At 69.4% G+C, this 113,511-nt stretch carries 105 protein-coding genes and 1 pseudogene (1 of these 106 only partly in view); 68 read left to right on the top strand and 38 right to left on the bottom strand.

Annotated features, from left to right (window positions below; translation table 11 throughout):
* On the bottom strand, positions 1–67 hold the beginning of the coding sequence (locus tag ESP51_RS06520; protein WP_129520092.1) for an ABC transporter ATP-binding protein. Its footprint begins 1,667 nt before the window's first position; 67 of the gene's 1,734 nt are visible here — the first part of the coding sequence; the start codon lies at positions 65–67; its stop codon lies off the left edge, out of view.
* Between the two features lie 264 nt (positions 68–331).
* Here ESP51_RS06520 and ESP51_RS06515 point away from each other — a divergent pair, with 264 nt between their 5' ends.
* On the top strand, positions 332–3,430 hold the full coding sequence (locus tag ESP51_RS06515) for a DEAD/DEAH box helicase (protein ID WP_129520091.1): 3,099 nt from the start codon (positions 332–334) through the stop codon (positions 3,428–3,430).
* A 64-nt stretch (positions 3,431–3,494) separates the two neighbouring features.
* On the opposite strand, the gene ESP51_RS06510 is transcribed toward ESP51_RS06515, so the two are convergent.
* Positions 3,495–4,310: an SDR family oxidoreductase gene (locus ESP51_RS06510; protein ID WP_129520090.1), complete on the bottom strand. Its 816-nt coding sequence runs from the start codon at positions 4,308–4,310 to the stop codon at positions 3,495–3,497.
* A 112-nt stretch (positions 4,311–4,422) separates the two neighbouring features.
* Between ESP51_RS06510 and ESP51_RS06505 the strand changes: the two genes are divergently transcribed.
* Positions 4,423–5,037 (top strand): TetR family transcriptional regulator, encoded by a 615-nt coding sequence (locus ESP51_RS06505; RefSeq protein WP_164990436.1) that lies wholly within the window; start codon positions 4,423–4,425, stop codon positions 5,035–5,037.
* Here the strand turns inward: ESP51_RS06505 and ESP51_RS06500 are convergent.
* Together ESP51_RS06500 and ESP51_RS06495 are read right to left on the bottom strand one after the other, a co-directional pair.
* A complete protein-coding gene (locus tag ESP51_RS06500) occupies positions 5,024–5,677 on the bottom strand; it encodes a Pr6Pr family membrane protein (protein ID WP_129520088.1) in 654 nt (217 codons plus the stop codon). The genes ESP51_RS06505 and ESP51_RS06500 overlap by 14 nt on opposite strands.
* A 70-nt stretch (positions 5,678–5,747) precedes the next feature.
* The gene (locus ESP51_RS06495; protein ID WP_338420338.1) at positions 5,748–6,503 is read right to left on the bottom strand and encodes an NAD(P)H-binding protein; all 756 of its coding nucleotides are present in this window, start codon (positions 6,501–6,503) and stop codon (positions 5,748–5,750) included.
* A 44-nt stretch (positions 6,504–6,547) separates the two neighbouring features.
* Here ESP51_RS06495 and ESP51_RS06490 point away from each other — a divergent pair, with 44 nt between their 5' ends.
* Complete coding sequence (locus ESP51_RS06490; protein ID WP_129520087.1) at positions 6,548–8,197, top strand: acyl-CoA dehydrogenase family protein; 1,650 nt, start codon at positions 6,548–6,550, stop codon at positions 8,195–8,197.
* Between the two features lie 14 nt (positions 8,198–8,211).
* Here ESP51_RS06490 and ESP51_RS06485 read toward each other — a convergent pair whose 3' ends face one another.
* Positions 8,212–9,192, bottom strand: a complete 981-nt coding sequence (locus ESP51_RS06485; RefSeq protein WP_241843016.1) for a BadF/BadG/BcrA/BcrD ATPase family protein — start codon at positions 9,190–9,192, stop codon at positions 8,212–8,214.
* Positions 9,193–9,207: 15 nt separating this feature from the next.
* Positions 9,208–9,657: a MarR family winged helix-turn-helix transcriptional regulator gene (locus tag ESP51_RS06480; protein ID WP_129520085.1), complete on the bottom strand. Its 450-nt coding sequence runs from the start codon at positions 9,655–9,657 to the stop codon at positions 9,208–9,210.
* Positions 9,658–9,763: 106 nt separating this feature from the next.
* Here ESP51_RS06480 and ESP51_RS06475 point away from each other — a divergent pair, with 106 nt between their 5' ends.
* The 6 genes from ESP51_RS06475 to ESP51_RS06450 all read left to right on the top strand — a co-directional run bounded on the left by ESP51_RS06475 (position 9,764) and on the right by ESP51_RS06450 (position 13,513).
* Positions 9,764–10,186, top strand: coding sequence for an SRPBCC family protein (locus ESP51_RS06475; protein ID WP_129520084.1), 423 nt, complete (start codon positions 9,764–9,766; stop codon positions 10,184–10,186).
* 84 nt (positions 10,187–10,270) lie between these two features.
* Entirely contained in the window at positions 10,271–10,489 is a 219-nt protein-coding gene (locus ESP51_RS06470) for a hypothetical protein (protein WP_129520083.1), read from the top strand.
* 165 nt (positions 10,490–10,654) lie between these two features.
* Entirely contained in the window at positions 10,655–11,245 is a 591-nt protein-coding gene (locus ESP51_RS06465; RefSeq protein WP_129520082.1) for a hypothetical protein, read from the top strand.
* A 257-nt stretch (positions 11,246–11,502) separates the two neighbouring features.
* The gene (locus tag ESP51_RS06460; protein ID WP_129520081.1) at positions 11,503–12,096 is read left to right on the top strand and encodes a hypothetical protein; all 594 of its coding nucleotides are present in this window, start codon (positions 11,503–11,505) and stop codon (positions 12,094–12,096) included.
* A gap of 190 nt (positions 12,097–12,286) precedes the next feature.
* Positions 12,287–12,724 carry a YbhB/YbcL family Raf kinase inhibitor-like protein gene (locus tag ESP51_RS06455; RefSeq protein ID WP_164990435.1) on the top strand — a complete coding sequence of 146 codons (438 nt, stop codon included), beginning with the start codon at positions 12,287–12,289 and terminating at the stop codon, positions 12,722–12,724.
* Positions 12,725–12,865: 141 nt separating this feature from the next.
* The gene (locus ESP51_RS06450; protein WP_129520079.1) at positions 12,866–13,513 is read left to right on the top strand and encodes an NAD(P)-dependent oxidoreductase; all 648 of its coding nucleotides are present in this window, start codon (positions 12,866–12,868) and stop codon (positions 13,511–13,513) included.
* 123 nt (positions 13,514–13,636) lie between these two features.
* On the opposite strand, the gene ESP51_RS06445 is transcribed toward ESP51_RS06450, so the two are convergent.
* Complete coding sequence (locus tag ESP51_RS06445) at positions 13,637–14,740, bottom strand: carboxylate-amine ligase (RefSeq protein ID WP_129520078.1); 1,104 nt, start codon at positions 14,738–14,740, stop codon at positions 13,637–13,639.
* Positions 14,741–14,988: 248 nt separating this feature from the next.
* On the opposite strand from ESP51_RS06445, the gene ESP51_RS06440 reads away from it, so the two are divergent.
* The 5 genes from ESP51_RS06440 to ESP51_RS06420 all read left to right on the top strand — a co-directional run bounded on the left by ESP51_RS06440 (position 14,989) and on the right by ESP51_RS06420 (position 20,012).
* Positions 14,989–15,366: a YciI family protein gene (locus ESP51_RS06440; protein WP_129520077.1), complete on the top strand. Its 378-nt coding sequence runs from the start codon at positions 14,989–14,991 to the stop codon at positions 15,364–15,366.
* A 13-nt stretch (positions 15,367–15,379) separates the two neighbouring features.
* Positions 15,380–16,642, top strand: a complete 1,263-nt coding sequence (locus ESP51_RS06435; RefSeq protein ID WP_241843015.1) for an RNA polymerase sigma factor — start codon at positions 15,380–15,382, stop codon at positions 16,640–16,642.
* Between the two features lie 98 nt (positions 16,643–16,740).
* Complete coding sequence (locus ESP51_RS06430; RefSeq protein ID WP_129520075.1) at positions 16,741–17,781, top strand: permease; 1,041 nt, start codon at positions 16,741–16,743, stop codon at positions 17,779–17,781.
* Positions 17,774–18,580, top strand: a complete 807-nt coding sequence (locus tag ESP51_RS06425; protein ID WP_241843014.1) for a TIGR03943 family putative permease subunit — start codon at positions 17,774–17,776, stop codon at positions 18,578–18,580. The genes ESP51_RS06430 and ESP51_RS06425 overlap by 8 nt, the downstream gene beginning before the upstream one ends.
* Entirely contained in the window at positions 18,570–20,012 is a 1,443-nt protein-coding gene (locus ESP51_RS06420) for a hypothetical protein (protein WP_129520074.1), read from the top strand. Before ESP51_RS06425 ends, ESP51_RS06420 begins: the two co-directional genes overlap by 11 nt.
* A 22-nt stretch (positions 20,013–20,034) precedes the next feature.
* Here ESP51_RS06420 and ESP51_RS06415 read toward each other — a convergent pair whose 3' ends face one another.
* Positions 20,035–20,775 (bottom strand): NINE protein, encoded by a 741-nt coding sequence (locus ESP51_RS06415; protein WP_129520073.1) that lies wholly within the window; start codon positions 20,773–20,775, stop codon positions 20,035–20,037.
* 9 nt (positions 20,776–20,784) lie between these two features.
* Entirely contained in the window at positions 20,785–21,585 is an 801-nt protein-coding gene (locus ESP51_RS06410) for a sulfite exporter TauE/SafE family protein (protein ID WP_129520072.1), read from the bottom strand.
* A gap of 329 nt (positions 21,586–21,914) precedes the next feature.
* Here ESP51_RS06410 and ESP51_RS06405 point away from each other — a divergent pair, with 329 nt between their 5' ends.
* On the top strand, positions 21,915–22,118 hold the full coding sequence (locus tag ESP51_RS06405; protein WP_129520071.1) for a cold-shock protein: 204 nt from the start codon (positions 21,915–21,917) through the stop codon (positions 22,116–22,118).
* 66 nt (positions 22,119–22,184) lie between these two features.
* On the opposite strand, the gene ESP51_RS06400 is transcribed toward ESP51_RS06405, so the two are convergent.
* Positions 22,185–23,051, bottom strand: coding sequence for an NAD-dependent epimerase/dehydratase family protein (locus tag ESP51_RS06400; RefSeq protein ID WP_129520070.1), 867 nt, complete (start codon positions 23,049–23,051; stop codon positions 22,185–22,187).
* Between the two features lie 137 nt (positions 23,052–23,188).
* Between ESP51_RS06400 and ESP51_RS06395 the strand changes: the two genes are divergently transcribed.
* The 4 genes from ESP51_RS06395 to ESP51_RS06380 all read left to right on the top strand — a co-directional run bounded on the left by ESP51_RS06395 (position 23,189) and on the right by ESP51_RS06380 (position 25,980).
* Positions 23,189–23,827: a UdgX family uracil-DNA binding protein gene (locus ESP51_RS06395; protein WP_129520069.1), complete on the top strand. Its 639-nt coding sequence runs from the start codon at positions 23,189–23,191 to the stop codon at positions 23,825–23,827.
* A 184-nt stretch (positions 23,828–24,011) separates the two neighbouring features.
* Entirely contained in the window at positions 24,012–25,106 is a 1,095-nt protein-coding gene (locus tag ESP51_RS06390) for a fatty acid desaturase family protein (protein WP_422386831.1), read from the top strand.
* A gap of 145 nt (positions 25,107–25,251) precedes the next feature.
* Positions 25,252–25,458: a cold-shock protein gene (locus tag ESP51_RS06385; RefSeq protein WP_129520067.1), complete on the top strand. Its 207-nt coding sequence runs from the start codon at positions 25,252–25,254 to the stop codon at positions 25,456–25,458.
* A 207-nt stretch (positions 25,459–25,665) separates the two neighbouring features.
* The gene (locus ESP51_RS06380; RefSeq protein WP_129520066.1) at positions 25,666–25,980 is read left to right on the top strand and encodes a TFIIB-type zinc ribbon-containing protein; all 315 of its coding nucleotides are present in this window, start codon (positions 25,666–25,668) and stop codon (positions 25,978–25,980) included.
* An 18-nt stretch (positions 25,981–25,998) separates the two neighbouring features.
* Here the strand turns inward: ESP51_RS06380 and ESP51_RS06375 are convergent, their stop codons facing one another.
* The 5 genes from ESP51_RS06375 to ESP51_RS06355 form a co-directional block, all read right to left on the bottom strand.
* The gene (locus tag ESP51_RS06375) at positions 25,999–27,132 is read right to left on the bottom strand and encodes a glycosyltransferase (RefSeq protein WP_129520065.1); all 1,134 of its coding nucleotides are present in this window, start codon (positions 27,130–27,132) and stop codon (positions 25,999–26,001) included.
* A complete protein-coding gene (locus ESP51_RS06370) occupies positions 27,129–29,273 on the bottom strand; it encodes an amylo-alpha-1,6-glucosidase (RefSeq protein WP_129520064.1) in 2,145 nt (714 codons plus the stop codon). The genes ESP51_RS06375 and ESP51_RS06370 overlap by 4 nt, the downstream gene beginning before the upstream one ends.
* Positions 29,274–29,455: 182 nt before the next feature.
* Entirely contained in the window at positions 29,456–29,908 is a 453-nt protein-coding gene (locus tag ESP51_RS06365; RefSeq protein WP_129520063.1) for a VanZ family protein, read from the bottom strand.
* Between the two features lie 75 nt (positions 29,909–29,983).
* On the bottom strand, positions 29,984–30,421 hold the full coding sequence (locus ESP51_RS06360; RefSeq protein ID WP_129520062.1) for a VOC family protein: 438 nt from the start codon (positions 30,419–30,421) through the stop codon (positions 29,984–29,986).
* A gap of 69 nt (positions 30,422–30,490) precedes the next feature.
* Positions 30,491–31,414, bottom strand: coding sequence for a helix-turn-helix domain-containing protein (locus ESP51_RS06355; protein ID WP_129520061.1), 924 nt, complete (start codon positions 31,412–31,414; stop codon positions 30,491–30,493).
* 90 nt (positions 31,415–31,504) lie between these two features.
* On the opposite strand from ESP51_RS06355, the gene melA reads away from it, so the two are divergent.
* From melA to ESP51_RS06320, 7 genes are all read left to right on the top strand, one after another.
* Complete coding sequence (melA, locus tag ESP51_RS06350) at positions 31,505–32,947, top strand: alpha-galactosidase (protein ID WP_129520060.1); 1,443 nt, start codon at positions 31,505–31,507, stop codon at positions 32,945–32,947.
* A 151-nt stretch (positions 32,948–33,098) separates the two neighbouring features.
* A complete protein-coding gene (locus ESP51_RS06345; protein ID WP_129520059.1) occupies positions 33,099–33,500 on the top strand; it encodes an ArsR/SmtB family transcription factor in 402 nt (133 codons plus the stop codon).
* Positions 33,497–33,970 carry an SRPBCC family protein gene (locus tag ESP51_RS06340; RefSeq protein ID WP_129520058.1) on the top strand — a complete coding sequence of 158 codons (474 nt, stop codon included), beginning with the start codon at positions 33,497–33,499 and terminating at the stop codon, positions 33,968–33,970. The genes ESP51_RS06345 and ESP51_RS06340 overlap by 4 nt, the downstream gene beginning before the upstream one ends.
* A 35-nt stretch (positions 33,971–34,005) precedes the next feature.
* Entirely contained in the window at positions 34,006–34,452 is a 447-nt protein-coding gene (locus tag ESP51_RS06335) for a VOC family protein (RefSeq protein WP_129520057.1), read from the top strand.
* Positions 34,453–34,589: 137 nt separating this feature from the next.
* Positions 34,590–35,195, top strand: coding sequence for a hypothetical protein (locus tag ESP51_RS06330; protein WP_129520056.1), 606 nt, complete (start codon positions 34,590–34,592; stop codon positions 35,193–35,195).
* Between the two features lie 68 nt (positions 35,196–35,263).
* Positions 35,264–36,172 carry a PhzF family phenazine biosynthesis protein gene (locus ESP51_RS06325; RefSeq protein ID WP_129520055.1) on the top strand — a complete coding sequence of 303 codons (909 nt, stop codon included), beginning with the start codon at positions 35,264–35,266 and terminating at the stop codon, positions 36,170–36,172.
* Between the two features lie 175 nt (positions 36,173–36,347).
* Complete coding sequence (locus ESP51_RS06320; protein WP_129520054.1) at positions 36,348–37,337, top strand: aldo/keto reductase; 990 nt, start codon at positions 36,348–36,350, stop codon at positions 37,335–37,337.
* An 18-nt stretch (positions 37,338–37,355) separates the two neighbouring features.
* Here ESP51_RS06320 and ESP51_RS06315 read toward each other — a convergent pair whose 3' ends face one another.
* Entirely contained in the window at positions 37,356–39,800 is a 2,445-nt protein-coding gene (locus ESP51_RS06315; RefSeq protein ID WP_129520053.1) for a phosphoketolase family protein, read from the bottom strand.
* 194 nt (positions 39,801–39,994) lie between these two features.
* Between ESP51_RS06315 and ESP51_RS06310 the strand changes: the two genes are divergently transcribed.
* The gene (locus ESP51_RS06310) at positions 39,995–40,915 is read left to right on the top strand and encodes an AEC family transporter (RefSeq protein WP_129520052.1); all 921 of its coding nucleotides are present in this window, start codon (positions 39,995–39,997) and stop codon (positions 40,913–40,915) included.
* 39 nt (positions 40,916–40,954) lie between these two features.
* The gene (locus ESP51_RS06305; RefSeq protein ID WP_129520051.1) at positions 40,955–41,704 is read left to right on the top strand and encodes a DUF1353 domain-containing protein; all 750 of its coding nucleotides are present in this window, start codon (positions 40,955–40,957) and stop codon (positions 41,702–41,704) included.
* 5 nt (positions 41,705–41,709) lie between these two features.
* On the opposite strand, the gene ESP51_RS06300 is transcribed toward ESP51_RS06305, so the two are convergent.
* The gene (locus ESP51_RS06300) at positions 41,710–42,018 is read right to left on the bottom strand and encodes a putative antibiotic biosynthesis monooxygenase (RefSeq protein ID WP_129520050.1); all 309 of its coding nucleotides are present in this window, start codon (positions 42,016–42,018) and stop codon (positions 41,710–41,712) included.
* Positions 42,019–42,117: 99 nt separating this feature from the next.
* Between ESP51_RS06300 and ESP51_RS06295 the strand changes: the two genes are divergently transcribed.
* Both ESP51_RS06295 and ESP51_RS06290 read left to right on the top strand, forming a co-directional pair.
* Complete coding sequence (locus ESP51_RS06295) at positions 42,118–42,702, top strand: TetR/AcrR family transcriptional regulator (protein ID WP_129520049.1); 585 nt, start codon at positions 42,118–42,120, stop codon at positions 42,700–42,702.
* 283 nt (positions 42,703–42,985) lie between these two features.
* The gene (locus tag ESP51_RS06290; RefSeq protein ID WP_164990434.1) at positions 42,986–43,726 is read left to right on the top strand and encodes an LGFP repeat-containing protein; all 741 of its coding nucleotides are present in this window, start codon (positions 42,986–42,988) and stop codon (positions 43,724–43,726) included.
* A 36-nt stretch (positions 43,727–43,762) separates the two neighbouring features.
* On the opposite strand, the gene ESP51_RS06285 is transcribed toward ESP51_RS06290, so the two are convergent.
* Entirely contained in the window at positions 43,763–46,129 is a 2,367-nt protein-coding gene (locus ESP51_RS06285) for a beta-galactosidase (RefSeq protein WP_241843013.1), read from the bottom strand.
* A gap of 195 nt (positions 46,130–46,324) precedes the next feature.
* Between ESP51_RS06285 and ESP51_RS06280 the strand changes: the two genes are divergently transcribed.
* The 5 genes from ESP51_RS06280 to ESP51_RS06260 are packed head-to-tail and all read left to right on the top strand — an operon-like array spanning position 46,325 to position 53,202.
* On the top strand, positions 46,325–47,632 hold the full coding sequence (locus ESP51_RS06280; protein ID WP_129520047.1) for an ABC transporter substrate-binding protein: 1,308 nt from the start codon (positions 46,325–46,327) through the stop codon (positions 47,630–47,632).
* Between the two features lie 59 nt (positions 47,633–47,691).
* Entirely contained in the window at positions 47,692–48,660 is a 969-nt protein-coding gene (locus ESP51_RS06275) for a carbohydrate ABC transporter permease (protein ID WP_129520046.1), read from the top strand.
* A gap of 1 nt (position 48,661) precedes the next feature.
* Positions 48,662–49,591 carry a carbohydrate ABC transporter permease gene (locus ESP51_RS06270; RefSeq protein ID WP_129520045.1) on the top strand — a complete coding sequence of 310 codons (930 nt, stop codon included), beginning with the start codon at positions 48,662–48,664 and terminating at the stop codon, positions 49,589–49,591.
* 32 nt (positions 49,592–49,623) lie between these two features.
* Positions 49,624–50,640 carry a LacI family DNA-binding transcriptional regulator gene (locus tag ESP51_RS06265; protein ID WP_241843012.1) on the top strand — a complete coding sequence of 339 codons (1,017 nt, stop codon included), beginning with the start codon at positions 49,624–49,626 and terminating at the stop codon, positions 50,638–50,640.
* Positions 50,641–50,667: 27 nt separating this feature from the next.
* Complete coding sequence (locus ESP51_RS06260) at positions 50,668–53,202, top strand: DEAD/DEAH box helicase (RefSeq protein ID WP_129520043.1); 2,535 nt, start codon at positions 50,668–50,670, stop codon at positions 53,200–53,202.
* 112 nt (positions 53,203–53,314) lie between these two features.
* Here ESP51_RS06260 and ESP51_RS06255 read toward each other — a convergent pair whose 3' ends face one another.
* The gene (locus tag ESP51_RS06255) at positions 53,315–54,298 is read right to left on the bottom strand and encodes an EamA family transporter (protein WP_129520042.1); all 984 of its coding nucleotides are present in this window, start codon (positions 54,296–54,298) and stop codon (positions 53,315–53,317) included.
* Positions 54,299–54,523: 225 nt separating this feature from the next.
* Between ESP51_RS06255 and ESP51_RS06250 the strand changes: the two genes are divergently transcribed.
* The 3 genes from ESP51_RS06250 (at position 54,524) to ESP51_RS06240 (ending at position 62,916) form a co-directional block, all read left to right on the top strand.
* A complete protein-coding gene (locus ESP51_RS06250; RefSeq protein WP_129520041.1) occupies positions 54,524–58,207 on the top strand; it encodes an ExeM/NucH family extracellular endonuclease in 3,684 nt (1,227 codons plus the stop codon).
* Between the two features lie 410 nt (positions 58,208–58,617).
* A complete protein-coding gene (gene recQ, locus ESP51_RS06245) occupies positions 58,618–60,465 on the top strand; it encodes a DNA helicase RecQ (protein WP_129520096.1) in 1,848 nt (615 codons plus the stop codon).
* Positions 60,466–60,747: 282 nt separating this feature from the next.
* Positions 60,748–62,916, top strand: coding sequence for an acyl-CoA dehydrogenase family protein (locus ESP51_RS06240; RefSeq protein WP_129520040.1), 2,169 nt, complete (start codon positions 60,748–60,750; stop codon positions 62,914–62,916).
* Positions 62,917–62,972: 56 nt separating this feature from the next.
* Here the strand turns inward: ESP51_RS06240 and ESP51_RS06235 are convergent, their stop codons facing one another.
* Both ESP51_RS06235 and ESP51_RS06230 read right to left on the bottom strand, forming a co-directional pair.
* Positions 62,973–63,803 carry an ABC transporter permease gene (locus tag ESP51_RS06235; protein ID WP_129520039.1) on the bottom strand — a complete coding sequence of 277 codons (831 nt, stop codon included), beginning with the start codon at positions 63,801–63,803 and terminating at the stop codon, positions 62,973–62,975.
* Entirely contained in the window at positions 63,800–64,828 is a 1,029-nt protein-coding gene (locus tag ESP51_RS06230; protein ID WP_129520038.1) for an ATP-binding cassette domain-containing protein, read from the bottom strand. The genes ESP51_RS06235 and ESP51_RS06230 overlap by 4 nt, the downstream gene beginning before the upstream one ends.
* Before the next feature lie 76 nt (positions 64,829–64,904).
* Between ESP51_RS06230 and ESP51_RS06225 the strand changes: the two genes are divergently transcribed.
* A complete protein-coding gene (locus ESP51_RS06225; protein WP_129520037.1) occupies positions 64,905–65,732 on the top strand; it encodes a TetR/AcrR family transcriptional regulator in 828 nt (275 codons plus the stop codon).
* On the opposite strand, the gene ESP51_RS06220 is transcribed toward ESP51_RS06225, so the two are convergent.
* Both ESP51_RS06220 and ESP51_RS06215 read right to left on the bottom strand, forming a co-directional pair.
* The gene (locus tag ESP51_RS06220; protein WP_129520036.1) at positions 65,729–65,902 is read right to left on the bottom strand and encodes an HPP family protein; all 174 of its coding nucleotides are present in this window, start codon (positions 65,900–65,902) and stop codon (positions 65,729–65,731) included. The genes ESP51_RS06225 and ESP51_RS06220 overlap by 4 nt on opposite strands.
* 29 nt (positions 65,903–65,931) lie before the next feature.
* Positions 65,932–66,942, bottom strand: a complete 1,011-nt coding sequence (locus tag ESP51_RS06215; protein ID WP_129520035.1) for a malate dehydrogenase — start codon at positions 66,940–66,942, stop codon at positions 65,932–65,934.
* Between the two features lie 268 nt (positions 66,943–67,210).
* On the opposite strand from ESP51_RS06215, the gene ESP51_RS06210 reads away from it, so the two are divergent.
* From ESP51_RS06210 to ESP51_RS06180, 7 genes and pseudogenes are all read left to right on the top strand, one after another.
* Positions 67,211–67,684 (top strand): DUF6220 domain-containing protein, encoded by a 474-nt coding sequence (locus ESP51_RS06210; RefSeq protein WP_129520034.1) that lies wholly within the window; start codon positions 67,211–67,213, stop codon positions 67,682–67,684.
* Positions 67,685–67,730: 46 nt separating this feature from the next.
* On the top strand, positions 67,731–68,396 hold the full coding sequence (locus tag ESP51_RS06205; protein WP_129520033.1) for a hypothetical protein: 666 nt from the start codon (positions 67,731–67,733) through the stop codon (positions 68,394–68,396).
* Between the two features lie 35 nt (positions 68,397–68,431).
* Positions 68,432–69,388, top strand: a pseudogene (gene pip / locus ESP51_RS06200) (prolyl aminopeptidase); the annotation flags it as partial.
* Positions 69,389–69,646: 258 nt separating this feature from the next.
* Positions 69,647–70,525, top strand: a complete 879-nt coding sequence (gene ypfJ / locus ESP51_RS06195; protein ID WP_129520031.1) for a KPN_02809 family neutral zinc metallopeptidase — start codon at positions 69,647–69,649, stop codon at positions 70,523–70,525.
* 103 nt (positions 70,526–70,628) lie between these two features.
* Complete coding sequence (locus ESP51_RS06190; protein WP_129520030.1) at positions 70,629–70,829, top strand: hypothetical protein; 201 nt, start codon at positions 70,629–70,631, stop codon at positions 70,827–70,829.
* A 373-nt stretch (positions 70,830–71,202) separates the two neighbouring features.
* Positions 71,203–71,697, top strand: coding sequence for a hypothetical protein (locus ESP51_RS06185; RefSeq protein WP_129520029.1), 495 nt, complete (start codon positions 71,203–71,205; stop codon positions 71,695–71,697).
* A 20-nt stretch (positions 71,698–71,717) separates the two neighbouring features.
* Positions 71,718–75,251, top strand: coding sequence for a PKD domain-containing protein (locus ESP51_RS06180; RefSeq protein WP_129520028.1), 3,534 nt, complete (start codon positions 71,718–71,720; stop codon positions 75,249–75,251).
* Positions 75,252–75,304: 53 nt separating this feature from the next.
* On the opposite strand, the gene ESP51_RS06175 is transcribed toward ESP51_RS06180, so the two are convergent.
* Positions 75,305–76,348 (bottom strand): polysaccharide pyruvyl transferase family protein, encoded by a 1,044-nt coding sequence (locus tag ESP51_RS06175; protein WP_241843011.1) that lies wholly within the window; start codon positions 76,346–76,348, stop codon positions 75,305–75,307.
* Between the two features lie 158 nt (positions 76,349–76,506).
* On the opposite strand from ESP51_RS06175, the gene ESP51_RS06170 reads away from it, so the two are divergent.
* Genes ESP51_RS06170 through ESP51_RS06160 form a run of 3 tightly spaced genes read left to right on the top strand, consistent with a single transcriptional unit; the run spans position 76,507 to position 80,098 of the window.
* A complete protein-coding gene (locus ESP51_RS06170) occupies positions 76,507–77,799 on the top strand; it encodes a hypothetical protein (RefSeq protein WP_129520026.1) in 1,293 nt (430 codons plus the stop codon).
* A complete protein-coding gene (locus tag ESP51_RS06165) occupies positions 77,796–79,217 on the top strand; it encodes a tyrosine-protein kinase domain-containing protein (RefSeq protein ID WP_129520025.1) in 1,422 nt (473 codons plus the stop codon). Before ESP51_RS06170 ends, ESP51_RS06165 begins: the two co-directional genes overlap by 4 nt.
* Before the next feature lie 11 nt (positions 79,218–79,228).
* Entirely contained in the window at positions 79,229–80,098 is an 870-nt protein-coding gene (locus tag ESP51_RS06160; RefSeq protein WP_129520024.1) for an O-fucosyltransferase family protein, read from the top strand.
* A 25-nt stretch (positions 80,099–80,123) separates the two neighbouring features.
* On the opposite strand, the gene ESP51_RS20555 is transcribed toward ESP51_RS06160, so the two are convergent.
* Entirely contained in the window at positions 80,124–81,620 is a 1,497-nt protein-coding gene (locus tag ESP51_RS20555) for a right-handed parallel beta-helix repeat-containing protein (protein ID WP_164990429.1), read from the bottom strand.
* A gap of 290 nt (positions 81,621–81,910) precedes the next feature.
* On the opposite strand from ESP51_RS20555, the gene ESP51_RS06135 reads away from it, so the two are divergent.
* Genes ESP51_RS06135 through ESP51_RS06125 form a run of 3 tightly spaced genes read left to right on the top strand, consistent with a single transcriptional unit; the run spans position 81,911 to position 85,280 of the window.
* The gene (locus tag ESP51_RS06135) at positions 81,911–82,951 is read left to right on the top strand and encodes a glycosyltransferase family protein (RefSeq protein WP_241843010.1); all 1,041 of its coding nucleotides are present in this window, start codon (positions 81,911–81,913) and stop codon (positions 82,949–82,951) included.
* Positions 82,944–83,915, top strand: coding sequence for a glycosyltransferase family 2 protein (locus ESP51_RS06130; protein WP_164990433.1), 972 nt, complete (start codon positions 82,944–82,946; stop codon positions 83,913–83,915). Before ESP51_RS06135 ends, ESP51_RS06130 begins: the two co-directional genes overlap by 8 nt.
* Before the next feature lie 27 nt (positions 83,916–83,942).
* Positions 83,943–85,280, top strand: coding sequence for a phenylacetate--CoA ligase family protein (locus ESP51_RS06125; RefSeq protein ID WP_129520017.1), 1,338 nt, complete (start codon positions 83,943–83,945; stop codon positions 85,278–85,280).
* On the opposite strand, the gene ESP51_RS06120 is transcribed toward ESP51_RS06125, so the two are convergent.
* Together ESP51_RS06120 and ESP51_RS06115 are read right to left on the bottom strand one after the other, a co-directional pair.
* Positions 85,249–86,178, bottom strand: a complete 930-nt coding sequence (locus tag ESP51_RS06120) for a glycosyltransferase (protein ID WP_129520016.1) — start codon at positions 86,176–86,178, stop codon at positions 85,249–85,251. The two genes, ESP51_RS06125 and ESP51_RS06120, sit on opposite strands and share 32 nt — an antisense overlap.
* Positions 86,175–87,419 (bottom strand): Coenzyme F420 hydrogenase/dehydrogenase, beta subunit C-terminal domain, encoded by a 1,245-nt coding sequence (locus ESP51_RS06115; RefSeq protein ID WP_206737227.1) that lies wholly within the window; start codon positions 87,417–87,419, stop codon positions 86,175–86,177. The genes ESP51_RS06120 and ESP51_RS06115 overlap by 4 nt, the downstream gene beginning before the upstream one ends.
* Positions 87,420–87,575: 156 nt before the next feature.
* On the opposite strand from ESP51_RS06115, the gene ESP51_RS06110 reads away from it, so the two are divergent.
* The gene (locus ESP51_RS06110) at positions 87,576–89,063 is read left to right on the top strand and encodes a lipopolysaccharide biosynthesis protein (protein ID WP_129520014.1); all 1,488 of its coding nucleotides are present in this window, start codon (positions 87,576–87,578) and stop codon (positions 89,061–89,063) included.
* Here the strand turns inward: ESP51_RS06110 and ESP51_RS06105 are convergent.
* The 7 genes from ESP51_RS06105 to ESP51_RS06075 all read right to left on the bottom strand — a co-directional run bounded on the left by ESP51_RS06105 (position 89,014) and on the right by ESP51_RS06075 (position 96,361).
* Entirely contained in the window at positions 89,014–90,246 is a 1,233-nt protein-coding gene (locus ESP51_RS06105) for a glycosyltransferase (RefSeq protein ID WP_164990432.1), read from the bottom strand. The two genes, ESP51_RS06110 and ESP51_RS06105, sit on opposite strands and share 50 nt — an antisense overlap.
* Before the next feature lie 61 nt (positions 90,247–90,307).
* Entirely contained in the window at positions 90,308–91,057 is a 750-nt protein-coding gene (locus ESP51_RS06100) for a CDP-alcohol phosphatidyltransferase family protein (protein ID WP_241843009.1), read from the bottom strand.
* Positions 91,054–91,512 carry an FAD synthase family protein gene (locus ESP51_RS06095; protein ID WP_129520012.1) on the bottom strand — a complete coding sequence of 153 codons (459 nt, stop codon included), beginning with the start codon at positions 91,510–91,512 and terminating at the stop codon, positions 91,054–91,056. The genes ESP51_RS06100 and ESP51_RS06095 overlap by 4 nt, the downstream gene beginning before the upstream one ends.
* Positions 91,509–92,747: a DUF1972 domain-containing protein gene (locus tag ESP51_RS06090; protein ID WP_241843008.1), complete on the bottom strand. Its 1,239-nt coding sequence runs from the start codon at positions 92,745–92,747 to the stop codon at positions 91,509–91,511. Before ESP51_RS06090 ends, ESP51_RS06095 begins: the two co-directional genes overlap by 4 nt.
* Complete coding sequence (locus tag ESP51_RS06085) at positions 92,747–94,099, bottom strand: sugar transferase (RefSeq protein WP_206737226.1); 1,353 nt, start codon at positions 94,097–94,099, stop codon at positions 92,747–92,749. Before ESP51_RS06085 ends, ESP51_RS06090 begins: the two co-directional genes overlap by 1 nt.
* A gap of 562 nt (positions 94,100–94,661) precedes the next feature.
* Entirely contained in the window at positions 94,662–95,360 is a 699-nt protein-coding gene (locus tag ESP51_RS06080) for an alpha/beta fold hydrolase (RefSeq protein WP_129520009.1), read from the bottom strand.
* A 38-nt stretch (positions 95,361–95,398) separates the two neighbouring features.
* On the bottom strand, positions 95,399–96,361 hold the full coding sequence (locus ESP51_RS06075; RefSeq protein WP_129520008.1) for an EamA family transporter: 963 nt from the start codon (positions 96,359–96,361) through the stop codon (positions 95,399–95,401).
* Between the two features lie 163 nt (positions 96,362–96,524).
* Here ESP51_RS06075 and ESP51_RS06070 point away from each other — a divergent pair, with 163 nt between their 5' ends.
* The 4 genes from ESP51_RS06070 to ESP51_RS06055 all read left to right on the top strand — a co-directional run bounded on the left by ESP51_RS06070 (position 96,525) and on the right by ESP51_RS06055 (position 99,774).
* Positions 96,525–97,559 carry a zinc-dependent alcohol dehydrogenase family protein gene (locus tag ESP51_RS06070; protein ID WP_338420337.1) on the top strand — a complete coding sequence of 345 codons (1,035 nt, stop codon included), beginning with the start codon at positions 96,525–96,527 and terminating at the stop codon, positions 97,557–97,559.
* Between the two features lie 32 nt (positions 97,560–97,591).
* Positions 97,592–97,966, top strand: a complete 375-nt coding sequence (locus ESP51_RS06065) for an ArsR/SmtB family transcription factor (RefSeq protein WP_129520006.1) — start codon at positions 97,592–97,594, stop codon at positions 97,964–97,966.
* Positions 97,963–99,015 (top strand): cation diffusion facilitator family transporter, encoded by a 1,053-nt coding sequence (locus ESP51_RS06060; RefSeq protein WP_129520005.1) that lies wholly within the window; start codon positions 97,963–97,965, stop codon positions 99,013–99,015. The genes ESP51_RS06065 and ESP51_RS06060 overlap by 4 nt, the downstream gene beginning before the upstream one ends.
* An 87-nt stretch (positions 99,016–99,102) precedes the next feature.
* On the top strand, positions 99,103–99,774 hold the full coding sequence (locus ESP51_RS06055; protein ID WP_164990431.1) for a DUF2510 domain-containing protein: 672 nt from the start codon (positions 99,103–99,105) through the stop codon (positions 99,772–99,774).
* Positions 99,775–99,796: 22 nt separating this feature from the next.
* On the opposite strand, the gene ESP51_RS06050 is transcribed toward ESP51_RS06055, so the two are convergent.
* Positions 99,797–100,474, bottom strand: a complete 678-nt coding sequence (locus tag ESP51_RS06050; RefSeq protein ID WP_129520003.1) for a response regulator — start codon at positions 100,472–100,474, stop codon at positions 99,797–99,799.
* Entirely contained in the window at positions 100,471–101,715 is a 1,245-nt protein-coding gene (locus ESP51_RS06045) for a sensor histidine kinase (protein ID WP_129520002.1), read from the bottom strand. Before ESP51_RS06045 ends, ESP51_RS06050 begins: the two co-directional genes overlap by 4 nt.
* 195 nt (positions 101,716–101,910) lie before the next feature.
* On the opposite strand from ESP51_RS06045, the gene ESP51_RS06040 reads away from it, so the two are divergent.
* From ESP51_RS06040 to ESP51_RS06030, 3 genes are all read left to right on the top strand, one after another.
* On the top strand, positions 101,911–102,645 hold the full coding sequence (locus tag ESP51_RS06040) for an ABC transporter ATP-binding protein (protein ID WP_129520001.1): 735 nt from the start codon (positions 101,911–101,913) through the stop codon (positions 102,643–102,645).
* A complete protein-coding gene (locus ESP51_RS06035; protein WP_129520000.1) occupies positions 102,642–103,943 on the top strand; it encodes an ABC transporter permease in 1,302 nt (433 codons plus the stop codon). Before ESP51_RS06040 ends, ESP51_RS06035 begins: the two co-directional genes overlap by 4 nt.
* Before the next feature lie 161 nt (positions 103,944–104,104).
* Complete coding sequence (locus ESP51_RS06030; protein WP_129519999.1) at positions 104,105–105,124, top strand: PHP domain-containing protein; 1,020 nt, start codon at positions 104,105–104,107, stop codon at positions 105,122–105,124.
* Positions 105,125–105,168: 44 nt separating this feature from the next.
* Here ESP51_RS06030 and ESP51_RS06025 read toward each other — a convergent pair whose 3' ends face one another.
* Positions 105,169–105,381 (bottom strand): hypothetical protein, encoded by a 213-nt coding sequence (locus ESP51_RS06025; protein ID WP_129519998.1) that lies wholly within the window; start codon positions 105,379–105,381, stop codon positions 105,169–105,171.
* Positions 105,382–105,567: 186 nt separating this feature from the next.
* Here ESP51_RS06025 and ESP51_RS06020 point away from each other — a divergent pair, with 186 nt between their 5' ends.
* Together ESP51_RS06020 and ESP51_RS06015 are read left to right on the top strand one after the other, a co-directional pair.
* A complete protein-coding gene (locus ESP51_RS06020) occupies positions 105,568–106,401 on the top strand; it encodes a serine hydrolase domain-containing protein (RefSeq protein WP_206737225.1) in 834 nt (277 codons plus the stop codon).
* Positions 106,402–106,513: 112 nt separating this feature from the next.
* Positions 106,514–106,963 (top strand): hypothetical protein, encoded by a 450-nt coding sequence (locus tag ESP51_RS06015; protein WP_129519996.1) that lies wholly within the window; start codon positions 106,514–106,516, stop codon positions 106,961–106,963.
* A gap of 1 nt (position 106,964) precedes the next feature.
* Here the strand turns inward: ESP51_RS06015 and ESP51_RS06010 are convergent, their stop codons facing one another.
* Complete coding sequence (locus ESP51_RS06010) at positions 106,965–107,888, bottom strand: NAD-dependent epimerase/dehydratase family protein (RefSeq protein WP_129519995.1); 924 nt, start codon at positions 107,886–107,888, stop codon at positions 106,965–106,967.
* 197 nt (positions 107,889–108,085) lie between these two features.
* On the opposite strand from ESP51_RS06010, the gene ESP51_RS06005 reads away from it, so the two are divergent.
* The 6 genes from ESP51_RS06005 to ESP51_RS05980 form a co-directional block, all read left to right on the top strand.
* A complete protein-coding gene (locus ESP51_RS06005) occupies positions 108,086–108,811 on the top strand; it encodes an IclR family transcriptional regulator (RefSeq protein ID WP_206737224.1) in 726 nt (241 codons plus the stop codon).
* A gap of 119 nt (positions 108,812–108,930) precedes the next feature.
* Positions 108,931–110,109 carry a 4-hydroxybenzoate 3-monooxygenase gene (locus tag ESP51_RS06000; RefSeq protein ID WP_129519993.1) on the top strand — a complete coding sequence of 393 codons (1,179 nt, stop codon included), beginning with the start codon at positions 108,931–108,933 and terminating at the stop codon, positions 110,107–110,109.
* 8 nt (positions 110,110–110,117) lie between these two features.
* Positions 110,118–110,912, top strand: a complete 795-nt coding sequence (gene pcaH, locus ESP51_RS05995) for a protocatechuate 3,4-dioxygenase subunit beta (protein ID WP_129519992.1) — start codon at positions 110,118–110,120, stop codon at positions 110,910–110,912.
* Positions 110,905–111,480, top strand: a complete 576-nt coding sequence (gene pcaG, locus ESP51_RS05990) for a protocatechuate 3,4-dioxygenase subunit alpha (protein WP_129519991.1) — start codon at positions 110,905–110,907, stop codon at positions 111,478–111,480. The genes pcaH and pcaG overlap by 8 nt, the downstream gene beginning before the upstream one ends.
* Positions 111,473–112,651, top strand: coding sequence for a lyase family protein (locus tag ESP51_RS05985; protein WP_164990430.1), 1,179 nt, complete (start codon positions 111,473–111,475; stop codon positions 112,649–112,651). The genes pcaG and ESP51_RS05985 overlap by 8 nt, the downstream gene beginning before the upstream one ends.
* On the top strand, positions 112,648–113,511 hold an 864-nt coding region (locus ESP51_RS05980; protein ID WP_129519989.1), incomplete at its 3' end, for an alpha/beta fold hydrolase. The genes ESP51_RS05985 and ESP51_RS05980, both read left to right, overlap by 4 nt.

Here is a 113,511-nt window from a genome sequence, read left to right as displayed (position 1 = left end):
AGGCCAGCACGCCGAGCAACAGCCAGCGGGAGGGCTTCAAGTAGCGGACGAGGAGTTTTCCGAGCATCAGTTCTCCGGAACTGGGGGTGGTACGAGGTCCACGGATGGCGTGGCCGACACTCGAAAAGCGTGCGGCGTCCACGCCGGTGAGCGGCGACGCACCCCCATGCGTCGCAGCCGATTGAGCCTGTCACGACCACCAAGGGTCGTCAAGTTGATTCGGCCGTCCGATCACCTGATCGGGCGCGATTTCGCTGAGAGCGTGAAACGTTCGATTCTTGCGGCGGATGCCCCGTCCAGCAGTGTCGGTGGCGCGTGCAAACATGGGGAGGTGACCGCCGACCGACTGCTCCCTGCGGCAGCCGAGCTCGGCCGGTCGAGCGGCGGATGGCGCGACGCCGTGGCGGCGTTGTCGCCGCGGGCTGCGGCAGATGCCGCCGAGGGCATGAACGACGATTCCGGGGCATCCGCTGCTCCCCGTCGCCCGCTCGCGCTGCAGTTCGAGTTGCGGCACCGCGTCGTGCGCCGGCCCGGCAGCTGGCAGGGCCCGCGCGACGAGCCCGCTCGCGATGCGGCATCCGTCGACCGATTGGCGGTGCGTCCGGTCACGTCGGGCACCCGTGGCTGGATCAAGTCGGGCATCACGTGGCAGAACGTCGGCTACCAGGCGAGCGCCGGCGGGTTCGACCCCGCGCAATCGCGCTGGTTCGGCCAGTTCGCGCTGCTGAAGGGCGGCACGCCGGGCGTGTACAACCTGTACGGCTCCGAGTGGATCACGCTCGACGAGTTCGAGAGCCCGCTGCTCTGGGCACTGCTCGCCGAGGCGGGCCGGCTCGGCATCGCGCTCGTCGGCTCCGAGGCGACGCCCACCGTGGTCGTCGGCGAGCGCGCGTCGATCGCACTCGACGCGAGGGTGGAGCGAGCGGATGCCGCGGCCGGCGCTGCGTTCACCGAAGCGGCCGCGCGACCCGAGCGACCCGATACCGCGGCCGGCGACCTCACGCTCACGCCCACCGTCACCGTCGACGGCACGCCCACCGGCGCCGCCGTTGCGCGACTCATCTCGAGCCACGGCCTCTACCGCTTCGACTTCGCGAGCGGCACGATCGAGCTCGCCCCGATCGCTGCCGCCAACGGCCGAGGCCGCTCGGCCGGCTCGCTCAGCCCGCTCGGCACGGCCCAGCGCACCGCGGTCGAGCAGGCGCGCACCGTGCGCGTGCCGGCCGCCGAGCTCCCCGAGTTCCTGCGCGCGCACTACCCGTCGCTCGCCCGGGCGCTGCCCGTCACGAGTCGCGACGGCAGTTTCGACCCGCCGGCGCCGCCTCCGGCGACCCTCGTGCTCACGGCGGGATTCGAGCCCGGCGACGTGCTCAGGCTCGATTGGCACTGGGAGCACGGAGACGGGCGGCAGAGCCCGCTCGCGGCATCCGACGACGACTTCATCGACCCCGTGGCCGAGCGCGCCGTCGCCGACGTGGTCGCCGACGTGCTCGGCGGGCCCGCGGCGCCCGTCGTGTTCCGGGGCATCGACGCGGCTGAGTTCGCCGCCGAGGTGCTGCCGCTGCTCGAGGGTGTCGATCGCGTGCGCGTCGACGTCTTGGGCGAGCGGCCCGACTATTGCGAGGCGACCGCGCCGCCGAAGCTCACCGTGACGACGGTCGAGTCGCTGCGCACCGATTGGTTCGACCTCGGCGTGATCGTCACGGTCGACGGCAGGAAGGTGCCGTTCGGTCCGCTGTTCAAGGCGCTCTCGAAGGGCGCGAAGAAGCTGCTGCTCGTCGACCGCAGCTACCTCTCACTCACCCAGCCGGTGTTCGAGCCGCTGCGCGAGCTCATCGAAGAGGCCGGCACGCTCGCCGAGTGGGAGGCGGGCCTGCAGATCGACCGCAGCCGCGCGAGCCTCTGGTCGGAGTTCGAAGACCTCGCCGACGTGAGCGAGCCCGCGCTCGCCTGGCGCGAGACCGTCGCGGGGCTGAACGGCGGCACCGTCGAGCAGTTGCCGCCACCCGCGGGGCTCGCGCTGCCGTTGCGTCCGTACCAGCTCGAGGGATTCCGCTGGCTCGCGTTCCTCTACCGGCACCGGCTCGGCGGCATCCTCGCCGACGACATGGGCCTCGGCAAGACCGCGCAGACGCTCGCGCTCATCGCCTTCGCCGTCGAGGAGGCGAGCGCAACGGATGCCGCGCGCCGCCCGTTCCTCGTCGTCGCCCCAACCTCCGTCGCCTCGAACTGGGCGAGCGAGGCCGCGCGTTTCACCCCGGGCCTCCGCGTCGCGACCGTCACCACGACCGAGGCGAAGGGCACGACGAGCATCGCGGATGCCGCCGCGAACGCCGACCTCGTCGTCACCACCTACGCCGTGCTGCGCCTCGAGGCCGCCGCGTTCGCCGCCCTCGAGTGGGGCGCGCTCGTGCTCGACGAAGCCCAGTTCGTGAAGAACCCGGCGACGAAGGTGCACGAGGCGGCCCGCGGCATCCGTGCGCCGTTCCGTCTCGCGGTCACGGGCACCCCCATGGAGAACAACCTCGGCGAGCTGTGGGCGCTGTTCAACATCGTCGCGCCGGGCCTGTTCCCGTCGGGGCGGGCGTTCACCGAGCGCTACCGCCGGCCCATCGAGCACGAGCGCAACGCCGATCGGCTCGCGACGCTGCGCCGACGCATCCGGCCCCTCATGCTGCGCCGCACGAAAGAGCTCGTCGCCCCCGAGCTGCCGCCGAAGCAGGAGCAGGTGCTGCACGTCGAGCTCGGCGCCCGGCACCGCCGCCTCTACGACACCTTCCTGCAGCGCGAACGGCGCAAGCTCTTCGGCCTCATCGACGACCTCGACCGCAACCGGTTCATCGTGTTCCGCTCGCTCACGCTCTTGCGCATGCTGAGCCTCGACGCGTCGCTCATCGATCCCGAGCGCTACGCGAGCATTCCGTCGGCCAAGCTCGACGCGCTCTTCGAACAGCTCGACGACGTGCTCGCCGAGGGGCATCGCGCGCTCGTGTTCAGCCAGTTCACCTCATTCCTCGGCCGTGCGGCCGTCCGCCTCGACGCGGCCGGCGTCAGCTACGCCTACCTCGACGGCTCGACCACGAAGCGCGACGAGGTGATCGAGCGGTTCCGCAGCGGCGAGGCATCCGTCTTCCTCATCAGCCTGAAGGCCGGCGGCTTCGGACTGAACCTCACCGAGGCCGACTACGTGTTCCTGCTCGACCCGTGGTGGAACCCCGCGAGCGAGGCGCAAGCCGTCGACCGCGCGCATCGCATCGGGCAGGCGAAGACCGTGATGGTCTACCGCATCGTCGCCGCCGACACGATCGAGGAGAAGGTCATGGAGCTGAAGGCGCGCAAGGGCGAGCTCGTCGCGTCGATCGTCGACGACGACGCGCTCTTCAGCGACACGCTCACGGCCGACGACATCCGCGGGCTGCTCGGGCCCTGACGGGCTCGGGTGCAGGCAGAAGCGACGTCCGGCGTGGTGCGGCTCGTCGCTCCTGCCTGACCGGTTACCTGCCTTCGGCTTCGCGCGAAACCGCGGCCCACTCGTTCCAGGTGTCAAGACGCTGCTGGTAGACGCCCGGCAGCATCTGCAGGGGCATTTCCCCGAAGAAGACGCGCAGCGGCGGCTGCTCGGAGTCGACGATCTTCAGGATCGCGTTGCCGAAGCCCAGCGGCTTCGGAACTCCGCCGGCGAAGGCCTTGGCCAGGGCGTCGTGGATCGGCTGGTACTGAGGCATGGGCGTGGCGCGGGTGGCGGAGGCGCCGCCCCAGTCGGTGTCGAAGCCTCCGGGCTCGACGATCGTCACGTTGACCCCGAATCCTGCGAGTTCCTGGGCGAGGCTCTCGGAGTAGCCCTCGAGTGCCCACTTCGACGCGTTGTAGGCGCTGAGGGTGGGGAAGGTGGTGACGCCGCCGACGCTCGAGATCTGGATGATGTGGCCCGAGCCCTGCTCGCGCAGGATCGGGAGCACCGCGTTCGTGACGGCGATGGCGCCGAAGAAGTTGGTCTCCATCTGGTCGCGCACCTGCTGGAGCGAGACCTCCTCGGCTGCGCCGAACAGGCCGTAGCCGGCATTGTTGATGACGACATCGAGACGACCGAACTTCTCGTGTGCTGCGCCGATGGCGGCGTTCACCTGGTCGGTATCGGTGACGTCGAGGGCGAGCGGCAGCACCGCGTCACCGTACTCCTCCGTCAGGTCGGCCAGCGAGTCGGTGTCGCGGGCAGTCGCGGCGACCTGATCACCGCGGCTGAGCGCGGCTTCTACGAAGGCTCGTCCGAATCCCTTGGACGAGCCTGTGACGAACCAAACCTTGGTCATTGTGTGTGTCTCTCCTTCTACGCCGGGGGTCGTTTCGTTCACCTTACGCCGCGTATGACACCGAGTGTCAAATATGACTCCGGTGGTACGCTGGGCGGATGAGGCGAGGCAGATGACGGCGGATCCACCGATCGCGATGCGCGAGCGCACTCGCAGAATCGTGCAATCGGAACTCACCGTCGTCGCGCAAGACCTGTTCGTCGAGTCGGGTTACGAGGCGGTCACGGTGGAGCAGATCGCCGCCGCCGCCGGCATGTCGAAGCGCACGTTCTTCCGCTACTTCTCGTCGAAGGAAGACCTGGTCATCGGAAAGTACGACCTCTTCGGCGACAAGCTCGCCGAGTCGCTCGCCGTGAGGCCTGCTGAGGAATCCGTATGGGAAGCACTCCGGAGGGTCTTCGACTTCTTCGTCGAGTACGTCGACGATCCGAAGCTGCGAGAGCGACGGGCCGCGATGGAGCGCATCGTTCAGAGCACGCCTGCCCTCAACGCGGCCTACCTCGAGAAGATGTCCCGCATGCAGAAGCTGCTCGAAGAGGGTGTCGCTGCGCGGCTCGGGATCGACCAGCGCACGGATCCTCGCCCCGGAGCGATCGTCGGCGCCGCGTTCGCCTGCCTTCTCGCCGCTCAGGTCACGTGGCACGAGTCCGATCAGGCGGGATCGTTCGGGCCGATGCTCGACGATGCGATGGCGGCGTTCCACCTTTACCCGCCTACGGCGCGATGACCCGCACTCTGCTGATCGCGAAGACGAGAGCACCGACGACGACCGTCGCGATGAAGATGACGATGCAGTACATCGCCACGATTCCGTAGCCTTGCGCCGGATCGAGGAACGGGTAGGGCACCCAGCCGTCGGTTGCGCCCCGGATGAGCACGACGACGATCCAGACCGCCGGGAAGATGAGCACCACCCAGAGATTCCGCCACGGCACGGCGCTGCGATCGCCGAAGAGGATCCAGTCGAGGGCGGCATAGACCGGGAACGCCACGTGCAGCACCCAGTTCGCCCAGTCGAGCGAGATGCCACCCTCGAGGCCGGTGAGGAGCGTGTTGTAGACGATGCCGACGATGACGATGTACGTCGTGGCGCAGGCTCGCAGGAGGACGAGCAACGGGGTCTGCGGGCGTCCGCGGAACGTCGCCACGGCAGCCAGCAGCAGGATCACCGCGGTGATGATGTTGCTCTGCATCGTGAAATAGCCGAAGAAGTTGAACGGGTTGATCGTCGCCCGCGAGGCGGTGTCGAAGAAGGTCGCGACGATCGCGGTGGCGATCACGAGCACCACCAGCAGCCGCAGCGAGGCGAACAGCACCCCTCGGGAGCCGCGCGCCGCGCCGATCTCCGTCTCGCTCGTCACCGTCATGGCATCCCCCCGGCTGCATCGCGTCCCCGACCGCGACCTGCATCGCGTCGTCACATGTCTATCGCGATTGTCAGCCGAGTGCGGTGAGCGCCTCGACGATCGGCGCGTCGCCGCTCACGAGCTCGAACTGCACGCGCACCGCGAGGCCGTTCTCGAGCACCGCGGCGATGACGGCCGCGACATCCGCTCGGGGGATCCGTCCTTTTCCCAGGGGCGTGCCGACGCGCACCTTGCCGGTCGGCGGGTCGTTCGTGAGGGAGCCGGGGCGCACGATGGTCCAGTCGAGGTCGCGGTCGCCGTTGCGCACCGCGGCATCCGCTTGGCTCTTGGCCTTCAGGTAGATCTGGAAGATGTCGTCGGATGCCGCGTCGAAGCGGTCGACGTTGATCGCCGACACGATGACGAGGCGGCGCACTCCGGCGGCGTCGGCCGCGTCGGCGAGCAGGATCGCGGCATCGCGGTCGACGGTGAACTTGCGCTCGGCCGAGCTGCCAGGGCCGGCGCCCGCGGCGAACACGGCGGCGTCGGCGCCCGCGAGCACCTCGGCGAGCTCGCGAACCGACGTGTGCTCCAGGTCGAGCACCACGGCCGTCGCGCCGGCCGCTTCGACGTCGGCGCGATGCTCGGGTTTGCGGATGATCGCCAGCGGTTCGTGCCCGCCGTCGGCGAGCAGGCGCTCGAGGATGAGCGCGATCTTCCCGTGGCCCCCGGCTATGACGACTCGCATCGCCACAGTCAACGCTGCGGCGGCCGATGCCGCAAGCGACGCCGGCATCCCGGTGGGCGTGCCGACCGTGTCGAGCGCGCCGGACGGCGGCAATCTCACGTGTCGCTCGGCGACGCGACGGACGAGAATGGCCCCGGAGGTCGATGATGATCAACACGCACGAGGTCGAGAACCAGGTGCCGCCGCGCGAAGGCGTCGACGAGTACTCGTCGAATGCGCCGCTCGTCGAAGCGGTCGAGCGATGGGGAAGGCCCGAGGCCGCCGCTGCACTCCGTGAGACCGGGCAGCTCGTGGGCACCGCGGCGTTCCAGCACGACGCCGAACGGGCGAACACGCACTCGCCGACCCTGCAGACGCACGACCGCTGGGGGCGCCGCGTCGACGAGGTCGAGTACGACGACGCCTACCACCGCATCCTCGGCGCGGCCGTGAGCGCGGGCGCGCACACGTCGGCGTGGGCCGATCCCGGTGGCGGCGCGAACGTCGAGCGCGCTGCGGCGTTCTCCCTCTTCGCGCAAGTGGAGCCCGGGCATGCGTGCCCTGTGTCGATGACGCATGCAGCGGTGCCGACGCTCGCGCTCGCGGCATCCGGGCTCCGGAATGAATGGATGCCGCGGCTGCTGAGCCGGGCGTACGACGCGGGGCTGGGCGGGGGTGGAGCGAAGGCATCGGCGCTCGTCGGCATGGCGATGACCGAGAAGCAGGGCGGCTCCGACGTGCGCGCGAACACGACGCGCGCCGAGGCGACCGGCGCCGACGACGGGTGGGGCCGCGAATTCGCGCTCACCGGGCACAAGTGGTTCTGCAGCGCGCCGATGAGCGACGCGTTCCTCGTGCTCGCGCAAGCGCCCGGCGGGCTCAGCTGCTTCTTCGTGCCGCGCGTGCTGCCCGACGGATCGCGGAACGCCTTCCGCATCCAGCGCCTCAAGGACAAGCTCGGCAACCGCTCGAACGCCTCGAGCGAGATCGAACTCGCCGGAACCAGTGCGTGGCTCGTCGGCGAGGAGGGCCGCGGCGTCGCCGCGATCGTGCCGATGGTCACGCGCACGCGTCTCGATTGCGTCATCGGCACGGCGGCGGGTATGCGGCAGTCGGTCGCCGAGGCCGCGTGGCACGTGCGACATCGCAGCGCGTTCGGATCGCTCCTCGTCGACCAGCCGGCGATGGCGGCCGTCGTCGCCGAGCTCGCACTCGAGTCCGAGGCGGCCACGCTCACGTCGATGCGGCTCGCGCGTGCCTACGACGACGACGCGGATGCTGCCGAGCAGGCGTTCCGTCGTCTCGCGACCGCCGTCTCGAAGTACTGGGTCTGCAAGCGGGGACCGGGCCACGCGTACGAGGCGCTCGAGTGCCTCGGCGGCAACGGGTATACCGAGACGTTCCCGCTCGCGCGGCGCTATCGCGAGCAACCGCTGCTCGCGATCTGGGAGGGGTCGGGCAATGTCATCGCGCTCGACGTGCTGCGCGTGCTCGCTCGCGAGCCCGAGGCGTTCGAGGCCTTCTTCGACGAGGTCGGAGCGGCCTCGGGGGAGCACGCCGGCTTCGACCTCGAACTCGCCGAGGCGCAGTCGGTGGTTCGGGAGATCTCGGCGGATGTCGCGGGCTCGGCCGCTCGGGCGAGGGAACTCACCGAGCGGCTCGCCCTCGTGCTGCAGGCCTCATTGCTCATCCAGTACTCGCCGGGCGAAGTGGCGGACGCCTTCGTGCGCACACGGCTCGAGGGAGCCGGCGGGATGCTCTACGGCGCGCTGCCTCCCGGCGTCGACACGGCGGCGCTGCTCGCGCGAGCGTGACGGGAGTCTGCAGACTACGAGAGCCAGAGGAACGGCGGATGCCCCACCGGCGCGTCACCCGACGCGACGAGTCGCGCGAGCCGCACCGCGCCGTCGAGCGGTGTGCCCGCCGGATCGATGAGTGAAGCGTCGGGCGCGAGGCGCACGAACTCCGCCTCGAACCCGGCGATGAACGCGCCCCCGGCCTCGAACACGCCGCCGACACCCGACGCGCGCCAGGGCAGCCGAGGGTCGAGCGCCGCGGCGAGCGTGCCCGCCACGAGCGTTCCAGCGGTCGACATGATGCGCGTCGCGACGGGGTCGCCGATGCCGGCGAGCGCCGCGACATCCGCCGCGAAGTCTGCGAGGATCGCGCCGCGGTCGTCGCGCGTGGAGAGCTGCGCGGGCCACTCGGGTGCCGGGCCGAAGCGGGCGACGGCCGCGGCGAGGAGTGCGGCGGCATCCGTCGTCACGCCGTCGTGGGTGAGGATCGCGGCCTTGAGTCCTTCGATGCCGACCCACGCGCCCGAGCCGCGATCGTCGTAGAGGTGGCCCCAGCCGCCGACGCGCCGCCAGATCGAGCGCAGGTCGGTGCCGATTGCGATCGTGCCCGTTCCAACCGCCACCACAGAGCCGCCCGAACCGGCGAGTGCGCCGAGGTGCGCGGTGACGGCGTCGATCGCGAGTGCCACGGAAGCACCTCCGGCCGCCGCAACGAGACGCGGAAGCTCTGCGGCAGGGTCGCCGGCGAGCGAGGCGACGCCCGGCGCGCCGATGCCGACCGCGGCGAGCGGGGCATCCGGCCACTGCACTCGTACCGCGGAGATGAGCGTTTCGGCCACGTCGAGTGGGTTCGTGGCCCCCTCGCTGATGCCGGTGCGAACCTCCGGCAGCAAACGGCGCGAGGAACCGAGCGCAGCGCCGGCCGGCTCGAGTGCGATGCGGCTGCCGGTAGCACCTGTGCCGCCGAGGTCGATGCCGAGCACCCAGGGTCCGGGTTCGGAGACTCGTTGCACCAGCTGGCTCATGCGTCAGTCGCCCAACCGACGCTCGAGGCTCGCCGCCGAGGGCGACTCGCCGAGCACGCGCTGCAGCGCCTCGAGCAGGCGGGCGGCCTCGCGAGAGCCGATGCTCTCCTCGAGCATCGCGTCGATCTGCACGGTGGCCTCGCGCACACGGGGGAGCAGCGACTGGCCCGAATCGCTCAGACTGAGCTCGATCGACCGGCGGTCGCGGGAGCTCGGCATCCGTTCGACCCACCCACGCGTGACGAGCAGGTCTACGGCGCGGCTCGGACTGCCGACCTCGCACACGATGAGCTCGCCGAGCGTGCGCAGGCTGATCGGGCCGCGCTCGCCGAGCACAGTGAGGATCTCGGCTTGCGCCGGGGTCACGCCCAGCGGCCGCAGCCGCTCGGCGAGCATCCGGTTGCCCTCGCGCTGCACGGCCAGGATCGTCAGCCGCAACCGCTCGAAGTTCATCGCCGCCTCCACGCTCAATTGTCACGCTGCACTTGTGTCGAGTATATCGATGATGTATCACTGATTTACACGTAATCCATGATGTGTCATCTAAGGAGCTCTCGAGATGTCCACTCTTCACTCCAGCACCGTCCAATTGCCCGCGACGGATGCCGCGGTGCTCGCGGTGCTCATCGACGCACGCCGCTTCGCATCGTGGAACCCCGCCCTCACCTCCGTCGACTGCCCCGACCCCGTTGCCGACGTGGGTGCTGCGTACCCCGCAACCGTGCGAGGTGTCATTCCGGCGACGTTCACGTACGAACTCATCGAACCGCTGCGCGTGGTGCACCGGCTCGCCTTCCGGGGCTTCGAGGAGCTCGGCGAGTGGGAGCTCGAACCCTCTGGCGACGGCACGACCCGCGTGACGCACTCGTTCCGTCAGACCGGGCCCGTCGCAGCCCTGATTCCGGCAGGCGCAGCCGGCGTCGCGGATCTCCGCACCGGCCGCCTGCGCGACGAGGTGCAACGGCGGTCGAGCGTGGGCTGAGGTGGGCTCAGGGTGCCACGCGGGCCCGCCCGGTCTCGGCGTTGCAACGACCCGATGTCGGACCCCCGGCGTACCGTGGCGCACATGACGAACCAGATGCAACAGAACCTCGAGCGCGACGTGCTCGACGAGCCGTGCCCGCGCTGCGGGTCGGTTGCCGTTCGCGTCGGCGTCTACGGAATGCTCGCCGATATCCCAGCACCCGATGCCGCGGCCGACCCCTTCGCCGGCGAAAGCCCGCTCTTCGACTGCCGCGATTGCGGCTTCGAGTGGGGCGAGCTCGTCGCCGACCTCATGCGCTGACCGGCGTCGGATGCCGGCGTCCGCAGTCGGTGCCTCCGCCTCTCCCGATGCGAATGCTGACGCCCCTGAACCGCGGGCCGACGGCCACGCTGACCGCCTGCGTGGGTGCTCCCGGCCTGTGGATAACGGGCGAAATCGCCCTTCCGCTCGCCTAGGGTATTCGCCATGCCCCGTTCTCGCCCGGCCCGGTCCGCCCGTCACCCGGGCGTGTTTTCGCTGGCCGCAGCGGGTGCGATCGCGCTGGTGCTGAGCGGCTGCGTGGGAGCGCCCGAGCCGACGCCGACCCCGAGCACTCCGACGGATGCCGCCGAGCCGATCTTCGCGTCAGACGAGGAGGCGCTCGCGGCGGCGGAGGAGGCGTATGAGCGCTTCTTGGTGGCCACTGCAGAAGTCACCGGGAGCGGCGGCACTGACCTTGGCCCCCTCGCCGGCGTCGCGATCGGCGATGCTAATGATGCGCAGATCGAAACTGCTGCTTCGTATGTCGAGGACGGACTTCGGTCGATCGGTCGACGCACATTCGTGACCTATGAGCTCCAGTCACACGACGAAGATCCGAGCAGGGGCGCAGTGGTCGCGTTCTATGTTTGTGACGACCTCAGGGGCCTTGACGTGGTCGACATAAACGGGGCGTCGGTCGTGTCACCCGATCGTGTCCTCGACGTTCCATATTTGGTTGTCGCCGAAGGGCGGGCGGCTAACGACTTGGAGATCAGCGCCAAGGATCTCTGGGAACGCGAGAACTTCTGCGGATGAAGGTGCAAGCATTCTTCCTCGGCGCCGTCATCGCAACGAGTGTGCTCGCAACCTCGCCAACGGTCATTGCGTGGAGCGCAGAGCCACCATGCGACGAGATTGAAATTGACACGGGTACGTGCCAGACGGCGGGCCTTGTGAATCAAGCTGCTGGCGGCGTGGATCTTACGGGCTCGGCTGGTGGTGGTGGAGATCAATCTCGGGGCAGCCAGGAATCGGATGCACCTCAATCGGGTGACCGCGACGACATTCAAGCAGTGGCCCCGACCGACCCGCCGCCACCACCACCCGAGAACTGCAGCCCGATCAACGTCGCCATCTGCGCAGGCGACCCCCAGCCAGACCCAGAGGATCCCGCACCGGCCATCGTCGTCACCCTCCGCGACATCGCGTCGTTCCGGCCGGCAAAGCCGGGCAACGGGATGGAGCCGGGCGGGTGGGCGATCGAGGATCTTCCGGCGAACTTCGTGGCAGCGGCATCCGTCGAGGTGGTCTCCGGCACGTTGCTCGGCCAGCCCGCCGACGTTCGTTTCACGCCGGTCGGCTATCGATGGACGCACAGCGACGGCGCGACAGTCGAGAGTGGGCAACCGGGCGCGAACTGGGCGACGCTCGGCCTCCGTGAGTTCTCCGCGACCCCCACGAGCCACAGCTACGCCGAGTCGGGCGAGTACGTCGTCGAACTCTCCGTCGTGTTGCGCGCCGAGTATCGGTTCGCCGGGTCGGGATGGCGAGCCATTGCCGGCACGCTGAGCATCGCCGGCGAGCCGCAGCGAGTGCTCGTGGGCCAGTTCGACACGGTGCTCACGCAGGGCGACTGCAACGCGTATCCGTCGGGTCCGGGCTGTTGAATCGCTGCTGCGACGCGGTGCACGCGGTGGAGGAGCCCGTTCTGCCGGAGTGACCGAATTCGGTCACTCCTGCGCGATCCGGTCACTCCCGCGAGGGGCGGACGATTCTGGAGGCGCACTCCCCATCCCGCGCCTGTGGATGGAGAATGGCGTCGACGGAAATGACGAGCTCTCGAAGGAGAGGCACGACATGAAACTCAGCTCAACCGACTTCGAAGACGGCGGGCAGCTCGACACGCGACACGGGAAGAAGTTCGACAACGTGTCGCCACAACTCGCGTGGACCGACCTGCCGAGCGGAACCGGATCGCTCGCACTGACCATGATCGACACCGATCCAGTCGCGCGTGGCTACGTCCACTGGTTCGTCGACGGTATCCCACCGGTCGACAGAGAATTCCACAGCGGTGACGGGGGCGCGGTGCCCGTGGGGCGCGAGCTCACCGCCTATGCGGGTCCATTCCCGCCATCCGGAACGCACGAGTACGTCTTCACGCTCTACGCACTCGACCCGTCGGCGCCCGAGCTCTCGGCGAAGACCACGGCGAACGAGCTTCCCCGAGTCGTCGCTGGTCATGTGCTCGCCACATCCGAGCTCAAGGTGAACTTCACGAATCCGAACTCCTAGGCCAGGGCGCAAATAACCCCCGACGTCTCATCCGCTCGGGGTGCGGTGCTCGCCCTACTTACCGAAAAGTGCCTACTTACCAAGAGAATCCAGCTCTCGTACAGTGACCGGAACACGGATTCACATTGCGAGAGGGAGACTATGGCGCGCATCACTGTGCTCGGCGGCACCGGCTACACCGGAGGAAACATCGCACGCGAGGCCGCTGCACGGGGTCACGACGTGACGTCCTTCAGCCGGAACGAACCCGGTGAGCCGGTTCCCGGTGTGCGTTATGAGACCGGCTCGATGCTCGACGAGGCCCATCGCGAACGTGCCGTGGCCGGCGCCGATGTCGTCGTGGCAGCTCTCGCCCCGCGAGGCGAGTTGGAAGACGAGCTGAGCTCGGTCTACGCCGGGCTCGGCGAACTCGCCGCCGCATTCGGCGCCCGCTACGGGGTCGTCGGAGGCTACAGCTCGCTCCGCCCCGAGAAGGGTGCGCCCCGGATCGCCTTCACTGAGGAGATCCCGCCGCAGTACGCGAAGGAAGCGCGCGTGATGGCGACGATCGCCGACGAGCTGGTCGACGACGCACCAGAAGAACTCGACTGGTTCTTCGTCAGCCCCACCGCGGTCTACGGGTCGTATGCGCCCGGCGAGGCGCGCGGCACGTACCGCATCGGTGGCGACATCCCGCTGGCCGATGAGAACGGCGCGTCCGCGATCTCGGGCGCCGACTTCGCTGCCGCGATCGTCGACGAGATCGAGAAGCCGACCCACCGTCGCGCACAGTTCTCGGTCGCATACTGACCGGATGAGCCGGGCGGCGACGCGGCCCCCAACGCGTCGCCGCCCCTCCGGCTCGCGAACTCGCGCGCCCAGGCGAGCCGGTCGTCGCGGCGCCCACGAGAACCGCGACAACCGCCAGCGCCACTACTCCGCGGTGATCGTCTCGTCGAACAGCGCGCGAAGTGCGCGCCGCCCGTCGCGCTCCAGCGCGGCACGCTGACGGGCGGCGCCCGTGCCGTCGTGCAGGAGCCGGCTCACCGACTCGTTCACCGCGTCGAGGTCGCCCGCGGCCGAGAGCTCGGGCTCGAGCATGCGCACGAATCCGCGCACCGCCTCGCCCGCGGGAGCGAGCCCGCCGCTCAGGGGGTCGAACACCTCGGCCTGCAGGCCCACGTGCGCCGAGTGCAGCACGGCGGCGCTCAGCAGCTCGGGCGGGACCTCGGCCGAGGCGTCGGCCGCGGCATCCGGCGCCGAAGGCTTCTGGAGGGAATGGGTGACGAGGCCGCGGCAGAGCGCGGCGATGAGGATGGTCGTCTCGGCGTCGAGCTGCGCGTCGGCCATGCGGAACTCGATCGTGGGCAGGTGTTCCGAGAGGCGCACGTCCCACGCGATGAGGGCGCGGTCGCTGATGCCGCCGATGCCGATGAGGCGTGCGATGCGGCGGTCGTAGTCGTCCGCGTCGATGAACGACGGGGGGCATCCCGCCGTGCTCCACCGGCGCAGTTGCACGTTGCGCCAGCTCTCGTAGCCGGTGTCATACCCGCGCCAGAGCGGCGAGTTCCCCGAGATGGCGGTGAGGAGCGGCATCCATGGCCGCGCCGCGTTGAGCGCGATGACGCCGCCCTCCCGATCGGGAATGCCGACGTGCACGTGCAGGCCGCTCATCTGGTGGTCGGCGATCAGGCCGCTCAGGTCGCGCACGATGCGGTTGTATCGCTGCTGCTCGGTGATCGACGGGAACGGCGTCGTGTCGGGCGGGGTGCCCACGCTCGCTGCGACCACGTCGAACCGCGCGGCATCCGCGGCCATCTCCCGCCGGAAGGCGAGCAGGGCCCGCCGTGCATCGTCGAGGCTCTCGAAGACGGCCGACGCGTGCTCGACCTGCGACGCGAGGAACTCTCGGTGCGTGACGTCATGCCACTCGGGTGAGGCGGAAAGACGCTCGAAGACATCGGCGGCGACGTCCGCGGGCCGCAGGCTCTCACGGTCGAGGAACATGAATTCCTCTTCGATGCCGAACGTCGTCATGCATCCCCCGATCCACGGCAACCGTGCGCCCTGCACGCACTCTCGCGGCCTTGCACGTGCTGTGTCAAGTGGTTGCCGTCGCCTCGCCGCTCGGCTGATCGACGACAGCGAACCCCACGAATGCAGCGGATGTCGCCGATGTCACGGCATCGGTCGAGAATCGCGACGCAGCCTCGACATACTGATGGGAGCGCGGTTCTGCCTCCCGAACGAACGGTGAACGGTCAACGATCGAAGGAGCCATTCCGATGAAGTACCTGATCCAGATCTACAGCAACCCCGAGTCGCGCGCGGCGTGGGAGAGCTTCAGCGCCGACGAGCGGGCCGAGGGCTACGCCTACTACCGCGCCATCAGCGAGGAGCTCGTCTCGAGCGGCGAACTGCTCGCGAGCGAACCGCTCGCCGACATCTCGCTCGCCAAGCGCGTGACGAAGACCGACGAAGGCGCGGTCGCGAGCGACGGTCCCTTCGCCGAGACGAAGGAGCTGCTCGCCGGCTTCTACCTCGTCGACTGCGACAGCGAGGCGCGCGCACTCGAGATCGCCGCGCGATTCCCTGAGGCCGAGTACGGGCTCATCGAGGTTCGCCCGACGCTCGACATGGCCGATCGCGGCGGCGACCTCTGAGAGAGCGCCGGTCGTGAGCGACGCCGTTCGGGCACTGCGAGACGCCGCACCGTCGGCCCTCGCGGTGCTCGTGCGGCGTTACGGCGACTTCGAGGGGTGCGAAGACGCGATGCAGGAGGCGCTCATCGCGGCATCCGCCCAATGGCCGGCCGAGGGCGTGCCCGACAGCCCGCGAGCCTGGCTCGTGCGGGTCGCCTCGCGGCGCTACATCGACCAGGTGCGCTCCGACATCGCCCGCCGCCGCCGCGAATCGCTCGCCGCCGAGCTCGAGCCGCCGCCCGCAGCCGTGCCCGCCGTCGACGACACGCTCACGCTCTTCCTGCTCTGCTGCCATCCGGAGCTCGGCCGCCCGGCGCAACTCGCGCTCACCCTGCGCGCCGTCGGCGGGCTCACGACGGCCGAGATCGCCCGCGGCCTACTCGTGCCCGAGGCGACGATCGCGCAGCGCATCTCCCGCGCGAAGGCGCGCATCCGGTCGAGCGAGGGATTCCGGTTGCCGGCGCCCGACGAGCTCGCGGCCCGTATCGGCGCCGTGCGCAACGTGCTCTACCTCATGTTCACCGAGGGTCACACGGCGAGCTCGGGCGACGAGCTCGCACGAGTCGATCTCTCGGCCGAGGCGATCCGCCTCACCCGGCGCCTGCACGAGGACGTGACGGATGCCTCGGGCGAGACCGCCGGCCTGCTGGCGCTCATGCTGCTCACCGATGCGCGGCGGGCGGCACGCACCGACGCGACGGGCGCGCTCGTGCCGCTCGACGAGCAGGACCGCTCGCGCTGGGACCGCGCAATGATCGACGAGGGCGTCGCGCTCGTCACCGAGGTGCTCGATCGCGCCCCGATCGGGCCGTACCAGCTGCAGGCCGCGATCGCCGCCGTGCACGACGAGGCCGCCTCGACCGAGGCGACCGACTGGATCGAGATCCTCGGCCTCTACGACCTGCTCGCCCGCCTGGCCCCCGGGCCCATGGTGACGCTCGGCCGCATCGTGGCGCTCGCGATGGTCGAGGGCCCCGCCGCCGGACTCGCCGCGCTCGACCGGGCGGAGGGGGCATCCGGCGACGAGTCGGGCTCGGGCTCGGGCTCGGGCCACGGCGGCGCCGCGCTCGCCGAGCATCACCGCACGTGGGCGGTGCGCGCCCACTTGCTCGAGCGAGCCGGATCGACGGATGCCGCATCCCTCGCCTTCGTCGAGGCCGCCCGCCGCACGCTCAACGGACCCGAGCAGCGCTACCTTGCGGCGAAGGCCGAGGCGCTGCGCGCCTCCGCGGGCTGAGGAGCCGAGCGGGCCGACGAGCCGCGAAATGTTCGGATGTCACCCGCGGGCACCGGCATGGACGCGGGGCACAGGAATCGTTGCGTACCCTAGACGCCATGAGCCTGACGAAGCCGGTGCCGCCGCACCACGCGGCGCACGGCTCGCGCACCCCTCGATCGCGCGGCGCCGTGGGCCTGGGGCTCGGCGTCGCGCTCGTGCTCCTCTTCGTCGCGATCCGATTGCTCGCGCCGGAAGAGGTGGGCAACCTCCTCTCGAACTCGGTTCAAGACTTCTTCACCCTCTCGATCAGCGTCGTCATCGAGAGCCTCCCGTTCGTGATCCTCGGCATCCTGCTCTCCATCGGCGTGCAGGTGTGGCTGCCCGAGGGGTTCCTGTTGCGGCACCTGCCGCGCAACGCGGTTGCGCGTCGCATCGTCATCTCGATGCTCGGCGTGCTGCTGCCCGTGTGCGAGTGCGGCAACGTGCCGCTCGCCCGCGGCCTGATCCTTCGCGGACTGTCCGTGGGGGAGTCGATGACCTTCCTGCTCGCGGCGCCCATCCTGAATCCCGTCACGATCATCACGACCTACCAGGCCTTCGGGTGGGACGACGGCATCCTCGTCTCGCGCATCCTCGGCGGCTTCGTGATAGCGAACCTCATCGGCTGGATCTACAGCCGCCACTCGAGCCCGATGAGCCTGCTCACGCCGAAGTTCCAGGCGAGCTGCGCGCACGCCCACGACGAGGTGCCGGCCACTCGCACGCGTCGCAGCGTCGACATGTTCACGAAGGAGACGAGCGCGATGCTGCCCGCGCTCTTCGTGGGCTCGGCGATCGCCGGACTCATCCAGGTGGGCGTCTCACGCGACCTGCTCGTGACGCTCGGCCAGAACCCCGTGCTCTCGGTCTTCGCGCTCATGGCGCTCGCGTTCGTCGTCTCGATCTGCTCGAACGTCGACGCGTTCTTCATCCTCGCCTTCGGCTCCACGTTCATGCCGGGCGCGATCGTCGCCTTCCTCGTCTTCGGGCCGATGATCGACGTGAAGATGCTCGCCCTCATGCGCACGACCTTCACGGCGAGAACGCTCGTGCAGTTGACGGTGATCGTCGGGCTCGCGAGCGCAGCCCTCGGATTGGCGGTGAACGCTCTTGCTTAAGCGCCTGATCGCCCGGTGGCAGGGCATCCTGCTCACGCTCGTCGGCATCGTCGCGACGGTGTGGCTCGGTGCCACCGGCCAGCTCGGGCTCTACATCCACCCGCGCTATTTCTGGTTCTCGATCGCGATGGCCCTCATCGGCGCCGTGTTCGTCGTCGCGGCGTTCGCGTTCACCCCGCTGCCCGAAGAGCCCGATGAGGCGACGGATGCCGCAGCCGCACCGGAACACCACGAGCACTCGCACCACGACACCCCCGAGCCTCCGCGCGCGAACCGCGCCGGCACCATTCGCGCCGCGCTCGCCGCGGTGACCATCGTGGTCGCCACGGGCGCGCTGCTCGTGCTCCCGCCGACGACGCTCACGTCGGCCACGGCCACCCAGCGCAGCATCAACAGCGCGACCTCTTCGCTCGATGCGAGCTCCCCGACCCTCGTCGGCGGCGACACCGCGAACTTCACGGTGAAGGACTGGGCGCTCCTGCTGCGCCAGAACCCCGACGTCGGCTACTACGCCGACAAGGACGTCGACGTCGTCGGCTTCGTCACGGCGTCGCCCGACGACCCCGAGAACGTCTTCTACCTCGCGCGGTTCAGCGTCACGTGCTGCGCCGTCGATGCGCAGCCGATCGGCGTGCCCGTGTACCTGCCCGGATGGCAGGAGCAGTTCGAGGAAGACCAGTGGCTCGCGGCGACGGGTGCAATCGAGCAGAACCCGGGCTCGACCGGCGACGAGCCGCTCGTGCTCGTGACCGAGACGCTCGAGGTCACCGAGCAGCCGGAACAGCCGTATGTCTTCTGAGTCGCCACAGTCGCCGCGGTCGCCGCAGTCGCCGCGGGTTCGCGTGCGCGACGCGTTCGCGCGGCGCCTGCTCGGCACGATCGTGGTGCTCGCCGTCATCGCGGGCGGGTTCGCGTTCGCGAGCGTCGTGCAGGGTCCGCGCCTGAGCGCGGCGAAGATCGACGCGCAGCGATCGACCCGGCTCGCGGGGCAGCAGCTCGTCATCGAGGTCAACCAGCCCGTCGCGTCGTTCGACGCCGACGAGATCTCGGTCGAGCCCGAGGCATCCGTGTCGGCTGTCGCCGACGACCGCCTGATCACCGTCACCTTCGACGAGCCGCTCGACTACGCGAGCGAGTACACGGTGCGCGTGCCGGGCGTGGTCGGCGCCTTCCAGGGCGTTCCCGCGACCCTCGAGTACACGTTCGAGACGCCCGACGAGCAGGTCTACAGCCTCGTGCGCCGCAGTCTCGACGGCGAGCCCGACCTCATCCAGCGCAAGTCGTTCACCGAGCCGGGCGGCGAGATCGTGTTCACGGCGCCGCGCATCCAGGAGTTCGCCCACGCCGGCGACGTGCTCGCGGCCGTGACGATCGACGACGCCGGCGCCAACGAGCTGTTCGTGGCCGGCGTCGAGCAGGACGAGCCGCAGGAGATCGCCCTGCCGATGGACGCCGTCGTGCGCGATCTCGAGGCGTCGACCACCAATCCGCTCATCGGATACCTCGTCAGCACGCCCCCCGTCGACGGTGCGCGAGCGCAAGACAGCGCCCTGTACATCGCCGACCTCACGGGAGCGGCGGGCGGACCGCCGAAACCCGTCGCCGGCCTCGACGGCGAGCCGATCAAGGTCGCGAGCTGGAGTTTCGTGCCCGGCACGACGGCCGTCGTCGTGCAGGACTTCGAACAGTCGGTCTTCCTCGTCGACGCGTTCGGCAGTGCCCCGGTCACTCCGCTCGGTGTGCACAGCGAGGTGCGCGGCTTCGTGCCCGGCACGAGCCGACTCGTCGTCGCCGACCCCGATCGGGGATCGATGATCGACCTCACCGATGGAACGACCACGACGGTCGATCTCCCGGTGCCGAGCCTCGGCGACTCCGACTACCCGGGCCGGCTGACGATGACCGGTGACGACCGCTACGTGCTCTCGGTCGTGATGGTCGTGGTGCAGCCCGACGGCAGCACCTCGATCGCCTCGCGACTCGCGCAGGTCGACGCGACCTCGACCACGGATGTGTTCACGCCTGCGAGCGAGGGAAGCATCATCCGCGAGTACTGCATCTCGCCGAACGGCCGGTACGCCGCGGTCACGACCTCCGATGCGCAGGGCCGGCCCGACGGATACCCCGGGCTTCCCGGCTACACCGAGTCGACGATGTCGGTCGTCGACCTCTCGAGCGGCGCCGTGGAGTTCAGTCAGAGCGGCGGCTTCTCCGACTGGTGCTCGAGCTGAGCCCTCGCTGACGGCGCCTGGTTCAGCGCACGACGGCGGCGACGATGCCCGAGATCACGGCCGACACGATGCCGAGCCCGACGAGCCCGCCGGTGACGATCCACGCGATGCGCTTGTGCTCCTCGAAGCCCTCGAGCGGCCGGCCGTCGCGGTCGCGCTGCGCGCCGAACAGCACGAGCAGCAGGTCGACGAGCACCCAGACACCGAGCCCGCCAAGGGTGACGAGCTTCAGGATCGCGGTGCCGATCTTGCCGAGGTAGAACCGGTCGGCGCCCCAGTACCCGAGCAGCAGCGCGAAGAGCCACGTCGTGATGAACGTGCGGCCGGCGCTGCGGTAGGCGTCGTATGAGAAGGTTGGCCCGGATGCCGCGCCGTCCTGGTGCTCGGGCGGGAGCGGCACCGTCGTGTGCTCGTCGGGGTTTCGACCGTCGGGCGCGGTGACGAGCGGGGATGCCGGCAGCTGGCGCACCATCGTCGCCTCTTCGATCGCCGACGACGTGATCGTCGCCGACCCGATCGTGGAAGCGCCGATCGTGGAAGCGTCGATCGTGGCGGCGTCGATCATGGAGTGGCCCACCGCCGGCGCCGCAATCGCCTCGGACTCGAATGCGACCCCCGAGACCTCGCCGAGCGGAGCCGGAGCGGCATCGGCGGGCTTGGGCGCGGTGTGCGGGGTCCAGGCGTTGCCGTCCCAATACCGCAGCACCGCGGCATCCGTCATATCGTCGTACCAACCCGCTGACGGTCGTCGCTCAGATGACACGCTCGCTCCTCACTTCCTCTGCAACCGAATAGCCCGAACTGACAACTGGATGGCGGCCACGACCACGAGGGCCGCGAACAGCCACGACGACCACTCGGGCGAGAGCAGGAACGCGAGCGCGACGCCCGGGATGGAGGCCAACGTCGCGGCGATGCCGACGACGAGGCCCGCGCGCACGTCGACGACGCCACCGCGAGCGCTCGTAATCGTGCCGCTCGTCGCCGTGGGGATCATGACGGCGAGCGAGGTGCCCTTCGCGGCGAGGTCGCCCATGCCGAGCAGGGCGATGAACGCCGGCACCATGATGACGCCGCCGCCGACGCCGAAGAGTCCGGCGGCGACGCCGATCACGAGCCCGAGCGCGACCATGGCGATGGCGGTGCCGAACTCGAGGTCGAGTTGCCGGTCGCCCCGCTCGGGCACGATGAGCAGCATGCGCAGCGCGACCCCGAGGAGCAGCGCGATGAACATCCAGCGCAGCCAGCCCAAGGAGAGTCGACGCAGGAGCAGCGCGCCGAGCCACGAGCCGACCACACCGCCCGCCGCGACGAAGAGGGCGACGAGGAGGTCGACCTCGCCGTTGACGAAATAGGTGAACGATCCTGCGATCGCCGCCGGCACGATCGCCGCGAGCGACGTAGCCGAAGCTCGGCGCTGGTCCATGGCGGCGAAGGCGATGAGGAGCGGCACCATGAGGAGGCCGCCGCCGACCCCGAACGCCCCTGAGAGCAGTCCGCCGGCGGCGCCGATGAGGGCGAGCCGCAGCCAGGACGCGCGTGCAGGAGGCGCAGGCGCGGCGGCGGAGTTCACCCGCCCACTGTAGACGAGGGCCTGCCGTTACGCGGATTTCGGGCGTGGACTTCCGTCGTCATGTAACGGTCGCGTATCGTGTGAACCTGAACGGAACCCGATAGGGTAACGTCAACGATTCCTCCATCAAGCGGGCATTCGCCCGCGCCTCCACCTGATTGCCCGGAGGCGGCACGATCCGCGCGGCATGACCGATACGAGACGGCGGATGCCAGAGCGCACCCCCGCCCCTCGCCCCTGCTTCGGCGGCACCCGCCACCGGAGTCGCGATCGACCGTCGATCGCAATCGGGTTCGCATCAGCGGCCCATACGACAGAAGGACAGCAGTATGGCAACCGGAACCGTCAAGTGGTTCAACGCCGAAAAGGGCTTCGGCTTCATCGCTCCTGACGACGGCAGCGCCGACGTCTTCGCGCACTTCAGCGCCATCACGGGCAACGGCTACCGTTCGCTCGAAGAAGGCCAGAAGGTCGAGTTCGAGGTCGCACAGGGCCCCAAGGGTCTCCAGGCCGAGAACATCCGCGGGCTCTAAGCCGGCACAGCACCACTCGAACGCCGTATCCGCACGGGCCTTCCGTGCGGATGCGGCGTTCGCTGTTCAGTCGACGGATGCCGCGGCATCCGTCACCTCGTCGCGCCAGGAGTGACGCGGCTCGAAGCCGAGCATCCGCCGCGCCTTGTCGATCGAGAGCATCGTGTCGTGCTCGCCGAGCTCACCGCGCACCGGCACTCCCGGGAAGACCTCGGCGACGAGTTCGGCGTTGGGCCGAGACATCACGGTGTCGGCTGCGGCGATGATGAACCGCTCGAAGCCGGGCAGCGCCTTCTCGAGCGCGCGGCTCACCGCCTGGGCTCCGTCGCGGCCGTCGATGTACCCCCAGAGATTCCACTTGCGCATCGTCGCGTCAGCGTCGAAGGAGGGGAACGCGGCGTAGTCGTCGGGGTCCATGACGTTCGAGAAGCGCAGCGCCGTGATCGAGAGCTCGGGGTCCCAGCGCACGAGCTCGATCGCGAGCTGTTCCTCGAGGTGTTTCACGAGAGAGTACGTGCTCTCGGGGCGGGCTGCGTACTCCTCGTCGACGGGGATGTACGGCGGCGGCGTCTCGAACGGCAGGCCGAGCACCGTCTCGCTCGAGGCGTAGACGATGCGGCGGATGCCGAGTCGCTTCGCGGCCTGGAAGACGTTGAACGTCGACAGCATGTTGTTGTGGAACGTCGCGACGTCGCTCGCGAGCCCCGGTGCAGGGATCGCGCCGAGGTGCACGATCGCGTCGATGCCGCTGTGGCGGTCGTCGACTCCGGCGATCGCGTCGACCACCTGGCCGTAGTCGGTGAGGTCGACCCTCGTGAACGTGCCGCGCTCGCCGTACCGGTCGAGGTTGATCACCTCATGGCCCTCATCGCGAAGGGACTGTACGACGGTGCGGCCGAGCTTGCCCGAGCCTCCGGTGACGGCGATCTGCATGCGACCCAGTCTCGCAGGTGGTCTCGACCATGGGGGCGGCTCGCAGCGACGGTCGACCACCGGTGCGGCGTTAACACGCAGCGGCCGCGGATGCAACGGGCTTCACGCCGCGAATCGACCGTGCGTACGCTCGCGATATGACGGATGCGGAGCGACCGGGCGCCGAGGGCTGGGTTCCCGAATCGCGGGAACTCTCCGTGCTCGACGCGGCGGTCGACGGATGTCGCGGCTGCGAGCTGTGGCAGAACGCGACCCAGGCCGTGTTCTCGCGAGGAACCCCCGACGCCACGATGATGCTCGTCGGCGAACAGCCCGGCGACCAGGAGGACCTCGCCGGCGAGCCGTTCGTCGGCCCGGCAGGCCGCGTGCTCGAAGACGCCCTCATCGCGGCCGGGATCGACCCCGAGCGCGTCTACCTCACGAACGCGGTCAAGCACTTCCGATTCGACCAGCGCGGCAAGCGCCGTATCCATGCGAAGCCGGCCGTCGGCCACATCGTCGCGTGCCATCCGTGGCTGCAGGCGGAGTTCGACGCCGTGCATCCGCGTGTCGTGGTGTGCCTCGGCGCCACCGCCGCACGCTCGGTGATGGGCCGCGCGGTCGTGATCGGGAAGGTGCGCGGTGTGCTGCTCGATGCGCCCGAAGGGGTGCCCGCGCCCGTGCTCATCACGACGCATCCGTCCTCCGTGCTGAGGGTGCGCGAGAAGCCCGAACGCGAGGCCGCCTTCGACGCGTTCGTCATCGATTTGAGGGCTGCGAGCAATGCCGCCAAGTGACCGCCGGCTTCCGCAACATATGCGCTCACGGGAATCTGTCGACCCGGGGAGATCGCCTCGTTTTCCACAGGCTCGAGATTTCCCAGCACCCTCCCATGCGGACCGGCTAGAGTCAGAACATCTACAAGCGGGTGGTTACCCGCGAGACACGGCTGGGAAGTCGACGACCAGCTGGGACGTAAACATCTCTCACACCGAAACCCTCGGTGCGATCCGGGCGACGAAGCCCCGCACCGGCGACGCGGATATCACGCGTAGTTACACCGCCCTCTCCCGGGTCGTTCGCGAGTCCGGACTCCTGAACCGCACCCGCTGGTTCTACCTCGCCGTCATCTCAATCCTCACGCTCGCACTCGGCGGCGCGACCACGGGCTTCATCCTCTTGGGTGACTCGTGGTTCCAGTTGCTCATCGCCGGTGCCCTCGGCCTCATCTTCACGCAGTTCGCGTTCCTCGCCCACGAGGCATCCCACCGTCAGGTACTCGAGTCGGGGCCGAACAACGACCGAGTCGGCCGCATCCTCGCCGCCGGCGTCGTCGGCATCAGCTACTCGTGGTGGATGACGAAGCACACGAGGCACCACGCCAACCCCAACAAGGTCGGCAAAGACCCCGACATCGACTTCGACACCATCTCCTTCATGGAGAAGGATGCCGCGAAGCAGCGGGGCCTCATGGCACTCATCACGCGCAAGCAGGGCTACCTGTTCTTCCCGCTCCTGACGCTCGAGGGCATCAACCTGCACTACCGGTCGATCGGCACGTTGTTCGAGCGGGGGCCTGTGAAGGGTCGCTGGATCGAGCTGAGCCTCATCGCCGCTCGCTTCACGGTGTACCTCGGCGCGATCTTCTGGGTGCTGCCGCTCGGCATGGCGTTCGCCTTCCTCGGCGTTCAGCTCGCCGTCTTCGGTGTCTACATGGGCGCCGCGTTCGCGCCGAACCACAAGGGCATGCCGATCATCGCCGAAGACGTGAAGCTCGACTTCTTCTCGAAGCAGGTGCTCACCTCGCGCAACGTCTCGGGCGGCATCTGGGCGAGCGCGCTCCTCGGCGGGCTCAACTACCAGGTCGAGCACCACCTGTTCCCGAACATGCCCCGGCCGCACCTCGCCAAGGCACGCGAGATCGTGCGCGAGCACTGCCGCACGGTCGATGTTCCCTACACCGAGACGACGCTGATGCAGTCCTACGGCATCGTCATCAATTACCTCAACCGAGTCGGCCTCGCCGCGCGCGATCCGTTCGATTGCCCCATGGTGAATCAGTTCCGCAGGGTCTGATCACCGCACACATGAAAGACATGCGTACGAACACACGCACCCAGAACTTCCGGCGTCGGACGTCGCCGCCGGAACCCCGCACGGCCCTAGGCCGTGCACGCTGCAGCCGCTTCAGCGGCGTGGCATGAATACAGAAGGAAATAACATGGCAACCGGAACCGTCAAGTGGTTCAACGCCGACAAGGGCTTCGGCTTCATCGCTCCCGACGACGGCAGCGCCGATGTCTTCGCGCACTTCAGCGCGATCACGTCGGGCGGCTACCGCACGCTCGAGGAGAACCAGAAGGTCGAATTCGAGACCGCCCGCGGCCCCAAGGGCCTGCAGGCCGAGAACATCCGCGTTATCGCGTAATTCTCGCTAGTGATTGATCGGCGGCTCTGCCGCTGATCCACGAGCGGATGCCGGTGCCCGCGCCTCTTCAAAGGTGCGGCACGGCATCCGCTCGCGCAGTTAACCGTTCACCGCCTCCGGAAGCAGCCGTGCGGCGGTGCGACATCCGGGTTCTCTTCAGCTTGGATTTCTAGGCTCGAGCCAGAACCCCGAAGGAGAGCAATAGCCATGCAGTGTCCCAATGACGGAGCCGTACTCGTGATGAGCGAACGCAGCGGCATCGAGATCGACTACTGCCCGACGTGCCGCGGTGTCTGGCTCGACCGTGGCGAGCTCGACAAGATCGTCGAGCGCGCCTCGACGGAGTACTCGGCTCCTGCCGCTCCTGCCGCCCCGGTGCCTCCTGCACAGCCGCAGGCTCCCGCCTACGGCCAGCGGCCCTACGACGACGGCTACGGCCGCGGCGTCGAGCAGCGTCCCTACGGAGACCAGGGTTACCGCAGGAAGAAGAAGGAGAGCTGGCTCTCCGAGCTCTTCGACTGAGCTGACGCCCTCGCCTGGTCAGGCGGTGCGCGACGTCGGTTCCGAGGTCGTGGCGGTCGGAGCGGCCGGCCCCGCGTGCCCGACTGGGAGGCGCACGGTCGAAGGGCGTTTCGCGCCCGGCGTGTCGAGGCGGGGCTGGCGCTGCAGCACTTGCGTGAACAGGGCGACGTAGTCGGCGGCCATCCTCGCCGCGGCGAAGCGCTTCTCGACGGTCGCGCGGCACAGCTCGCGATCGAGTGAGCTCACGCGCTGCAGGGCGAGCGCGAGTTGTTCCGGCGTCGAACGGATGAAGCCGGTCCGGCTCTCCTCGATGAGCTCGGGTACCGACCCGTGAGGGGTCGCCACCACCGGCGTGCCGGTCGCGAGCGCCTCGATCATGACGAGTCCGAACGGCTCGTCCCATTGGATCGGATTGACGAGCGCGCACGATTCGCCCATGAGCGCGTACTTCTCCTCGCGCGACAGCTCGCCGAGGTACTCCGCATTCGATCCGAGTGCAGGGCGCACCATCTCCTCGAAGTACGCGCATTCCGTCGACTCGCGCATCTTCGCGGCGATCCGGAGGTGGATTCCGGCGAGTGCGGCGGTGCGGATGGCTTCGGGCAGGCCTTTCGCCGGATGCATCCGGCCGACGAAGCACGCGGAGGTGCCGCCGTGGCCGCGAGGGATCTCCTCGACGTGGATGCCGTGGTGAATGACGCGGGCGATGCGCACCGGGCCGGCCATCGACGCCTGGTGCTGGGAGATCGCCACGAACGAGACATCCGGTGACGCCGCCCGGTAGATCTCATGGATCATCGGCATGAACGGCCCGTGGGCGATGGCGACGATGGGCGCGGCACCCGACCGGGAGGCCGCGACGACCGGCCCGGCGAGGGTGTTGTCGACGATCACGTCGACGTCGGTGAGCGCCGCATATGCGCGAATGAGGTGGCGCAGCTCGAAGGCGGTGATCCCCATCGTCTTCGGATCGGAGGGCTGGAAGCCCGACAGCCTCGGCACCGGACAGGTGCTGTCGAGTGAGGCGGCGAGGAGCACGTCGTGACCGGCTTCACTCAGTGCTCGGGCGAGGGTGTCGACGAACGACTCGATGCCGCCGTACGCGGGCGGCGGGATGGGCAGCCACGGGGGCGCGATGATGCCGATTCTCATCGTGCCCCTCTTCGCGTGCGGACGTTGGCCGATGGCCGGGGCTCATGACGCACGGCGAGGCCAGGCGGAAGGCCCGTGATCGAGGCGCCTTCCCGTTCGACGTCGACCGAGACGCGAGCGCCCGCCAACGGGACGTTCTCCAGGCGGAGGTCGCCGAAGCGGGCGGGCACCATCGGCGCCAGCCACACCTCACCGGTCGGAACCGACGGGTCGAAGCGGAGGAGCGTGCGCAGCAGCGAGAACGGCGTCGCCGCCGCCCAGGCCTGCGGCGAGCACGACGCGGGGTAGGAGACCGGCTCGGGATACTGGCTGCGGTCGAATCCGCAGAACAACTCGGGCAGGCGCCCGTTGAAGAACCCCGCCGCATCGAACAGCCCGAAGACGATGCGCTCGGCCTCCTCGACGAATCCGTATCGCATGAGGCCCGCGGCGACGATGGCATTGTCGTGCGGCCAGACCGAGCCGTTGTGGTAGCTCGCCGGGTTGTAGGCCCCCATGTTCGACGCGAGCGTGCGCACACCCCAGCCGGTGAACATCTCGTCGGAGAGCAGGCGTTCGGCGACGTACGCCGCTTTGTCGTCATCGACGATCCCGCTCCAGAGGCAATGTCCCATGTTCGAAGCGCAGGCGTCGACCTGGCGCTTGTCGCGGTCGAGCGCGATGGCGAAGTACTTGCGATCGGGCATCCAGAACTGTGCGTTGAACTCGGCTTTCAGCGCGCTCGCCCTCGACTCCCAGATTCGCGCCGATTCGTCATGGCCGCGGATCGACGCCAGCATCGCGCGCTCGCTGAACGCGGCGTACGCGTACCCCTGCACCTCGCAGAGTGCGATCGGCGCCTCGGCGAGCGATCCGTCGGCGAAGTTGATGCCGTCCCACGAGTCCTTCCAGCCCTGGTTGATGAGCCCGTGCTCGTTCAGGCGGGCGTACTCGACGAACCCGTCATTGTCGCGATCCCCGTCGCGATCGATCCACTCGAGGGCCCTGTCGGCGGCGGCGATGAGGTCGTCGGCATCATCGGGCAGTCCGCCCCAGCGGGCGAGCTCGCCGAGCACGACGACGAAGAGCGGAGTGGCATCCACGGTGCCGTAGTAGACCGAACCGCCGCCGAGCGCGAGGTTCGTCGTGGCCCCGAGGCGGACCTCGTGGAGGATGCGACCCGGTTGCTCCTCTGAGGACGGTTCGAGCTTGACGCCCTGCAGGTCGGCGAGTGTCTGCAGCGTGCCGAGTGCGAGCGTCGGATCGAGCGGCAGCGACATCAGGGCGGTGAGCAACGAGTCGCGCCCGAACAGCGCCATGAACCACGGCACTCCTGCTGCCACCACTGCGCGCTCGGGATGATCGGGATTGAAGATCCGCAACGCCCCGAGGTCGCGCTGGCTCTGCACGATGACCCGCTCGATCTCGTCGTTCTCGACAGAGGGAACGGGGATCCCGGAATGCCAGGCCATGAACCGGCGCAGCGGCTCCGCTTCGTGGAACGGCCCCTCGAAGGTGTGGCCGGTGACGAGGTCCGCTCCGTACGCGGTCGGCGTCAGGTGGAGCCGCCGGGTCCAGGAGCCGTGCGGCGTGAGGATCACGTCGAACACGAGCCGATCCCCGACGATCGACCCGCCATGCGCCGAGATGCTCACGCCGAGCCCTTCCCCGTCGCCGAGCGAGTCCATGCGGAGGCGGCCGGGCTGCGCATCGCTCGCCGGGCGGGGAGTGCCGCGAGCGCGCCCTTCCTTCACTTCGAAGATGTCGGCGAAGTCGGCTTCGAGCACCACTTCGACCCGGCAGATGATCGGTTCGCGCGAGAAGCTCTGCAGCGTGATGTCCTCGCGCAGTCCGCCGTCCACTCGGCGGTCGCGTTCGACGATGATCGGCGTGTCAGCCCGCCCGGGCACGTGGCCGGCCCGGCCGATCATGACCGCGCGATACGGCTCGGGCGTCAGCGACGACAACGGTTCGACGGGAGACCCGTCGACGAGCAGCATCAACCTCGAGACGAGCCTCGTGTCGCGGAAGAACACGCCGTGCGGAAGTTCGGGGAGGATGTCGCCGTTGAAGCTCGACACGCAGAAGGCAGAGCCTTCCACGATGGTGATCGCGCCGGCTCCTGCTGATTGTGCCAGCGTGTCGACATTCCAACCGGTCATGGGCGTCCACTCGGGTCTTGCGCGGCGCCCTGCAACGCGTGTTCGGGGCACCGAGTTCGGGTCTCGTAACACGGTAGGCGGCGATGCCCTGCCTCAATAGGGGATTGACCGATGCGATTCGGGCGTGTAGCCGCAGGCGCGCAGAGCGGGCGGCGGGCGTCGGGCAGGCGATTCAGCGCGTGTCAGACGGAGCGCTCCAGCGCCCGCTCACCGGCGACCCACGCCCACCGGACGATCCAGACCATGCCCGCGAGCGCCAAGCCGATCACGGCACCCGCCGTGTTCGCGAGCAGGTCACGCGGGTCGGAGATGCGGTCGTCGATCGGAATCTGCGCGACCTCGATCGCGCACGTGAGCAGCGCCGCCGCGCCCAGCGCGATGATCCAGCGCCGTGCGCCGAACAGCATGGCGAACAGCACACCGACGGGCACGAACATCAGGATGTTCGCGGTGAACTCGAACGACGACCCCGTCGACCACGTCGCACGCTCGAACCAGATCGACGGATTCAGTACGCCGAGGGGCGCCTGGTTTCCCTCGGCTCGCCACGGCGCAGGGCCGAGCGTCGCCCACGCGACGAGCGCGAGATACGCCGCCGTCACTCCGAGGAGCGGGAGGAGACGGCGAGCGGGCATGGCTCCACTGTGCCGGGTCAGCCTGCGAGCAGCCTGACCCACGGCAGTGCACGGCCTATGAGCGCCATCCGCTCATCAGGAGCCGGATGCCGCTACGTTCGCGTTCGCCGTGATGTTCACGAGCCAGTGCACGCCGAAGCTGTCGACGCACATGCCGAACGCGTCGCCCCACGGCGCGACCTCGAGCGGAACCGTGACCGTTCCGGTCGACGACAGCTTGTCGAAGTAGCCGCGCAGCGTCGCGTCGTCGTCGGGCCCGCCCGAGAGCGACACCGAGATGTTGTCGCCCGGCGTGAGATCGAGGGCGGCCGGTACGTCGGCACCCATGAGCACGATGCCGCCGTCGGCTTCGAGCTGGCCGTGCATGATCTGGTCCTTCTCGGCCGGGTCTTCGCTTGCCTGGAAGTCGCCGAAGGTGCTGAGCGTCAGCTCGCCGCCGAAGACCGACTGGTAGAACTCCATCGCCTCTCGGGCGCTGCCGCGGAAGTTGAGGTACGGGTTGAGCGTGACCATGGGATGACCTTTCGACTCGACGTCATTGCCACGGCCGATTCTCGTCGCTCCGGCCCGCGCACGCGACCCCTAGAGCAAGCGTGAACGGTACCTGCCCGGTGAGGTTCCGCATCGCTTCGTGAACTGCGCGTAGAAGCTGCTCTGAGAACCGAAGCCAGCCGCGTGTGCGACCTCGCTCGTCGTCATGGTTGTGGTCACGAGCAGACGCTGTGCCTCCGCTACACGGCAGCGAATGAGATACTCGCCGATGGTCGAGCCGACTGCTCTGCGAAAGAGCGATGTCGCGTAGTTGGGGTTCAGGTTTGCGGCCGAGGCGATGTCCACCGCCGAGATCGGCTTGCGAAAGTGCGCCGCGGTGAACCGCGCCATCTCGGTCACGCCCCGCATCGAATCGGACGAGATGTTCAGAGGGTGGGTCGTCTCGATCGAGGTTTTCTCGCCGCCGTGGTGTTGCCGGTGGAGGAGGCGACGGATGAGTGCCTGGACCTCGAGTAGCGCAATCGTCTCGAGACCATCGATGCCCACCTCCTGCTGCCAGGAGACGAACATGGCTTCCAGATCCCGGGCGACCGTGGTCGCTGACACGATGATGGGCCGGTTCAGCAGCACCTCGCTCAGGTCCGACATAGGAAGGTTCCAGCCCAGCACGGTCGTCAGGGGCACGTGAATCCAGCACATGTCGCCGTCCGCTCCGGCGTCTGTGGCGACGAGGCGGTGTGGGGTCGCGCCCCAGAACACAGCCAGTGATCCGGCCGGAACAGAGATCCGCGTCCCGCCGAACTGGTAGTCCAAGGTTCCGCGCAGGACGATGTTGATCTCGAGGTCGTCGTGGCGGTGCGGGAGGGGCATCACTGGTGCGCCGCCACGGTGGATCCAGAGGTGCGTCCTGGTAGCCACGACGGCGCTGTCGCCGTGCAGCTCGGGACCTTCACTCGCTTCCTCTGCTGAGTCGACGGAACCCGGTCGTCTCGACACTTGCTCGCGACCGTTCATCCAGACAGTCTACGGAGCCAGCTGAGAATTCAAGACGGTCAGACATGAAAGGAGGAGGTTATGCCAGAATCCGAACCTTAGGCTCGCACTATGACTGCAACGACGCACAATCCCAAGATCACCATCATCGGAGCGGGGGGATTCGTCTTCCCGTTCCGCCTGATCGGCGACATCCTCAGCTTCCCGGCACTGCAGGGAAGCACCTTCGCCCTCATGGACCTTGACGCGGACCGTGTTCACCGCACTGCGACCGCCGCGCGGGACCTCATCGCCCACCATGGGTTCGAAGCGACGGTCGTCGAGACCACCGATCGACGCGAGGCACTCGCCGACGCGGACTTCGTCATCATCACCTTCCAGGTGGGCGGCCTCGATGCCTATCGCTGGGACGTCGAGATCCCGCGCCGGTATGGAGTCGACCAAGCCGTCGGTGACACTGTCGGCCCCGGAGGCGTTTTCCGATTCCTGCGTTCAGTGCCGGCGTACGAGGCGATCGTCTCGGACGCGCTCGAATTGTGCCCGAATGCGCAGTTCATCAACTACGCCAATCCGATGGCGATGGCGACGGCTTTCCTGAACGCGAAGGGGCTGAACGCCGTCGGCCTGTGCCACAGCGTGCAGGGCACCACGCATATGCTCGCAAGATCTCTGGGTGTCCCGTACGAGGAGGTGTCCTTCCTGTCGGCCGGGATCAACCACCAGGCGTGGATTCTCGAGTTCTCGCGCGCCGGCGAGGACCTGTACCCGGAGCTGCGCCGCATCATGTCGGAGCGCCACCGAACCGGTGTTGCTGCCGGGGGCCTCAGCGAGGACGATGGCGACCACAGCGAGGTGGCCGAGGTGATGAGCAACTACGAGGGGGGAAACGAGCAGGTGCGTACCGCCCTCATGAACACCTTCGGCTACTTCGAGACAGAATCGAGCCACCATGCTTCGGAGTATCTTCCCTACTTCCGGAAGGACCCGGAGACGGTGCTTCAGTTCATCCCCGAGCGGTGGGACTACTACGAAATCTGCCTCGCCCATGATGAGAAGGGTGATATCGATGATCAGTTGGAACGGTTGAAGGCCGACCTCTCACCATCGCTCGAGTACGGTGCCAGCATCGTGAACGCGGCGATCACGGGAGTGCCGACAGTTGTGTACGGCAACGTACCGAACGCGAGGGGACTCATTCAGAACCTTCCTGCTGACGCATGCGTCGAGGTGCCGTGCGTCGTTGACCGGAGCGGCGTACAGCCCACTGCAATCGGCAGCCTGCCGCCGCAGCTCGCGGCCCTGAACCGTACCAATATCGGTGTGCAGACGCTCGCTGTGCATGCTGCCCTCGCCGGGAACATCGAGCATGTCTATCACGCGGTGGCACTCGATCCGCTGACGGCGGCGAAGCTCACCCTCGACCAGATCCGCGCCATGACCGATGAGCTCCTTCTTGCCCATGCCGCGCTGCTTCCCCAGTCGCTTCGTCCGCGATCAGTGCATGTCGAACCTTCGGCCGACTCGGACATGAGGCCGGTAGCGGTTCGGGGTTGACGTGAGGAGAACCTCCGGGTAGGTGTGGCTGGTCACAGGCCCCCATCCCCGGAGGTTCTCGTGTTCGCAACCCGTTCCCGACAACACTTGACGGCGGCATCCGATCGGCGTACTTTGTAATCAATCAAATGGTTGATCAAGGAATGAGTTGATGATCGTGGATCCGAGCGCAGACGACCGCCTCGACCGTGCCTTCATGGCACTGGCCGACCCGGTGCGCCGGGGCATCATCGCCCGCCTCAGTCGAGGGCCGGCCACGGTCAACGAACTCGCCGAACCATTCGAGATCACGAAGCAAGCGGTCTCGAAGCACATCCAGGTGCTCGAGCAGGCGGGGCTCGTCACGCGAACGCGCGACGCGCAACGCCGACCCGTGCACCTGGATGCCCGGGCCCTCCAGGCCCTCACCGCGTGGATCGACCGATACCGGCTGATCCACGAGCAGCGGTTCCGCAATCTGGACGAGTTGCTCGCCACCTCTCGCGGCACGGACGCCGCGGCATCCGATGCCGGCACTTCGGCCGGCACCGCACAGGAAGAAATGGAATCATGACCAACCCCGTCACCATCACCGCCCCCGAGGGCCTGCCCTTCATCGACATCGAGCGCGAGTTCGACGCACCCGTCGCCGCGGTGTTCAACGCACACCGCGACCCCGAGCTCGTGAAGCAATGGCTCGGGCCGCGCGGCTACGACATGGACGTCAAGCGCTGGGACTTCACGACGCAAGGCGGCTACCGCTACGTGCACACCAACGCCGAGGGCGAGTCCTACGCGTTCAACGGGGTGTTCCACTCCGTGCGCGAGAACGAGTTCGCCATCCAGACCTTCGAGTTCGAGGGCTTCCCCGACGTCGTGAGCATCGAGTCGATGACGTTCGAAGACCTCGGCAACGGCCGCACGCGGTTGCGCGCACACTCCGTCTACCCGAGCGTCGAGGCTCGCGACGGCATGATCCAGAGCAACATGGAGCAGGGCGTGACCGAGGGCTACGAGCGGCTCGACGAGCTCGTCGCCGCCTGACCGGTCAGCACACGAACCAGAGACGGAGTACCACCATGGACTGGACCCTCGAAGTCGTGATCCTCCCGGTGAGCGACCTCGACCGCGCGATCGAGTTCTACCGCGACCAGGTCGGCTTCGACCTCGACCATGACACCGTGATGGGTGAGATGCGATTCGCCCAGCTCACCCCGCGCGGCTCCGGCTGCTCGATCGTCATGGGCACCCTGCCGGCACAGCAGGAGATGGCACCGGGATCGATGAAGGGCCTGCAGCTCGTGGTCGCCGACGCGCACGCCGCTCGTGCGGAACTGCTCGAGCGCGGCGTCGACGCGAGCGAAGTGCAGGTCATCGACCCGCGCGACGGCGGCACGTTCTTCGGCTTCGAAGACCCCGACGGCAACTCGTGGGCCGTGCAGGAGCTCAAGGTTCGGGCCGAGCGTCCCCTCATCCCGCTCGAGTGGCGAGAGCGCTTCGGCGCCGACCAGGACCCTGAGGCCTGAGCGAGCGGATGCCGCGGGCACGTCCTCCTCGCGAGGCCGGCCCGCGGCATCCGTTCTCGCCCTCGGCGACCACCACTTGTGCGCCCCCGGTTGCGCGGGTGCTGGCAGGCGGCCATCATGAGCCGGGGGAGGGATGCATGGGGCGGCAGGCGAAGGCATTCTGGATCGACGCGGGAGAGCGAACAGCAGTGACGCTGCATCTCGAGTCCGATGCACTCGAGGTGAGCGGTGGCCGGCGTGCGAAGGTGCCGCGCTCCGAGTTCCGGCACATCGGCTCGGCCGACGGCGTCGTGGAGTTCGAAGCGGGCGGCGATCGCTTCCGGTTCGAGCTCGGCGACGCGGCATCCGCTTGGGCGAAGGCCCTCGCGACGCCCGCGCCGACGCTCGCCGAGAAGCTCGGCGTCGCGCACGGTGAGACCGTCGCCGTGCGCGGTGAGCTGCCCATGATCGAACTGACCGATGCGCTGTCGGATTCCGCACGCGTGGCGCCGTGGGAGGCGGCGGTCGTCGTGGCCGTCGTGCGCACCGAGACCGAGCTCGTCTCGCTCCCCGGATGGCTGCGTGAATGCGGCGTCGGGGTGGCGCCGGTCTGGATCGTGCACGGCAGAGGCCGCGCGACCAGCGCACCGGGCGACACCGCGGTGCGCGCGGTCATGCGGGCGCACGGGTTCCACGACACGAAGGTAAGCGCGATCGGCGGCACGTGGTCGGCGACGCGGTACTCGCCGCCGAAGAACGCCTGAGTGCGAGGCTTGCGCCCGCGGCCGTGCGAACGGATGCGGCATCCGCTCGCTCGTGCCACCATCGGAGCATGAGCGACGCCACCGAGGTCCTGCGCTACGCGGCCTTCACCGCCGACCCGGAGGGCGGCAATCCGGCCGGCGTGGTGCTCGATGCCTCGGGCCTCGACGACGCCGCGATGCAGCGCATCGCCGCCGAGATCGACTACTCCGAGACGGCCTTCATCACCGGTGAGCGGGGTGGCGCCAAGGTCGTGCGCTTCTTCTCGCCGATCGCCGAGGTGCCGTTCTGCGGGCACGCGACCGTCGCCACGGCGATCGCGCTCGCCGAGCGCACCGGCCCTGGCACGGTGCGCTTCGACACGCCCGTCGGCGAGATCGTGATCGAGACCACCGCCGGGGCCGACGGTCTGCGAGCCGCGTTCACGAGCGTCGACACGGAGCTCGCGCCATTGGGCGAGTTCGTGCTCGAGGCGCTGCTCGAACTGCTCGGCCTCGACCGCACCGATCTCGACGCGGGTTTCCCGCCGTGGCTCGCGTACGCGGGCAACTGGCATCCCGTGCTCGTGCTCGCCGACACGGCGACGTTCGATGCGTTCCGGTTCGATCCCGGTGCGTTGCGCGCCTTCATGAACGCGCAGGGCTGGCCGGCGACGGTCACGGTGCTGTGTCCGCTCGCCCGGCGCGCCCGATCGGCGGGGAGCGCGAGCGGCGGGCCGGGCGAAGTCGTCGCACGATTCGAGGCGCGCAACCTCTTCCCCGTGGGCCGCATCACCGAGGATCCGGCCACGGGCGCCGCTGCGGCGGCTGTCGGCGGCTACCTGCGCGGCCTCGGCCTCGTCGAGCCTCCCGCACGCATCGTCATCGAGCAGGGCCGGCGTGTCCGCCGCCCGAGCGAGCTCACGGTCGACATTCCCGAGCGGGGCGGCATCGTCGTGAGCGGGCGCGCGGTGCCGATCGCCGCCCCGGTGGGCGAGTAGCGCCCGGCGAAGCCGCTCAACCCCGGTGGTTGAGTAGCGCCCGGCGAAGCCGGACGCGTATCGAAACCACCTTCCCCGCACTCCGGTGGTTTCGATACGCCTGCTTCGCGGGCTACTCAACCACCGGCGCTAGGCTCGTTCGCGGCATCCGACATCCGATCACCACAGGAGCACCATGCAGACTCGCATTCTCGGCCGCACGGGCCGCACCGTCTCGGTGATCGGCCTCGGCACCTGGCAGCTCGGCGCCGACTGGGGCGACGTCGACGAGGCCGACGCGCTCGCCGTGCTCGACACCGCCCACGAGTCGGGCGTCACGTTCCTCGACACCGCCGACGTCTACGGCGACGGCCGCAGCGAATCGCTCATCGGGCAGTGGCTGCGCGCCAACCCCGGCTCGGGCGTCACGGTCGCCACGAAGATGGGGCGTCGGATGCCGCAAGAGCACGCCAACTACGCGCTCGCGAACTTCCGGGCCTGGACGGATCGTTCCCGCGCGAACCTCGGCGTCGACACCCTCGATCTCGTGCAGCTGCACTGCCCGCCCACCTCGGTCTACGGCGACGACCGCGTCTACGATGCACTTGACACCCTCGTCGACGAGGGCGCCGTCGCGGCCTACGGCGTGAGCGTCGAGCGCGTCGACGAGGCACTCGCGGCGATCGCCCGGCCGCACGTGGCCTCGGTGCAGATCATCCTCAACGCGTTCCGGCTGAAGCCGCTCGACGAGGTGCTTCCCGCTGCAGAGCAGGCGGGCGTCGGCATCATCGCGCGAGTGCCGCTCGCGAGCGGGCTGCTCTCGGGGCGCTACACGCTCGACACCGAGTTCGCCGCCGACGACCACCGCAACTTCAACCGCCACGGCGAGTCGTTCGACGTCGGCGAGACCTTCTCGGGCGTCGACTACGCCACCGGGGTGCGCGCCGCCGCCGAGTTCACCGAGCTCGCTCGCGCCGCGGCGCCGAACGCCACGGCCGCGCAAGTGGCCCTCGCGTGGATCGCGCAGCAGCCCGGCGTCAGCTCGGTCATCCCCGGCGCCCGCACCCCCGAGCAGGCGCTCGCGAACGCCGCGGCGGGGTCGCTCGAGCTGCCCGCGAGCCTCGACGCAGCCGTGCGAGAGCTCTACGACCGCGACATCCGTGCGCAGGTGCACGAGCGCTGGTAGCACGCAGCGGCCGTCGGATCAGCCTGCGCGGAACCGCCAGCCCGTGATCCACTCCGGATCCTCGCCGTGCTCGTACGCGTACGCGCGGGCGGCCTCGCGGGCGGCGTGCCACTCGTCGGCGATCTCGGCGACCCCGGGCCGCTCGGCGAGCCCGGGCACCCGGTGCAGCACGTCGAGCGCGAGCCGGTAGCGGTCGAGGTCGTTCAGGTGCAGCATGTCGAACGGCGTCGTGGTCGTGCCCTTCTCGATGAAGCCGCGCACGTGCAGCTGCTCGTGACTGGCGCGCGGGTAGGCGAGCTCGTGCACGAGTGACGCGTATCCGTGGAACGCGAAGATCACGGGAACGCCGGGCGTGAAGATCGCGTCGAACTGCGCGTCTCGCAAGCCGTGCGGGTGGTGCGAGGGGTCCTGCAGCCGCATGAGGTCGACGATGTTCACGAGCCGCACGGCGAGGTGCGGCATCCGATCGCGCAGCAGCTGCGCCGCGGCCACCGCCTCGATGGTGGGCACGTCGCCGGCGCACGCGATCACGACGTCGGGAACGGATGCCGCAGGGTCGGCCGCGTCGAACCCGGGCTCGTTGCCCGCCCACGCCCACACGCCGAGTCCGGCCGCGACGTGCGCGACGGCCTCGTCGTGCGAGAGCCACTGCTGCTGCGGCTGCTTGCCGGCGACCACGACGTTCACGCGATTGCGGGTGCCGAAGACGTGTCGCATCGTGGCGAGCAGGGTGTTCGCGTCGGGCGGCAGGTAGACGCGCACGATCTCGGCCTGCTTGTTGACGACGACGTTCAGGAACCCCGGATCCTGGTGCGAGAAGCCGTTGTGGTCCTGACGCCACACATGCGACGACAGCAGGTAGTTGAGGGAGGCGACATCCCCTCGCCATGGCACTTCCTTCGCCGACTCGAGCCACTTCGCGTGCTGGTTGAACATCGAGTCGACGATGTGGATGAACGCCTCATAGCTCGTGATGAGGCCGTGGCGTCCCGTGAGCAGGTAGCCCTCGAGCAGCCCCTGCATGAGGTGCTCGCTGAGCGCCTCGATGACGCGGCCGTCGCGGGAGAGGTGCTCGTCGAGCGGATGCAGCTCGCCGGCCCAGGCCCGCTCGGTCACGTCGAACACGGCGCCGAGGCGGTTCGAGAGCACCTCGTCGGGGCCGAAGAGCCGCACGTCGTCGGGGTTGTCGCGCAGGAGCGCTGCGAGCCAGGATCCGAACACGCGCGTCGCCTCGCCGGTCGCGCCGCGCGTGCCGTCGGCATCGGTCGACTCGACGGCGAACTCCTCGGTCGGGGGCAATCGGAGCGGCCGCTCGATGCCGCCGTTCGCGCGCGGGTTCGCACTCATGCGCAGATCGCCACGCGGGCGCAGCGCGTCGAGCTCGGCGATCGGGCGCCCCTCGCTGTCGAACAGCTCGTCGGGGCGGTAGGAGCGCAACCAGGCTTCGAGCAGCGCGAGGTGCTCGGGGTTCTCGCGCACCCCCTCGAGCGGCACCTGGTGCGAGTGGAACGTGCCCTCGACCTGCACGCCGTCGACGATGCCGGGCCCGGTCCAGCCCTTGGGGGTGCGCAGCACGATGCACGGCCAGTGCGGGGCCTCCTCGGTGAACGCGCCGTCGGCGGCATCCGCTCGGATCTGCTCGAACCGGTCGAAGGCGACGTCCATCGCCGACGCCATGCGTTCGTGCACGAGCATCGGATCTTCGCCGTCGAAGCCGCCGGTGACGAGCATCGGCTCGTAGCCGTTGCCGCGCAGGAAGTCGACGAGCTCCGTCTCGGGGATGCGAGCGAGCAGCGTGGGGCTCGCGATCTTGAAGCCGTTCAAGTGCAGGATCGGCAGCACTGCGCCGTCGGTGAGCGGGTTGAGGAACGCGTGAGCGCGCCAGCTCGCGTTGAGCGGGCCCGTCTCGGCCTCGCCGTCGCCGATGACGCACGCGACCACGAGCCCGGGGTTGTCGAGGGCCGCGCCGAAGGCGTGCATGAGCGAGTAGCCGAGCTCGCCGCCCTCGTTGATGGAGCCGGGGGTCTCGGGCGCCGCGTGCGAAGGGATGCCGCCCGGGAACGAGAATTGCCGGAAGAGGCGCTGCATGCCGGCGCCATCGGCCGAGACCGCGGGGAACAGCTCGGAGTAGGTGCCGTCGAGCCACGTGTTCGCGACCATCGCCGGGCCGCCATGACCGGGACCGCACACGTAGAGCGTCGGCGTGCCGCGCTCCACGATCACGCGATTGAGGTGCGCGTAGACGAAGCTCAGGCCGGGGGAGGTGCCCCAGTGGCCGAGCAGCCGCGGCTTGATGTCGCCGGGTTCGAGCGGCCGCTCGAGCAACGCGTCGTCGATGAGGTAGATCTGCCCGACGCTCAGGTAGTTCGCCGCCCGCCACCATGCGTCGACGAGTTCGAGGGGCACGGATGCCTCGGCCGACTCGATCTCGGAAACCTCGCCGTGCCCGAATGCCCCGGTCATGTCGCCCCCAGCCCTCGACGCCGTGTGCCCTTCGAGCCTAGGCGGACCCCCGAGCCCCCGCCAGTGCCGGACCCCGGTGGTTGAGTAGCGCCCGGCGAAGCCGGCCGCGTATCGAAACCACTCGCGCCGCACCTCGGAGTATCGTCGAAGGCGATGACCGCCGCGCCGACCTCTCACTCGACACGGCCGAGCGCGTGATCCAGATCTTCACCGGGTTCGCCGTCATCGCCCTCGCGGTGTTCCTCGGCTACGTCGCCGCCCGCACGGGCACGCTCGGCCCCGAGGCGCGCCCGATGCTCGCGCGGCTGAACTTCAACGTGCTCGCGCCGTTCCTGCTGTTCTCGGTGCTCGCCACCGCCGACGTCGCCGCCCTGTTCTCGGCGCTCCTGCCGGTCTCGGCGATCGCGGCCGTGGCCATGATGCTGATCTTCGGGCTCGTGTCGCTCTTCGTGTGGCGGCGCGGCATCGAGCGCACCGTGATCGGCTCGCTCTCGGCGGGATACGTGAACGGCAACAACTTCGGCATCCCGATCGCGGTCTACATGCTGGGCGACGCGGCGTATTCCGCCCCGGTCGTGCTCCTGCAGTTGCTGTTGTTCGCGCCGGTGGCCCTCGCGATCCTCGGTGCGCGGGTGCACGGCCACACCTCGGCGTGGGCGATCGCGCGCTCGACCATCTCGAACCCGATCATCGTCGGCTCGCTCGCCGGCGTGCTCGTCTCGGTGTCGGGGCTCGAGCTGCCGCCGATCGTGATCGAGCCGATCCAGCTCATCGGGCAGGCGGCGGTGCCGCTCATGCTCATCACCTACGGCTTGTCGCTGCACGGCCAACGGCTCCTCGAGCCGGGCAGCGGCCGGGGCGAGGTGTTCTTCGCCGCGGCGCTGAAGCTCCTCGCGATGCCGCTCGTCGCGTGGGCGGTGGGCGCGTTCGTGTTCGGGCTCACGGGCATCGAGCTCTACGCGGTCACCGTGCTCGCAGCACTGCCGACGGCGCAGAACGTCTTCGTCTTCGCGCAGCGCTACGAGACGGGCGAGATCGTCGCACGCGACACGGTGTTCGTCACGACGATCGGGTCGGTTCCGGTGCTCTTCGCGGTGGCGCTGCTGCTCGGCTGATCGCACCCGGCAGGATGTTCGAGAGCGAAGGAGACCACGATGCCGTTCCTCACCGACGACGGCCGGCCGCTCGACGAGCTGCTGCTCGCCGAACGTCCCGCCGACGGCTACCGGTTCGAGCTGCGCGCGCCCATCGTGTACCTCGACCCCGTCTCGGGGCGTCGCTATCGGGTGCCGGCGCGCGCCGAGGCATCCGGAGCCCACGCCGTCACCGACCTCGCGTCGGTGCCGACTCCGCTGTGGGGATTCATCGCGAGCTACGGGCGGCAGTCGGCGCCCGCGGTGCTGCATGACGAGCAGTCGATCGCCGCGGCCGAGCTCGGCGATCGAGCCGCCGCGCTCGCGCAGCGGCGGGAAGACGACCGGGTGTTCCGCACGGCGTTGCGTGAGCAGCGGGTGCCGCTGCTGCGTGCATGGCTGATGTGGGCCTGGGTCTCGGCCGATCGCGAGCGCGTTTACGGCGGGCTGCTCGGGTGGCTGCTGGTCGTGCAATCGGTCGTGGGGGCGCTCGTCGTGCTCGCGGCATCCGTCGCGGCCTTCTGGAATCCCGCGTGGCTGGCGCTCGTGCTCGTGCCCGCGCTCGCCGCGGTGCCCTGGGCGAGGCTCGCGCCGCTGCAGCTCCTGCTCACGTTCTCACTCGCGGTCGTGGGGCCGCTGTTCCTCGTGCACGTCGCGGCGCTCGTGCCGTTCCGGCTGCTCGAAGCGCTCGTCGAGCTCGTGAGCGGTGGTGATCCCGCGGGCGTGCTGCGGCCGACGGTGCGACCCCCCGGTGGTCCGGTGGTTGAGTAGCGCGGCTACTCGACCACGGAACGCGCGCGGCGGCGCAGCGCGCCGTACCCGCGCATGAGCTGCGGCACGACGAGGTAGACCGCGAGCGGCACGACGATGAGCGTCAGCACGAAGGCGCGCAGCACCGGATGCCACGACTCGGAGATCGGCGCCATCGCGAGCATGCCGATCGCGACGAGCGGGAAGATGGCGAGCCACGTGATGACGGCGCGCACGTGCACCGAGGGCGGCCCGGCCGGCGCGGAAGCGGGCGTGACGGCCGGCCCGACGGCGGGCGGGGTCGCGGAGTCGGTGGCGATGGATTCGGTGGTCATGTGGTGTGCTCCTCGATGTTTCCAACTGAATAGTTGTAAGTGAATCACGCCCTGGAGTATTTCGCAACTATCCAGTTGGAAATAGATAGACTGGGCGACATGGCCTGGGACACCGAGCGCACGAAGCGCCTCCTGCTCGACGCGGCGACGGCGGAGTTCAGCGCGCACGGGCTCGCGGGCGCGCGCATCGACCGGATCGCGGCATCCGCCGGCGTCAACAAGGAGCGCATCTACCAGTACTTCGGCAAGAAGGACGAGCTCTTCGCCACGGTGCTCGGCACCCGCCTGCGGGCGATGATGGACGAGGTGCCGATGACCGGGGAGGGGCCCGAGGCGGCGGGCGACTACGCCGGGCGCCTGTTCGACCATCACCTCGCCGACACCACCATCCCGCGACTCGTGTTCTGGGAGGGCCTCGAACGCGGCGCCGCCGCCACCGACGCGGCGCGGGTCGCGTACCACGACGCGAAAGTGCAGCGCTTCCAGGAGCTGCTGCCGGGCGTCGACCGCGCGATGGCGGGAGAAATCCTCCTCACGATCGTGACCCTCGTGAACGCGTGGCCGGTGCTCGCGCACCTCGACGGGTACCTCGTCGGTGCGAGTGCCGGGCGCACGGCCGAGCGCCGAGCCTTCATCGTGAAGACCACGGTCGCGATCGCTCGCGCTGCGCTGCCCGGTGGTTGAGTAGCGCCGCGCGGAGCGCGACGCGTATCGAAACCACATTGCCCGGGGTGGTGGTTTCGATACGCCTGCTTCGCGGGCTACTCAACCACCGGGGCCCGCAGAAGATCAGGGGTACCCCTGATTCCCCCTGTCGGCCGGTGACCGTATGGTCGGAGACGATCGTCGTCCTATGGACCGCAGGGGGAACTGTCACTGTGGGAAGTCGATTCAGAGCCGGCCGTGCACCCGTGGACCCGAACACCGGTGCAGGCCGGCTTCCCAATTCAGAGCGAGAGGACGATCGATGACTGAGCGGATGACGCGCATCGCGCGGCGCAGCCACCCGAACGCCGCTCGCCCCGACGAGGTCCATGCGACCCGCGTCGACCGAGCCCTCAGCTGGAGCGACTTCCGCACCGCCGTGCGGTACGACCCGACCAACCGGCTGCTCGTCGCGGTGCCGGCGATCAGCGCCAAGCGCGCCGAGCACCCGTGGCTGGGCGAGGCGACCGGGCTGCACACCCGCATCGGCACCGCCGACGCGTATCACCGCGAGTTCACGCACGGTTCCGTGTACTGGTCGGAGCGCACCGGTGCTCACGAGGTGCACGGCGCCATCGCCGAGCGCTGGAAGGCCGAGGGCGGAACGGCGTCGTTCCTCGGCTTCCCGACCACTGACGAGCAGCCGTTCCGGGCCAATGGTGCCGCCGCGCCGAGCCCCGGCCGCTTCGCGCACTTCGAGGGCGGTTCCATCTACTGGACGCCCCTCCACGGTGCCGCCATCGTGCACGGCATGGTGCGTGACATCTGGGCCCTTCTCGGCTGGGAGAACTCGGCGCTCGGCGTGCCCGTCAGCGACGTCGTCGTCGAGGTCGAGTCCGGGGTGCACCGGGCTGCGTTCGAGCGCGGCAGCATCGAGTGGTCGCCGGCCGGCGGTCCGATCGTCGCGGTGATGGCGCCCGCAGCATCCGATGCCCTCGAGGTCGAGTACGACGGCGTCGGCCGTCTGCAGACCGGCTTCGCGCCGCAGCCCACGCAGGCCTGAGGCAACCGAACCGCGAAGTCTCGCGCAGTCGCCCTCCTACGCCTCGCGCCAGGCCGGCGCCTCGACGAGGCGCACCGAGTCGAGTGCGATGAGCGGGCCGTGGTTCGTCTCGCGACGAGCGGCGGCAGCGGCCGGGAGGTGCACGGATGCCTCGGGGTGCAGCGGCACGATGCGCAGCGTGAGCTCGACGGGGCCGTTGCCATCGCCGAGCGCTCCGGGCGCGCCGAGCGCGTCGAGCCCGATCGTCCACGGCGTGCCGTCCCAGAACCGGTCGGCCACGACCTCGCCGTCGAGTTCGAGTCGCGCGACGTCGCCCGCCCACTCGATCTCGAGGGTGCGCATCCCGTGGCCCTTCGGCGGGAGAGAGATGGTCCACGCGGTGCCGTACCGGGCGACGTCCTCGCGCGTCGGCGCCGACGCCCGGCCCGCCCGGTGGCCATAGCTCGCGGGCGGCACTTCGCCGTGCTGCGGCGCGGAGACCTCGACGAGTTCGTCACGGCCAGGCGCTCGCGCCGCGAACGTCACCGGCTCGAAGCGGCCGGCCTGCACGTGGTACTCCTGCACCGCGGGCGCCGACGCGGAACGCGCGACGAGTGCCCCGGCTGCGTCTTCATGAACGGGCGCAGCCGAGAGCACGAGCCGGCGCTCGCCGGTCGCGTCGAGCACCCAGACGAGCCGGGCGGATGCCGCGGGCACGACGAGCACCGCGAGCCGGCCCTCGCCCTGCACGAGCTCGAGGCGCCGAACCTCGCTCGTGTCGACCACGAAGACGCCCGGAGCGGGGCTCGTGATCGCGGCATCCGGGTCCGTCTCGACGGTGGCGCCCTGCGCCGCGATCTCGACGGGGATGCCCGCCTCGGCGACGACGACGAGCGTGGGATGCTCGCCGCCGAGCACCGTGAGCGGCGAAGCGGTCGCCCAGTCGAGGCGCACGCCGCCGAGCTCGAGGTTCACGGGCCAGTGCGCGATCGTGCCCGCGGGAACGTCGACGGGCGCGTGCGGGAACACGGTCCTTCCGCGGTCGAGGGTCACGGCGAACTGCGCACCGCGGTAGGTCTCGAGCGCAACGTGGGGCTGCTGCCAGGTGACGAACACCCAGCCCGACTCGCCGTCGCTGCGCAGCGCCCAGCGCAGGGTGATCGCGTCGTCGACCCCGGCGGGCAGGCGCTCGGGCAGGGTCGAGGGCATCTCGGCGATGGCCGGTCCGAAGGCGGCGAGGAACGCATGCTGGCGGCGCAGTTCGGCGTGGCTCGAGGCGAGCCGGCCGGCCGAGCCGATCGGGGCGTGGAAGTCGTAGTCGAACTCGGGGAGGTCGTTCGGGTAGCCCGTGGCGTGCGACTCCTGCAGCGCAGGGCGCGGGTTCACGCCGCCCGCGTACATGTAGTAGCCCTGCCAGCCCGAGCCGTTGCCGATCTTGTTGTGCGCGACGGCCGCGATGTCCTTGCCGTCGAGGAGCGGACGCCGGTGGTAGGCGGTCGCCATGCCGCCACCGAGCTCGCACGTCGCCGCCGGGAACGACGCTGAGGGAAGGCGAGGCGTCTCGCCACGGCGGCCGATGCCGGGGTGGTCGCGGAGGTCGGCGCCGATGCCGGGGTCGTCCCACGTGTGCGAGAAGAAGAAGTGCTCGCGGAAGGTGGTGTCCCAGTCGTGGTCGGCATCGACCCAGAAGCCGTCGCCGTAGCCGCCGAAGAGGGGGAGCACCTCGCCCGCGGGCAGCTCGGCGCCGCCCCACGCCGTGGCGGTGTAGACGGGTGCCGTCATGCCGTGCCGGCGGGCGAGCGCCTTGAGCGTCGCGAGGTGGCCCGGCTGGTCGTAGAGCTCGTTCTCGAGCTGGATCGCGATGACGTTGCTCGCCGGTCCGCAGAGCGGCGCGAGCTCGCGTCCGAGCGCGGCGAACCACGGCTCGACGAGCGCGAGGTAGCCGGGGTCGTCAGTGCGGTGTGCGACCGGGGCATCCTGGATCCAATCGGGGAAGCCGCCGTTGCGCACCTCGCCGTGGCACCACGGGCCGATCCGCATGACGACGTCGAGGCCGACCGCCGCGCACAGCGAGACGAATGCGGCGACGTCGAGGTCGCCCTCGAAGCTCGGCCGGCCCGGTTCGACCTCGTGGTGGTTCCAGATGACATACGCCGCGACGACCGTGACCCCGCCCGAACGCATGAGCCGGAGCCGCTCCTCCCACTGTGCGCGGGGCACGCGGCTGTAGTGCAGCTCGCCCGAGACGGGGATCGCGGGGCGGCCCGCGATCTCGACGTAGCGGCTCGTGAGCGCGACGCGTTCGTGCCGGTCGATCGTGGTGCCCATCGCGGGCCGCGTGAGCGGCTCGGCCCAGGGTTCGTGGGTCACGGAGAGCGGCTGCGACGTCGGCGTCGAGCGCGGGCTGGGGAGGACGGATGTCACGACGAAGTGCTCCTTCAACTGTGTGCGCTCCCAGTTCTATCACAGCAAGCGGCGACCGGTGTCATTCTGAATGCGCTGGCTTGACAGCCGAGCGCCACTATGTGTTACTGGGAGCGCACACAGTCTGGATCGACTCCATCGTGGAGTTCCGGCCGGACCCTGCACTCTCACACAGCTTTCGACAAGGAGGACGAAATGCGTAGGACACTCCGTCTCGGCGCTCTCGCCACGGCCGCCGCCGCAGCACTCATCATGACGGGTTGCGCGCCCGACGCGGGCCAGGCCGGCACCGCCGACGACCCGGTGGAGCTCACCTACTGGGCCTGGGCGCCGAACCTCGACAAGGTCGTCGACATCTGGAACGAGGAGCACCCCGAGATCCAGGTCACCGTCAACAAGCAGGACGGCGGCGACCCCGCCATCACGAAGCTCCTCACCGCGATCAAGGCGGGCAGCGGTGCTCCCGACCTCATCCAGGCCGAGTACCAGAAGATCCCGACGCTCGTGGCATCCGACGCCCTCGCCGACCTCGCCGACGCGGGTGCGAGCGACATCGCGAGCGAGTTCCCCGACGGCGTCTGGGACTCCGTGACGCTCGGCGGCGACGCGGTCTACGCGATTCCGCAGGACACCGGGCCCATGATGTTCTACTACCGCGACGACGTCTTCCAGCAGCTCGGCCTCTCGGTCCCCACCACGTGGGACGAGTACGCCGAGGTCGCCCGCGCCGTGCACACGGCCGACCCGTCGAAGTTCCTCGGCACCTTCTCGGCGAACGACGCCGGCTGGTTCGCGGGCCTCGCGCAGCAGGCGAACTCCGAGTGGTGGTCGATCGACGGCGACGCGTGGGGCGTCGGCATCGACGAGGAGCCGACCCAGAAGGTCGCCGACTACTGGGGCGGCCTCGTCGAGGAGGGCGTGATCGACAACAAGCCGATGTACACGCCCGAATGGAACGCGGGCCTGAACGACGGCACGCAGGTCGGCTGGCTCGGCGCCGTGTGGGGTCCGGGCGTGCTCTCGGGCAACGCCGCCGACACCGCCGGACTCTGGAAGGCCGCGGCGCTGCCCGATTGGGACGCCTCGCAGCCGAGCAACGGCAACTGGGGCGGCTCGTCGACCGCGGTCACGACGCAGTCGAAGAACGTCGAGGCCGCCGTCGAGTTCGCCACGTGGCTGAACACCGACCCCGAGGCGATCGCGGCGCTCGTCACCGAGACGGGCATCTACCCCGCCTCGACCGCGGCGGCTGCGGGTGCGCTCACCGAGGCGCCCGAGTTCTTCAGCAACCAGCCCGACTTCTACGACGTCGCGGCTGGAGCTGCGGCATCCGTCGCCCCGTTCCAGTACGGCCCGAACGTGAACGTCGCGTTCAGCGCCTACAACGACGAGTTCGCGAAGGCAGCCGAGGCGAAGTCGCGGCAGGCGTTCCTCGACGCCCTCACGGCGATGCAGACGATCACGGTCGACGACATGACCTCGAGCGGATTCACGGTCAAGTAGCGTGCGGCCGGAGGGGGCGCCCGCGCGGCGCCCCCTCCTCAGCAGGAGAGAGAACCACCATGACAGCGACAGTGGAGTCGGCGCCCGTCACCACGCGGCATCCGGAACGCCCGTCCCGTCGGCGCACCCAGGCGCGCCGGGCCCTCGTGCCCTATGCGATGCTCGCCCCCGGCATCGTGCTCTTCGCGGTCTTCATGGCCGCCCCGATCTTCTACACCCTCTATCTCAGCTTCCAGAAGGAGATGGTCGAGGGGCTCGGCCTCGGCTCGGGGTCGCGATCGCAGGTGTTCGCGGGGTTCGAGAACTACGTGAGCGCCCTCGGCAATCCCGAGTTCGGGGCGAGCGTCGGCCGGGTGCTCGTCTACGGGCTCATCCTCGTGCCGGCGATGCTCGGCCTGGCGCTCCTGTTCGCGCTCCTCCTCGACGCGAAGCGCACGCGCACCAGGGCCTTCTCGCGCACCTCGATCTTCCTGCCCTACGCGGTGCCGGCCGTCATCTCGTCGCTGCTGTGGGGCTTCCTCTACCTGCCCGCGGTGAGCCCCTTCTACTGGGTCTTCGAGCAGTTCGGCTGGGATGTGCCGTCGCTGCTCTCCTCAGGGCTCGTCACGTTCGCGATCGCGAACATCGGCCTCTGGGGCGGCGTGGGCTTCAACATGATCGTCATGTACACCGCGCTCAAGGCCGTGCCGAGCGAGATCTACGAAGCGGCCACGATCGACGGGGCGAGCGAGCTGCAGATCGCGCTCCGCATCAAGGTGCCGATCATCGCTCCGGCTCTCGTCATGACGGCGCTCTTCTCGATGATCGCGACGCTGCAGGTCTTCGCCGAGCCGACGACCCTGCGGCCCCTCACGAACAGCCTCTCCACGAGCTGGTCGCCGCTCATGCTCGTCTACCGCGACGCATTCACGCGCGACGACGTCTACTCCGCGGCGGCGACATCGATCATCATCGCGCTCGCGACGTTCGCGATCTCCTTCATCTTCCTGCGCGTCGTGCAGCGCCGCGCCTTCGGTCAGGAGGACTGACATGACCACGGTCTTCAACTCATCGCCGGCCGAACGGGTCGCGTCGCCGTTGCCCCGCGTTGACGAGCCGAGGCGAGCGGATGCCGCGAGCCGGCGGGTGCGGCATCCGATCAGCGTCGGCTCGACCGCCGTGCTCCTGCTCGGCGCGGTCTACTGCCTGCTGCCCGTGCTCTGGGTGCTGATCGCCGCGACGAAGAGCGGCGCCGAGCTGTTCTCGACGTTCACGTTCGCCCCGTCGACGCACCTGTTCGACAACATCGTCGAGCTCGCGCAGTATCGCGACGGCCTGTACTGGCGGTGGATGGTGAACACGGCGCTCTACGCGGGCGTCGGCGCCATCCTCTCCACGTATGTGTCGGCGCTCTCGGGCTACGCGCTCGCGAAGTTCTCGTTCCCCGGCAAGGGCACCGTGTTCAAGGTGCTGCTCATGGGCGTGCTCGTGCCAGGCGTCATCCTCGCGATCCCGCAGTACTTCCTGCTCGCCCAGATGGGACTCACGAACACGTACTGGTCGGTGCTGCTGCCGCAGATCATCAGCCCGTACGGCATCTACCTCGCCCGCATCTACGCGGCGGCGGCCGTGCCGACCGACGTCATCGAGTCGGCGCGCACCGAGGGAGCGCGGGAGCTCTACATCCTGCACCGCATCGCCATGCCGATGATGATGCCGGGGCTCGTGACGATCTTCCTGTTCCAGTTCGTCGCGGTGTGGAACAACTTCATGCTCCCGTACATCATGCTCGGCGACGACCGGCTGTTCCCCATCACGGTGGGCCTCAGCGGCCTGCTCAACCAGGGTGCGAGCCAGCCGTCGATGTACACGCTCGTGATCACGGGCGCGCTGCTGTCGATCGTGCCGCTCATCGCGCTGTTCCTCGTGCTGCAGCGGTACTGGCGGGTCGATCTCGCCGCGGGAGCCGTGAAAGCCTGAGCATGGCGGGCCGCAGCAATAGGGTGGGTGGCGTGGAACCCCGCCCGCCCCGACGACGACCGACGATCGAGGATGTCGCTCGCGTCGCCGGCGTCTCGCGCGGCACCGTCTCGCGAGTGCTCAACGGCGGGCACTGGGTCGGCGCCGCTGCCGCGGCGGCCGTCGACGAGGCGATCAAGCAGACGGGGTACCGCATCAACCCGCACGCTCGCAACCTCGCGACGAGCCGCGCCAACTCGATCGCGTTCCTGCTGACCGAGTCGCACGAGCGGCTCTTCGAGGATCCCAACTTCTCGGCGCTCATGCGCGGCGCCGCCGAGGCGCTCGCCGAGCACGACCTGCCCCTCGTGCTCCTGATGGCCGGCTCCGACGACGAGCAGCGCCGCGCGACGGAGTTCATCATGGCGGGCCACGTCGACGGCGCCCTCCTCGTCTCCTCGCACCGCGGCCGGCAGAGCTTCCTCTCCGAGTTCGCCGCGGCGCGCGTGCCGGTCATCGCGTGCGGCGTGCCGCTCGGCTTCGAGAAGTCGATCGGCTACGTCGAGGCCGACGACGTCGACGGTGCCCGGGCGATGGTCGACTACCTCCGATCGACCGGGCGCAGCACGATCGCCCACATCGCGGGCCCCCTCGACACCTCGGGCGGCATCGGCCGGCTCGCGGGCTACCGCGAAGAGCACGGCGACGCCTTCGACGAGCGCCTCGTCGCCCAGGGCGACTACAGCCGGGCGAGCGGGTTCGCCGCGATGAAGGAACTCCTCGAGCGGATGCCGCACCTCGACGCGGTCTTCGCCGCGAACGACCTGATGGCGGCCGGCGCGATCGACGCGCTCGTCGCCGCCGGACGCCGCGTTCCCGACGACGTCGCGGTCGGCGGCTTCGACGACTCGCCCGTCGCCCAGCGCACCGACCCGCCGCTCACGACGATGCGCCAGCCCTTCGACCGCATCAGCCGCGAGATGGTGCGCATGCTGCTCGACGTGCGCGACGGCCAGCGTGCGGCACGGCTCACCGTGCCGACCGAGCTCGTCGTACGCGAATCGGCCTGACCCGCCGCGCGTGACAGACTCGAACGGATGACCCTGACGCTGCCCGACCTCGCCCCGCGCCCGTACGACGCCGATGCGATGTACGACGCCTTCGTGGGCTGGGCCGACGAGCGCGGCTTCGCGCTCTATCCCGCGCAAGACGAGGCGATCATCGAGATCGTGTCGGGCGCGAACGTGATCCTCTCCACGCCGACGGGCACGGGCAAGTCGCTCGTCGCGGTCGCGGCGCACGCGGCATCCGTCGCCCGAGGCGGCCGCACCTTCTACACGGCGCCCATCAAGGCGCTCGTGAGCGAGAAGTTCTTCCAGCTCGTCGAGATCTTCGGCGCGCAGAGCGTGGGCATGGTCACGGGGGACAGCTCGGTCAACGCGGATGCCCCGATCATCTGCTGCACGGCCGAGATCCTCGCGAACCTCGCACTCAGGCAGGGCGCGGATCTCGAGGTCGACCAGGTCGTCATGGACGAGTTCCACTACTACGGCGATCCCGAGCGCGGCTGGGCGTGGCAGGTGCCGCTCATCACCCTCACGCGCGCGCAGTTCATCCTCATGTCGGCGACGCTCGGCGACGTCACCGCGATCGCCGACGACCTCACTCGCCGCACGGGCCGCGAGACCGCGCGCGTCACGGGCGTCGACCGGCCGGTGCCGCTGCACTTCTCCTATGCGAAGACCCCCGTACAGGAGACCGTCGAAGAACTGCTCGAGACGCGTCAGGCGCCGGTGTACATCGTGCACTTCTCGCAGGCCGCTGCGATGGAGCGGGCCCAGGCGCTCTCGTCGATCCGCATCGTCTCGCGCGAGCAGCGCGACGAGATCGCCGACGCGATCGGCGGGTTCCGCTTCACCACGGCCTTCGGCAAGACCCTCTCGCGGCTCGTTCGCGCCGGCATCGGCGTGCACCATGCGGGCATGCTCCCGCGCTACCGGCGGCTCGTCGAGACCCTCGCGCAGCGCGGGCTCCTGCGCGTCATCTGCGGCACCGACACTCTCGGCGTCGGCATCAACGTGCCGATCCGCACGGTGCTCATCACGGCGCTCGCGAAGTTCGACGGCACGAAGATGCGGCAGATCAGCGCGCGCGAGTTCCACCAGATCGCGGGGCGCGCCGGCCGCGCAGGCTACGACACCGCGGGCACCGTCGTCGTGCTCGCGCCCGAGCACGAGATCGACAACGAGACGTCCGTGCGCAAGGCGGGCGACGATCCGAAGAAGCTCAAGAAGGTCGTGCGCAAGAAGGCCCCGGCCGGGCAGATCACGTGGGGCGAGGGCTCGTTCGAGCGACTCGTCGCCGCCGAGCCCGAGCCGCTCACGCCCCACCTGCAGCTGAGTGCCGCGATGCTCATCAACGTGATCGGGCGCGGTGGCGACGTCATCGGAAACATCCGCTCGCTCGTGACCGACAACCACGAGCCGCGGGCGCGGCAGTTCGAGCTCGCCCGGCGCGCGCTCGAGATCTTCCGGACCCTGCGCGATGCGGGCGTGGTCGAGATCGTGCCGACGCCCGATGCCGCGCCGCCGATCGTGCGCCTCACGGTCGACCTGCCGCCGAACTTCGCGCTGAACCAGCCGTTGTCGCCGTTCGCGCTCGCGGCGATCGAGCTGCTCGACCCCGACGCGGCGCCCGGGTCGGGGATCGCGACCGGCCACTACGCGCTCGACGTCGTGAGCGTGATCGAGTCGACCCTCGACGACCCGCGGCCGATCCTCTCGCAGCAGCAGTACAAGGCTCGCGGCGAGGCCGTCGCCGCGATGAAGCGCGATGGTGTCGAGTACGACCAGCGCATGGAGCTGCTCGAAGAGGTCACGTGGCCCAAGCCCCTCGACGAGCTGCTCGCGCAGGCCTTCGAGACCTTCGCATCGAGCCAGCCGTGGGTGCGCGACTTCGAGCTGTCGCCGAAGTCGGTCGTGCGCGACATGTTCGAGCGAAGCATGTCGTTCGGAGAATACGTCTTCCACTACCAGCTCGCGCGCAGCGAGGGGCTCGTGCTGCGCTACCTCTCCGACGCGTTCCGCGCGATCCGGCAGACGGTGCCCACCGAGGCGAAGAACGAGGAGCTGCTCGACATCATCGAGTGGCTCGGCGAGCTCGTGCGGCAGGTCGACTCGAGCCTCGTCGACGAGTGGAACGAGCTCGTCGATCCCACGGCGCACCTGCCAGAAGACGACGCGCCCGTCGTTCCGCCCGCACCGCCGTCGGTCGTCACGAACCGTCGCGCGTTCATGGTGCTCGTACGCAACGAGCTGTTCCGCCGCGTGCAGCTCGCGGCGCTGCAGCGCGACGACGAGCTCGCCGAACTCGACCCCGACGTCGACTGGCCGGGCGCGCTCGACCGCTACTACGACGAGCACGACGAGATCGGCACGGGCGGCGCTGCACGCTCGCCCGCGCTCGTCACGATCGATGAGACGGATGCCGCGAACGGCACCTGGCGCGTCGAGCAGACGATCGACGACCCCGCGGGCGACCACGACTGGCGCATCCGCGCGGAGGTCGACCTCGATGCCTCGGCCGAGGAGGGCGCGGCCGTCGTGCGCGTCACCGAGGTGCTGCGCCTCTAGCCGCCCGGTGGTTGAGTAGCGCCCGGCGGAGCCGGACGCGTATCGAAACCACCATTGGGCACGGGTGGTTTCGATACGCCTGCTTCGCTGGCTACTCAACCACCGGGGTTGGTCACGCCACGGCGAGCATGCCTGCCGCCGTGAGTGCGAGCACGAGTCCCGCCCACTGCACCGGCGCGATGCGCTCCTTCAGCACGACCGCGGCGAGCAGGATCGTGCCGGCCGGATACATCGCCCCGAGCACTGCAGCCACCGAGAGGTCGCCCGCGCGGATGCCGAGCAGGAGCAGCCCGTTGGCGACCACGTCGACCACGCCGCACGCGATCGCGAGCAGTCCGGTGGTTGAGTAGCGCCCGGCGAAGCCGGACGCGTATCGAAGCCACCTCGGAGCATCCCCCGATGCCGGAATCCCCGCGATCTCCGGCGAGGCACCCACCGCGATCACCGCCGGCTGCGGCATCCGCTCGTCCTTCATTTCGCGTGCAGCCCGACGCGACACGGCGATGAGCGCCAGGACGCCGATCACCGTGAGCATGATCGCGGCGGTGACGCAACGGTTGAGGAGCAATGGCACGACGCCGCTCTCATCCGAGGTCTGGTCGATCGCGATGAGGAAGCCGCCGATTCCGATGCCGGAACCCACCGCCAGGAGGAGGCCGCGAGGTTGCGGCCGCACCGCCCCGCGCTCAGGAACGAAGCCCACGAGCACCACCGCGAGGAGCGCGAGGCCGAGCGCCCAATACCCGAGCGAGCCGAATCGCTCGCCGTTCACGAGCAGCCCCCAGATCATCGGCACCGTCGCAGAGATCACGGCGGTGAGGGGCGAGAGGATGCTCATCGGCCCGATGGCGAGGCAGGCGTAGAGCAGCGAGATGCCGATCGCGCCCGAGATCCCGGAGAGCAGGCCCCACGTGACGTCGTGCGTGCTCCACGTGCCGCCGAGCACGGGATAGGCGGCGACGAGCACGACGAGTCCTGCGAGTGCCGCGATCGCCGCCACGAGCATCGCGCTCATGCGCTTGGCGGCGAGCCCTCCGAGGAAATCGGCCGCGCCGTAGACGAGCGCCCCGGTGAGGGAGAGGGCAGCGGTGAGCATGGTCGTCCCAGCGTATCCGGCGTGGTTCTGCTCATTCGAGCGGACCGAATGGCGGCCGATGCTCATGTGCGCAGACGCGCATGAACGCCGTGTGAAATCGACGAATCAATCGTCGGCACACCCTTGGAAATGGGCACTCCGCGCTCATAGGCTACGGGCACAGTCCCCGAGGAACGCGCCCGAGTGCGAGTCGTGTGAGCCGGGCGCGAACGCTTGAGGAGAGTCATGCAACGTCGCACCACCCAACGCCTTTCTGCCGTGGCCATCGCCGCGGCAGGCACTTTGTTCGCCGGGGTGTTCGCAGCGCCCCCCGCGTTCGCCGCCGAACCGACGCACAGCATCGCTCAGGTCCAGGGCACCAACGTCGCGACGTCGCCGCTCGTCGGCGCGACCGTCACGGTCGAGGGCGTCGTCACCGCCGACCATCGCACGGGCGGGTACCGTGGCATCTACCTGCAGACCGCGGGCTCTGGCGGGGCCGCGGATGCCACGCCGAATGCCTCAGACGGCATCTTCATCTTCCTCTCCAGCGCCAATCCCGCGGTCGCGATCGGCGACAAGGTGCGCGTCACCGGCCGGGTGAGCGAGTTCAACGGCAACACGCAGATCACGGGCTCCGCCGCCGGCGCGGTCGAACTCGTGCAGGCCGGGGTGGGCGTGCCCGCCCTCACCCCCATGCCCGCCACGGTGCTCGGCGCCGCTCGTGAGGCGTTCGAGGGCATGCTCGTGCAGCCCAGCGGAACGCACCGCCTCATCTCGAGCCACAACCTCCTGCGCTTCGGTGAACTCTGGCTGAACGCCGGCAACGCGATGCCCATCGAGCCGTTCGAGAGCGCAGCCCCCGGCTCGACCGCGGCGAACAACGCCAACACCGCGAACCGCGCGAGCCGGCTCCTCCTCGACGACGGCTACAGCATCGGCATCCGCAACTCCAACGGCTCCGACAACCCGGCACACCCCGGCGACCAGCCCTACCTCACGAAAGACGCGGTCGTGCGCAACGGCGACGCCGTGAACTTCCCCGCCGGCGGATACGTGCTGAACTTCGACTTCGGCGAATGGCGCCTGCAGCCGCCGGTGCCCATCACCGACGCGAGCGACGCATCGCTCAAGCCCACGTTCACCGCCGCGAACCCCCGCCCCGCTGCGGCTCCCGCGGTCGGCGGCGACGTCTCGGTCGCGGGCTTCAACGTGCTGAACTACTTCACGACGTTCTCCGATGACAACCCCGACGCTCGCGGCGCAGCGAACGCCGCCGAGTTCGCCATCCAGAAGTCGAAGATCGTCACGGCGATCAACGCCCTCGACGCCGACATCGTGGCGCTCCAGGAGATCGAGAACTCCGTGAAGCTCGGCGAGGCGCCCGACGAGGCGCTCGCCGACCTCGTCGCCGGCCTCAACCAGGCCGCCGGCTCCCAGGTGTGGAAGTTCGTGCCCACGCCCGCGGCGCTGCACGACGCGGCGATCACCGACTTCATCACGAACGCGATCATCTACCGCGCGGCCGCCGTCAAGCCGGTCGACGCGGCCAAGACGATCGTCGACGAGACCGTGTGGGACATCGCGCGTGAGCCGATCGCCCAGACCTTCAAGTACGACAAGCAGTTCGTGACCGTCGTCGCCAACCACTTCAAGTCGAAGAGCGGCACCGACCCGAGCCCCCAGCCCGGTCAAGACGCGTTCAACGACGAGCGGGTCGAGCAGTCCCAGTCGCTGCTCACCTTCGCGCAGGGCCTCTCAGTAGACCGGAAGACCGACATCTTCCTCGTCGGAGACTTCAACGCCTACGCGAAGGAAGACCCCATCAAGGTCTTCGCCGACGCGGGTTGGAGCGACATCCTGCCGAAGAAGGCCGCAGGCCAGTACACGTACTCGTTCGACGGCGAGCTCGGCTCGCTCGACCACGTCATCGCGTCGAAGTCGGCCACCGACAAGGTGACCAAAGCCGGCGTGTGGTCGATCAACTCGGCCGAGTGGTCCGGTCGCGAGTACTGGGGTCCGGCGAGCGAAGCCGGCACCCCCTACCGCTCGAGCGACCACGACCCGATCCTCGTCGGCGTGGGCACGGAGTCGGCGCCCTCGACGGTCGAGATCGACGTCGTGACCGTGAACGACTTCCACGGTCGCATCGAGCAGTCCGCGCCGTCCGGCGGCATCGCGGCGCTCTCCACCGCGGTCAAGCAGATCCGCGCCGAGAACCCGAACACCGTGTTCGCGGCAGCGGGCGACATGATCGGCGCCTCGACGTTCACGTCGTTCATCCAGCAGGACGTGCCGACGATCGAAGCGCTCAACGCCGCCGGGCTCGAGGTGAGCTCGGTCGGCAACCACGAGTTCGACCAGGGCTTCGCCGACCTCACCGATCGCGTGATGCCGCTCGCCCTCTGGGAGTACCTCGGCGCCAACGTCTACGACAAGGCGACCGGAAAGCCGGCATTGCCCGAGTACTGGATCCAGTCGTTCGACGGCGTCAACGTGGGCTTCATCGGAGCGGTCACCGACGAGCTCCCGTCACTCGTGAGCCCCGGCGGCATCGCCGAGATCACGGTGGGCGACGTCGCCGAGGCCGCGAACCGCGTCGCGGCGCAGTTGAGCGACGGCAAGAAGGACAACGGCGAAGCCGACATCCTCATCCTGCTCGTGCACGAGGGCGCGGCGACGACCGACGTGGCGTCGGCGGTCGATCCCGCGACGCGCTTCGGCAAGATCGTGCTCAACACGACCGCCGAGGTCGACGCGATCGTCTCGGGTCACACCCATCTCGCCTACAACCACGTGATCGACGGCCGGCCCGTGATCTCGAGCGGCCAGTACGGCGAGAAGTTCTCCAAGATGGAGATCCAGTTCGATCGCGCGGCGAAGAAGATCTCCAAGATCACCAACGAGGTCTACAACCTCATGGACGGCGCGACGCCGCTCTACCTCGACGACCCCGAGGTCAAGCCGATCGTCGACCAGGCGAAGATCGTCGCCGATGAACTCGGCAATGTCGTGCTGGGAGAGGCGAGCGCGAACTTCAACCGGGCCGCGTTCGCACCCCTCGGTGGCGCCTCCTACCCCGAGAACCGCGGTGGTGAGTCGACGCTCGGCAACTTCGTCGCCGACGTGCAGCTCTGGGCGCTCAATGAAGACGGCACTCGCGAGGTCGATGTCACGTTCATGAACCCGGGCGGCCTGCGGGCGAATATCGAGTCGGGCGAGGTCACGTATCGCGAGGCCGCTGCGGTGCAGCCGTTCGCGAACACGCTCGTCACGATGAATCTCACCGGAGCGAAGATCAAGGACGTGCTCGAGGACCAGTGGCAGCCGGCTGGGGCATCCAGGCCGTTCCTCAAGCTCGGCGTGAGCGAGGGGCTGACCTACACGTACGACCCGACGGCGGCGAAGGGTTCGCACATCACGAGCATTCGCCTGAACGGCGAGCCGCTCGATCCCGCGGCGACGTACTCGGTCGGCGTGAACTCGTTCCTCGGCACCGGTGGAGACAACTTCCTCACCCTCGCGACGGGCACGAGCAAGGCCGACAGCGGCAAGGTCGACCTCGAGTCGATGGTCGACTGGTACGCCGCCCACGGCACTGCGACGCCTGACTACGCGCAGCGCGCGGTCGGAGTCAAGGTCTCGGCTCCCGACGCCGACGGCTACGACGTGGGCGACCAGGTGACGGTCAACCTCTCGTCGCTCGACTTCAGCACGAACGAGCCCGCGGCCGGAACCGTCGTCGTCTCGCTCGGCGGCGTCGACCTCGCGAGCGCGCCGGTCGACCGGTCGTTCACGCCGACGCTCGACAACATCGGCCAGGCGACGGTGGTCTTCACGATCCCCGAGGGAGCGAGCGGCGCGCAGACGTTCGAGATCTCGGTGCCGACAACCGGCACGTCGAGCTCGTTCACCCTGACCGTCGACTGATCGAACACCGCACCACCGATGAGGCCGGGCACGCGAGTGTCCGGCCTCATCGGCGTCTCGAGCGATCTCGAGCTCGCCCGGTTCGGAGTGGCGATGAAGCATCCGGATGACTCGTCCTCCACCGGTCGCCGCGCTCGATCGGCCCCGCTCAGCCGCTGCCGGGCAGCCGGTCCGTCAGCGGCGCTCGTTACACTCGACGAGTGAACTCGAACGCGCAGCCCGATTCGGCCGAGGAGGTCCCCTGGGATCCCGACGAGTTCGCGCCACCGCCCGATGACGACTGGGTTCCGCCCGCCGACGACGGCTGGTCGGGCGCACCCTCGAACGAAAGGGGAGCCGGCTTCGGTTCCTCGCCGCGAGGCGCCGGGCACGGCGCTGCTCGCAACACGACCCGCAACACGACCGCGGCCATGCCCGGCGGCGTCGCCCCGGCCCGCTTCGCGACGGCGGCCGAGGCGCTGCACACGGTGTTCGGCTTCGACGCGTTCCGCGGCGAGCAGGCCGAGATCATCGAGCAGGTCACGTCGGGCGGCGACGCCGTCGTGCTCATGCCCACCGGCGGCGGCAAGAGTCTCTGCTACCAGATCCCGTCACTGCTCCGCGAGGGCACCGGCATCGTGGTCTCGCCGCTCATCGCGCTCATGCACGACCAGGTCGACGCGCTCGTCCGCAACGGTGTGCGGGCCGCCTACCTCAATTCGAGCCAGCAGCCCGCCGAGCGTGCCGACGTCGAGCGGGCCTACGTCGCGGGTGAGCTCGACCTCCTCTACGTCGCGCCCGAGCGCCTGAACACCGAGTCGGCCAAGCAGCTCCTCGCGCGCGGCAAGGTCGCGCTCTTCGCGATCGACGAGGCGCACTGCGTCGCACAATGGGGCCACGACTTCCGCCCCGACTATCTCGCGCTCTCCGAGCTCGCCGAGCGCTGGCCCGACGTGCCGCGCATCGCGCTCACCGCCACCGCCACTGACGCCACCCACCGCGAGATCACCGACCGGCTCTCGCTCAGCGGGGCCAAGCACTTCGTCTCGAGCTTCGACCGCCCGAACATCCAGTACCGCATCGCGCCCAAGCTCGAGGTGCGCAAGCAGCTGCTCGACTTCGTCCGCAGCGAGGGTGTGGATGCCGCAGGCAATCCGGTCTCGGGCATCATCTACGCCCTCTCCCGCGCCACCACCGAGAAGACCGCCGCCTTCCTCGCCGCGAACGGCGTGAACGCGCTGCCCTACCACGCCGGACTCGACGCCGCGCTCCGCCGTCGCACGCAAGAGCGGTTCCTCCGCGAAGACGGCGTCGTCATCGTCGCGACCATCGCGTTCGGCATGGGCATCGACAAGCCCGATGTTCGATTCGTGGCGCACATCGACCTGCCGAAGTCGGTCGAGGGCTACTACCAGGAGACGGGCCGTGCCGGCCGCGACGGCGCCCCGGCCACCGCCTGGCTCGCCTACGGTCTGCAAGACGTCGTGCAGCAGCGCCGCATGATCGACGAGAGTCCCGGAGACCTCGCGCATCGTCGCCGCCTGGCGCAACACCTCGACGCGATGCTCGCGCTCTGCGAGACCGTGCAGTGCCGACGCCAGAACCTGCTCGGTTACTTCGGCCAGGCGAGCCAGCCGTGCGGCAACTGCGACACGTGCCTCGAGCCGCCCGCCTCGTGGAACGGCACCGTGCCGGCACAGAAGCTCATGTCGACGATCGTGCGCCTGCAGCGTGAGCGCCGGCAGAAGTTCGGCGCCGGGCACCTCATCGACATCCTGCGCGGCAAAGAGACGCCGCGCTCGCGCCAGTACGACCACGATTCGCTCACCACGTGGGGCATCGGCCAAGACCTCAGCGAACAGCAGTGGCGAAGTGTCGTGCGGCAGCTGCTCGCGCAGGGCCTGCTCGCCACGCACGGCGAGTACGGCACGCTCACGGTCACCGAGGCATCCGCCGCCGTGCTCGCGGGCAGGCACGAGGTGGCGCTCCGCACCGAACCCGAACGCATCACCCGGTCACGCGGGCCGAAGGCCGCCGCCGCCTCGGCAGATCTCAGCCCGCTCGAGCTCGAGCTGTTCGAGGCGCTGCGCGCGTGGCGAGCGGGTGAGGCGCGCGAGCAGGGAGTGCCCGCCTACATCGTGTTCGGCGACGCCACGCTTCGCGCCGTCGCGCAAGCGCGTCCCGCTGCCATCGGCGAGCTCGACGGCATCACCGGCATCGGAGCGAAGAAGCTCGAAGCCTACGGCGAGGCACTGATCCGGGTCGTCGCCGCGGCCTGATCACGTTCGGCGCAGCATTCGGATAAGCGGATGCCGCGGCATCCGATTGTCGATGGTCCTACGTGGGCCCGACTCGGCTTTGTAGGGTCTCGACAGGCGCATCCGAGCGGTCGCGGGCGCGGTTTGTAGGCCCGGGACGCACGGTTTCGGGCGCGCGAGGTGCGGTCATACCGTGGAAGTGAGCCTCGACCGCAGGCGAGCCTTGACCACAGGCGAAGCCTGATCGCAGGCGCTGCCTGACGGCAGACGAAGCCTGACCGCAGACGAAGGACGAAACCGACGATGGTTGACACGGCACCCAGCACTTCCTCGAAGACCTCAGAGTCGACGACCCAGCCCGCAGCCCGCACTTCCGGCGCCGTCGACTCGGCGCAGAAGCCGGCCCGTCCGGCAGCCGGCACGCCTGCACCGGCACCATCGCCGGCAACGGTCGCGACCGCGCACGGCGCAGCACCGAAGGTCGACGTCGCCACCCTAGGCCGTCAGTTGCTCGGCACCTGGGCCGACCTGCGCCTCGTCGCGCGCGAGCGCGCCGCGCACCCCGACCTGCAGCGCATCGAGGGCCAGTCGATGGAGGAGCACCGCGAGCGCGTGCTCCAACAACTGAAGATCCTCGTCGAACACGGCGCGGTCCACCGCGCGTTCCCGAAGTCGCTCGGCGGGCACGACGACCACGGCGGCAACATCGCCGGGTTCGAGGAGCTCGTGCTCGCCGATCCGAGCCTCCAGATCAAGTCGGGTGTGCAGTGGGGCCTGTTCGGTGCAGCGGTGCTGCACCTCGGCACCGAGTACCACCACCAGACCTTCCTGCCCGACATCATGACGCTCGAGGTGCCCGGCGCGTTCGCGATGACCGAGACGGGTCACGGCTCGGATGTCGCGGCGATCGGCACCACGGCCACCTACGACGAGTCGACGCAGGAGTTCGTCATCGACACTCCGTTCCGCGGCGCCTGGAAGGACTACCTCGGCAACGCGGCACTGCACGGCACCGCGGCGGTGGTCTTCGCGCAGCTCATCACGAAGGGCGTGAACCACGGCGTGCACGCCTTCTACGTGCCGCTGCGCGACGCCGATGGCGGCTTCCTGCCGGGCATCGGCGGCGAAGACGACGGCCTGAAGGGCGGCCTCAACGGCATCGACAACGGCCGCCTGCACTTCACCGACGTGCGCGTGCCCCGCGTGAACCTGTTGAACCGCTATGGCGACGTCGCCGAAGACGGCACCTACTCGAGCCCGATCGCGAGCTCGGGCCGCCGCTTCTTCACGATGCTCGGCACTCTCGTGCAGGGTCGCGTGTCGCTCGACGGCGCCGCGACGAGCGCTGCGGCGATGGCGCTCACGATCGCGATCACCTACGGCAACCAGCGCCGCCAGTTCACCGCGGGCAGCGACACCGACGAAGAGGTGCTGCTCGATTACCAGCGCCACCAGCGCCGGCTGCTGCCGAAGCTCGCCACGACGTACGCGCAGATCTTCGCGCACGACGAGTTCCTCGTGAAGTTCGACGAGGTGTTCTCCGGCAAGGCCGACACCGACGACGACCGCCAAGACCTCGAGACGATCGCGGCAGCGCTCAAGCCGCTCTCCACGTGGCACGCGCTCGAGACGCTCCAGGAGGCGCGCGAGGCCAGTGGCGGCGCCGGCTTCCTCGCCGAGAACCGCATCGTCGGCCTGCGTCAGGACCTCGACATCTACGTCACCTTCGAGGGCGACAACAACGTGTTGCTGCAGCTCGTGGCCAAGCGCCTGCTCACCGACTACTCGAAGCAGTTCGCGAATGCGGATGCCGGCGTCATGGCCCGCTATGTCGTGCAGCAGACGGCCGACCGCGCCTACCACGGCACCGGCTTGCGCCGCCTGGCGCAGACGATCGCCGACTTCGGTTCGACCGCCCGTTCGGTCGCCGAGCTCCGCGACACGAACACGCAGCGCGAGCTGCTCACCGATCGCGTCGAGGCGATGATCGGCGACATCGCGGGTCGCCTGCGAGAGGCCCGGAAGCTGCCGAAGTCGGATGCCGCGGCGGTCTTCAATCGCAACCAGAACGAGCTCATCGAAGCCGCACGGGCGCACGCCGAGCTGCTCCAGTGGGAGGCGTTCACGCGGGCCCTCGAGCGCACGACCGATGCAGGAACGAAGCAAGTGCTCACCTGGGTGCGCGACCTGTTCGGGCTCGGCCTCATCGAGAAGCACCTCGCGTGGTACCTCATCAACGGCCGGCTCTCGCCGCAGCGCGCGCAAGCCGTGACCGCCTACATCGACCGGCTCATCGAGCGGTTGCGCCCGCATGCGCAAGACCTCGTCGACGCGTTCGGCTACCGCCCCGAGCACTTGCGCGCGAAGATCGCGTCGGGCGCCGAGCAGGAACGTCAAGACGAGGCCCGCGCTTACTACGCGGCGCAGCGCGCCGCGGGCACGCTTCCCGTTCCCGAGAAGTCGAAGAAGTAACGGCCGGTGGTCGAGTAGCGTCGCGCGTCGCGGCGCGCTACTCGACCACCGCTGCGTCACCGGCGCAAGCCGCGATAGGCGGCCGCCGCGAGCGGCAGGAACACGAGGGTGATCACAAGCGGCCACACGGATGCCGCGAGCACCGCGTTCTCGGCCAGCCACCCGCTCGTCGCACCCGTCGGATTGCCGAAGAGCTCGCGGGTCGCCGTCGCGGTGGCGGAGACCGGATTCCACTCGGCGACGGTTCCGAGCCAGCCGGGCATCGTCTCGGCCGACACGAACACGGTTGAGAGGAATCCGATCGGCCAGACGAGCACCTGCACGGCCGTCGTCGCGCCTGCGCCCCGGAAGCTCAACCCGAGGTAGATACCGAGCCAGAGCAGCGCGAACCGCAGCCAGAGCAGCAGCACGACGGCGAGCACGATCTCGGCGGGGCCCGTGGTCGGCCGCCAGCCGATGAGGAGACCGCCGAGCATCAGCACCCCGAGGCTCAGCGCCGACGATGCGAGGTCGGCGATCGCCCGGCCGAGGGCGACCGACGCGCTCGAGAGCGGCAGGGAGCGGAACCGATCGGTGATGCCGCGCTTCGCGTCCTCGGCCATCGCCGTCATCGTGCTCTCGAGCCCGAAGAGCATCGTGAGTGCGAACATGCCCGGCAGGAGGAAGGCGATGTAGTCGCCTCCGCCCGGCACGTCGATCGCGCCGCCGAAGAGGAAGCCGAACATGAGCAGCAGCATGACGTTGAACGCGAGGCCGAAGATGAGGCCCCAGGGCTCGCGCACCCAGTGCAGCACGTCGCGGCCGGCGATCAGCCAGCCCTCCCTCACGGCGTTCGGCCGGCGGTCCCGCGTCTCGCCCGGGGCGTGGGTGATGGTCGTGGTCGTCATCGTGCCTCCTCGTGTGCTGGTTGCTGCGCGGCATCCGCGGCGCCGGGTTGCCCGGTGAGGTGCAGGAACACCTCGTCGAGCGTCGGTCGCCGCAGGGCGAGGTCGTCGATCGCGATGCCCGCGAGATCGAGCTCGCGCACGATCGGAGTGAGCGCCTTCGCGCCGTCGGCGACCTCGACGGTGATCGTGCGGGTGTCGGGGTCGACGGATGCCGCAGCCGCCGCAACCCGGCCGATCACGTCGGCCGCCTGGGCCAGCAGCGCGGCGTCGGCGATCACCGCGTCGACGCGGTCGCCGCCGAGCCGTCGCTTGAGCTCGCTGGGGGAGCCCTCGGCGACGACCCGGCCGTGGTCCATCACCGAGATGCGGCTCGCGAGCTGGTCGGCCTCGTCGAGGTATTGCGTCGTGAGCAGCACGGTCGTGCCCGCCGCAGCGATCTCGCGCACGGCCTGCCAAACCGTGGCGCGACCGCGAGGGTCGAGTCCGGTGGTCGGCTCGTCGAGGAAGAGCATCGCCGGGGTGAGCACGAGGCCCGCGGAGATGTCGAGGCGCCGTCGCATGCCGCCCGAGAATCCCGAGACGGCGCGGTCGGCGGCATCCGTCAACTGGAACGACTCGAGCAGTTCGTCGGCGCGAGATCGGGCGCGAACCTTGGAGAGCCCGCTGAGCCGCGCGAACAGCACGAGGTTCTGGCGAGCGGTGAGCGCTTCGTCGACGGCGTGGAACTGGCCGACGAGGCCGATGCGCTCGCGCACGAGGGCGGGGTGCTGCCGTACGTCGATGCCGTCGATCGTCGCGGCGCCCTCGTCGATCGAGCTGAGGGTGGTGAGGCAGCGCACGGCCGTGGTCTTGCCGGCTCCATTCGGGCCGAGCAGGCCGTGCACCGTGCCGCGGGCGATCTCGAGGTCGAAGCCGTCGAGCGCGAGTGCGCGGCCGTAGTGCTTCCGGAGTCCGGTCGCACTGAGTGCGGTGGGCGTGCCGGGTGCGCTGGGAGGGCGGGTCGGTGTCAAGTTTCGTGGAGTCATCGTTTTCCTTAACGTACGGCGTACGGAATTATTCCGAGTGAAACCGTACACCATATGGAGAAAGTAGACTAGCCCGATGTCGACCGAATCGACGGGCCGTGGCGAGCCCGACCGCACGCTCGCGCTGCTGTGGCGCGATCGGCTCGGCGAGCCCACCGGTTCGCGGGGGCCGAAGCAGCGGTCGAGCGTCGACGAGGTCGTGAGCACCGCCATCCAGCTCGCCGATGAAGAGGGCATCGAGGCGGTGTCGATGCGGCGCATCGCCGACCGGCTCGGGCTCAAGCCCATGTCGGTCTACACCTACGTGCCGGGCAAAGCCGAGCTCATCGACCTCATGTTCGACCAGGTCGCGGGGGAGCAGGAGCTGCCGCCGCACACCGGCTCATTGCGCGAGCGACTCGAGCGCATCGCGCGGCTGCAGTGGCGCGACTACCTTCGGCACCCGTGGCTGCTCGCGATCGACACGAGCCGCCCTCCGCTCGGGCCGAACGTGTCGGACCGCTGGGAGTGGGCGCTCACCGCCATCGAGGGGCTCGGGCTCACCGATCTCGACATGGACCAGGTCATCACGCTCGTCGTCGGGTACGTGTCGGGCCCGGCGCGTGCCTTCGTCGACGCAGAGCGGCTCCTGCGCGCGACCGAGGAGAGCGACCAGGAGTGGTGGGAGCGCAACGCCCCGATCCTCGAGCAGGTCATGGAGCCGGGTCGGTACGAGATCTCAGGAAGGGTCGGACAAGCGGCGGGCGAGGCGTACGCCGCAGTCGCCGACCCGGCACGCGCCTTCGAGTTCGGGCTCGCGCGCGTCATCGACGGCATCGAGTCGTACATCGCCGACGTCGGCGAAGCGCGTGCCGGCGAACCGCGTGCCGGCGAAGCGCGTGCCGGCGAAGCGCGCCTCGACTAACTCGTCGGCGGCGGCTTCATGAGGGCGCCCGTGGCAAGCCCGACGACGAGCCCGGCTGCCAGCCAGAGCCAGAACCCCGTCCAGAGGCTCACGCCCACGCCGACGATCGCCCCCACGACGAGTCCGACGATGAGCTGCGTGCGACGGGCATTCGGGGAGGACTCGGCCATCCCGCAAGCCTAGGCTGATCGCCCGCCGATCAGATGAGGCCGAGCCCGCGAACGGCCTCGCGCTCGTCTTCGAGCTCGGCGACGGATGCCGCGATGCGCTGCCGCGCGAAGTCGTCGACGTCGAGCCCCTGCACGATGCGCCAGGCCCCGTCGACGGACTCGACCGGGAACGAGGAGACGAGCCCTTCGGGCACGCCGTAGGAGCCGTCGGAGACGACTGCCGCGCTCGTCCAGCCGTCGGGCGTGCCGGCCACCCAGTCGCGCACGTGGTCGATCGTCGCTGCCGCCGCCGACGCCACCGATGACGAGCCGCGCACCTCGATGATCTCGGCACCGCGCTTCGCGACCCGCGGGATGAACTCGTCGACGAGCCACTCCTGTGCCGCATCGGGCCCTCCGAAGCGCGCCGCGAGCAACGCGGGCACCGGGTCGCCCGCCGCCGTGCCATGGGCGACATCGGGGAACTGGGTCGCCGAGTGGTTGCCCCAGATCGTCACCTGGCGCAGCTCGCCGACGGGGATCTCGAGCGCCTCGGCGAGCTGGCCGAGGGCGCGGTTGTGGTCGAGGCGAGTGAGGGCGGTGAAGCGCTCGGCCGGGACATCCGGAGCATGCGCCGCCGCGATGAGCGCGTTCGTGTTCGCCGGATTGCCGACCACCACGACGCGGATGTCGTCGGCGGCGCCGGCGTTGATGGCCTCGCCCTGCGGGCCGAAGATCCCGCCGTTCGCGGCGAGCAGGTCGCCACGCTCCACGCCGGCGGTGCGCGGCCGGGCGCCGACGAGCAGGCCGAGGTTCGCGCCGGAGAATGCCCTGGCGGCGTCGTCGTAGACGTCGACATGCGAGAGCAGCGGAAAGGCCGAGTCCTGGAGTTCGAGCGCGGCCCCCTCGGCCGCTCGCACGCCCTGCGGGATCTCGAGGAGGTTCAGGCGCACGGAGGTCTCGGGCCCGAGCATCGCGCCGGAGGCGATGCGGAAGAGCAGGGCGTAGCCGATCTGCCCGCCTGCGCCAGTGATGGTGATCGTGACCGGTGTGCGGCTCATGCTCCGAGCCTACGCCGCCGGTGCCGGGCCTCACGGCGGTGCGAAAGCCTGCGCGCCGGCATCGATCGTGTTCGTGTTCGCGTCACCTGATCGGGTGCTTACGGAGGGGTCACTGTGTGCCCTAGGTTTGCCCTCAACAGAACGCGAGCCTGAACGAGTCCAACCCGCGCACCTGCCAGTGCGACGGACTCGCGACATCTCCTCGTCCGTCCCGGGGGCGCGGCACAGGAGCACTCACCGCCTCCGCTTTTCGTCATTGGAGCCGAAAATGCGCAAGGTGTTCTTCGTTCTCAGCGGGCTCGTCGTGCTCGCCGTCGTCGTGCAGTTCTACCTCGCCGCCATCGGCGTGTTCAGTGAACCGGAAGACGAGCTGTTCGCCATCCACGGCACGAACGGCCGGATGGTGCTCCCGGTGCTCATCATCCTGTGGATCATCTCCGCGGCGCTTGCGAGAGCGGGCCGCGGAACGATCGGACTCACGTTCCTGGTGCTCGGACTGCTGCTCTTCCAGACAGTGCTGTTCATCCTCACCGGCCTGCTCACCGGAAGCACGCCGCCGCCCGACGGGCATGTCACCACGTCGGGAACGATCATGCTGGGCTTCCACGCGGTCAACGGGCTCGCGATCCTGTGGGTGTCGACGATCGTGCTGCATCGGTCGAAGCGGCTCGCCTTCTCGACTCCCGCCCGCGCAACGACCTCCGACGAGGAGCCTGAGGCCGTGCCGTCGTCGTCGCCATGACGACGCCGGCGTTCCGGCGCGGTCGCACCGCCGGGAATGAGCCGGAATGACTCGCCAGCTCCACGCGCCGGGCAGCGACGCCGCGGCTGATCGCCGGGCGCTCTCGCGACTGCGCCTGTGGGCGCTCGTCGCGGGAGCCGGTGGTTGTCTCGGGGTGCTCTTCCTCGTGTTCTTCTACGCGCTCGGACCTCCGATGAACGACCGCGGGAGCGAGTGGTCCTGGCTCGCGCCCGCGAACGACGTGACCGGCGTCGTGTTCGCGCCCGCGCACGCGCTCGCCGCGACCAGCCTGGTGGCCGTCCTGCCGAGGAGTCGATCGCTGCGTGCCATGACGGTCGTCTTCATCGTCGCCGTCGCCGTGGTCGCGCTCGCGACCGTGCTGCTGCTCGCGGGCGCCGTCGGATTCGACGTCCAGCTCGCACTGTCGCTGCCCGCCGTGGCGGTCATCTACGCATGGCTCGCGATGGCCTCCACGGTCGGCCTGCAGACGGGGGCGCTTCCGCCCGCCGTCGCGAAGTGGGGCCGGATCATGGGCATCGCGCTCGTCGCGGCGGTGGTGATCGCCCTCGCCGGCGCTGCGCTACCCGAGGGGTCCGTCCCCCAGTTCGCCTCCTACAGCCTGGCCGGTGCGATCGGGGTGCCGTGCTGGCTGCTCTACCCCGTGTGGTGGATCGTCATCGGCAGCCGCGTCGCTCGTTTGCGCGTGGCGTAGCGACGCGGCATCCGTCGCTACGCCTACCCTGAGGCATGCGTGAGTTGTATCCCGAGATCGAGCCGCTTGAGACGGGCATGCTCGACGTCGGCGACGGACAGCACATCTATTGGGAGATCTCCGGAAATCTCTCGGGCAAGCCGGCGGTGTTCCTGCACGGCGGGCCCGGTGCCGGCACGACGCCAGAGCACCGGCGGCTCTTCGACCCGGAGCGGTACCGGATCGTGCTCTTCGACCAGCGCGGCTGCGGACTCTCGATCCCGCACGCGAGCGAGCCCGAGGCCGACCTCTCGGCGAACACGACCTGGCACCTCGTCGCCGACATGGAACGACTGCGCGAGCACCTCAGCATCGATCGCTGGCTCGTGTTCGGCGGCTCGTGGGGAAGTGCCCTGGGCCTCGCCTACGCCCAGACGCACCCCGAGCGAGTGACGGAGCTCGTGCTCCGCGGCATCTTCACCCTGCGCCGGCAGGAGCTCGACTGGTTCTACGAAGGCGGCGCGTCGGCGGTGTATCCCGACCTCTGGGAGGAGTTCATCGCCCCCGTTCCCCTGCTCGAACGCGGGCACCTCATCGAGGCCTACGCGCGCCTGCTGCGGAATCCGAATCCCGAGGTGCACGAGCCGGCAGCAGCGGCCTGGGCGCGATGGGAGGCCTCGACGATCACGCTCCTGCCGCAGGCCGACACGATCGCACGGTTCACGACGCCCGAGTTCGCGACGGCGTTCGCCCGGATCGAGAACCACTACTTCCGGCACGGCGGGTGGTGGGAAGAGGGGCAGTTGATTCGGGATGCCACGCGCCTCACCGCCATCCCGGCCGTGATCGTGCAGGGACGATACGACATGTGCACGCCCGCGATGACCGCGTGGGACCTGCACCGAGCCTGGCCCGAAGCCGACCTGCGCATCATCGCCGACGCCGGGCACGCCTTCGACGAGCCGGGGATCCTCGACGCACTCATCGAGGCCACCGACCGCTTCTCGGGCGCTTCTCGCGATGACGAGTATGCCGACGGCGATCGCGGCGACGACGGCGACGACGGCGACGACGGCGATGACCGCGATGACGACGGCGATGAAGGCGGCGAGCGCGGAGACGATCGCGATGACGACGCTGGCGCTGGCGATGAAGGCGACCGTGAGCACGGCGATGACGACCGTGGCGGCGATGACGGCGATCGCGAGCACGCCCGCGACGCCACGGGCAAGGGGCTGCGCCAGGACGACGCGTCGGAGTAGCGTCGATCCATGACGTTCAACCCGAACGCCGACATCGGCGGCGGCAAGGCCTCCAAGCGCGGCCGGAACACGGGAATCGCCGTGGGCGGCGGGCTCGGCGTGGTCGCACTGTTCCTGCTCTCGCAGCTCCTCGGCGTCGACCTGTCGGGCCTCGTGGGTGGCGGCGGTCAGCCTGCCACGACCGACTCGTCGCTCGAGCAGTGCCTCACGGGTGCCGACGCGAACGAGAACATCGAATGCCGCATGAAGGGCGCTTCCGCATCGCTCGAGGCGTACTGGTCGCAGCAGGGCGGCCCCGAGATCGGGCTCGCCTATGCCGGCCCCCGTGACCTCGTGCTCTTCGACGGTGCAGTGAACACGGGATGCGGCGGGGCGTCGTCGGCGACGGGTCCCTTCTACTGCCCGCCAGATCAGACCATCTACATCGACGTGACGTTCTACGACGAGCTCCGCAGCCGGTTCGGGTCGAGCGGCGGACCGCTCGCCGAGATGTACGTGATCGCGCACGAGTGGGGCCACCACGTGCAGAACATCGCGGGCATCCTCGAGCGGTCGCAAGACGGCCAGACCGGTCCGACGTCGAACGCCGTGCGCGTCGAGCTGCAGGCCGATTGCTTCGCCGGGGCGTGGGCAGCCGACGCATCGACGGTGCCCGACGAGAGCGGCGTGCCGTTCCTGCAGGAGATCACCCCGGAGCAGTACACGAGTGCGCTCGACGCCGCGGCCGCCGTCGGAGACGACCGCATCCAGGAGGCGACGCAAGGCCAGGTCTCGCCGCATACCTTCACGCACGGCACGAGCGAGCAACGCGTGCGGTGGTTCGAGACGGGCTTCGACCAGGGGGCCGGCGCGTGCGACACCTTCGCTGTCGACGGCTCGGCACTCTGATCGCACGGGAACATTCGAACTCGCGTCATGATCGGGCGCGTTCGGCGTCTCTTCCTTGAGAGTGCACGGAGGCGTGCACCCGCGGAGCGAGGGGAGCACGACCATGCAACGACCCGGTACCACGACGCCGCACCGCGAGCTGTTCCGCGCGGCGATCATCCAGGAGACGGTGGCCATCGCCTGCACCTGTGGGCGCGGCGTCGATCACTGGTATGCGGAGCCGATCAACGGTTTCGGCCACGGAACCGCAGGCGAGCACACGTCGGGGGCCGTCCATCGGTTGTCGCCGCGTGCTGGAGCCTGACCCCGGAGGTCTCCGGCCGCGAGCAGCACTCGATCGGCGGCGCCCTCGATGAGGTTGGCCGACCGGCCTCCGCCCCTTGATTGGGTCTAGTAAGCACCGTACGAGCGGCCTATAGTTGAGAAATCCTCACCCCAACGACGAGGGTATGGGGCGAAGACCGTCCAGCGCAGGCTGTGGCGGTCGAGCAGGGCTCGAGGAACTCGTGAGGCACAGTAGGACCCACTCCGGATCGGCCGATGAGAGATCGCTGCACAGCACAGTGGTCACCGCAGTAGCGTCCGCGGTGATTCTGGTCGGTTCGCTCACGGGGTGCATCGCATCCGGTGGGCCATCGGGCGGGCCGTCCGGTGGCCCATCCAACGAGCAATCCGCCGTGCCATCCGGACCGGTCGAACCCGAGAAACCCCGGACGACCGAGGTGCCCCCGCCCGATGGCACGACGATCGATGACGTCATCGAGGAAGCCCCGCCGGCGCCGGTGGAGGACGCCGATCTCGACGATGTCGTGACGCTCGACACGGGGGTTCGGGTTTCGGTCGCCGAGATCTCCGCCATCACGGTCGAAGCCGAGACGCCGGGTGAACTCGCCGGCCCCGCGGTCGCGGCCACGATCCGATTCGAGAACGAGTCCGGCGAGGTACTCGACGTGGGCGGCGCGATCGTCTCCCTCGTCGATGCGGCCGGAAACGTCGCCGTGCCCACGACCTCGTCGCCGGCGGCACCGGCGATCGGCACCGTCGACGACGGCGAAGCTGCTGAAGGAACGTACGTGTTCCGCATTCCCGAGGACACCCGAAATGAGATCACGTTGATGGTCGACTACGCGGCGGGTGCGCCGGTCGTCGTCTTCCACGGATCTGTTGCGTAACGCACGAACGAGGAGACGTCATGGAGCTCGAGTCGACCCGAAGCCGGAAGGGTCTCGCCATGGTCACGGCGGCCGTGGTCGTGGCCGCCGGAGTGTTGTTCGGGACTGCGAGTCCAGCGACGGCCGCTGAGGACGGCCCCGCGCCGATCGAGCAGCGGAACAACTTGACGGTCACCGCCGATCCGCTGCCCACGGTGCAGATCGATTCCGGCATCGTGTGGACGCAGGAGGTCGTCGGGAACACCGTCTATGCCGGCGGCAGCTTCTCGAACGCTCGGCCCGCAGGGGCCGCCCCGGGAACGAGCCTGATTCCACGCAGCAACATCCTCGCGTACAACCTCACCACGGGCGTGATCACCTCGTTCGCACCGGTGATCAACGGCCAGGTGAAGGTCATCGAGGCCTCGCCCGACGGGTCGCGCATCTACGTCGGCGGCAGCTTCAACAACGTCAACGGTCAGACCCGATGGAACTTCGCCGCCTTCGACGTCGCCACGGGTGCGCTGTCCACGACATTCAGGCCGGCCGTCGGCGGCTCGTACGTCAACACGGTCGCTGTCACGAACTCCGCGGTCTACCTGGGTGGCTTGATCCAGGCGGGGGCAGGCGTCGCTCGCAAGAATCTCGTCGCGTTCAGCAGCACGAACGGTGCCCTGCTCGGATGGGCGCCGACCACCGACCTGCAGGTCGACAGCATGGTGCTCACGCCCTCGAAGGACAAGCTCATCGTCGCCGGCCGCTTCGGAACGGTGAACAACGTCTCCCAGCGAGGACTCGCGGCGCTCGACCTCAGCTCTGGAGCGATCCTGCCGTGGACCGCGCCCTCCGTCGTGCAGAACGGCGTCGCCGCCGGCAGCAGCAATTCCGGCAAGGCGGGCATCTGGGAGCTCGAGGCGGATGCGAATGCCATCTACGGCACCGGGTGGGTCTACGCGAGCAAGACGGTCGGCAACCTCGAGGGACTGTTCTCGGCAGAGCCCGGCAGCGGCGACATCCGATGGATCGCGGACTGCCACGGCGACCACTACGGCGTGTACTCCGACGGCACGAACGTGTACTCCACCGGCCATGAGCACTCGTGCGAGACCGCGAACGGCATGACACAGGGCTCGCCTTCCCCGGGCAACATGCGCAACGCCACGCTCATGACGGCAGCGCCGAAGGGCACCCTTCTGCGCACGTTCAACGTCAACAGCATCTATGCCGACTGGAGCGGATGGCCGGCACCGGCGTTCGTGAACTGGTACCCCGACTGGATCACGGGCGGCGCCGACGGCGGCCAGGGCGGCTGGACGGCGACGGGCGCGGGCGACTACCTGCTCATCGGCGGCGAGCAGGCCTTCGTGAACGGGCAGCGTTCTCAGGGCATCACCCGCTTCTCCCGGAACCCCTCGACCGGGAAGAATTCCGGTCCGCGGCTCTCGGACACGACGTGGGTCCCGACCGCGTCGTCGACCACGAGCGGGACGGCGCGCGTGACCATTCCCGCCAACTGGGATCGCGACGACCTCAACATCACCTACCGGCTCATGCGCACCGGCCAATCCCAGCCGGTGGCGACCAAGACGGTGCAGTCCACCTATTGGGAGCAGCCGATCGTGGCGCTGAAGGACACCGGCCTGCCGCCGGGCTCCACGCAGAGCTATCGCGTCGTCGCGGTCGACGGCGACGGGAACATCGCGAACAGTGCCACGGTGTCGACGACGGTGGCGAGCGCAGCAGGCTCGTCGTACGCCGAGACGGTGCTCGACGATGGCGCATCGCTGTACTGGCGCCTCGGCGGCACCGCCGCGCAGGGCGGGGACGACCTCGCCGGGAACAACAACGGCGTCGTGCGGTCGGGTGTGACCTCGAACTCGAGCGGGGCGCTGACCTCGGAGCCCGGGCCGTCGTACAACTTCAGCGGCACGTCGAGCGGATTCATCAACTCCACGAGTACCGCCCCCGTCGGGCAGGGCTTCTCGACCGAACTGTGGTTCAAGACGACGACGCTGACCGGTGGGAAGCTGATCGGCTACGGGAACTCGTCGTCGGGGACCTCCACGAGCTACGATCGCCACGTCTACATGCTCAACAACGGGCGCCTGGCCTTCGGCACGCATCCGGGTATCGCCCGCACGATCACGACCACGGCAACGTACCGGAACGGCGGCTGGCACCACGTCGTGGCGTCGCAGGGCTGGGATGGGATGAAGCTCTACGTCGACGGACAGCTCGTCGGCACCCGGCCCGAGAACACCTCGCAGGCCTTCAACGGCTTCTGGCGGGTCGGCGGCGACAACCTCTCCGGCTGGCCGGAGCGACCCGTGACGGACTACTTCTCGGGCCAGATCGATGAGGTCGCGGTGTACGACCGTGTGCTCACGCCGCAGGAGGTGACGGCGCACTATTCGAAGGCCACGGGCGCGGCCGCACCGACCGCGGCGTTCACGGCGACGACAGACGAACTGGACGTCTCGGTGAATGGATCGACCTCCTCGGCACCGCCCGGTCGCACGATCACCTCGTACAGCTGGAACTGGGGTGACAACACGGCGGCGGGCACCGGCGTCACGGCGACGCACACGTACGCCGCCGGCGGCACGTACACGATCACCCTGACCGTGACCGACAGTGCCGGCCTGACGTCGTCGACGTCGAAGCCGGTGACCGTGGCGCCTGCGCACGCCGCGCCGACCGCGGCGTTCACGTCGGTGGCCACCGGGTTGTCGGTCGCGTTCGACGGGAGATCGTCGACTGCAGCCGATGGCGCCACGATCACGTCGTACGCGTGGGAGTTCGGCGACGGCGGGACCTCGACGCAGCCCGCACCGACTCGCAACTATGCGGCGCCAGGGGACTACAGCGTGAAGCTCACCGTGACCGACAGCATGGGCGCCACGGGATCGACGACGAAGACGGTCACCGTCTCGGAGGCGAATCCGACCGCGCTCGCCAAGGACGACTTCGAGCGCACCTCCACCAGCGGTTGGGGCACCGCCGACGTCGGTGGCACGTGGAGCACCGCGTCCGGTTCATCCGTCTCGGGTGGGGTCGGCCGGCTGAGCCTGCTGAACGGCCAGACGCGCTCGACGACGCTCTCCGGGACCCTGCCGGCCAACACCGACGCGCGGGTCAGCGTCTCGACCGACAAGGTGGCCGACGGCGGAGGCACGCATGTCAACATCGCCCCGCGCAAGACGGCTGCGGGCGAGTACCGCGCGAAGCTTCGCTTCTCGGCGACCGGCGTCGTGAACGTCGGCGTCGCGCGGCTCGTCGGCACCACCGAGACGCTCATCGCCAACCGGGTGCTGACGGGATACACGCACGTGGCCGGCGCCACACTCGAGATCCGGGTGCGCACGGTGAGCACGGGCGCCTCCACGACGCTGCAGGTGAAGGCCTGGCCGCAAGGGCAGGCGGAGCCGGTCGATTGGTGGGTGACGGCGACCGACAGCGATCCCGGCCTGCAGGGCAGCGGCCAGCTCTCGATCACCTCCTACGTCTCGAGCACCGCGACCAACTCACCTATCGGAGTCGCCTTCGACCGCCTGAACGTGGTTGCCGCAGGCTGAACGGAGGCCCACATGAGTCGCCAGGCACGAGCGATCGCTGCGTGCCTGTGTGATCAGCGACGGAAGGAGAGCGACTCGAGGGCGGGGAGCATCGCGGTCATCGATGCCCGCCCTCTCGCTTGCGCGTCGAGCGCCAGGGGGCGGAGCGACCGTTCGCCGAGGATCTTGAGTACACGTGCCGCCACGTCGGGGCCATCCGAGGCGAGCGAGACCGAGTGCGGCCATCCGAGCTCACCGAAGAGCGGGGCGAATTTTCGGGAGTATGCCATCGCGACGGCGGGCACCCCGGTCGACAGGGCGTTCAGGCAAGCGTGCATGCGCGCTCCGACCAGCGCGCTCGATCCGGCGATGATCGCCCGGGCGTCGTCGAGGTCGCGCGGCACCACGACCTCGAGGTCTGCGCCGAACTCCTCGACGAGGGCGTCGACCGCGGGCGCGTCGTTGTCGCGATCGTGGGAGTCGAGCACATGCGGCAGGATGGCGATCGACCGGGATTGCGCGAGGAGTGTGCGGATGATCGATCTCACGGCTTCCCGGTATGCCTGCGCGTCGGCGTGCGGGTTCTCCTGCCAGAGCAGGCCTGAGACGTTGAGGATGACGTCACGTCGCACGGCGACGTGCTCCGGCTGCGAGATCGCGAAGGCGAGGTCGCTCGTGACGGCGTCGACCGGCCTGCCGAGCGCGGCGGCCGCGGCGGCGCTGACCGGGTCGCGCGCGAAGACGAGAGCTGATCGATGCAGGGAGAGTCGACCGAGCATCCGCCCGGTGATCGACCCGAACGTACCGATGGTCTGCGGCGCCATGACGACCGAGCCGCCCGACTGGACCGCGAACTCGTGCACCGTCGACATGACCGAATGCCGGTGCGAACCGTACATGTCCGAGAAACTGTCGCCTGAGCGGGTATCCCACACCACGTCGAACTCCCCGAGCCAGCGTTGCATGCCGAACCGCCCCTGCACGCGCTCCCGCACGAGCGAGCGCACGCGACCCCACGGGACCTGCCGTGGACGAGCGGTGAAGTCGGCGAACTCGAACTCCGCTTCGGGCCACACGCCGCTGAGCAGGTCGCGGCTGCCGCGGGCCAGAACGCGCACGCCGAGATTCGGTGAGTGTTCATCCGCCCACAACACGAGTACGCGCACTTCGTTCTCCAGTCTGTGCCGGTGCCCCGCTGCTCTCGATCTTATGGATCGCCGTGGCATCCTGCTTGGGTCGGGGATGCCGCGAAGCCCCCAGGACCGGGGGTGTGGACGTGCCGGATGAACTCGATCTGAGAACCGTGCTCCTCCTTGCAGTCGCGGCGGGTACCCTCGCCGCAGTGTGGTACGTCGCGCGAGCGGCACCGCGACTGGTCGTTGTCGGATGGGCTGCGGCATGCTTCTTCGTGCCCATCTGGGTGGGAGTGCAGGCCGGGGTGTACTTCTCCGTGTTGACCGGGGTCACCCTCATCGCACTCGCCGCGTGGTCGACCACGAATCTCTCGCTCTCATCGATCGACATCCTGGTCGTCGGCTTCGTCGGGCTGGTCGTCACCGCCTACCTGTTCCGTGGCGCGACCTGGGGTCATGTCCTGATCGTCCTGTTCGGCTGGTTCCTTCCCTACCTGTGGGGACGTGTCGTATTGGCACGCGTCGAGCCCGGTTGGCTGTATTCGTGCATCGCGGTCGTGGCCACCGGCGCCGCAGTGCTCGCGGTCATCGAATTCATGACCGGCTTCAATCCCTTCGTCGGGATCGTCATGCCGAACGGCGCCTGGCAGACGTGGCACGAGTTGCAACCGAGGGGCGGATTCGTTCGAGTCGAAGGTGCGTTCGGCCACTCGATCGCATTCGCCAGCTCGCTGGCGATGAGTTCGGTCTTCGTGATCGTGACCCGATGGCCGGTGTGGGTGCGGCTTGCCTGCCTGACGCTCGTGGTCACCGCGGTGGGCATGAGCTTCAGCCGAATCGGCCTGATCGGCCTCGCGATCACCCTCGCGCTCGCCGTGCTCGTGCTCGGCCGATGGCTCTCCCGGGCGATGCGGCTCAGTGTCACCATCCTGCTCATCGTCGCCGCGGTGTTCGCGTTGCCGATGATCATGGAGGTGTTCAGCGCAGCGGGCGAGGAGGCCGGCGGCAGCGCCCAATACCGCTCCGATCTCGTCGCGCTCATCGGAGAGTTGCACGCGCTCGGCATCGCTGCGAGCTGGACCGTGCTCCCGACCGGCGAGACCTACTATGGGTCGTTCCAGTCCATCGACAGTGAACTTGTTCTCACCGGCCTCCGCTTCGGCTATCTGCCATTGCTGGTCCTGATCGCCGCGATCGTCGCAGGCGTCGTGAGCGTGGCTTCGGGACGCGCCACTCCAGCAGCGGTCGCGGTCGCTGCACAGGTCCCGGCGTTCGCGGCGGTTGCGCTCATCACGCAATACGGCTTCCTGGTCTGGTTCCTCGCGGGCGTCGCCGTCACCTCGTATAGTCGAGATCGAACCGGGCTCGCGGTTCTGCCCGGTCGTGACGCGTTCATAGCGGATGGAATCCGAAGAGAGCGGGTGGACACATCGTGAGCACCACGACGAACACCATGAGCATCGCTCGGGCCATCGCGGTGATCCGGAAGCGGTGGTACCTCGTGCTCGCCGCGGCGATCCTCGGCGGGGTCGGCGCCTTCGCCGTATCGAACACCGTGACGCCGACCTATCATTCGACGGCCTCGCTCTACTTCTCATTGCGCACGGGATCGAGCGGCTCCGACATCAATCAGGGCTCGGCCTACACGCAGGCTCAGATGCTGTCGTTCGCCCGGCTCGCGACCTCCTCGGTGGTCCTCGACCCGGTGTCCGAGCAGTTCGACGGCGAGCTCACCGAGCCGCAGCTCCGGCGACTGATGAGCGTGACGATTCCGCAGAGCACCGTGATCCTCGACGTCCGGGTCGGCTCGACGGATCGGCGGCTTGCCGCCCTCGTCGCCAATCGCGTCGCGGACTCCCTCATCACCGCTGTCGACGAGGTCGCGCCCGCGGATGCCGACGGCAACTCGACGGTGTCGGCCACCGTGATCGAACCGGCGGAGCCGGCGATCTTCCAGACGTTCCCGAACAAGCAGCAGGATGCGCTGCTCGGCGCCATCGCGGGTTTCATCCTCGCGTGTGCCGCGCTCGTCTTCGGGAGCTTCCTCGACACCCGCGTGCGATCGGAGTCCGCGTTGAAGTCGCTCACCGGAGTGCCGATCCTCGCTTCGATCGAGCGGTTCCCGAAGAGCTCGGACCCTCGACCCGTGGCGCTCCGCCAGCCCGACGGGCGTGCGGCGGCATCCGTCCGTCGTCTGCGATCCGCGCTCCGATTCGCCTCGGCGAGCCACGAGACGCGGAGCATCGTGGTCACGTCGTCGGTGCACTTCGAGGGGAAGAGCTCGGTGGCCGCGAACCTCGCCGTCGTCGTCGCCGAGACGGGAGCGCGAGTGCTGCTGATCGATGCGAATCTCCGGACGCCGCGGGTCGCCGAGATGTTCTCCCGAGACGGAAGCGTGGGTCTCACGACCGTGCTTGTGGACAGCGTGCCGTTCCGGAGCATCGTGCAACCGTGGGCCGGATCCACGCTCGACATCCTCCCCTCGGGGGAGGTTCCGCCGAATCCGGTCGAGCTCTTGGAGTCTGCGCGCATGTCAGACCTCATCAGGGAAGTCGTCGCGGAGTACGACCTGGTCGTCATCGACACGGCGCCTGTGCTCGCGGGGGCTGATGCGCTGGTGATGGCGCGACAGGTCGATTCGACGGTCGTCATCGTCGATTACAAGCGGGTGCGGCGCGCCCAGCTCACCACCACGCTCGAGGCGCTTGAACGCTCCGACGCGCACATCTCCGGGTTGATCCCGAACGGCGTGAAGGCACGCGCGCGCGCCATGGACGACAGGCGCGATGCAGAGGTGAAGAAGCACACGAGCGCCCGCCCCAAGATACCGGCGAGCAGCGCGGCTGCTGAATAGGGCGTGGCGCGGTGAGCGGGCGCGAGAACGTCCTGGTCGCAGTGACCCGCCGTTATCACGGGCTCGGGAATCGCATGCGCGTCGTGCTCGGCGGCAAGGTCCTCGCGGAGCTCGAGGGGCGCGCCTTCGCCTACGTCTGGCCGACGGGGCGCGGATTCGGCGCGAGGCTCGAGGAGCTCTGGGAATTCGATGAGCGTCGATGGCCGGAGGCGCTCTCACGGGCGCTCACGCCGCTCTTCCCCTATCGTGACGCGAGTCTCGACTGGATCGACGACGCCGCACGACAGGCTCGCGTCTGGCAGATCCGAACCCCCCACGCGCTCGTGCTGCCGAGGGGTGCACCAAGCTGGCATGCCGCACTGCGCACCGTGCAGCCCGTCGAGGGGATCAGGAATCGGATCCTGGAACTCTTCGAAGCGGCGTCCCTCAGCCGGCCCTACCTCGGCGTCATGATCAGATCGCACACGGTCGCGCACGAAGCGACCCTGCGATCCTCTCCCGTGGAGTGGTATCTCGATCGGATCGAGGAGATCCGCTCGGTGCGGCCCGGGCTCGGCCTCTATGTCGCCGCCGACACCGATGCGGCGTTCGCGCGGGTGGCGGACCGGTTCCCCGATTGCGTGGGGCAGACCGGGAAGGGCGAGTACAACAGCCGTTCAGCGTTGCAGGCTTCCGTCGCCGACCTCTACCTGCTCGCGGCCTCCTGCCACATCCTCGGTCCGCACTATTCGAGCTTTCCCGAGCTCGCGCAGCACCTCGCAGGATCAAAGGTGGCGCTCGAGACATCGACCTCGCCCGCCTCGACACGCTACGAGATGCAGGAGGCGCTGACCGTGGGAACGCCGTTGCGGCCCGAGCTTCGAAGCCCGGGCCGCAACTGACGATCGTGGAATGACGTCGTTCTGACTACTTGAGGACCGTCCGCACGACGGTCGCTCCGGTCGCCTCCCACGTGTTGCCCGACTGCTGCGGTGCATTCACGTCGGGCGCGAGAATCCCGCACTGGGCGAACTTGCGGTCGGGACCGAACACGTTGTCGGCCACCGCGAAGTTGGCGATCGTGGCCGGCGTCCGCGCGACGTTCAGGGTGCAGCCACCGTCGTTGAGGTAGTTCCCGGTGATGCGGATGTTGCCGAGCGTCGCCTTCGAGGTGTTCTGCGTGATCTGGATCGCGGCGTTGTCGGCGTGCTCGAGCCGGTTGCCGACGATCGAGATGTCGTTGCCCCCCTCGATCTGGATCGAGTCGTCATGACTCGGGGTCCCATTGCGCGAGATGTCGACCTCGAAGTGGTCGTTGTCGTGGAGCCACGAGTCGCGGATCTCGACGTCGCCGCCGATCACCCGGATCGGGTCGATCACGTTCGAGATGTCGACTCGGATCGCGGTGAACGCGCTGCCGAAGATGCCGTTCGCGTACGGAGACGCCACCGACGAGGAGATCTCGGAGTCCTGGATCGTGAACGGCATGCCGGAGACCACATTCGAGACGAGGCCGACGTGGTTGTCGACCGCGCGGCCGAGGATGCGCGAGTTCTTGATCACGACATCCGGTGCCTTGACGATGAGGAGGCCGTGGACCTCGACGCCGTCGATGACGGCGCCCGGCGTCGTCACCGTGAGGTCACCCTGGTGCACCTTGAGCGTCGTGCCGGCAGGCACCCCCGTCGTCTCGGCACTCGGGTACGCGCCCGGAGCGGGAGCCGGATTGGGAGCCGGAGTGGGGGTCGGGGCCGGGGCCGGGGCCGGGGCAGGCGCCGGGGCAGGCGCCGGTGCTGCTGTCGTGGGCGCCGGAGTCGAGTCCACGGTCGCGGAGGCGATCCGGATCGCCGGCGACGACGTGGAGAGGTAGCCCCAGCCTGCCGCCGTGCCGGCGCGATCGAGGGCGGCCGTATCAGCATCGGTCGCGGTCAGCACGAGCGGAGTGCCGCCACCGACGGTCACCGTCGCGCGAAGGCTCACGCTGTCGGTACCCGTCGCCTGGAACTTGATCGAGAGTGCGGATCCGGCCTTCGCCTTCGCCGGTGCGTACTTCGTCGAACCGAGCACGGTCGTGGTGGCCGTCCCGTTGGTCGTCACGACGCGGCGGATCGAGCTCTGCACGTCGCCGGCGGGGTAGATCCGCGACTGGACGAGGTAGTAGCTGTCGGCAGACTCGCGGATGCGAACGCCCGTGTAGAGACTTCCACCGCCTGCGGGCAGCGCGGCGACCTTGGTCGAGAGGGTGGCGGTTCCGTCGGTCCACGATCCGGCGGCCCTGGTGAGGTAGGACGAGCCGGGCTGGAGCGTCGTGGCCGTGCTCGTGGCGACGGTTGCAGATGCCGGGATGACGGGGAGGAGGGCGGCGATCGGGGCGATCGCGATGGAGGCGGCAAGGACGGTTGTGAGTCGGAGTCTGTTCTTCATTCCTAGGGGGTTCTGGGATCAGGTCGGCGAGCGGCGGTCAGTGCCGCTGCTCGTCGCCGACGTCGGCGCCTCCCGGTGGGGGTGACGGGAGGCGGAACGGCGCGAGGCCGCTCGGGGGTGTTCGTGTTGGGGTGTTGACGGGATGCTACGTACGCGGTCTGGGAGAATCGAGTAAGACTCATGGGTAAGGCCTGACGGTCGACTGCATCGCTCGCGGAGCGAAGCGGGACGAGCGAACGGGTGAGCGGATGCCACGACAGCGAGGTCAGGGGGTGCGTCGGATGCGTGTGATGCAGACCTTCGGCGAACCGCGGGCCACCACGAACCCGTACATCGTCATGCTGAGAGCCGCGCTCCTCGAGGAGCCGACGGTCGAGCACATGCCCTTCTCATGGCGTGCGGCGCTGACCGGGCGGTACGACGTGCTGCACGTCCACTGGCCCGACACGCTGCTTGCAGCACGCCACTGGTGGACGAAGGCCGGCAAGCGGGCTGCCCTCGCGTGCCTCGTCGCACGAGTGAACCTTCGCCGGATCGCGGTCGTGCGCACCGTCCACAACGTCACCCCTCCGTCGGGGCCGCGCCTGGATCGCGCCCTCATCAGGGCGCTGGAGCGCTGCACCGACGTGCGAATCCGCATCGCCGCCGTGACCCCCGAGATGGAGGGTGTCCCCTCGGTGCTGGTTCCGCACGGGCACTACCGAACCTGGTTCGACGGGATGCCGCGTGCTGCTCCGGTTCCCGGGCGGCTCGGGTATGTGGGTCTCATCAAGCCCTACAAGGGCGTGGAGCGTCTCGTCGACGCGTACGCCGAGGCATCCGCTATCGACCCGACGCTCTCGCTTCGCGTCGCGGGCAAGCCGACGGAGCAAGGAGTCGAGCGCCGACTGCGTGCCGCGACCGAGCGACTCCGCGGGCTCGACACGACCTTGCAGTACGTCGACGAGCAGGAATTCGTCGACGCGGTCACGTCGAGCGAACTCGTCGTGCTGCCGTACCGGTTCATGCACAACTCGGGAACCGCACTCGCGGCGCTCTCGCTCGATCGACCCATCCTGGTGCCCGACAATGAGCTCAATCAAGCGCTGTCGTCCGAAGTGGGGCGGGGGTGGGTGCACCTCTTCGGGGGCGAGCTCACGGCCGGCGCGCTGCTCGGCGCCATGCAGGCGGTCCGGACCGAGCCGCCCGGGGCAGTTCCCGATCTCAGTGCCCGCGGGTGGCATGACGCAGGCGCCGGCCACGCCCGTGCCTATCGGCTGGCCATGGATCATCGCAGTCGCCGCTCGGCGGCCGCCTCGGCGACGACGCCGGAGGAGGGGTCGCGTGCCTGAGCTCGTCGTCGCGATCCCGACCTTCCGGCGGGCGGAGGCGCTGAGGAATGCGCTCACGGCGGTTCGGGCGCAAGTCGACGTCGAGAACGGCTTGGCCGATGCGCCGATGCACTGCTCGATCCTCGTGATCGACAACGACTCCGCCGGCTCGGGCGAGCAGATCGCACTGGAGATTGGTGCGAAGTACGTCATCGAGCCGCAGCCGGGCATCGCCGCGGTGCGCAACCGGGCGCTCGGGGAGTGCGAGCACGCCCGCGCCGTGCTCTTCATCGATGACGACGAGATCCCCGAGCCCGGCTGGCTCCGCGCGATGATCGAGATGTACACGGCGACCAAGCCGACCGCAGTCGCGGGTCGCGTCGTGACGCACATCCCGGAAGTCGTGGAGCCCTGGGTCTCCAAGGGCGGCGCATTCGATCGCCCGATCCGAACCCGCGGTCAGCTGATACGCGAGGCCGCCACGAACAACCTCCTTCTGGACCTCGACGGGGTGCACCGCCTCGGACTCTCCTTCGACGAGCGATTCGGGCTCACCGGCGGCAGCGACAGCATGTTCACGCTGCAGCTCACGCGGCGAGGTGGCACCATCCGCTGGGCCGAGGATGCGGTCGTGATCGAGCAGGAGGATCCGAGGCGATTCTCGCCGCGATGGGTGCTGATGCGGACCTTCCGTTTCGGCAACACGTCGGCGCGTGTGCGAATCGCGCTCGCCCGGAGCCGTGCCGGCAGACTCGTCGAGCGGTTGCGTGCGCTCGGCCGCGGAACCGTGCGCGCGGTGGGAGGAAGCGTGCGCTGGGGCTTCGGAGTCGTCGCGGGATCGGTACGGCACCGAGCGTACGGACTCCGGACCGCCACCCGGGGTCTCGGCATGATGGCCGGCGCGCTCGGATACGCACATGACGAGTACGGGAGGCGTCGGCAGCGATCGTCCATGAAGTCAACCGGAAGGGTGAACCGGCCGTAGCCTGCGCCTCGCTCCTATACTGACGGCATGGGGCTGGCCGAGTGGTCGTTCACCATCAAGAGCCGCACGGTGCGAAAATCATCGGGCGTCTTTCTGGCGGAGCTCATGCGCAACCAGCAGCTGAGTCCCGACGGACTCGCGCAGCTGCAGTCTCGGCGGGCCGCCTCGATCGCCCGGTTCGCGGCCGATTCGACCGCCTTCTACCGGCGCCGCTTCGATGAGCACGGCATCGACGCCGCCCGACTCGAGGATCCCGCGGAGTGGGAGCGCATCCCGATCACCGATCGCGCCCAGGTGAAGGAGCATGAGGCCGATCTGCGGGTGGCCGGCAACGAACGATTCGCGCGCGACGCGCTCACGGGCGGCAGCACGGGCGAGCCGCTGCGCACCGCGCACGACGCTCGCGTTCCGACGCTCGCGCTCGCCTGGCGGATGTACTCCTGGTGGGGCGTCGAGCCGTGGGAGAACCTGGCCCGGCTCGGCCGCTGGGGTTTCGGGCGCTTCGATACGGTGCGCAATCGCCTGCAGTGGTGGCCCTCGAAGCAGCTCTACCTCGATGCCTCCCTCATCGACGCCGACTCGATGAGGAGATTCCATCGCGCGATCGTCCGTACACGTCCGGCACTCATCGAGGGCTATGTGGGCGCCGTGCTGGAGTTCGCGAACTTCCTCGATTCCGAGGGATTGACCATTCCGACGCCCACGGCGATCGCGACGTCGGCGGCACCGCTCCCGCCGTCGACGCGGCAACGCCTCGAGTCGGTGTTCGGCGCGCCCGCCTACGACGAATACCGTGGCTCCGAGACGTTGTGGATGGCCGGGGAATGCCGCATGCAGACCGGTCTGCACATCTTCGCCGATGCGAAGAAGATCGAGGTGGTCGGCTCTGACGGTCGGTCGCTGCCCGTCGGGGAGATCGGCGACATCGTCGTGACGGACCTCACCAATCGTGTCTTCCCGATCATCCGATACCGGCTGGGCGATCGCGGCTCACTCATGGACGGCACCTGCGATTGCGGAATGTCGCTTCCTCGGATGGCGCAGCCCGAGGGACGGACGACCGATATGGTGCGGTTGCCCAGCGGCAAGGCACTGAACCACCGGATGATGGCGATGTTCGCGTACCATCCGGAGGCGGTGAGACTCTTCCAGGTTCATCAGCGCGCGGACTATTCGATCGCCGTCCGAGTGCTCCTCGGTGATGGCCCCGATGCCAAGCGCCACGTCGAAGACGCCGTGGAGGCCCTCCGCCGACGGGTGGCCGGAGAGGTGCCGGTCACGATCGAGTATGTCGACTCGCTGCCATACACCGGCGCGAAGACGAAGTACGTCATCAGCGACGTGCCGGCGCGCGTCGTGGAGTGAGGCTCCCGAACGCGCCGGCGAGCGTTCCCCGGAACGCCGACCAGACCAGCAGCGGATGCTTCGCGAGCATCCGTCGGCTCCCTCGCGTTGCGACGCTCCAGGCGTAGCGGACGCTGGCCGGCCACCACCGTCGCCCGAATCTCGAGGCAAATCGCTTTCGGGCGAACAGGAGCCGGTTCCGGCAGTTGAAGTACACGTACAAGGGGGATTTTCCAGCGCCGAATTGGGTGCCCCCGGGATCATGGACGGCGGTCGCATCCTCGAGAAGGACCAACCTGCCGCCGGCTTCATGCCAGCGCCATGACAGGTCGATGTCCTCCCAGTACATGAAGTAGTCGTCGTCGAACCCCCCGACCTCGTCCCACATCGCGATCGTCACCAGGAAGCAGGCTCCGGTCTGCCACGTCGAATCGCCCTCGAGCTCGATCCCGCTTGCACGTCGAGTGGTGCCGGTCCGCGGATCGAGCACTGCCCCCGAGAACCAGCCCCCTCCATCAGGCCGGACGATGCGCGGAGCGACGAGCGCCCGAGGATCCGCCCTGCTCGCGGCGAGCAGGGTTCGCACCGAGTCGGGATCGATCGTGGCGTCGGGATTGAGTGCGAGCACCCGTGTGCACGCGAGTTCGCGGGCACGGGCGACGCCGGCGTTCACCCCCGCACCGAAGCCCTCATTACGTGGGAGCTCGACCAGGACCCACTCGTGCGCGGCGCACAATTCCTGTACGCGGCGCGACTCATCGACGGTGCTCGGGTTGTCGACGACCACGACGAATCCGATCACGCTGCGAAGTCCGGGATCGACGAGATTCGCCGCGAGCAGCGACGACGACGCGAAGTTCACGACCACGAGCGCCAGCCGGTCGGCCTCATCAGCTGAGTCGTTGCCCGGCGATGTCATGGCGCGGATCCCGGCGCGGGAGGTCGTCGTCGAAGTCGGGCGCGGGTTCCCCGCGCTGCGCGCAGGTTCAGGCGGGGGTGTGCGAGTGCGAGCGCCCACAACCGGAAGCCCCGATAGCGAGGTCCGGGCACGCCGGCGAGCCGGCTTCCGACGAGGCGGCCGAAGAGCGAGGTGCGACGGTTCCGCTGGAGCGGCTGCACGTTCGCAAGCGCCGACATGCGAATGGGTCGGACGACGATCGCGCCCGCGGCGGCGGCGGCGCGAACGGCTTCGAGGCCCCGTTCGGTACGGGCGATGAGCGCACTCGATCCGGGGCCTTCGGTGAACACCGGGTAGCCGCGCTCGTCGGCCCGCCAGTAGTCGGCGGCGACGACGTCGGCCGACTCGCCCACCCCGTCGGGGCACAGCTTGCAGCGCCAGTGCGTCGACGGGCCGAGCACGCCTCCCCACGACTCGTCGTAACTCATCGACGATTCACCGCGCGCAGCGCGAACGGTGAACCGCCCGGGCCAGCCTCGACCGCGATACCAGAGCTCGTCGACGGGCTCGTCTGCCGGGACTCCGAGCCGCGCGAGGAGCTCGTCCGTCGCGAGCTGCGACGGGGTGCCGGCGCAGAAGAAGGAGAGGAGCAGCGGCTCATCGCCGCCCTCGGTGGTGACGGATGCCGCAAGCGACCGGATCGCCGAGATCTCGCACGGCTTGGCGGTGATCGCGTCGCTCGACACGACATTCGGGTTCGAGAGCACTCCCACCGGCGCGTAGCGCGAGCCGGCCGCCGCGAGCGCGGCCTCCTTCGTCATGATCGTGACCGGCACGGTGCGCCGGGGCTCCGAGCCGGTCGACGCGGAGGCGATCGCGCTCGCCCGCCCGGTGTCGAGGAGCCAGCGATGCAGGGCGGTCAGGGCGCCGCCGCTGCTGCCACGCCGGCGCACCGTCTCGTCGCTCGCCCACGCCTCCCACACGCCGAAGTACGAGCCCATCGTGGCGTGCCGGCGGCTTCGCGCCGGGCGAACGGCGTCGACGCGGCATCCGGGGCACGCCTGCTCGAACGTGCGCGCCGCCCCGGGGGAGACCTCTCCCGTGGCGCCGGTCCGGTGCGGCCGAAGGAAGCCGTCGGCGTCGAGCTTCAGCTCGAGCGACGGGTCGAGTCGCGTGCAGAGTCCGCAGCCGATGCACGCGTTTCTCTGCACGACGTCGCGAATCGCGGTGTCGAGCTTCTGGCGCTCCCGCTCCGAGGTCACAGAGCTCACCTCCGGCTTCGGGGGGTCAACGCTACGCTCGGATCGCCGGGTGCCGCAATAGACTGATGCCGCTGACGATGACCGGGTCGGAGGAGGCATGCGCAGCGAGCATCACTGGAGATCCGATCCGCCTCCGCGCGCATCATCCCCGGCGCCATGAGCGAACGATCCTCCGAGGGCGACGGACTCGGCCGTCGTGCGGTTCGCGGGGCGGCGGTCACCAGCGCCGGCCAGGCGTTCCGCATCGTCATCCAGCTGGCGTCGGTCGTCATCATGGCACGACTGCTCTCGCCGACCGACCACGGACTCTTCGCCATGGTCATGTCCATCGCGGGCATCGCCGAGGTCTTCCGTGACTTCGGTCTCTCCCAAGCTGCGGTGCAGGCCCCGGTGCTCACGAAGCACCAGCGGAGCAACCTCTTCTGGATCAACTCAGCGATCGGAGCTGCCCTCGCCGCGGCGGTGTTCCTCTCCTCATGGGGGATCGCAGCGCTCTACGGTCGCGAGGAGCTCGCGCCGCTCGCGCAGTTCGCCGCTGCCGCCTTCCTGTTGAACGGACTGGCGACGCAGTTCCGCGCGAGCTTGAACCGGGGGTTGAGGTTTCGGGCACTCGCGGTCACCGACGTCGTCGCGGCGGTGGTCGGTCTCGGAGTCGGCGTCAGCGCTGCGCTGGCGGATGCCGGCCCGTGGGCCCTCGTCGCACAATTGCTCGGTGCCTCGTTCGCAACGCTCGTGCTCGTGGTCGTCTTCGGCGGCTGGCTGCCAGGGGCGCCGCGAAGGGGGGTGCCCGTGCGCGGCTTCATCCGCTTCGGATGGAACATGGTCGCGACGCAGCTCGTGACGTATGTGGGCGGCAACATCGATTCCGTCGTGATCGGCCTGAGGTTCGGAGCCGCGCCGCTCGGCATCTACAGCCGTGCGTTCCAGCTCGCCATGAACACCGCGGGCCAGTTGCGTGCACCGATCACGAACGTCGCGGTGCCGATCCTCTCGCGGCTCCAGTCGGCGGGCGCGCGGTACTGGGACTTCGTGCGAGTCGGCCAGGTCGGCCTCGGGTACACGATCGTCGTGGTGCTCGGGTTCGTCATCGGCGCAGCCGTTCCGTTGACGGACCTGCTGCTCGGTCCTCGCTGGGCCGAGGCCGCACCGGTGCTGAGCCTGCTCGCCGTCGCCGCGGTCTTCCAGACGCTCAACTCCGCCAGCTACTGGGTGTACGTGTCGAAGGGCATCACCGGAGTGCTCTTCCGGTACAACCTCGTGAGCGTCTCGATCAAGATCGCCTGCATCCTGATCGGCTCGCAGTGGGGGATGATCGGCGTCGCGGTCGGCTACGCGATCGCGCCGGCGCTGTCGTGGCCGATCTCGCTCATCTGGATCTCGCGCGCCATCGAGGGTGTTCCGGCCCGCACGCTCGCGTGGGGCATCGTGCGCATGGCGCTCCTCGCCGGATGGGGCGCCGCGATGGCCTTCGGCGCGGGAACGCTGGCGGAGCCCCTGGGCGTCTGGGCGCAAGTGCTGCTGGCCGCTCTCGCGACCGTCGCCGCTTATGCGATTGCGGGACTGCTCCCGGTGGTCCGCCGGGATCTCGGCGAACTCAGCGCCGTGCTCCGCCTCTTGCGACGTGAGCGGCGCCCCGACCGGTGAGGCGGCGGCCGCTGCGGGACGAAGGTCGATGCACGAGCTCGGCGACGAGTTCGACGATCGAGCCGCGGTACCGCTCGGGATCGAACCGAAGCGAGGCGAGACGGGCCGCCGCTGCAGCCTGCACACGCTCGACCGGCCATGCCGCAACGATCTCGCGTACCGCATCCGCGATCGCGTGAGCCTCGCCGGGCCGTACGCGATGAACGCCGGGCAGACCCTGCGTCGCCTCGAGGAGTCCACTGGACTCGCTCACGATGAGCGGGCGTGCAGCGAGGGCCGCCTCGACGGCGGTGTTGCCGAAGGGCTCGCCGATTCGGGACGGGATCACCACGATGTCGGCGAACTCGAGGGTGGCCCAGACGTCATCCCGGAATCCGAGGAATCGCACTCGGGAATCGATGCCGCGCCGGGCCACGGCCTCGTGGAGCTCGTCGGAGTACCATTCGTACCCCGCGAACGCCTCGCCGAGGACGTCGACGTCGAGGTCGACGCCGGCGTCGATGAGCTCGGCAGCCGCCGAGATCACGAGGTCCGTGCCCTTCCTCGGCGACAGGCGACCGACGTAGGCGAGGTGCACGGGCGAGCCCTCGAGGGAGATCCGTGCCGGGGTCGCCGCTACTGGCCCCGGCACGCCGTTGTAGATCACGTACGTGCGCCGCGCGAGCGAGCGGTACGCCCGTTCGGCGATCGAGCGGCTGAAGTCGCTGTTGGCGACCGTGGCGTTCGCGCAGAGATGGGGAAGATACAGAGCCCTGAGCAGGAGGCGCGATGCGCCGCCCTCGGCCTCGTGGATGTGCGTGAGGGTGGGAATGGCGCGGACTCGTGCGAGCACCGGCCAGAGTGGGAGCGTGATCGTGTTCACGTAGACGAGGCCGGGGTGTCGGCGGAGGAGTCGCCGGGCCGCGGCGATGGCCCGGATCGCCAGGACGACGGCCGAGGGCCAGTTGCTCGGGCGCATCATGCTCTTCCGCAGCACGAGGGCAGGTTCGACGAAGACGGTGGCGCCGGCCCGCTCGAGCTCCTCGATGAGCGGCCCGTTCTCGGGCACCGTCACCTCGACGATGGCACCGGCATCCACCATGCCGGTCACGCTTTCGAGCACCACCCGATCGGAGCCGTAGAGCTCGGCCCCCGGGTGCGCGACGAGCACTCGGAGCCCGGAGAGCAGGCCGACGTCCGGCATCGGCCCGGTGGAAGCCGCGCTCTGCTCGTGATGGGGGCTCCGGTGGAGTGGTCCCATCCCATCACCTCGAGGTCCGGCCGATTTCTCGGAACCACTTCGGCAGCGCGAGCAGTGCGAATGCCGCGTTCGCAGCGAACAGGAGCACGTACACCGGCACGAACACGGCGGGTACGCCGAAGAGGAGGAAGGCGATGCAGAGGATTCCGTAGTCGGTCGGGAGCAACAACAGCGAGCGGATGCCGCTGCCCGCCGGCCGGGCGTGCGAATCCCGGCCATCGCGAGCTCGGAGGAAGTCGTTGATGATCATCGCGAAGAAGAGCACGGCTGCGACGATCGCGAACCCGATGGGGACGAGCAGGAGCAGTTCGCTGGGCAGTTCGATGCGGTCGTGCCACGAGATCAGCACTGCCAGATGAAGGCTCGAGATCTTCGCCGCGTCGACGACGTGGTCCAGCCACTCTCCGGCGGCTGAGCCGCCGCCGCGAAGGCGCGCCAGTTGTCCGTCGGCCGAATCCAGCGCATATCCGACGATCAGGAGGAGCCCGATGGCGATGCCGGTCAGCGGCGTCAGTGGAGCGATCGCGATCATGACGATCGCCGAGAAGGTGAACACCGCACTGGTGGCGGTGACGGCGTTGGGAGTGAGCCCGGCGAGATAGGCAGCGGCCGCAAGCAGCCTGCCGATCGGACGGTTCACGTAGATCGAGTAGCCCGGAGCGCCCGGTGCGCGCGATTTCTGCGCGGCCGCGAGGCGAGCGACGACCCCAGCGAAGTCGTCCTTCGTTTCCGGGCCGTCCATGCGGCGGGTCATTCCGCCTCCGCCGATCGCCCTGAACCGACTCCGCGTTGCGTCAACGACTGGAGCGCGAGGCGAAGCACTGTGCTCGAGGTGTGCACGGTGTACGGGAAGTACATGACCTCGACGCCGACTTCGGCGAACCGGGCTTCGAGTCGACGACCACGTTCGGTCCCGCGCCAGTCGTCGCCTTTGAAGTACAGGTTGAACCGGACCTCTCGCCAGGTGTCGAGCTTGTCGGGCACACACTCGGCATGGACGTCGTCGACGAAGGAGATGCTGCGAACGATCTCCAGTCGTTCGGCGAACGGGACGACCGGCGCGGCGCCCTTCGTGAGTTCGAGCATCTCGTCGGTGAGGACTCCCGCGATCAGGAAGTCGCAGTTGGATTTGGCATGCCGCAGGAGGTTGAGATGTCCGACGTGGAAGAGGTCGAAGGCGCCCCCGGCGTAGCCGATGCGTGTGTTCAATGGCGGCTCCTTCTGATGCCGGTGAGGGAGGATGCGGGGCCGAGGGTGTCGATCGGATGTGGAAGGGCGAGCGCGCGTCGCGGCAGCCGCATTCGCGAACTGGCGCCGGATTTCAAGTCGCCCGCCAGTGCTTCATAGGCGACGGCGACGTCATCCCATCGGTAGTTCGCCCGCACGATCTCGCGGAGGGCCATGCCGTCGCGCTGGGCGTCGGCCGGTGCCATCTCGGCAGCCTCGATCAGGGAGCGCAGCGACGGGGCGTTGTCGAAGTACCGGCCACGGTCTCGGGCGACCTCGCGATTGAACGACACGTCCCACGCGAGCACGGCCGAGCCGGCGCCCATCGCGCGCAGCAGCGACGGGTTGGTCCCGCCGACGGAGTGGCCGTGCACGTAGCAGAGCGCACCGGCGTAGAGCTGGTCGAGGAGGTCCTGGTCGTACACGGCGCCGAGCAGTCGCACGCGAGCGTCACCCTCGACATGCGACCGGACCCGCGCGGTGTAGGTCGCGGCATAGGGAGCTGCGCCGACGACGACCAGGGGGAGGCGGGCCCTCGAGCGCGCGTAGCCGGCGACGATGACGTCGACGTGGTTCTCCGGCTCGAATCGCGCCACGACGAGATGAAATCCCTTCCACGACAGCCCCAGTTCGCTGAGGCGATCGCTGGGCGGGTTCAGCTGAAGGGGAGCGCCATAGGAGATCAGCCGGGTCGGAGCCCCGAATGCCGACGCGAAATGGTCTGCGATCCCACGGGCATCGGCGATGAGCGCATCGGCATGCCGCACCGCTGATCGCTCAGCCCAGCGGTAGTAGGCACGTCCCGCGCCGCCCCACTTCTCGCGCCGCCATTCGAGCCCGTCGACATGCACCGCTGTCGGAACACCTCGCGCCCGGAGCAGCGGCACGAACGGTGCGTTCGCGGCATTGAACACGAACGCCACGTCGGGGCGTCGCCGCGTGATCGCATGCGCGACGGACAGCGCGGTGTGGCTCAGCGTCTCGGCGGCCTTGAGCCTCAGCGCAGGCAAGTGGACCAGATGCATTCCCGCAAACTCGCGTTGGGACGCATCCGCGGCACTCCGGCAGTACACCGTCACCTCGTGACCGCGGCCGGCGAGGCGGGATCCGATCTCCTCGACTGCCGTCTCGAAGCCTCCGTATGCAGCGGGGACCCCTCGCGTGCCGATCATCGCGATCCGAAGGGGCGGAGGAGGATGCTGCTCGGGCTCGGCCATCAGTACGCCCCGTTTGCCCTGATGACGGTCTTGCCTGTGCGCCAGATGATCATGAGGTCGCCGGTGAGCGACCAGTTCTCGACGTAGTAGAGGTCGAGCCGTACGCTCTCCTCCCAGCTGAGGTCGGATCGCCCGCTGATCTGCCAGAGGCCGGTCAGCCCGGGCTTGATCATGAGCCTCCGCCTGGCCTTGCCGTCGTACGCCTCGACCTCGCAGATGAGCGGGGGACGCGGACCGACGACGCTCATGTCCCCGATGAGGACGTTCCAGAACTGCGGCAGTTCGTCAAGCGAATGCTCGCGCAGCACGCGCCCGACGTGCGTCACGCGTGGGTCGTTGCGCAACTTGAACAGCACACCGGCTCCCTCGTCCCGATCGAGGAGGCCGGCGAGATCCCGCTCGGCGGTCTTCACCATGGAACGGAACTTGATCATCTCGAAGGTGTCGCCATTGCGCCCGCAGCGGGTCTGGCGGAAGAAGACCGGGCCGCCGTCGTCGAGACGGATGATGGCCGCGATGATGAGAAACACCGGGGAGAGCAGCACCAGGGCCGTGCCGGCGAACACGATGTCGAAGCTGCGCTTCACCACGTGCCGCCAGCCGTCGAACGTGGGGATCTCGACGTGCAGCAGCGGTAGGCCCTCGACCGGCCTGAAGTGAATGCGCGGCCCGGCGACATCGGTGAGCTGCGATGCCAGGACGAGCTCGGTCGCGGTGCCCTCGAGCTTCCAACTCAACTCGCGGATCGTCTGGCTGCCGCCCCCGTACGGACCGGCGACGATCACGGTGTCCGCATGGCACGCAGCGGCCGCGATGGCGGCATCGCCCACGCCGCCCACCACGGGGATCCGCGTGCCCTGCACCACGAGGTCGTCGCGGTCGTCATCGTCGACGGCCGCACCCACCAGGCAGAACCCCGCCCCGGAGTAGCGCAGGACCTGGTCGGCGACGAACAGCACTTCCGCTCTCGAGCCGACCACGAGCGCGGGGGCGAGGTAGCGACCGCGGCGTCGTTGGGCCAGCAGCCACTTGCGCCACCCCCATCGACCGATGAGCAGGCCGACGGCTCCGAGTGGCGCGGCCACCACGAAGTACGATCGATTGTCGATCAGCTGCAGGAGCAGGACGACGATGGCGAACGATCCGAATGCGGTGGCCGTCGCGTTCAGCACCCGTTTGTACTCCAGGGCACCGACTCCGACGACGTGGGCATCACGTGTGCGGAAGGCGGTGAGCGCGCCGAGCCAGACCACGACGATCAGTATCGGAACGACCGTCCACTCGAGGCTGAACCTCGAGGTGGACACCGTGTCGCCGACCGCCGCGAATCTGACGGCGATGGCCGCGAGCACCGCGACGATGATGACGGCGGTATCGGTGATGAGCAGCAGATCGCGATACTGGTGCGCCAGTTGCAGTCCCGACGTTCGGGAATACCCGGGTCGGCTAGCCTCTGCTGACGGGCCGGGTCCTCGCGGTTGTGCCCCCGCGCGTGGCGAGGGCTCAATGGGCGAGGACAGGCCGGACATCAGTCCGGCCAGACCGCAAGGGGTCGGAAATTCTTGTTCGTCCGATGGGTCGTCGGACGAATCGGTGCCGCTATCACGTTGGTTCCGTCGCTCGGGTTGTTCGGCTCAATGGCCGATCGCCGGATGAACCGCCCTGCCAGCCGACCCACAATTGGGGTAACGGGTCGACAAGCTTTCGGAGCGTATCCGGTTTGCTTCTGGGCCTGACCTTACATGAGGAAACGTCAACTTGCGTGTCCCCCGAAAGGGGGACATCGCGGGGCGACCGAGCCGGGTGCCGTCGGGGGTCGGGGTGCAGACCCCGGAGCTCCCTGAGGGCTCGAGGTCATCGGGTCTGATCAGCGGCGGAAAATCCGCGTCAAACCGAGGTGGAGCGCGTGCTGGATCAGCGAGCGAGCGTAGCGACGATGGCCTGGCCCAGCTGCACGGGCTTCGTGAATTGGGGCCAGTGGCCGGTCGGAAGATCGACATAGTCGACGTGGTTGACCTTCGCAAGCTCACGGGTGTATGGTGCGCCCGCTGCGATCCATTCGGTGAGCATGACGCTCGGGAACTCGCACGCGATGACGGTGATCGGCACGTCGTAGCGGCGTTCGTCGGTGAGCACGATCGGGTCGTAGGCTGCGCCGACCGGCTCGGGGATCGAGCGAGCACGGAATTCCGCGCGCAGGCCGTCGTCGAGGTCGACGAGGTCTTCCTCGCTGAACTCGGACCAGTCGGGCAGGGGGATCTCGCCGTCGACCACGGGGAGTTCGTCGTTGACCGAGTCGCCGTCGGCCAGTGGACCGGCGTCGACGTAGACGATGCGGGTGACGCGATCGGGCCGTGCGTCGGCCACGCCGTGCGCGACGGCGCCGCCCCCCGAGTGGCCGACCAGCACGACCGGCTCATCGATGCCGTCGACCAGCTGCACGACGGCATCGATGTGGTCGCGCAGGCCGATGCCCGAGCGGTCGGCGTCGACGGACTCGAGCCCGGGGAGGGTCACGGGGTGCACGCGGTGGCCGGCCTCTTCGAGGAGCGGCGTGACGTTCTGCCACGAGGATGCATCGAGCCAGAAACCGGGGATGAGAATCACGTCCATGCGGCGACGTTACCGCGCACGACGGACACTCCGGGTCTTCAGGCTGCAACCACTGGGGGCGAGCGGCGCACGCCCGCCGCGGCGAGCACGAGGATGCCCGCCGAGAGCACGAGGAGCCCGATGACCGCCCCCGCGGAGAGGGATTCGCCGAGCAGCGCGACGCCGAGGATCCCGGCCGTCAGGGGCTCGGCGAGCGTGAGCGTCGAGACGGTGGCGGGCGCGAGTCCGTTGAGTCCGATGCCGAAGAGCACGTACGCCAGGGTGGTCGTGACGAGCCCCAGCCAGAGCGCCATGGCGAGCCCCGGGCCGGTCGCGAGCCACGTGGCATCCGTCGTCAGCAGGAGAGGGAGGCTCGCGACCGCCGCGGTGCCGAAGAGGGCTCCCATGCTGCCCGTTGCGCTCCAGCCTCGATCGAGGAGCGCCTTCGCGGCGAGCGTGTAGACGGCGTACGACGCGCCTGCGCCGAGGGAGGCGAGGAGGCCGCCGGGCTCGGCAGCGGCATCGCCCGGCGACGTCGCCGCAGCGAGGATCGCGACGCCCACGGTGGCGATCACCGTCGCGACGAGCCAGCGGTGGCCGGGATAGCGGCGGCGCAGCGCCCAATCGAGGGCTCCCGTGATGACCGGTGCGGAGCCGAGAGCGACGACGGTGCCGACCGCGACGCCGTTCGCCGCGATGCCCGCGAAGAACGCCGGCTGGTAGGCGAGCACGCCCAGGGCGCCGATCGCGACGAGCAGCCACGACGGCAGGCGCCCGCCTCGGCTCGCGAGGGTGGCGACGGCGGCGACGCCGGGCATCGGCTCGGCGGATGTCCCGATCGCGCCGTTGCGCCGACGCCCGGCGAAGTGGAGGGCCAGGGCGACGACCGCGAGCGCGCCGCCGCCGATGAGGATGCGCGCTGCGCCGACGGAGGCCGCGCTCGCCTCGGGCCCGAGCGCTTGCGCGGTTCCGGTCGTGCCGAAGCAGACCGCTGCGAGCAGCACGGCGAGCACGTGAGGCATTCGAATATTGTTACACAATCCGCTCGGACTCGTATCGATCCTGGACGAGGAGCATTTCGGCCCGGCGGCCGGGTAGGCTCGCGGATGTCGCGCGCGACGCAGGCACGTGAGGCCGGCTCGCCGCGACATCCGTTTACCCGAACCGGAGGTCTGTGTGCGCGCCGTGCAGTTCACTGAATTCGGTGCGGCGCCCGAGCTCGCCGACGTGCCCGAGCCCGTCTGCCCACCGCGCGGCGCCGTGATCCGAGTGCGCGCCACCGGGCTCTGCCGCAGCGACTGGCACGGCTGGATGGGTCACGACGATTCGATCTCGCTCCCGCACGTTCCAGGGCACGAGTTCGCCGGCGAGATCGCCGAGCTCGGCTCCGAGGTGAGCGCCGAGAGCGGCTGGCAGGTGGGCGATCGCGTCACCGCGCCGTTCATCTGCGCGTGCGGGCGCTGCGACGAGTGCCGCTCGGGCAACGAACAGGTCTGCGACGCCCAGTCGCAGCCGGGCTTCACGCACTGGGGGTCGTTCGCCGAGCTCGTCGTCGTCGACGAGGCCGAGCTCAACCTCATCCGCCTGCCCGACTCGCTCGGCTTCGTCGAGGCGGCCTCGCTCGGCTGCCGGTTCGCCACCGCCTACCGCGCGATCGTGTCGCGCAGCCGGCTCGCACCGGGCGAGCAGATCGCGGTGCACGGATGTGGCGGCGTCGGCCTCTCAGCGATCATGATCGCCGTCGCAGCAGGGCTGCGGGTCTACGGCGTCGACGTCTCCGATGCAGCGCTCGCCGCCGCCGAGAAGCTCGGCGCCGTCCCGGTGCGCGGTGGCGAGGGCGCCGCAGAGCGCATCATCGAGGCGTCGGGGGGCGGGGTGGATGTCTCCGTCGACGCGTTCGGCAGCAGCGAGACCTCGTTCGCCTCGGTGCGCAGCCTGAAGAAGCGCGGCCGGCACGTGCAGGTCGGACTCATGTTCGGCGACAGCGCCCTCGCCGCGATGCCGATGGACGCGGTCATCGCGGGCGAGCTCGAGATCCTCGGCAGTCACGGCATGGCGGCCCGCGAATACCCCTCGATGCTCGGTGCGGTCGCCTCGGGCGACTTCCGGCCGATCGAGCTCGTCGGACGGCGCATCACGCTCGATGAGGTGCCCGAGGCGCTCGCCGCGATGAGCGCGGCCGGCGGGGCCGGCTCGGGGATGACGGTCGTCGAGGTGTAGCGGCATCCGCTGCGCTGAGGCATAATCTGCGTATGGATGCAGATATGCAGGTATGTGGCCGAGCGCCCGACAGCCAGTACGTCGAGCTCGCCGTCGAAGTGTTCTCGATGCTCGCCGACGCCACTCGTATCCGCATCATCCTCGCGCTGCGCGACCACGGCGAGCTCTCGGTGAACCTGCTCGCCGACCTCGTCGACAAGGCGCCCACGGCCGTCTCGCAGCACCTCGCGAAGCTCCGCCTCGCGCGCATCGTGGCGACGCGGCACGAGGGCACCAAGGTGTTCTACCGGCTCGAGAACGAGCACGCCCGGCAACTCGTGGCCGACGCGATCTTCCAGGCGGAGCATTCGCTCGGCGGCACCCCGCGGCACCACCATGCCGAGGCGGCGGCGGGGGAGTCGGCATGACGGATGCCTCGAGCGCTCGAGCGCACGCGCGCGAGCACGGGCACGACAACGATCGCGGCCACGAACATAGGCACGACCATGTGCACGACGACCACGTCCATCACGACCACCCGGGCGGCATCCGCGGATTCCTCCGTGAGCTCTTCGTGCCGCACACGCACGATGCGGCCGACTCCGTCGACGACGCGCTCGAGGCGAGCACCGCCGGCATCCGCGCGCTGAAGGTGAGCCTCTTCGTGCTGCTCGCCACGACGCTCCTGCAGCTCGCGGTGGTCTTCGTCAGCAGCTCGGTCGCACTGCTTGCCGACACGGTGCACAACTTCTCCGACGCCCTCACGGCAGTGCCGCTGTGGGTGGCGTTCGTGTTCGGCCGGCGCGCCGCCTCGCGCGGGTATCCCTACGGCTACGGTCGCGCCGAGGATCTCGCCGGCCTGTTCATCGTCGGTGTCGTGGCGGCATCCGCGATCGTCGCCGCCTGGCAGTCGATCGACCGCCTGCTGAATCCGCAGCCGATCGAGCACCTCGGGTGGCTCATCGCCGCGGGGTTCATCGGCTTCGTCGGCAACGAGGCTGTCGCGATCTACCGCATCCGGGTGGGGCGCCGCATCGGCTCGGCCGCGCTCGTCGCCGACGGCGTGCACGCCCGCACCGACGGCTTCACCTCCCTCGCGGTCGTGGTCGGCGCAATCGGCGTCGCGCTCGGCTTCCCGCTCGCCGACCCCATCGTGGGACTCGTGATCGCCGCGGCGATCCTCATGCTCCTGTGGGGCACCGTGCGGAGCGTCGGCCGCCGGCTCATGGACGGCATCGAGCCCGAGCTGATCGAGCGCGCCGAGCACGCGCTCGGCCACACTCCGGGTCTGGCCGGCGTCGGCCACGTTCGGTTGCGCTGGAGCGGCCACCGCCTCACCGGAGACGCCGTCGTCGTCATCGACGGCGAGCCGTCGTTCCGCGAGGCGGAGGCCATCTCGGCCGACGCCGAGGCGCGCGTTCGCCAGGCCCTTCCCAAGGTCGACGCGTTCGCGGTTCGCGCGAGCAGCTCGCCCTGACGGCGGCGGTCGTCACCCCCCGATCGCGTCACTGGCGCATGGATGGCGGCGCCCCTACCATTGCTCCGACCCCCACAGGAGGAATGCATGAGCGATCTCCACACAGCACCCGCCGGCTGGTATCCCGAACCGAACGGCACCGACGGCCAGCGGTGGTGGGACGGCACGCGATGGACGGAGTACGCGACACCGTTGTCGCCGCCGCCGCAAGCGCAGTACGCGTCGTACGGGCGTGTGCCGCAGGCGCAAGCGCAGTATGCGCCCTACGGAAGCGCGACCGCCGCCCGCGTCGCTGAGGGCACGCCCGTCGACACCGTGTGGATCTGGCTCATCGTGGTGCTGCCGATCCTGCCGTACATCCCGTTGTTCTTCTGGGACTTCGAGAGCTACCTGCTGCAGTCGATGACGACGGATCCCATGGCGCAGGCGCGCATGTACCTCGACCCGATGTACCTCGCGACCACGGCGCTCGGCTGGCTCACGTACGGGGTGCTGGTCTGGTTCGCCTACCTCGACATGGTCGCGCTCAGGAGGCTGGGGTACGCCAAGCAGTTCCATTGGGCATGGACGTTCCTGATGCCGCTCATCTACGTCATCGGGCGCTCGGTGGTCGTGAAGCGCCAGGCGGGGTATGGCACGGCGCCCATCTGGGTCGCGATCACCCTCTATGCGGCGGGCTTCGTCGGCCTCATGGTGTGGTTCTTCGCCATCATCGCCAACTTCATGAGCACGACGATGGAGTCGTACCCCGCCATCTAGCCTTTACGCCCGCCATCTAGCCTCACGCCGAGCCGGGCTGCTGCAGTCCGCTCTCGTAGGCGATGATCACGAGCTGCGCGCGATCGTGGGCGTGCAGCTTCGACATCACGCGGTTCACGTGCGTCTTGGCCGTCGCGGGCGAGATGAACAGCTCGGTCGCGATCTCCTGGTTCGACCGGCCGCGCGCGACGAGGAGGAACACCTCGCGCTCGCGCTCGGTGAGCTGCTCGAGTTCGGTCGGCGGCGGGCTCGCCGTGTGCGCGGCATCCGTGCCCGGAAGCACGTAACGGGTGATGAGGCTGCGCGTCGCCGCCGGTGAGAGCAGTGCATCGCCCGCGTGCACCGAGCGCACGGCGCGCACGATCTCCTCGGGCTCGGCGCCCTTGCCGATGAAGCCGCTCGCGCCGGCGCGCAGCGCCGCGACGAGATGCTCGTCCTCCTCGAACGTCGTGAGGATGAGCACGCGCACCTCGGCGAGCGCGGGATCGGCGCAGATCGCCGCGGTGGCCTCGATGCCGTCCATCTCGGGCATGCGGATGTCCATGAGCACCACGTCGGGGCGCAGCGACGACGCGAGCGCGACGGCCTCGCGGCCGTGCACGGCTTCGCCCGCGACGGTGATGCCGGGTTCGTGCCCGAGCAACTCGCGCAGCGCCGTGCGGATGAGCGCCTGGTCGTCGACGATGAGCACCGACGTCATCGGAGTCGCTCCCCTCGAGCATCGGGCGACGGATGCCGCGGGCTCGCGTCGCCGTCGGTGGGGATCGGCAGGGTCGCCGCCAGCCGGTAGACCATCCCCTCGGGCCCGCTCTCGACCGTGCCGCGCACGCTCGCCACGCGTTCCCGGACGCCGAGCAACCCATGTCCGCCCCGGTCGTCGGGGGTGCGCCGCTCGTCGCGTGACACCGGCGCGCTGCTGATCGGGTTCGTCACGACGAGGCGCGCGGCATCCGTCGCCACCTCGACGAGCAAGTGTGCGCGATGCTCGCTGCCGTGCTTGTGCGCGTTCGTGAGCGCCTCTTGGATCACGCGGTACGCCACCCGGTCGACGGCCTCGGGCAGTCGCCCGACGTCGCCCTCGACTCGCACCGTGACGTCGAGACCCGACTCCGCGAACCGGCCGATGAGCTCATCGAGGCGGTCGAGCCCCGGCTGGGGGGCGGTGCCCGGCGCGTCGTCGGACTCGGCGCGGAGCAGTTCGAGCAGATCGCCGATCTCGCCGAGCACGGTGCGCGAGGCGGAGCGGATGGTCGCGAGCGCGTCACGCGCCGTCTCGGGCCGCGACTCGAGTGACGAGGACGCGACGCCGGCATTCAGGCTGATGACCGAGATCTGGTGGGCGACGGTGTCGTGCAGGTCGCGCGCGATGCGGAGGCGATCCTCGGCCACGCGACGCCGCGCCTCGGATTCGCGGGTCTCCTCGGCGCGTATGGCGCGCTCGGTGATCGCCTCGATGTAGGCGTGGTGCGACCTCGCGGCGTCGCCGGCCGCTGCGGCGAAGGCGATGGTCAACGCGAACTGGAGGTCGCGCGGGTCGAAGTAGCCGAAGATCGTGCTCAACAGGCTGAGGCCGACGACCGCCACGACCGTGCCGGCGGCGACGATGACGGTCGTGCGCCGATCGTTCCGCACGGCGACCGCGAACATCGCGATGGCGCTCGCGACCACGAGACCCGCAGCGCCCGCGCCCGAGAACGCGACCACGCCGAAGAGCGCGATGCACGCCGCGAGCACGGGAATCGGCCAGCGGCGCCGCAACGGCATCGCGAGGGCGCCCGCCACGCCGGCGATCAGGCCGACCAGGTTCCCGGTCTGCATGGGCGACCCGGGATACGGCGCGAGCGCACCGCCGAGCACGAACACGACCGCGAGGAGGTCACCGATCCAGGCGGGCATGCGCCGCGCGAAGAGGCCGACGGGCACAGGGGTCGGCGAGGTCATGCACCCAGCTTGGCCCCGATCACGGTTCGGCGCATCAGCCCGGCGCGGCATCCGTCGTACCGCGACCGCGGTATGCGAAGTGTCGACGCCGGGTGGATGTGGCGGGCGGGCCGCCCGGCGAGTCTTGAGCTGCACCCAAGCTCCACCCCGGAGCTCCACCCAGACCCCAACACCCCAAGACAGGGAGACCCCACCATGACCACCCCGATCCTCTCGGCCCGAGACGTACGCAAGTCGTACGGTCGCGGTGCCAACAAGTTCGACGCGCTGAAGGGGGTGAGCCTCGACATCCGCGAGGGCGAGAGCATCGCGATCATCGGCAAGAGCGGCTCGGGCAAGTCCACGCTCATGCACGTGCTGGCACTGCTCGACCAGCCGACCTCCGGTACGGTCGAACTCGCGGGTCACGACACCCGCTCGCTCACCGGCACGGCGTTGAACCGCACCCGCAACAAGACGTTCGGCTTCGTCTTCCAGCAGTTCTTCCTGACGGCGAACGCCTCAGTGCTCGAGAACGTCATGCTGCCGTTGAAGATCGCCGGCGTCGGCCGCAGCGAACGCAAGCGTCGCGCCCTCGCCGCGCTCGAGCAGCTCGAACTCGCCGACAAGGCGAAGAACAAGGCCGTGAACCTCTCTGGCGGGCAGAAGCAGCGCTCGGTCATCGCCCGGGCGCTCGTGAACACGCCTCGGGTGATCTTCGCCGACGAGCCCACCGGCAACCTCGACACCGCCACGGGCGCCGTCGTCGAGGACATCCTCTTCGACCTGAACCGCGAGCACGGCATCACGCTGATCATCGTCACGCACGACGAGGAACTCGCCGCGAGGTGCGATCGTCGCGTGCACATCCGCGACGGCCTTATCGTCGACGTGGTCGAGGCAGCTACCGCAACACCGGCGACGGCGACGGCAGAGGAGCGTGCAGCATGAAGTCCGTCGACCTCGTCGGCTCAGCCGTCGGCAACACGTTCCGCAGCAAGACGCGCACGATCCTCACCATCCTCGCGATCTTCGTCGGTGCCTTCACCCTCACGATCACGAACGGCCTGGGGACCGGCATCAACCGGTACATCGACGACACGGTGGCCGCCATGGGCGCCGACGATGTCATGACGGTCACGAAGGTCGCCGAGAATGCCGCGGATGACGGCGACGGCCCGCGTGAGTACGACCCCGACGCGATCGCAGGTGCACAGGAGGGCCCTCCCGGCACGACGAGCGTCGTCGCCCCGATCAGCTCGGCCGACATCGACGAGCTCGCCGGCATCGACGGCGTCGTTCGCGCGCAGCCCGTGAAGTCCGTCGACGCCGACTACCTCGTCCACGACGGGGGCACGAAGTACGAGATCGGCATCGGCGGCTTCGTGGCCGGCATGCAGTTGCAGCTCGCTGCGGGGGAGCAGCCGGATGCCGCGGCATCCGACTTCGAGGTCGTCATCCCCGACGCCTACCTCGAGGACCTGGGCTTCGCCGATGCGGATGCCGCGATCGGCGAACCCGTCACGCTCGCCGTGACCGACGCCGAGCGCACGCAGCACGAGCTCGAGGCCACGATCGTCGGCGTCTCGGAGGCCAGCCTCGGCACGAGCGCCTCCGCGGTGCCGAACGACGCCCTGAACGACGCGCTCTTCGACGCGCAATCGACGGGGCTCGACGCGAGCGAGCTCGACTCGTATGCCCAGGCGACCGTATGGTTCGACCCCGCGTCGCCGGCCGACGAGGTGACGGCACTGCAGGACCGCCTCACCGACGAGGGGTACGACTCGACGACCGTCGCCCAGCAGCTCGGCACGTTCAAGGCCGTCATCGACGGGATCGTGCTCGTACTGAACGCGTTCGCGATCATCGCCCTGCTCGCCGCGAGCTTCGGCATCGTGAACACCCTGCTCATGTCGGTGCAGGAGCGAACGCGCGAGATCGGCCTCATGAAGGCGATGGGCATGGGCAGCGGCAAGGTCTTCGGGCTGTTCAGCCTCGAGGCCGTGTTCATCGGATTCCTCGGCAGCGCGATCGGGGCGGGCCTCGGCATTCTCGCCGGCACGGGCATCAGCTCGGCGCTCGGTGGAGCCCTCCTTGCCGACCTGCCCGGGCTCACGCTCATCGCGTTCGACCCCGTGTCGATCGCCGTGATCATCGCGGTCGTCATGGGCGTGGCCTTCCTCGCGGGCACGATTCCCGCGATCCGGGCGGCGCGAGCCGATCCGGTGGAGTCGCTGCGCTACGAGTGACACGACACGACCGCGGGAGCCCACGTGTTCCCGCGGTCGTCGCCGTGCCGCGCCACGACCTGTTGCCCGGTGGAGGACGGTCGCAAGTGGTCGTTCGCCGGTGAAGGGTCGTGGCGAAGGAGGCGCGTGCGCTTTCCCGGCGTGACCACGACAATGAGGGGATGGACCCCGTCGCCGCGCTCGAGGAGATCGCCTTCCTGCTCGAGCGGGATCGCGCATCGTCGTTCAAGTCGAAGGCGTTCCGGCGGGCCGCCGACGTCATCGGTGAGTTCTCTCCCGACGAACTCGCGGCTCGCGTCGCCGACGGCCGGCTGAAGCGCACCAAGGGCATCGGTGACACCACCTACACGGTCATCGCCGAGGCGGTCGACGGCCAGGTGCCGAGCTACCTCGTCGAGCTCCGGGCGCGCAGCGGGGCGGCCACTGCGGAGCGGGCCACGGGTCTTCGATCGCTGCTGAAGGGCGACCTGCACAGCCACAGCGAGTGGTCCGACGGCACCACCCGCATCGAGGTGATGGGGCGGGCGGCGCGGCAAGCGGGGCTCGAGTACCTCGTCGTCTCCGACCACTCGCCGAGCCTCAGGGTCGCGAACGGGCTCAGCTCCGAGCGCCTCATCGAGCAGCTGCAGGTGCTCGACGAGCTCAACGAGAAGCTCGACGGCATCCGCCTGCTGCCCGGCATCGAGGTCGACATCCTGCTCGACGGCGCGCTCGACCAGACCACCGACATGCTCGACCGGCTCGATCTGGTGGTCGCGAGCGTGCACTCGAAGCTGCGCATGGAGTCACGCGAGATGACGGCACGGATGCTGCGCGCGATCGAGCACCCGTACATGAACGTGCTCGGCCACTGCACGGGCCGACTCGTCGAGGGCTCTCGTGGCACCCGCCCCCAGTCGACGTTCGATGCACCCGCGGTCTTCGCGGCCTGCGCCGAGCACGGGGTCGCCGTCGAGATCAATTCGCGCCCCGAGCGCCAGGATCCGCCCGACGAACTCATCCAACTCGCGCTCGACGCCGGATGCCTCTTCAGCATCGACAGCGACGCGCACGCGCCGGGGCATTTCGGCTTCCTCGATCTCGGCGCCGCGCGCGCCGAGGCGAACGGCGTGCCCGCCGAGCGCATCGTCACGACGTGGCCCGCCGATCGCCTCGTCGAATGGGCGCGCGCCCGGCGCTGATCGGCCGCTCACGGCATCCGTGATCCGCTGCAGTCGGTGGCGGGCTAGCTGAAGCCCACGGCATCCACCACCGCGTCGACCGTGGCCTCGTCGGTGGGCAGGTTCGCCTCCTCGAGGCGCTGGCGCACCATCGCGCGAACATCATCGACCTCGCCGAGTCCGGCGTCGCCGCGGATCTGCTCGGCGATGCCCTCGAGCTTCTCGACGAGGGTCGCGTCGTCGGCACCGGCTTCGATCGGGGCGTCCTGCTCGTTCATCCGCCCATCATCCTGCTCATTCATCCGCCCAGCGTCGCATGGGTTGCGGTGGGCCCGCCGCCCCTTGACAGGCGGGTTCCATAACCCACAACTGGGGTGACGACCGATCTTGTCAGCGCGCGCCGCGGGGAGGAGCATTGGTCGCGCGCGAGTCCGCCGATTCGAACACGGGGCCTTCATATGGGGATGTCGTCCGACGGCGTGCCGAACGGCGACAAGGTGACCATTCGGATGCTGACCGACATGACGAGCGGGGTGGCGAGCTACACGTTCGACGAGGCCTGGCTGGACACCTACCTCACCGAGCCCACGACGGTCTGGACTCCCGATGAGTTGCTCGAAGCGGGTCTCGGCCAGCCGCCGAACTTCGAGCCCGGCGAACGGTTCGAGTACTCCAACACGAACACGGTCCTGCTTGGCAAGGTCATCGAGGAGGTGACCGGCCGGCCGTTCACCGAGGTGCTCGACCAGCAGATCCTCGAGCCGCTCCAGCTGACGCACACGTCGTTCCCGGCCGGCGACGAGATCCCCGACCCGCACCCGCGCGGGTTCACGCTGCAGGGCACACCAGATGACTCCTTCGAGCCGCTCGATGCCACGGACTGGAGCCCGACCTTCGGCTGGACGGCCGGACAGATGATCTCGACCGTCGATGACCTCCTCGTGTGGGGTCGAGCGCTCGGCACGGGCCAGGGCATCCTCGATACGGAGGAGAGCGTCATCCGTCTCACCTCGTTCCCCGGCGAGCTGGGATACGGGCTCGCCATGGGCTGCGTCGACGGATGGGTCGGGCACACCGGTGAGCTCCCCGGGTTCAACACGAGCGTCTTCTACGACACCACGAGCGACACGACCGTCATCACGACCGTGAACAGCGACGTCCCGACCGGTGACTGCGCGGTGAGCAAGACCCTTCCCGACAACCCGAAGGAGCTCGACTGCATGGCGCCGGCGACGCGCATCTTCGTTGCGATCTCGGAGGCGCTGGGGCATCCGTTCTCCCCTCCGCCGCTGTCGTGATCTTGCGCCTGCACGCGAGTTGACCGTCGAGAGCCCAGCCCATCGGGTTGTCAACCCGAGGAGTCCCGGCCGCAGGTCGACTACCGTGATCGTGAGGCAAAGGGGATTCATCATGCGACCGCGCATTCTCGCCGCGGCTGTCGCAGTCATCGCGACGCTCATATTGTCCTCGTGCGCTCCGGGATACGACGAGGCCACGAAGGGCGACCTGAGGGAGCACCTGGTTGCGGTTGCGGAGGCCAGCGCAGCAGGCGACTGGCAGGCGGCGCTGACCGGTCTCGATGCCATGGCAGTCGAACTCGCCGACGCGCGTGCAGCGGGCAGAGTCAGCGATGAGCGATTCGACACCATCGCCCTCGCGATGGAGCTGGTGCGCCAGGACATCGACGCGGCGATGGCCGCTGCCGCCGATGCTGCGGAGCAGCAACGACTGCTCGAGGAACAGGCGCGCTTGCAGGAGCAGATCGCTCAACTCCAGGAACAGCAGGGAAACGACGACAACAAGGGCGACGACGAGAAGAAGGGCGAGGAGGACAAGAAGGGCGAGGGGGAGAACGACTGAACTATCGCTCGACGCCAGAGCGGACTCCCTCCCGGAAGGACGGATACCGAGGCGCCCAGGCGAGTTCCCGCTTGGCCTTCGCGTTGGAGACCCGCATCGACACGTCGGCGAGAACCATGCCGCCGTAGGGGGCCACGAGCTTCAGCAGCCATCCCGGGAGCACCAAGGGCTTCGGTGCGTGCCGCGCCTCGGCGATGCGCGTGATGAGTTCGCGGAAGGTCGCGGGCGTGTCGTCCACGATGTTGTAGGCCTGCCCGGCCACGCCGCGCTCGAGGGCGGCGACGGTGGCGGATGCGGCATCCAGGTGATGCACGAAGGGGATTCGCCCACCGTGGCGAGCGACCGGGAGGGCCCGCTTGCGAAGCATCCGTACGACTGTGTCGGCATCCTCCCCGTAGAGGATGCCGTATCGGAGCGAGATGCCCTCGATGCCCTCGGCGTGGAAGGCCTGCTGTTCGGTCGAGACCATCGCGTCGACATGGGCGTCGAACCGGCTCCCGTCGGTCTGGCCGAACGGTGAGTCCTCGGTCAGCACGTGCTCGCCGTGATCGCGATAGCCGTAGCCGAACACGATCGACTGGGTCAGGAATCGGCGGGCGCCCACGTGCTGAGCGACCTCGAGGAGGTTCTTCGTGCCCTGCACCCGGAGTGCGTCGGTCTCGGCCATCCCGCTGTGGCCGAGGGGCGGCTTCTTCAACGCCGTGAGCTCATGAAGGACCGCATCCGCCTGCTCGCCCGCGACGGCTCGGAGCAGGCCGGTGCGATCCATCGCGTCGGCCAGGATCGGGGTCGCACCGAGCTGCCTGAGGCGCTCTGCGCCGTTGCCCGACCTGGTGATTCCGGCGACGGCATGCCCCGCCTCGATGAGCTGCTTCACGACCGGCACGCCGAGCGTGCCGGTCGCACCGGCAACGATGACCTTCATTGCGCGGTCCCTTCGTCGGGTGACGTGACGGCGGAGCGGCGAACCCGTCTCAATCAGACTCGTCCCGGCCGGCTTCCCCGTCAACTGCGATGCCGGGAGCGTCGACTGCGATGCCGGGAGCGATCGCCCGCTCCGCCGTCGTGACCCGGCACGCCTAGGCTGAGCGCATGGCGGGTGGCGCGCGGGATGACCGGAGCGTGGCGGACAAGCTGTTCGCCATCGCCGATGCGTTCCAGGGCGGTGACGAGCTGACGCTCAGCGAGGTGGCGGCCCGCGCCGGGCTGCCGCTGTCGACGGCGCACCGACTGCTGGCCGAGTGGGTCGAGTGGGGCGGGCTCGCACGTGGCGACGACGGACGCTATCGAGTCGGCCTGAAGCTCTGGCGTCTCGGCGTGCGCCAACCGACGGCGCGACGGTTGCGCGCAATCGCGCGTCCCTACCTCGAGGACCTGCTCGATGCGACGCGCGAGCATGTGCACCTCGCCGTGCGCGACGGGCTCGGAGCGATCTACCTCGAGCGCCTCTCAGGCGCCGACGCGGTTCCGGTGATCTCGGATGTCGGTTCGCGGTTGCCGTTGCACGCCACCGGAGTGGGGCTCGTGCTGCTCGCCTACTCCACGCCCGACGTCTTCGATGAGGTGCTCGCAGCCGGACCGCGCAAGTACCTGCCGAACACACTCACGACGGAGCCGGAGCTGCGCGCACGGCTCGCCGGCATCCGTGCGACGGGCCTCTCGACCTCGGTCGAGGCGCTGACCCGCGGCGCATTCTCGGTGGCGGCGCCCGTGCGGGATGCGACCGGGGCCGTCGTCGCCGCGGTGTCGATCATCGCGCACGTCGAACGTCTCGCCGAGCCGCAGTTCGCGCTCGGCGTGCGCATGGCCGCCCGCGGCATCTCGGCCGCGCTCGGCTGGCGACCCTGATCCGCCCCCTGTCCCGACACCGACCGCCAATCCTTCCACTGAGTGGAAGCAGGCCTCCGCTGGCTCCGCCTCGGCGTGACGATGGGACCACCATCCCATCGACGTGAGAGGCGGCGTGCGTGCAGACGAGCGTGGCGATCATCGGAGCCGGACCCGCCGGGCTCCTCCTCGGGCACATCCTGCACCAGGCGGGTGTCCCGTTCGTCATCCTCGAGCGCCAGTCCCGTGAGTACGTGCTCGGCCGCATCCGCGCGGGCGTGCTCGAACAGGGCAGCGTCGACATCGTCACCGAACTCGGCCTCGACGCGAACCTCCGCGCCCGCGGCCTCGAGCACGGCGGCATCTACCTGCAGTACGAGGGGGAGCGGCGCCACATCGACTTCCGCGAGCTCGTCGGGCGCACGGTGACGGTCTACGGCCAGCAGGCGCTCGTCACCGACATGCTCGCCGAGCACGAGCGGATCGGCTCGACGATCGTCTTCGAGGCAGCGGATGCCGCTCCGCACGGCTTCGACGGCGGCGATCCAGTGGTCGTCTACACCCATGAGGGCGTCGTGCACGAGCTGCACTGCGAGTTCATCGTCGGCGCCGACGGCTACCACGGCGTTTGCCGGCCGAGCATTCCGGCCGCCCAGCTGCACGTGCTCGAGCGCGGCTACCCGTTCGGCTGGCTCGGCATCCTGGCCGACGTGCCGCCGTCGACCGACGACCTCATCTACGCGCTGCACCCCGACGGGTTCGCGATGCACTCGATGCGTTCGCTGCAGGTGTCGCGCCTGTACCTGCAGGTCGACCCCGACGAGTCGATCGACGACTGGAGCGACGCGCGCATCTGGGAGGCCCTGCAGACCCGGCTCGGCGTGCCCGGCTGGACCCTGACCGAGGGCGCGATCACCGAGAAGTCGATCACGCCGATGCGCTCGTTCGTCACCTCGACCCTCGCGAGCGGTCGCCTCTTCCTCGTCGGCGACGCCGGCCATATCGTGCCGCCGACGGGCGCGAAGGGGCTGAACTCCGCGATCGCCGACGTCGCCCTGCTCGGTCGCGCCATTCTCGAGCATCGTGCGGGCGACGACGCCCCGCTCGCCGGGTACAGCGACCGGGCGCTGTCGCGGCAGTGGAAGGTGCAGCACTTCTCGCAGTGGATGACCGAGATGCTGCACGTGCACCGCGAGGTTCCCGATGCCTCGGCCCGCGCATTCCGCTATCGCAGCCAGGTCGGTCAGCTCGAGTACGTCACCGAGTCCGTCGCCGCCCGCCAGAGCCTCGCCGAGCAATACGCCGGCCTTCCCTTCTGAGGAGCAAGATGAGCACCGACCAGCCGCCGGTCCTGACGCAGGAGACGATCTCCGCCGAGATCTCGGCGATCCACGAGGCGTACCGTGAGCGAGCGGATGCCACGCGCCGCCCGCTCCCGGTGCATCCGCCGCGCGACTTCCTGCCGTACCGCAGCTCGGCGCTGCGGCATCCGACCCATGAGCTCGTCCGGGCCGACCCCGAGGAGATCGAGCTCGCCTCGCCGGCGTTCGGTCACACGGATGTCGCGGCCGAGGAGAGCGACCTCACGATCCAGCACTCGGGGGAGCCGCTCGGCGAGCGGATCATCGTGACCGGCCGGGTACTCGACGGCGAGGGCCGCCCGGTGCGCAACCAGCTCGTCGAGATCTGGCAGGCGAACGCCTCAGGGCGGTACGTGCACAAGCGCGACCAGCATCCCGCTCCGCTCGACCCCAACTTCACGGGTGTCGGCCGCCTCATCACGGGCGACGACGGCAGCTACCGGCTCACGACGATCAAGCCCGGCGCGTATCCGTGGAAGAACCACCGCAATGCCTGGCGGCCCGCGCACATCCACTTCTCGTTCTTCGGATCGGCCTTCACGCAGCGGCTCGTCACGCAGATGTACTTCCCGGGCGACCCGCTGTTCGGGCTCGATCCGATCTACCAGTCCATCGTCGACCCGGCCGCCCGGGCCCGGCTCGTCGCCGCCTACGATCACGACGTGAGCGAGCCGGAGTGGGCGATCGGCTACCGCTGGGACGTCGTGCTCACCGGTCCCCGCTCGACGTGGATGGAACCGGAGGATGCCGATCATGCCTGAGACCCCGTTCCGCCAGTCCCCGTCGCAGACCGTCGGGCCGTTCTTCGGCTACGCGCTGCCGTACGAGGGCGGCGCCGAGGTCGCGTCGCCGTGGCATCCGTCGGCCATCCGGTTCCACGGCACCGTGTTCGACGGCGCGGGCCACGGCATCCCCGACGCCGTGATCGAGATCTGGGGCGCGGATGCCGCGGGCGGCATCATCGCCGAACGAGGCAGCTTCGCCCGCGACGGCCACGTCGTCACGGGCTTCGGCCGCGCGGCGGTCGATCGCGACGGGCACTACTCCTTCACGACGATCAAGCCGGGGCCGACGCGCACGGATGCCGCGCCCTACCTGCTCGTCACGGTGTTCGCCCGCGGACTCATGTACCACCTCTTCACGCGGGCATACTTCGATGACGAGCCCGATCGCAACGACCGTGACCGCCTGCTCGGCGACGTGGATCCGGCGCGGCGTTCGACCCTCATCGCGCAGGCCGACGGCGAAGCGAGCTACCGTTTCGACATCAGGCTGCAGGGCGACGGCGAGACCGTCTTCCTCGATTTCGATGCGGAGACCGATGGCTGACGACTGGGGACTGCTCGAACCGCTCGGCGCCGCGGCCTCGGCGACGTCCGACGACGCGGTGCTCGCGGCGCTCGTCGAGGTCGAACGCGGGCTGGTTCGCGCGTGGGGCGACGTGCTCGGCGACAACCTCTCGGCCGTCGCCGCTGCGCTCGACGCCGGTGCGCTCGATCGCGAGGCGCTGCTCGCGGGCGCGAGGTCGGGTGGAGTGCCGGTCATCGCGCTCGTCGAGCAGTTGCGCGCTCAAGCCGAGGCGATCGGTGAGGGCGCGGGCGATCGCGTGCACGCCGGGGCGACGAGCCAGGACATCCTCGACTCGGCCCTCGTGCTCGTCGCCCGCGCGGCGCTCGCCGAAGCCCGCGGGCACCTCGTCATTGCCGGTGCGGCGCTCGTCGCGCTCGCCGCGCAGGAGCGCGACACCGGATCGATCGCCCGCACGCTCGGGCAGCACGCGGAGCCGACCACGATCGGCGTCAGCGTCGCCGGCTGGCTCGACGGCGTGAGCTCGGCCATCGAGGCCGTCGACGGCACGGTCTTCCCCGTGCAACTCGGCGGAGCGGTCGGCACGGGCGCCGCGTTCGACCGCATCGCAGGCCGGGCTGGCGCCGCCGCCGAACTGCGTGCCGCGCTCGCCGCGGAGCTCGGCCTCGCCGACCCCGGTCGAGCGTGGCACACCGAGCGCTCGCCGATCCTGCGCATCGCGGGCACGGCCGCGCTCGTCGCCACGACACTCGGCCGGATCGGTCGCGAGGTCGCGTTCCTCGCGCGCACCGAGATCGGTGAGGTCGCGCTCGCGTCCACGGGCGGCTCCTCGGCGATGCCGCACAAGCGCAATCCCGTCGACGCGGTGCTCCTCACGGCGAACGGGCTGCGCGCGCCCGGGCTCATCGCGACCGTGCACGCGGCATCCGTCTCACAGGATGCCCGCCCGCCCGGCGAGTGGCACGCCGAGTGGCAGGCGCTGCGCGGGCTCGTGCGGCTCGCGCTCGAGAGTGCCGCTGCTGCGGCAGGCCTCGCCGGGGGCCTCACGATCGACCGTGACGCTGTCGCCCGGAACGCGGCGATGAGCGCGCACCTCGAGAACCACCCCGCGCCGACGCTCGCGGCATCCGCCCGCATCGTCGCCGCCGCCACGGAGCGGTTCCGATCGCTGACCCCGAAGGACGCGTCATGACGATCCCCCGCCTCATCGGCTCGATCACGCCCGCGTCTCCCGACGCCACCGCGAGCGGACTGCTCGTGCTGCTGCCGTCGCTCGGCACGACGACGGCCGTATGGGGCGGTGTCATCGCCCCTGTCTCGGCGGCGCTGCCCGACCTGCGAATCCTGCGCGTCGACCTCCCCGGCCACGGCGCCAGTCACGCCACGCGCGAGCCGTTCACGATCGCCGAGCTCGCCGAGGCGACGCTCCGGCTCGTCGACGAGACCGGCGGCGGACGCTTCCACGTCGCCGGGCTCTCGCTCGGCGGCACGATCGCCCTCGAACTGGCCGCGGGGCATCCCGATCGGGTGCTCAGCCTCGCCGCGTTCTGCAGCGGATCACGCATCGGCGATACGGCGGCGTGGAGCGAGCGCGCCACGCAGGTGCGCGCTTCGGGAACCGCCTCACTCGTGACGGGAAGTGCTGCACGCTGGTACGCACCGGGGTATCTCGAGGCGTTCCCCGACGGGCCGGGAGCTCGCGGACTCACGGCACTCGTCGACGTCGACGACGAGTCGTACGCGCTCTGCGCCGAGGCGCTCGGCGGCTTCGACCGCACGGCGTCGCTCGGCGGCATCCACCTGCCCGCCCTGATCGCGGCCGGCGAGCGCGACCTCGTCACGACCTCCGGATCGATGCGGGCCTTCGCCGAGGCGCTGCCCGACGCCCGGTTCGCCGAGATCGCCGGCGCAGCCCATCTCGCCCCGCTCGAGAAGCCGGTCGAGTCGGCCGCGGCGCTCGTCGACCTCATCCGCGGCAGCGGGGGAGCCGGCGGCGAGGGAGCCGGCAGCGGGGTCGCCGACACCGACGCAGGCGGCGCCGGGCGGGCTGAG

This window comes from Agromyces albus, from assembly GCF_004134825.1.
GTDB classification, from domain to species: Bacteria; Actinomycetota; Actinomycetes; order Actinomycetales; family Microbacteriaceae; genus Agromyces; species Agromyces albus.
Note: the sequence above shows the minus strand (reverse complement) of the source record. Positions and strands in the feature narration are given on the sequence as shown.

What these genes read in the sequence shown, in the direction of transcription:
- ESP51_RS06510 (WP_129520090.1), bottom strand. Translation starts at nt 4,310, where the DNA reads ATGACCAAGGTTTGGTTCGTCACAGGCTCGTCCAAGGGATTCGGACGA.
- ESP51_RS06505 (WP_164990436.1), top strand. Translation starts at nt 4,423, where the DNA reads ATGACGGCGGATCCACCGATCGCGATGCGCGAGCGCACTCGCAGAATC.
- ESP51_RS06500 (WP_129520088.1), bottom strand. Translation starts at nt 5,677, where the DNA reads ATGACGGTGACGAGCGAGACGGAGATCGGCGCGGCGCGCGGCTCCCGA.
- ESP51_RS06490 (WP_129520087.1), top strand. Translation starts at nt 6,548, where the DNA reads ATGATGATCAACACGCACGAGGTCGAGAACCAGGTGCCGCCGCGCGAA.
- ESP51_RS06480 (WP_129520085.1), bottom strand. Translation starts at nt 9,657, where the DNA reads ATGAACTTCGAGCGGTTGCGGCTGACGATCCTGGCCGTGCAGCGCGAG.
- ESP51_RS06475 (WP_129520084.1), top strand. Translation starts at nt 9,764, where the DNA reads ATGTCCACTCTTCACTCCAGCACCGTCCAATTGCCCGCGACGGATGCC.
- ESP51_RS06470 (WP_129520083.1), top strand. Translation starts at nt 10,271, where the DNA reads ATGACGAACCAGATGCAACAGAACCTCGAGCGCGACGTGCTCGACGAG.
- ESP51_RS06465 (WP_129520082.1), top strand. Translation starts at nt 10,655, where the DNA reads ATGCCCCGTTCTCGCCCGGCCCGGTCCGCCCGTCACCCGGGCGTGTTT.
- ESP51_RS06455 (WP_164990435.1), top strand. Translation starts at nt 12,287, where the DNA reads ATGAAACTCAGCTCAACCGACTTCGAAGACGGCGGGCAGCTCGACACG.
- ESP51_RS06450 (WP_129520079.1), top strand. Translation starts at nt 12,866, where the DNA reads ATGGCGCGCATCACTGTGCTCGGCGGCACCGGCTACACCGGAGGAAAC.
- ESP51_RS06445 (WP_129520078.1), bottom strand. Translation starts at nt 14,740, where the DNA reads ATGACGACGTTCGGCATCGAAGAGGAATTCATGTTCCTCGACCGTGAG.
- ESP51_RS06440 (WP_129520077.1), top strand. Translation starts at nt 14,989, where the DNA reads ATGAAGTACCTGATCCAGATCTACAGCAACCCCGAGTCGCGCGCGGCG.
- ESP51_RS06430 (WP_129520075.1), top strand. Translation starts at nt 16,741, where the DNA reads ATGAGCCTGACGAAGCCGGTGCCGCCGCACCACGCGGCGCACGGCTCG.
- ESP51_RS06420 (WP_129520074.1), top strand. Translation starts at nt 18,570, where the DNA reads ATGTCTTCTGAGTCGCCACAGTCGCCGCGGTCGCCGCAGTCGCCGCGG.
- ESP51_RS06405 (WP_129520071.1), top strand. Translation starts at nt 21,915, where the DNA reads ATGGCAACCGGAACCGTCAAGTGGTTCAACGCCGAAAAGGGCTTCGGC.
- ESP51_RS06400 (WP_129520070.1), bottom strand. Translation starts at nt 23,051, where the DNA reads ATGCAGATCGCCGTCACCGGAGGCTCGGGCAAGCTCGGCCGCACCGTC.
- ESP51_RS06395 (WP_129520069.1), top strand. Translation starts at nt 23,189, where the DNA reads ATGACGGATGCGGAGCGACCGGGCGCCGAGGGCTGGGTTCCCGAATCG.
- ESP51_RS06385 (WP_129520067.1), top strand. Translation starts at nt 25,252, where the DNA reads ATGGCAACCGGAACCGTCAAGTGGTTCAACGCCGACAAGGGCTTCGGC.
- ESP51_RS06380 (WP_129520066.1), top strand. Translation starts at nt 25,666, where the DNA reads ATGCAGTGTCCCAATGACGGAGCCGTACTCGTGATGAGCGAACGCAGC.
- ESP51_RS06375 (WP_129520065.1), bottom strand. Translation starts at nt 27,132, where the DNA reads ATGAGAATCGGCATCATCGCGCCCCCGTGGCTGCCCATCCCGCCGCCC.
- ESP51_RS06370 (WP_129520064.1), bottom strand. Translation starts at nt 29,273, where the DNA reads ATGACCGGTTGGAATGTCGACACGCTGGCACAATCAGCAGGAGCCGGC.
- ESP51_RS06365 (WP_129520063.1), bottom strand. Translation starts at nt 29,908, where the DNA reads ATGCCCGCTCGCCGTCTCCTCCCGCTCCTCGGAGTGACGGCGGCGTAT.
- ESP51_RS06360 (WP_129520062.1), bottom strand. Translation starts at nt 30,421, where the DNA reads ATGGTCACGCTCAACCCGTACCTCAACTTCCGCGGCAGCGCCCGAGAG.
- ESP51_RS06355 (WP_129520061.1), bottom strand. Translation starts at nt 31,414, where the DNA reads ATGAACGGTCGCGAGCAAGTGTCGAGACGACCGGGTTCCGTCGACTCA.
- melA (WP_129520060.1), top strand. Translation starts at nt 31,505, where the DNA reads ATGACTGCAACGACGCACAATCCCAAGATCACCATCATCGGAGCGGGG.
- ESP51_RS06345 (WP_129520059.1), top strand. Translation starts at nt 33,099, where the DNA reads ATGATCGTGGATCCGAGCGCAGACGACCGCCTCGACCGTGCCTTCATG.
- ESP51_RS06340 (WP_129520058.1), top strand. Translation starts at nt 33,497, where the DNA reads ATGACCAACCCCGTCACCATCACCGCCCCCGAGGGCCTGCCCTTCATC.
- ESP51_RS06335 (WP_129520057.1), top strand. Translation starts at nt 34,006, where the DNA reads ATGGACTGGACCCTCGAAGTCGTGATCCTCCCGGTGAGCGACCTCGAC.
- ESP51_RS06330 (WP_129520056.1), top strand. Translation starts at nt 34,590, where the DNA reads ATGGGGCGGCAGGCGAAGGCATTCTGGATCGACGCGGGAGAGCGAACA.
- ESP51_RS06325 (WP_129520055.1), top strand. Translation starts at nt 35,264, where the DNA reads ATGAGCGACGCCACCGAGGTCCTGCGCTACGCGGCCTTCACCGCCGAC.
- ESP51_RS06320 (WP_129520054.1), top strand. Translation starts at nt 36,348, where the DNA reads ATGCAGACTCGCATTCTCGGCCGCACGGGCCGCACCGTCTCGGTGATC.
- ESP51_RS06315 (WP_129520053.1), bottom strand. Translation starts at nt 39,800, where the DNA reads ATGACCGGGGCATTCGGGCACGGCGAGGTTTCCGAGATCGAGTCGGCC.
- ESP51_RS06305 (WP_129520051.1), top strand. Translation starts at nt 40,955, where the DNA reads ATGCCGTTCCTCACCGACGACGGCCGGCCGCTCGACGAGCTGCTGCTC.
- ESP51_RS06300 (WP_129520050.1), bottom strand. Translation starts at nt 42,018, where the DNA reads ATGACCACCGAATCCATCGCCACCGACTCCGCGACCCCGCCCGCCGTC.
- ESP51_RS06295 (WP_129520049.1), top strand. Translation starts at nt 42,118, where the DNA reads ATGGCCTGGGACACCGAGCGCACGAAGCGCCTCCTGCTCGACGCGGCG.
- ESP51_RS06290 (WP_164990434.1), top strand. Translation starts at nt 42,986, where the DNA reads ATGACTGAGCGGATGACGCGCATCGCGCGGCGCAGCCACCCGAACGCC.
- ESP51_RS06280 (WP_129520047.1), top strand. Translation starts at nt 46,325, where the DNA reads ATGCGTAGGACACTCCGTCTCGGCGCTCTCGCCACGGCCGCCGCCGCA.
- ESP51_RS06275 (WP_129520046.1), top strand. Translation starts at nt 47,692, where the DNA reads ATGACAGCGACAGTGGAGTCGGCGCCCGTCACCACGCGGCATCCGGAA.
- ESP51_RS06270 (WP_129520045.1), top strand. Translation starts at nt 48,662, where the DNA reads ATGACCACGGTCTTCAACTCATCGCCGGCCGAACGGGTCGCGTCGCCG.
- ESP51_RS06260 (WP_129520043.1), top strand. Translation starts at nt 50,668, where the DNA reads ATGACCCTGACGCTGCCCGACCTCGCCCCGCGCCCGTACGACGCCGAT.
- ESP51_RS06255 (WP_129520042.1), bottom strand. Translation starts at nt 54,298, where the DNA reads ATGCTCACCGCTGCCCTCTCCCTCACCGGGGCGCTCGTCTACGGCGCG.
- ESP51_RS06250 (WP_129520041.1), top strand. Translation starts at nt 54,524, where the DNA reads ATGCAACGTCGCACCACCCAACGCCTTTCTGCCGTGGCCATCGCCGCG.
- recQ (WP_129520096.1), top strand. Translation starts at nt 58,618, where the DNA reads ATGCCCGGCGGCGTCGCCCCGGCCCGCTTCGCGACGGCGGCCGAGGCG.
- ESP51_RS06240 (WP_129520040.1), top strand. Translation starts at nt 60,748, where the DNA reads ATGGTTGACACGGCACCCAGCACTTCCTCGAAGACCTCAGAGTCGACG.
- ESP51_RS06235 (WP_129520039.1), bottom strand. Translation starts at nt 63,803, where the DNA reads ATGACGACCACGACCATCACCCACGCCCCGGGCGAGACGCGGGACCGC.
- ESP51_RS06230 (WP_129520038.1), bottom strand. Translation starts at nt 64,828, where the DNA reads ATGACTCCACGAAACTTGACACCGACCCGCCCTCCCAGCGCACCCGGC.
- ESP51_RS06225 (WP_129520037.1), top strand. Translation starts at nt 64,905, where the DNA reads ATGTCGACCGAATCGACGGGCCGTGGCGAGCCCGACCGCACGCTCGCG.
- ESP51_RS06220 (WP_129520036.1), bottom strand. Translation starts at nt 65,902, where the DNA reads ATGGCCGAGTCCTCCCCGAATGCCCGTCGCACGCAGCTCATCGTCGGA.
- ESP51_RS06215 (WP_129520035.1), bottom strand. Translation starts at nt 66,942, where the DNA reads ATGAGCCGCACACCGGTCACGATCACCATCACTGGCGCAGGCGGGCAG.
- ESP51_RS06210 (WP_129520034.1), top strand. Translation starts at nt 67,211, where the DNA reads ATGCGCAAGGTGTTCTTCGTTCTCAGCGGGCTCGTCGTGCTCGCCGTC.
- ESP51_RS06205 (WP_129520033.1), top strand. Translation starts at nt 67,731, where the DNA reads ATGACTCGCCAGCTCCACGCGCCGGGCAGCGACGCCGCGGCTGATCGC.
- ypfJ (WP_129520031.1), top strand. Translation starts at nt 69,647, where the DNA reads ATGACGTTCAACCCGAACGCCGACATCGGCGGCGGCAAGGCCTCCAAG.
- ESP51_RS06190 (WP_129520030.1), top strand. Translation starts at nt 70,629, where the DNA reads ATGCAACGACCCGGTACCACGACGCCGCACCGCGAGCTGTTCCGCGCG.
- ESP51_RS06180 (WP_129520028.1), top strand. Translation starts at nt 71,718, where the DNA reads ATGGAGCTCGAGTCGACCCGAAGCCGGAAGGGTCTCGCCATGGTCACG.
- ESP51_RS20555 (WP_164990429.1), bottom strand. Translation starts at nt 81,620, where the DNA reads ATGAAGAACAGACTCCGACTCACAACCGTCCTTGCCGCCTCCATCGCG.
- ESP51_RS06135 (WP_241843010.1), top strand. Translation starts at nt 81,911, where the DNA reads ATGCAGACCTTCGGCGAACCGCGGGCCACCACGAACCCGTACATCGTC.
- ESP51_RS06125 (WP_129520017.1), top strand. Translation starts at nt 83,943, where the DNA reads ATGGGGCTGGCCGAGTGGTCGTTCACCATCAAGAGCCGCACGGTGCGA.
- ESP51_RS06120 (WP_129520016.1), bottom strand. Translation starts at nt 86,178, where the DNA reads ATGACATCGCCGGGCAACGACTCAGCTGATGAGGCCGACCGGCTGGCG.
- ESP51_RS06110 (WP_129520014.1), top strand. Translation starts at nt 87,576, where the DNA reads ATGAGCGAACGATCCTCCGAGGGCGACGGACTCGGCCGTCGTGCGGTT.
- ESP51_RS06105 (WP_164990432.1), bottom strand. Translation starts at nt 90,246, where the DNA reads ATGCCGGACGTCGGCCTGCTCTCCGGGCTCCGAGTGCTCGTCGCGCAC.
- ESP51_RS06100 (WP_241843009.1), bottom strand. Translation starts at nt 91,057, where the DNA reads ATGACCCGCCGCATGGACGGCCCGGAAACGAAGGACGACTTCGCTGGG.
- ESP51_RS06090 (WP_241843008.1), bottom strand. Translation starts at nt 92,747, where the DNA reads ATGGCCGAGCCCGAGCAGCATCCTCCTCCGCCCCTTCGGATCGCGATG.
- ESP51_RS06080 (WP_129520009.1), bottom strand. Translation starts at nt 95,360, where the DNA reads ATGGACGTGATTCTCATCCCCGGTTTCTGGCTCGATGCATCCTCGTGG.
- ESP51_RS06075 (WP_129520008.1), bottom strand. Translation starts at nt 96,361, where the DNA reads ATGCCTCACGTGCTCGCCGTGCTGCTCGCAGCGGTCTGCTTCGGCACG.
- ESP51_RS06065 (WP_129520006.1), top strand. Translation starts at nt 97,592, where the DNA reads ATGGATGCAGATATGCAGGTATGTGGCCGAGCGCCCGACAGCCAGTAC.
- ESP51_RS06060 (WP_129520005.1), top strand. Translation starts at nt 97,963, where the DNA reads ATGACGGATGCCTCGAGCGCTCGAGCGCACGCGCGCGAGCACGGGCAC.
- ESP51_RS06055 (WP_164990431.1), top strand. Translation starts at nt 99,103, where the DNA reads ATGAGCGATCTCCACACAGCACCCGCCGGCTGGTATCCCGAACCGAAC.
- ESP51_RS06050 (WP_129520003.1), bottom strand. Translation starts at nt 100,474, where the DNA reads ATGACGTCGGTGCTCATCGTCGACGACCAGGCGCTCATCCGCACGGCG.
- ESP51_RS06045 (WP_129520002.1), bottom strand. Translation starts at nt 101,715, where the DNA reads ATGACCTCGCCGACCCCTGTGCCCGTCGGCCTCTTCGCGCGGCGCATG.
- ESP51_RS06040 (WP_129520001.1), top strand. Translation starts at nt 101,911, where the DNA reads ATGACCACCCCGATCCTCTCGGCCCGAGACGTACGCAAGTCGTACGGT.
- ESP51_RS06035 (WP_129520000.1), top strand. Translation starts at nt 102,642, where the DNA reads ATGAAGTCCGTCGACCTCGTCGGCTCAGCCGTCGGCAACACGTTCCGC.
- ESP51_RS06030 (WP_129519999.1), top strand. Translation starts at nt 104,105, where the DNA reads ATGGACCCCGTCGCCGCGCTCGAGGAGATCGCCTTCCTGCTCGAGCGG.
- ESP51_RS06025 (WP_129519998.1), bottom strand. Translation starts at nt 105,381, where the DNA reads ATGAACGAGCAGGACGCCCCGATCGAAGCCGGTGCCGACGACGCGACC.
- ESP51_RS06020 (WP_206737225.1), top strand. Translation starts at nt 105,568, where the DNA reads ATGTCGTCCGACGGCGTGCCGAACGGCGACAAGGTGACCATTCGGATG.
- ESP51_RS06015 (WP_129519996.1), top strand. Translation starts at nt 106,514, where the DNA reads ATGCGACCGCGCATTCTCGCCGCGGCTGTCGCAGTCATCGCGACGCTC.
- ESP51_RS06010 (WP_129519995.1), bottom strand. Translation starts at nt 107,888, where the DNA reads ATGAAGGTCATCGTTGCCGGTGCGACCGGCACGCTCGGCGTGCCGGTC.
- pcaH (WP_129519992.1), top strand. Translation starts at nt 110,118, where the DNA reads ATGAGCACCGACCAGCCGCCGGTCCTGACGCAGGAGACGATCTCCGCC.
- pcaG (WP_129519991.1), top strand. Translation starts at nt 110,905, where the DNA reads ATGCCTGAGACCCCGTTCCGCCAGTCCCCGTCGCAGACCGTCGGGCCG.
- ESP51_RS05985 (WP_164990430.1), top strand. Translation starts at nt 111,473, where the DNA reads ATGGCTGACGACTGGGGACTGCTCGAACCGCTCGGCGCCGCGGCCTCG.